At 50.0% G+C, this 115,343-nt stretch carries 95 protein-coding genes and 4 riboswitches (2 of these 99 cut by a window edge); of the genes, 18 read left to right on the forward strand and 77 right to left on the reverse strand.

Going from position 1 to position 115,343, the window contains the following annotated elements; genetic code table 11:
- The 16 genes from AK95_RS03210 to AK95_RS03285 all read right to left on the reverse strand — a co-directional run.
- Positions 1–597, reverse strand: the 5' portion of a protein-coding gene (locus AK95_RS03210) for a GNAT family N-acetyltransferase (protein WP_071218484.1). It extends 228 nt beyond the left edge of the window; 597 of the gene's 825 nt are visible here — the first part of the coding sequence; it begins with the start codon at positions 595–597; the stop codon falls past the left edge of the window.
- A 206-nt stretch (positions 598–803) separates the two neighbouring features.
- On the reverse strand, positions 804–5,243 hold the full coding sequence (locus AK95_RS03215) for an S-layer homology domain-containing protein (protein ID WP_071218485.1): 4,440 nt from the start codon (positions 5,241–5,243) through the stop codon (positions 804–806).
- A gap of 158 nt (positions 5,244–5,401) precedes the next feature.
- The gene (locus tag AK95_RS03220) at positions 5,402–7,996 is read right to left on the reverse strand and encodes a winged helix-turn-helix domain-containing protein (protein ID WP_071218486.1); all 2,595 of its coding nucleotides are present in this window, start codon (positions 7,994–7,996) and stop codon (positions 5,402–5,404) included.
- Between the two features lie 76 nt (positions 7,997–8,072).
- Entirely contained in the window at positions 8,073–8,675 is a 603-nt protein-coding gene (locus AK95_RS03225; protein WP_071218487.1) for a histidine phosphatase family protein, read from the reverse strand.
- Positions 8,676–8,931: 256 nt separating this feature from the next.
- Positions 8,932–9,585, reverse strand: a complete 654-nt coding sequence (locus tag AK95_RS03230; RefSeq protein ID WP_071218488.1) for a M48 family metallopeptidase — start codon at positions 9,583–9,585, stop codon at positions 8,932–8,934.
- A 61-nt stretch (positions 9,586–9,646) separates the two neighbouring features.
- A complete protein-coding gene (locus tag AK95_RS03235) occupies positions 9,647–9,898 on the reverse strand; it encodes a hypothetical protein (protein WP_071218489.1) in 252 nt (83 codons plus the stop codon).
- A 113-nt stretch (positions 9,899–10,011) separates the two neighbouring features.
- The gene (locus tag AK95_RS03240; protein ID WP_201259345.1) at positions 10,012–11,517 is read right to left on the reverse strand and encodes an arylsulfatase; all 1,506 of its coding nucleotides are present in this window, start codon (positions 11,515–11,517) and stop codon (positions 10,012–10,014) included.
- A gap of 422 nt (positions 11,518–11,939) precedes the next feature.
- Positions 11,940–12,734 carry a DUF2935 domain-containing protein gene (locus AK95_RS03245; protein WP_071218490.1) on the reverse strand — a complete coding sequence of 265 codons (795 nt, stop codon included), beginning with the start codon at positions 12,732–12,734 and terminating at the stop codon, positions 11,940–11,942.
- A gap of 167 nt (positions 12,735–12,901) precedes the next feature.
- Entirely contained in the window at positions 12,902–13,819 is a 918-nt protein-coding gene (gene hprK / locus AK95_RS03250; RefSeq protein WP_071218491.1) for an HPr(Ser) kinase/phosphatase, read from the reverse strand.
- A gap of 241 nt (positions 13,820–14,060) precedes the next feature.
- Positions 14,061–14,507: a nitroreductase family protein gene (locus tag AK95_RS34450; RefSeq protein WP_071218492.1), complete on the reverse strand. Its 447-nt coding sequence runs from the start codon at positions 14,505–14,507 to the stop codon at positions 14,061–14,063.
- Positions 14,504–15,088, reverse strand: a complete 585-nt coding sequence (locus tag AK95_RS34455; protein ID WP_071218493.1) for a nitroreductase family protein — start codon at positions 15,086–15,088, stop codon at positions 14,504–14,506. Before AK95_RS34455 ends, AK95_RS34450 begins: the two co-directional genes overlap by 4 nt.
- Before the next feature lie 74 nt (positions 15,089–15,162).
- A complete protein-coding gene (locus AK95_RS03265; RefSeq protein ID WP_071218678.1) occupies positions 15,163–15,639 on the reverse strand; it encodes a MarR family transcriptional regulator in 477 nt (158 codons plus the stop codon).
- 402 nt (positions 15,640–16,041) lie between these two features.
- Positions 16,042–17,205 (reverse strand): MFS transporter, encoded by a 1,164-nt coding sequence (locus AK95_RS03270; protein WP_071218494.1) that lies wholly within the window; start codon positions 17,203–17,205, stop codon positions 16,042–16,044.
- Between the two features lie 67 nt (positions 17,206–17,272).
- Positions 17,273–17,372: riboswitch (purine riboswitch) on the reverse strand.
- Positions 17,373–17,404: 32 nt separating this feature from the next.
- The gene (locus AK95_RS03275; RefSeq protein WP_071218495.1) at positions 17,405–17,830 is read right to left on the reverse strand and encodes a VOC family protein; all 426 of its coding nucleotides are present in this window, start codon (positions 17,828–17,830) and stop codon (positions 17,405–17,407) included.
- 120 nt (positions 17,831–17,950) lie between these two features.
- Complete coding sequence (locus tag AK95_RS03280) at positions 17,951–18,763, reverse strand: helix-turn-helix transcriptional regulator (protein ID WP_235612975.1); 813 nt, start codon at positions 18,761–18,763, stop codon at positions 17,951–17,953.
- 163 nt (positions 18,764–18,926) lie between these two features.
- On the reverse strand, positions 18,927–20,195 hold the full coding sequence (locus AK95_RS03285; protein ID WP_071218496.1) for an aminotransferase class I/II-fold pyridoxal phosphate-dependent enzyme: 1,269 nt from the start codon (positions 20,193–20,195) through the stop codon (positions 18,927–18,929).
- Between the two features lie 132 nt (positions 20,196–20,327).
- On the opposite strand from AK95_RS03285, the gene AK95_RS03290 reads away from it, so the two are divergent.
- Positions 20,328–21,533 (forward strand): MFS transporter, encoded by a 1,206-nt coding sequence (locus tag AK95_RS03290; RefSeq protein ID WP_071218497.1) that lies wholly within the window; start codon positions 20,328–20,330, stop codon positions 21,531–21,533.
- A 1,608-nt stretch (positions 21,534–23,141) separates the two neighbouring features.
- Here the strand turns inward: AK95_RS03290 and AK95_RS03300 are convergent.
- The gene (locus AK95_RS03300) at positions 23,142–23,471 is read right to left on the reverse strand and encodes a four-helix bundle copper-binding protein (protein ID WP_071218499.1); all 330 of its coding nucleotides are present in this window, start codon (positions 23,469–23,471) and stop codon (positions 23,142–23,144) included.
- Between the two features lie 239 nt (positions 23,472–23,710).
- A complete protein-coding gene (catA, locus tag AK95_RS03305; RefSeq protein WP_071218680.1) occupies positions 23,711–24,364 on the reverse strand; it encodes a type A chloramphenicol O-acetyltransferase in 654 nt (217 codons plus the stop codon).
- Positions 24,365–25,024: 660 nt separating this feature from the next.
- On the opposite strand from catA, the gene AK95_RS03310 reads away from it, so the two are divergent.
- Positions 25,025–26,086 (forward strand): beta-propeller fold lactonase family protein, encoded by a 1,062-nt coding sequence (locus AK95_RS03310; protein ID WP_071218500.1) that lies wholly within the window; start codon positions 25,025–25,027, stop codon positions 26,084–26,086.
- Positions 26,087–26,127: 41 nt separating this feature from the next.
- The gene (locus tag AK95_RS34010) at positions 26,128–26,298 is read left to right on the forward strand and encodes a hypothetical protein (RefSeq protein ID WP_162487518.1); all 171 of its coding nucleotides are present in this window, start codon (positions 26,128–26,130) and stop codon (positions 26,296–26,298) included.
- Positions 26,299–26,580: 282 nt separating this feature from the next.
- Here AK95_RS34010 and AK95_RS03315 read toward each other — a convergent pair whose 3' ends face one another.
- The 11 genes from AK95_RS03315 to AK95_RS03360 all read right to left on the reverse strand — a co-directional run bounded on the left by AK95_RS03315 (position 26,581) and on the right by AK95_RS03360 (position 36,569).
- A complete protein-coding gene (locus AK95_RS03315; RefSeq protein ID WP_071218501.1) occupies positions 26,581–28,812 on the reverse strand; it encodes a stalk domain-containing protein in 2,232 nt (743 codons plus the stop codon).
- Between the two features lie 183 nt (positions 28,813–28,995).
- Positions 28,996–29,610 (reverse strand): histidine phosphatase family protein, encoded by a 615-nt coding sequence (locus AK95_RS03320; RefSeq protein ID WP_071218502.1) that lies wholly within the window; start codon positions 29,608–29,610, stop codon positions 28,996–28,998.
- Between the two features lie 28 nt (positions 29,611–29,638).
- Positions 29,639–30,013 (reverse strand): VOC family protein, encoded by a 375-nt coding sequence (locus tag AK95_RS03325; RefSeq protein ID WP_071218503.1) that lies wholly within the window; start codon positions 30,011–30,013, stop codon positions 29,639–29,641.
- Positions 30,010–30,171 carry a hypothetical protein gene (locus AK95_RS34015; protein WP_162487516.1) on the reverse strand — a complete coding sequence of 54 codons (162 nt, stop codon included), beginning with the start codon at positions 30,169–30,171 and terminating at the stop codon, positions 30,010–30,012. Before AK95_RS34015 ends, AK95_RS03325 begins: the two co-directional genes overlap by 4 nt.
- 246 nt (positions 30,172–30,417) lie before the next feature.
- Complete coding sequence (locus AK95_RS03330) at positions 30,418–30,837, reverse strand: hypothetical protein (RefSeq protein ID WP_071218504.1); 420 nt, start codon at positions 30,835–30,837, stop codon at positions 30,418–30,420.
- A gap of 55 nt (positions 30,838–30,892) precedes the next feature.
- A complete protein-coding gene (locus tag AK95_RS03335) occupies positions 30,893–31,402 on the reverse strand; it encodes a GNAT family N-acetyltransferase (RefSeq protein ID WP_071218505.1) in 510 nt (169 codons plus the stop codon).
- 80 nt (positions 31,403–31,482) lie between these two features.
- The gene (locus tag AK95_RS03340; RefSeq protein ID WP_071218506.1) at positions 31,483–32,019 is read right to left on the reverse strand and encodes a GrpB family protein; all 537 of its coding nucleotides are present in this window, start codon (positions 32,017–32,019) and stop codon (positions 31,483–31,485) included.
- A 51-nt stretch (positions 32,020–32,070) separates the two neighbouring features.
- On the reverse strand, positions 32,071–32,949 hold the full coding sequence (locus AK95_RS03345) for a phosphotransferase family protein (RefSeq protein ID WP_071218507.1): 879 nt from the start codon (positions 32,947–32,949) through the stop codon (positions 32,071–32,073).
- 261 nt (positions 32,950–33,210) lie between these two features.
- Positions 33,211–33,486: a CD3324 family protein gene (locus AK95_RS03350; protein ID WP_071218508.1), complete on the reverse strand. Its 276-nt coding sequence runs from the start codon at positions 33,484–33,486 to the stop codon at positions 33,211–33,213.
- 217 nt (positions 33,487–33,703) lie between these two features.
- Positions 33,704–35,164 carry a serine hydrolase gene (locus AK95_RS03355; protein WP_235612976.1) on the reverse strand — a complete coding sequence of 487 codons (1,461 nt, stop codon included), beginning with the start codon at positions 35,162–35,164 and terminating at the stop codon, positions 33,704–33,706.
- A gap of 301 nt (positions 35,165–35,465) precedes the next feature.
- A complete protein-coding gene (locus AK95_RS03360) occupies positions 35,466–36,569 on the reverse strand; it encodes a threonine aldolase family protein (RefSeq protein ID WP_071218510.1) in 1,104 nt (367 codons plus the stop codon).
- 261 nt (positions 36,570–36,830) lie between these two features.
- Here AK95_RS03360 and AK95_RS03365 point away from each other — a divergent pair, with 261 nt between their 5' ends.
- Complete coding sequence (locus tag AK95_RS03365) at positions 36,831–37,754, forward strand: cation diffusion facilitator family transporter (RefSeq protein ID WP_071218511.1); 924 nt, start codon at positions 36,831–36,833, stop codon at positions 37,752–37,754.
- Positions 37,755–38,168: 414 nt separating this feature from the next.
- Here the strand turns inward: AK95_RS03365 and AK95_RS03375 are convergent, their stop codons facing one another.
- The 6 genes from AK95_RS03375 to AK95_RS03400 all read right to left on the reverse strand — a co-directional run bounded on the left by AK95_RS03375 (position 38,169) and on the right by AK95_RS03400 (position 47,726).
- Complete coding sequence (locus AK95_RS03375) at positions 38,169–39,956, reverse strand: SgrR family transcriptional regulator (RefSeq protein WP_071218513.1); 1,788 nt, start codon at positions 39,954–39,956, stop codon at positions 38,169–38,171.
- A 190-nt stretch (positions 39,957–40,146) separates the two neighbouring features.
- The gene (locus tag AK95_RS03380; protein WP_071218514.1) at positions 40,147–41,430 is read right to left on the reverse strand and encodes a histidine--tRNA ligase; all 1,284 of its coding nucleotides are present in this window, start codon (positions 41,428–41,430) and stop codon (positions 40,147–40,149) included.
- A gap of 255 nt (positions 41,431–41,685) precedes the next feature.
- On the reverse strand, positions 41,686–43,755 hold the full coding sequence (locus tag AK95_RS03385) for a catalase (protein WP_071218515.1): 2,070 nt from the start codon (positions 43,753–43,755) through the stop codon (positions 41,686–41,688).
- A 260-nt stretch (positions 43,756–44,015) separates the two neighbouring features.
- Positions 44,016–44,876, reverse strand: coding sequence for an RNA polymerase sigma factor SigJ (sigJ, locus tag AK95_RS03390; RefSeq protein WP_071218516.1), 861 nt, complete (start codon positions 44,874–44,876; stop codon positions 44,016–44,018).
- A gap of 39 nt (positions 44,877–44,915) precedes the next feature.
- On the reverse strand, positions 44,916–46,100 hold the full coding sequence (locus AK95_RS03395; RefSeq protein ID WP_071218517.1) for an NAD(P)/FAD-dependent oxidoreductase: 1,185 nt from the start codon (positions 46,098–46,100) through the stop codon (positions 44,916–44,918).
- Positions 46,101–46,265: 165 nt separating this feature from the next.
- Positions 46,266–47,726 (reverse strand): aminotransferase-like domain-containing protein, encoded by a 1,461-nt coding sequence (locus AK95_RS03400; protein ID WP_071218681.1) that lies wholly within the window; start codon positions 47,724–47,726, stop codon positions 46,266–46,268.
- 99 nt (positions 47,727–47,825) lie between these two features.
- Between AK95_RS03400 and AK95_RS03405 the strand changes: the two genes are divergently transcribed.
- Entirely contained in the window at positions 47,826–48,740 is a 915-nt protein-coding gene (locus tag AK95_RS03405) for a DMT family transporter (protein WP_071218518.1), read from the forward strand.
- Between the two features lie 117 nt (positions 48,741–48,857).
- Here AK95_RS03405 and gcvH read toward each other — a convergent pair whose 3' ends face one another.
- Positions 48,858–49,247, reverse strand: coding sequence for a glycine cleavage system protein GcvH (gene gcvH / locus AK95_RS03410; RefSeq protein WP_071218519.1), 390 nt, complete (start codon positions 49,245–49,247; stop codon positions 48,858–48,860).
- A gap of 175 nt (positions 49,248–49,422) precedes the next feature.
- Positions 49,423–49,544, reverse strand: a riboswitch (glycine riboswitch).
- A 187-nt stretch (positions 49,545–49,731) separates the two neighbouring features.
- A riboswitch (glycine riboswitch) is annotated at positions 49,732–49,833 on the forward strand.
- 3 nt (positions 49,834–49,836) lie between these two features.
- Positions 49,837–49,942: riboswitch (glycine riboswitch) on the forward strand.
- A 110-nt stretch (positions 49,943–50,052) separates the two neighbouring features.
- On the opposite strand from gcvH, the gene gcvT reads away from it, so the two are divergent.
- From gcvT to AK95_RS03430, 4 genes are all read left to right on the forward strand, one after another.
- Positions 50,053–51,165: a glycine cleavage system aminomethyltransferase GcvT gene (gene gcvT, locus AK95_RS03415; RefSeq protein ID WP_071218520.1), complete on the forward strand. Its 1,113-nt coding sequence runs from the start codon at positions 50,053–50,055 to the stop codon at positions 51,163–51,165.
- Positions 51,162–52,511 carry an aminomethyl-transferring glycine dehydrogenase subunit GcvPA gene (gene gcvPA / locus AK95_RS03420; RefSeq protein WP_071218521.1) on the forward strand — a complete coding sequence of 450 codons (1,350 nt, stop codon included), beginning with the start codon at positions 51,162–51,164 and terminating at the stop codon, positions 52,509–52,511. Before gcvT ends, gcvPA begins: the two co-directional genes overlap by 4 nt.
- A complete protein-coding gene (gcvPB, locus tag AK95_RS03425; protein ID WP_071218522.1) occupies positions 52,508–53,965 on the forward strand; it encodes an aminomethyl-transferring glycine dehydrogenase subunit GcvPB in 1,458 nt (485 codons plus the stop codon). Before gcvPA ends, gcvPB begins: the two co-directional genes overlap by 4 nt.
- Before the next feature lie 283 nt (positions 53,966–54,248).
- Entirely contained in the window at positions 54,249–55,031 is a 783-nt protein-coding gene (locus AK95_RS03430; protein WP_071218523.1) for an arylamine N-acetyltransferase family protein, read from the forward strand.
- 42 nt (positions 55,032–55,073) lie between these two features.
- Here the strand turns inward: AK95_RS03430 and AK95_RS03435 are convergent, their stop codons facing one another.
- A complete protein-coding gene (locus AK95_RS03435; protein WP_071218682.1) occupies positions 55,074–55,553 on the reverse strand; it encodes a nucleoside deaminase in 480 nt (159 codons plus the stop codon).
- Between the two features lie 225 nt (positions 55,554–55,778).
- Between AK95_RS03435 and AK95_RS03440 the strand changes: the two genes are divergently transcribed.
- The 3 genes from AK95_RS03440 to AK95_RS03450 all read left to right on the forward strand — a co-directional run bounded on the left by AK95_RS03440 (position 55,779) and on the right by AK95_RS03450 (position 58,488).
- Positions 55,779–56,123 carry a hypothetical protein gene (locus AK95_RS03440; protein WP_071218524.1) on the forward strand — a complete coding sequence of 115 codons (345 nt, stop codon included), beginning with the start codon at positions 55,779–55,781 and terminating at the stop codon, positions 56,121–56,123.
- Between the two features lie 63 nt (positions 56,124–56,186).
- On the forward strand, positions 56,187–57,893 hold the full coding sequence (locus tag AK95_RS03445) for an ABC transporter ATP-binding protein (RefSeq protein WP_071218525.1): 1,707 nt from the start codon (positions 56,187–56,189) through the stop codon (positions 57,891–57,893).
- A gap of 247 nt (positions 57,894–58,140) precedes the next feature.
- Positions 58,141–58,488, forward strand: a complete 348-nt coding sequence (locus tag AK95_RS03450; RefSeq protein WP_071218526.1) for a hypothetical protein — start codon at positions 58,141–58,143, stop codon at positions 58,486–58,488.
- Positions 58,489–58,571: 83 nt separating this feature from the next.
- Here AK95_RS03450 and AK95_RS03455 read toward each other — a convergent pair whose 3' ends face one another.
- Together AK95_RS03455 and AK95_RS03460 are read right to left on the reverse strand one after the other, a co-directional pair.
- Entirely contained in the window at positions 58,572–59,225 is a 654-nt protein-coding gene (locus AK95_RS03455) for a response regulator (protein ID WP_071218527.1), read from the reverse strand.
- A complete protein-coding gene (locus tag AK95_RS03460; RefSeq protein ID WP_071218528.1) occupies positions 59,222–60,049 on the reverse strand; it encodes a sensor histidine kinase in 828 nt (275 codons plus the stop codon). The genes AK95_RS03455 and AK95_RS03460 overlap by 4 nt, the downstream gene beginning before the upstream one ends.
- A 240-nt stretch (positions 60,050–60,289) precedes the next feature.
- Here AK95_RS03460 and AK95_RS03465 point away from each other — a divergent pair, with 240 nt between their 5' ends.
- The gene (locus AK95_RS03465) at positions 60,290–61,135 is read left to right on the forward strand and encodes a chemotaxis protein (protein WP_071218529.1); all 846 of its coding nucleotides are present in this window, start codon (positions 60,290–60,292) and stop codon (positions 61,133–61,135) included.
- A gap of 41 nt (positions 61,136–61,176) precedes the next feature.
- On the opposite strand, the gene AK95_RS03470 is transcribed toward AK95_RS03465, so the two are convergent.
- The 5 genes from AK95_RS03470 to AK95_RS03490 form a co-directional block, all read right to left on the reverse strand.
- Entirely contained in the window at positions 61,177–61,653 is a 477-nt protein-coding gene (locus tag AK95_RS03470) for a GNAT family N-acetyltransferase (protein ID WP_071218530.1), read from the reverse strand.
- A 73-nt stretch (positions 61,654–61,726) separates the two neighbouring features.
- Positions 61,727–63,589, reverse strand: coding sequence for an ABC transporter ATP-binding protein (locus AK95_RS03475; protein WP_071218531.1), 1,863 nt, complete (start codon positions 63,587–63,589; stop codon positions 61,727–61,729).
- Positions 63,586–65,373 carry an ABC transporter ATP-binding protein gene (locus AK95_RS03480; protein WP_071218532.1) on the reverse strand — a complete coding sequence of 596 codons (1,788 nt, stop codon included), beginning with the start codon at positions 65,371–65,373 and terminating at the stop codon, positions 63,586–63,588. The genes AK95_RS03475 and AK95_RS03480 overlap by 4 nt, the downstream gene beginning before the upstream one ends.
- A gap of 239 nt (positions 65,374–65,612) precedes the next feature.
- Complete coding sequence (locus tag AK95_RS03485; protein ID WP_071218533.1) at positions 65,613–65,858, reverse strand: hypothetical protein; 246 nt, start codon at positions 65,856–65,858, stop codon at positions 65,613–65,615.
- A 214-nt stretch (positions 65,859–66,072) separates the two neighbouring features.
- Positions 66,073–66,555, reverse strand: a complete 483-nt coding sequence (locus tag AK95_RS03490; RefSeq protein WP_071218534.1) for a tetratricopeptide repeat protein — start codon at positions 66,553–66,555, stop codon at positions 66,073–66,075.
- A 172-nt stretch (positions 66,556–66,727) separates the two neighbouring features.
- Here AK95_RS03490 and AK95_RS03495 point away from each other — a divergent pair, with 172 nt between their 5' ends.
- Positions 66,728–67,351 (forward strand): TetR/AcrR family transcriptional regulator, encoded by a 624-nt coding sequence (locus AK95_RS03495; protein ID WP_071218535.1) that lies wholly within the window; start codon positions 66,728–66,730, stop codon positions 67,349–67,351.
- Between the two features lie 140 nt (positions 67,352–67,491).
- On the opposite strand, the gene AK95_RS03500 is transcribed toward AK95_RS03495, so the two are convergent.
- The 4 genes from AK95_RS03500 to AK95_RS03515 all read right to left on the reverse strand — a co-directional run bounded on the left by AK95_RS03500 (position 67,492) and on the right by AK95_RS03515 (position 71,786).
- Positions 67,492–68,127, reverse strand: coding sequence for a nitroreductase family protein (locus AK95_RS03500; protein ID WP_071218536.1), 636 nt, complete (start codon positions 68,125–68,127; stop codon positions 67,492–67,494).
- 124 nt (positions 68,128–68,251) lie between these two features.
- On the reverse strand, positions 68,252–68,701 hold the full coding sequence (locus AK95_RS03505) for an RrF2 family transcriptional regulator (RefSeq protein WP_071218537.1): 450 nt from the start codon (positions 68,699–68,701) through the stop codon (positions 68,252–68,254).
- 132 nt (positions 68,702–68,833) lie between these two features.
- On the reverse strand, positions 68,834–70,837 hold the full coding sequence (locus tag AK95_RS03510) for a Na+/H+ antiporter (RefSeq protein WP_071218538.1): 2,004 nt from the start codon (positions 70,835–70,837) through the stop codon (positions 68,834–68,836).
- 190 nt (positions 70,838–71,027) lie between these two features.
- Positions 71,028–71,786, reverse strand: coding sequence for an SDR family oxidoreductase (locus tag AK95_RS03515; RefSeq protein WP_071218539.1), 759 nt, complete (start codon positions 71,784–71,786; stop codon positions 71,028–71,030).
- Positions 71,787–72,009: 223 nt separating this feature from the next.
- Between AK95_RS03515 and AK95_RS03520 the strand changes: the two genes are divergently transcribed.
- Positions 72,010–72,618 carry a TetR/AcrR family transcriptional regulator gene (locus tag AK95_RS03520; protein WP_071218540.1) on the forward strand — a complete coding sequence of 203 codons (609 nt, stop codon included), beginning with the start codon at positions 72,010–72,012 and terminating at the stop codon, positions 72,616–72,618.
- A gap of 170 nt (positions 72,619–72,788) precedes the next feature.
- On the opposite strand, the gene AK95_RS03525 is transcribed toward AK95_RS03520, so the two are convergent.
- Both AK95_RS03525 and AK95_RS03530 read right to left on the reverse strand, forming a co-directional pair.
- Complete coding sequence (locus AK95_RS03525) at positions 72,789–73,388, reverse strand: TetR/AcrR family transcriptional regulator (RefSeq protein ID WP_071218541.1); 600 nt, start codon at positions 73,386–73,388, stop codon at positions 72,789–72,791.
- A 71-nt stretch (positions 73,389–73,459) separates the two neighbouring features.
- The gene (locus AK95_RS03530; RefSeq protein ID WP_071218542.1) at positions 73,460–75,142 is read right to left on the reverse strand and encodes a glycoside hydrolase family 2 protein; all 1,683 of its coding nucleotides are present in this window, start codon (positions 75,140–75,142) and stop codon (positions 73,460–73,462) included.
- Positions 75,143–75,346: 204 nt separating this feature from the next.
- Here AK95_RS03530 and AK95_RS03535 point away from each other — a divergent pair, with 204 nt between their 5' ends.
- Positions 75,347–76,183, forward strand: coding sequence for a helix-turn-helix transcriptional regulator (locus tag AK95_RS03535; protein WP_071218543.1), 837 nt, complete (start codon positions 75,347–75,349; stop codon positions 76,181–76,183).
- 204 nt (positions 76,184–76,387) lie between these two features.
- Here the strand turns inward: AK95_RS03535 and AK95_RS03540 are convergent, their stop codons facing one another.
- The 14 genes from AK95_RS03540 to AK95_RS03605 form a co-directional block, all read right to left on the reverse strand.
- Positions 76,388–77,398, reverse strand: a complete 1,011-nt coding sequence (locus AK95_RS03540) for a LacI family DNA-binding transcriptional regulator (RefSeq protein ID WP_201259346.1) — start codon at positions 77,396–77,398, stop codon at positions 76,388–76,390.
- A gap of 148 nt (positions 77,399–77,546) precedes the next feature.
- The gene (iolB, locus tag AK95_RS03545; RefSeq protein WP_071218544.1) at positions 77,547–78,347 is read right to left on the reverse strand and encodes a 5-deoxy-glucuronate isomerase; all 801 of its coding nucleotides are present in this window, start codon (positions 78,345–78,347) and stop codon (positions 77,547–77,549) included.
- A 225-nt stretch (positions 78,348–78,572) separates the two neighbouring features.
- Entirely contained in the window at positions 78,573–79,607 is a 1,035-nt protein-coding gene (iolG, locus tag AK95_RS03550; RefSeq protein ID WP_071218545.1) for an inositol 2-dehydrogenase, read from the reverse strand.
- A gap of 24 nt (positions 79,608–79,631) precedes the next feature.
- A complete protein-coding gene (locus tag AK95_RS03555) occupies positions 79,632–81,077 on the reverse strand; it encodes a CoA-acylating methylmalonate-semialdehyde dehydrogenase (RefSeq protein WP_071218546.1) in 1,446 nt (481 codons plus the stop codon).
- Between the two features lie 97 nt (positions 81,078–81,174).
- Positions 81,175–82,188, reverse strand: a complete 1,014-nt coding sequence (gene iolC / locus AK95_RS03560; protein ID WP_071218547.1) for a 5-dehydro-2-deoxygluconokinase — start codon at positions 82,186–82,188, stop codon at positions 81,175–81,177.
- A 246-nt stretch (positions 82,189–82,434) separates the two neighbouring features.
- On the reverse strand, positions 82,435–83,343 hold the full coding sequence (gene iolE / locus AK95_RS03565; protein WP_071218548.1) for a myo-inosose-2 dehydratase: 909 nt from the start codon (positions 83,341–83,343) through the stop codon (positions 82,435–82,437).
- Positions 83,344–83,365: 22 nt separating this feature from the next.
- Positions 83,366–85,231: a 3D-(3,5/4)-trihydroxycyclohexane-1,2-dione acylhydrolase (decyclizing) gene (gene iolD, locus AK95_RS03570; protein WP_071218549.1), complete on the reverse strand. Its 1,866-nt coding sequence runs from the start codon at positions 85,229–85,231 to the stop codon at positions 83,366–83,368.
- Between the two features lie 135 nt (positions 85,232–85,366).
- Positions 85,367–87,592: a glycoside hydrolase family 88/105 protein gene (locus AK95_RS03575; protein WP_083397514.1), complete on the reverse strand. Its 2,226-nt coding sequence runs from the start codon at positions 87,590–87,592 to the stop codon at positions 85,367–85,369.
- Complete coding sequence (locus AK95_RS03580; RefSeq protein WP_071218551.1) at positions 87,589–89,358, reverse strand: hypothetical protein; 1,770 nt, start codon at positions 89,356–89,358, stop codon at positions 87,589–87,591. Before AK95_RS03580 ends, AK95_RS03575 begins: the two co-directional genes overlap by 4 nt.
- 27 nt (positions 89,359–89,385) lie before the next feature.
- Entirely contained in the window at positions 89,386–90,261 is an 876-nt protein-coding gene (locus AK95_RS03585; protein WP_071218552.1) for a carbohydrate ABC transporter permease, read from the reverse strand.
- A 26-nt stretch (positions 90,262–90,287) separates the two neighbouring features.
- Positions 90,288–91,190, reverse strand: a complete 903-nt coding sequence (locus tag AK95_RS03590; protein WP_071218553.1) for an ABC transporter permease — start codon at positions 91,188–91,190, stop codon at positions 90,288–90,290.
- A gap of 93 nt (positions 91,191–91,283) precedes the next feature.
- The gene (locus AK95_RS03595; protein ID WP_071218555.1) at positions 91,284–92,912 is read right to left on the reverse strand and encodes an extracellular solute-binding protein; all 1,629 of its coding nucleotides are present in this window, start codon (positions 92,910–92,912) and stop codon (positions 91,284–91,286) included.
- 442 nt (positions 92,913–93,354) lie between these two features.
- Positions 93,355–95,607 (reverse strand): helix-turn-helix domain-containing protein, encoded by a 2,253-nt coding sequence (locus AK95_RS03600; protein ID WP_235612977.1) that lies wholly within the window; start codon positions 95,605–95,607, stop codon positions 93,355–93,357.
- 234 nt (positions 95,608–95,841) lie between these two features.
- On the reverse strand, positions 95,842–96,891 hold the full coding sequence (locus AK95_RS03605; protein ID WP_071218557.1) for a Gfo/Idh/MocA family protein: 1,050 nt from the start codon (positions 96,889–96,891) through the stop codon (positions 95,842–95,844).
- Between the two features lie 191 nt (positions 96,892–97,082).
- Here AK95_RS03605 and AK95_RS03610 point away from each other — a divergent pair, with 191 nt between their 5' ends.
- A complete protein-coding gene (locus AK95_RS03610; protein ID WP_071218559.1) occupies positions 97,083–97,970 on the forward strand; it encodes a helix-turn-helix transcriptional regulator in 888 nt (295 codons plus the stop codon).
- 168 nt (positions 97,971–98,138) lie between these two features.
- On the opposite strand, the gene AK95_RS03615 is transcribed toward AK95_RS03610, so the two are convergent.
- The 9 genes from AK95_RS03615 to AK95_RS03655 form a co-directional block, all read right to left on the reverse strand.
- Positions 98,139–100,508 (reverse strand): DUF4962 domain-containing protein, encoded by a 2,370-nt coding sequence (locus tag AK95_RS03615; protein WP_071218561.1) that lies wholly within the window; start codon positions 100,506–100,508, stop codon positions 98,139–98,141.
- Positions 100,492–102,744 (reverse strand): heparinase II/III domain-containing protein, encoded by a 2,253-nt coding sequence (locus AK95_RS03620; RefSeq protein ID WP_071218563.1) that lies wholly within the window; start codon positions 102,742–102,744, stop codon positions 100,492–100,494. Before AK95_RS03620 ends, AK95_RS03615 begins: the two co-directional genes overlap by 17 nt.
- 8 nt (positions 102,745–102,752) lie before the next feature.
- On the reverse strand, positions 102,753–103,520 hold the full coding sequence (locus tag AK95_RS03625) for an SDR family NAD(P)-dependent oxidoreductase (RefSeq protein ID WP_071218564.1): 768 nt from the start codon (positions 103,518–103,520) through the stop codon (positions 102,753–102,755).
- A 15-nt stretch (positions 103,521–103,535) separates the two neighbouring features.
- On the reverse strand, positions 103,536–105,407 hold the full coding sequence (locus AK95_RS03630; protein ID WP_071218565.1) for a cache domain-containing sensor histidine kinase: 1,872 nt from the start codon (positions 105,405–105,407) through the stop codon (positions 103,536–103,538).
- On the reverse strand, positions 105,404–106,453 hold the full coding sequence (locus AK95_RS03635; protein WP_071218566.1) for a response regulator transcription factor: 1,050 nt from the start codon (positions 106,451–106,453) through the stop codon (positions 105,404–105,406). The genes AK95_RS03630 and AK95_RS03635 overlap by 4 nt, the downstream gene beginning before the upstream one ends.
- A gap of 110 nt (positions 106,454–106,563) precedes the next feature.
- Positions 106,564–108,150 carry an extracellular solute-binding protein gene (locus tag AK95_RS03640; protein WP_071218567.1) on the reverse strand — a complete coding sequence of 529 codons (1,587 nt, stop codon included), beginning with the start codon at positions 108,148–108,150 and terminating at the stop codon, positions 106,564–106,566.
- A 125-nt stretch (positions 108,151–108,275) separates the two neighbouring features.
- Positions 108,276–109,148, reverse strand: a complete 873-nt coding sequence (locus AK95_RS03645; RefSeq protein ID WP_071218569.1) for a carbohydrate ABC transporter permease — start codon at positions 109,146–109,148, stop codon at positions 108,276–108,278.
- An 18-nt stretch (positions 109,149–109,166) separates the two neighbouring features.
- Positions 109,167–110,132 carry an ABC transporter permease gene (locus tag AK95_RS03650; RefSeq protein WP_071218571.1) on the reverse strand — a complete coding sequence of 322 codons (966 nt, stop codon included), beginning with the start codon at positions 110,130–110,132 and terminating at the stop codon, positions 109,167–109,169.
- 6 nt (positions 110,133–110,138) lie between these two features.
- On the reverse strand, positions 110,139–110,321 hold the full coding sequence (locus AK95_RS03655; protein WP_071218573.1) for a tautomerase family protein: 183 nt from the start codon (positions 110,319–110,321) through the stop codon (positions 110,139–110,141).
- Between the two features lie 260 nt (positions 110,322–110,581).
- Between AK95_RS03655 and AK95_RS03660 the strand changes: the two genes are divergently transcribed.
- Positions 110,582–111,775, forward strand: a complete 1,194-nt coding sequence (locus AK95_RS03660; protein ID WP_071218575.1) for a glycoside hydrolase family 88 protein — start codon at positions 110,582–110,584, stop codon at positions 111,773–111,775.
- Between the two features lie 19 nt (positions 111,776–111,794).
- Here the strand turns inward: AK95_RS03660 and AK95_RS03665 are convergent, their stop codons facing one another.
- From AK95_RS03665 to AK95_RS03680, 4 genes are all read right to left on the reverse strand, one after another.
- The gene (locus tag AK95_RS03665; protein WP_071218576.1) at positions 111,795–112,880 is read right to left on the reverse strand and encodes a sensor histidine kinase; all 1,086 of its coding nucleotides are present in this window, start codon (positions 112,878–112,880) and stop codon (positions 111,795–111,797) included.
- Complete coding sequence (locus AK95_RS03670; RefSeq protein ID WP_071218578.1) at positions 112,877–113,569, reverse strand: response regulator transcription factor; 693 nt, start codon at positions 113,567–113,569, stop codon at positions 112,877–112,879. The genes AK95_RS03665 and AK95_RS03670 overlap by 4 nt, the downstream gene beginning before the upstream one ends.
- A 149-nt stretch (positions 113,570–113,718) precedes the next feature.
- Positions 113,719–114,558 (reverse strand): sugar phosphate isomerase/epimerase family protein, encoded by an 840-nt coding sequence (locus AK95_RS03675; RefSeq protein ID WP_071218580.1) that lies wholly within the window; start codon positions 114,556–114,558, stop codon positions 113,719–113,721.
- 3 nt (positions 114,559–114,561) lie between these two features.
- Positions 114,562–115,343, reverse strand: the 3' portion of a protein-coding gene (locus tag AK95_RS03680) for a Gfo/Idh/MocA family protein (protein WP_071218582.1). 289 nt of this gene lie beyond the right edge of the window; 782 of the gene's 1,071 nt are visible here — the last part of the coding sequence; its start codon lies off the right edge, out of view; it ends in the stop codon at positions 114,562–114,564.

A 115,343-nucleotide genomic window follows, 5' to 3' on the forward strand; every position in this document is an offset into this window, starting at 1 on the left:
GCTCACCCGAAGTTTTCCAACCGTTTCTTCGTTCACGTCAATCATGAGCGTATCCGCATGATCCGCAAAACGGTGGTTTTCCATCGCTCTGGCGTCATCTTCGTCCAATCCGAACGCCGTTACGGACAAATGAACGCTCATTTCGAAATCCTCTTCAGTTGCCTGTCTCAGAAGAATATCGTCCGTGTCCTCCAGAGGCGTATGCCGCCATTCCATTTGATGCTCCGAGAATGCATATTCAGCACCTTGTTTATTCAAAAAGAATACTGCCCCATCGGATCCTGCAGGCGCGTTCAGCAATATTTTCTTGTATCCATTTGATTTTACATCTTCCATTGCCAGGTGAAACAACCGCCCGAAATGCCCTTTTCGACGTTCACTTGGCTTTACCATGCCACATACCTCGACAGTAGAACCAAACGCATACAGTCCTAAAAATGCTATAAGTTCGCCATTCTCATCATAATGAAAATAATCGAACGACTCCGTATTGCGTTCTCTAAGCATGTCCCAGTTAAGCTTCAGTTGTACATGATCATGAATTTCACACTCTTTTTGCAATTGTTCAATAGCTTGTAGTTGTCGTGTCGTTAACATGTTTCCTCCTTATTAACTGTCGCATCAATAAACTCAGTTATATATATTCATACCCTAGCCGGGAGACAACATATTTGTCTGCTGAGTTCTACTTTATCATACTTACATGATGAGAGGACGTTGACTTACTGCCCACAGAAAAAAGAACTTGTGGCTAAATGCCAACAAGTCCTTCTCTTATTCAACACTCGTTACTTCATGCCCTTTTATTTTACTTCCATGGCTCGCCAAATCACAGTAATCGCTTCTGCACGGCTAGCATGAGATTGGGGTTTTAACATGTTGTTGGGATAACCCTTCATGATTCCATGATCTACTGCAATCATCATCGCTTTCCGTGCCCAAGCCGCAATCTTATTCTGATCGATAAAGGTTTTGTTAGTAAGGGGATGATCCAATTGATAGGCTTGAACCACCATTTGTGCCATTTCTTCGCGTGTAATGAAATCGTCGGGGCCAAAGGAAACCGAATCGTATCCGTGAATAATTCCGTAAGCATACGCTGTTGAAATGGCTAGCCTCGCCCAATGATCCGTTGTATCAGCGAATTCCTTATTCCCTTTGCTAGTGAGTCCCAATGCTTGAACCAAGATTGCAGCGAATTCTGCTCGACTCATCATACGGTCAGGTCTGAAGCTCCCGTCTGTATAACCGTTCACAATCCCTTTTTCTGCGAGATTCTCAATGTTCTTTTGCGCCCAATGACCTTTTATATCGGTAAACGCAACACCGATTTCAACAGGCACAATCGTTCTCGCAAAAATCGCAAATTGAGTAACGCGGTCGGTTGTACCACTTATTATCCCCGCATCCCAGTCTATGTTGAGGTTATCCAGCGCTAACCATTCCTTCGTTTCTTCATTAAACTGACGAAGTTGGAGCTCATGACTGCCTTGTTGTATGGTGTTGGCGTCAAATTTCAGGCTGATGGTTACGTCTTGATCGAATGTTCCGGTTACATCTTTCTTAAACTCAACGACTTTACTAACTACTCGCTCTCCTTCAGATAGAAGAAATTTATCACCATCTGGAAGTGTTAGATTTATGGATAAACAAAATGGTCGATTCAGTGCTTTAGCAGGGATGAGAATCTGCCCCCCTTCAAAAGCAATGGTTCTCCCTTCCAGGCCTACAAGAAAGGCGTTGTTCGGCAGTGAACATACATCGCTACCGTTAGTGAGATTTGAATCGCTTTCTTCACTCGCCTTCTGCGTTATCAAACGATACCGGCTGGACGACACGTTAGCGGCATTACCTGTTTGGTCTTGTGCTCTTACATGCAAGTACCAATCACCGTCTACGCCGCTTTTCATAAGCGTGGCCTCGCTCGCAAACGGTCTCCAGCCTGTGGCTGGTATGGACGAATCGGTCGTCCACTGAAACTCCAGCGAGGCTTTATCTATACCGCTTCCAGAATCAATGACTGTCACCCTCGGTGTTACCGATGTAACCTGCATTTCGCTGCCATTAGGGTAAATCGTAATCATTGGCGGCGTATGGTCAATCTTCACTGTGATGTCGAGGAATAACGTATTGCCTGCTTGATTGGACGCCTCAAATCGAATGTTCGTCTCGCCTTCGCTCGAAATTTCGATGGGTGCTTTGTTCTCGTAGACTTGTGGAAGCCCCCCGTTCAGCGTATAGGTCAGATTGGAGATCTCGCTGACTGCCGATTCGGCATAGACGCTCAAGGTTACGCTCGAGCTGCTCCATTCCCCGCTCGTATATTCACTTCCGTCCGCCTTCACTAGTGTAGGCGTCAATGTGATTCCGGTTGTGCTGATGCAGACTGTGCGTCGTTCAATCGATTCATTGCCCGCTGTATCAACGGCTTTGAACGAGATGTTATGAACACCTTCATCACGGAGGACGATATCAGATAAATAAGGGCTCCACAACACTCCGTCATTTAGCGAATACGTAAATGAAGTGACGCCAGACTCGTCAGATGCTGCTGCACTTACGTTAACCGTTTGATTGCTCCATGTGCGATCAACGTATTCCATTCCATCCGCCGTTGTCATCGTAATAGCGATGGATGGCGGTGTATGGTCAACGGGACGTGTCAGGTTATCGACCATTCGATCCGTTAAACTGAGCAACGCATTGTTTGCCAGGTCGGAAATGGTTCCAGATGGTTTATCGTAGGACAGGAGAACTTGCTGGTCTTCTTCAATTGCTTTCTCTACGTTAAAAACAAGCGTATCCGTTCCCGATCCGTTCACCCGAGTAATCGTAGAAGGCTTCCCGTCCGTTGTAATTGCAATTCCACCGGCGTTAGTGAGGCTGACTGCTTCATCAAAGGTCACAATGACGCTGTTCGGATGCCCGCTTTCGATCTTCGCACTGGAGATGGTTGGCGGGGCAGCGTCCCATTCGAGGTTAGCTGCAATTCCTTGTAGAACAGGAAACATGACTCCCTCCTGTAACACCCAGATTCCGCTGAAGTCCCACTCGGTGCCGAAGAGTGTGTGCTGTTTCAGTTCTGATGTAAGCAGCGGTTCACCTTTGCCCGTATCGGATTGCCCGGTCGTTTCCTTATTATAGAAGCTCGCCTTAACCGTGCCGAACTCCCGTCCGACCAGGCCGCCGATTTCGCCGCTGCCGGTTACCCTGCCGACGGCATAAGTAGTCTTGATGTCTCCGACATTCCTTCCCACTAGGCCGCCGACGTCGTAACGACCGGAAACGGAACCGATGGCGTACGAATCATGCACCTTGCCGCTCTCATTCCGTCCCACGAGGCCCCCTACAAAATGCATTCCGGCAACGCCTCCGGCGGCGAAGGACAGGTTAACTTGGCTATTCATATCATGGAGTCCGACCAATCCACCGACATTGTATTGACCATTAACTTGACCCGTTGCATATGCATTATTTACCAAACCCGTATTCAAGCCGATCAATCCACCGATGTGACTGTTTCCGCTAACGCTCCCGGCAGCATACACAGCTTCAGTTACACTTCCTATGCTGTTCCTTCCAACCAAACCGCCGACTTCGTCTTTTCCATTGACCGCAACACTTGAACTAGAACTGCCGATCGTTCCGTCGTTATTCCCGACCAGACCACCTGTCTTGTCCGCTCCGGTAACATTTCCCATAACATGGACCTCTATAATCTGACTACCGGGGCCGTTCTGTCCCGACAGCATGCCTGTCTGAGGGCCGCCCGTGACATTCCCGTTCTTCAAATGAACGTCTCGAACCTCACCACCAGCAATAGTACCGAACATTCCGACACTCATTAAACTGCTCCTGTTGATATACAGGCCTTTAATATCATATCCTTGGCCGTCGAGCGTACCTGTGAACGGAGTGCTGTCATTACCGATCGGTTCAAAGCCGAAACCGTTCCCTGTACTCGTAGCCCACATATCGGAGCGACTGTTGTCAGTAAACGTCGTGTCGAAATCAATATCCTGCGTCAATGTGTAATTCGCTGACAGATCCATGGCCATCAGCTGCAGTTGATGCGAGTTCCAAATTGCGGCCGACCATTCGGAGCGAAGGAATGGGCGCGTCGAATCCTCGACCATAAACCAGTCATTGTTAAAATCCCAGCCGGAATAGCTTGATTGGGTTAGTGCCTGTGAAGTCGTGAGGCTGCTCGCGGTACAGGATCCATATGTATCATATCCACAGGCGCTATTCAAGCCGACAGTTTCGGCATCCCAGAAACTGTCGCTCAATATCCCACTATTACTCCCAACCAGACCGCCCACAGATTGATCGCGCCCGCTAACGTAGCCGGTGGCGTATGACTGTACAATCGATCCGTGGCCCGTGCTGCCCACAAGACCGCCGACAGCATTTTCACCATGGACAGCTCCCGTGGCATATGACTGGCTAATGAGAGCAGAAATATTATAACCGACCAGTCCACCGACGTGTCCAGCGCTCCCGCTGACGGCACCCGTGGCGTATGAACGGATGATTTCCCCACCTTCATTGTCCCCTACTAACCCGCCGACTATAGAGGCGCCACTGATCCTGCCGGCAGCATAGGAATCACTCACCGTCCCGTCATTACGCCCTACCAAACCACCGACATAATCGGTGCCGGTGACGGCATTCGTAGTGTAGGAGGAGGTTATTTTACCGTTAATGCCATTGTATCCTGCCAACCCTCCGACGGTGGCCCTATGGCTTCTAACCGTTCCGGTAACGTAGGATCGATGAATGGTTCCATCGCTACGTCCTGCCAGCCCGCCCACATGGCTGTTTCCTATGATTGAACCTCCTTCGAGAGCGATATGTTCGATCACCCCGTTGGAGCCTACCATCCCGAACAGGCCGACAATGTCCATTTTGGGCTGATTAATGGTCAGATTGCGGATGGCATGACCCGCTCCATCGAAGACACCGGTGAACGGGTTATTACCGTTTCCGTCGTAGCCGATAGGTACAAAGCCAGCTCCATTACTCCAATTTGCCGTCTCCGAAGCATCGACATCCGCTCCGAGCTTGTAATGAGCGTTCAAATCATTACGAACGGCGTTTAATTGATTTAATGTTGTAATGACGTAAGGATTGTTCGCCGTCCCATCACCGGACATGGGATCATTCGGAAGGGCGAATGCTTGAAACGGAATGATGCCGATCACGAGCAATAATGCCATCAAAATAGAGAAGATGCGTCTCATCTGGTCTTTTCTTCCTTTCGTTATTCAGTTGCCACGATGAACATTATATTGGATTTTTCGCGAGTTCGAATCTAACCCCGGTTATAGGCCCGGTTATAGATCACACCATAAAAAGAGACCCGCCGTGCGGGCGAGCCTGCTGTTACAACCTATGATGTTTAACCCTGGAACTCTTGACCTCTTGTAATCGCCTCGACTCGGTTTTTCGCCTGCAGCTTGCTGTAAATGCGGTTGATGTGCGCCTTCAAGGTCCCCATTCCGATACCGAGCGATTCAACGATCGCCGGATTGTCCATCCCTTCCTCCATATAACGAAATATCGCATATTCGCGCGGTGTCAGAAGCTTTTCTAATGTTGCTTTGCCTTGTGCCGAAGATTCGGCTGTTCCTCCGAAAGCGGACAATATTCTCCGCACATAGGCCAGTGAAGGCGCGTTTTTATCTCGAATGTTCCCTTTTTGACGATGTTGGACATATTCCCCTAACAGCTGTGCCACCAGATAGCCTTTATCAACAAACACACGGATATAATCATCGGGTTTCGCAAATATTAGTGCCTCTTCCAGCTTGAGCAGCGCTTGTTGCGGTTTATCCAACACCTGCAGCATCATCGCCTGAAGCACTTGGATCTCCAAGGCGTCCATCGGACGATGGCCTTTCACCGCGATTTGCAGCAATCTCTCAGATAACGCCCATGCCTCCTGGCTCTTGCCGGTCTCCATCAACACCCTAACGAGAAAGATATAGACGAATAGCTGATAAACGGATACCGGATCATCCGACGAGACCTTGTAATGATCCCTCCATTCCACAGCTGCGGACAAGTCTCCGGATTCCATTCGCAGACGAGCCATTTCGACATCGAGCAAGATAGGGGCTGCCTTAGCGCCATCCTCAATCGCCCTTCTATAGGCTTCTTCCAGCCATTTTTCGGCCTGACTGATGTCCTGTCTGGATGTGCTGATCCGTGCCAGAAAAAGACTCGCGGGAACGTATACCTTCTCTGGTTGGTAATGGGCCTGACTCGTCCCATGTAATCCCAGCTTCAAGTAATCCTCCGCCTGCTCCAGCTCGTTGCGTTCGTAGAGTAATTCGCCATAACAAACCACGACCGAATCCTGCAGGCCCATTGGTTTCATGAATTCGATCATGCTCAAAAAGAACGTATCCGAAAGGCCCCGAGGCAAATGCTGGCCCCGCTTGCCATTGTATGACCTGTATATAGAAGGAGATAGAGGCATATGAGGAGATGCGAAGATCAGATCCGTTCCTGTAGGACTATGCTGAAGTGACAGACGGATATACTCCAGCCCTTTGATCATGTCCATGTCATATTGGGTCGCTTTAAAGTTCCTGACATAATACAAGTATCCCAAATAGCGATCATTCTCTTCCGGACTCCAGCTTGCAGAGGAAGCAGCATAATGCTTCTCCGCTAGCTGTAAATACCGTTCCGACAGCTCCAGTTCCTGGGACCACAATAACGAAAAAATGTAAGAAAAATAAAGGTAAGGATACTGCATAAGCAGTTCCTCGGGAATTGCCGACAACCAAACCTTCATGGTCGAAAATTCTCTGCGGATCATCAAGCTTCTCATCTGTTCCAGCAGACGTATCGCTTCCGAATAACAAGTTCCGGCCAAGTAGTAATCTATCGCTTCTTCGAGCAGTCCCTGCGTTTCACACCAGGCAGCAGCCGATTGGAAGAGCACATTCGTCTTAGCCGGATCCAGGCGTCGCTGCCGCTTCAGTAAAAATTCGCTGAATGAATGATGAAATCGGTACCATTCCCTATCTTCATCCAGCGGGATGAGGAACATGTTGCGTTTTTCCAGCTCCGCCAGCAGCTGTGCACCTTGTTCGCCAGCTACAACCTTACATAGCTGCCCGCTCATCCGCTGTAAAATAGAGACGTTCAACAGAAATCGCCTCGTTGGCTCGTCCAACGATTCAAATACTTCTTCGAATAAATAAAGCTCGACGCGTTCAGGGTTGGACTGTACGTGCTTGTAAGCTCCCTTCCACTCTTCATCATGGATAGACAACGAGATCAGCCTGAGTCCTGTCACCCATCCCTCGGTCTGGATATGAATTTGTTCAATCTGCTCCCTTTGCAGCCCTCTCTTTTCAACGATTTGGAAGAAATTCACCGTCTCCTGCAAATTAAAACTCAGCTGCTGGGTATGGATTTCATGGATCCAGTCCCGACTAATCCATCTCGACTTCAAAAATCCATGGATGCTTCGACTTGAGAAACATAGATGCACGCGGGAAGGCAAATACTCTATAAAATACGAGACGGACGCCTGGATATCCGTATTATGTATGACATGCCAGTCATCCAATATCAGGATAACCGGCTCTTTCAATCCGTTCAATTCGTTTAACAGAGCAACCATAAATGGCTCGTATTGGCCCGGGCTCAGCATTGCGTTTGAAGTACGGACGGAGTCTGACAAACTACCGATGGCCTGCTCGATCGCTTTCATGAAGTAGTTCCAAAATCTTATAAGGTCATTATCCTTGTCATCCAGCGATAACCACCCGACGGGTCGGTCCAGTTGTCTGGCCCAATCACTGACCAGCGTCGTTTTACCGTATCCGGCGGGAGCCGTAACGAATGTCGCCCTGTGGTTTAGTCCCGCATTCAATCGCGCATGCAGACGGGGACGCGGAACCGTTTGATCATGGGGCTGGGGCAGTTTTAATTTCGTTAGAAGCAAGAAATGCCTTTCATCTCTCTCTTGTATCATGCAACCTCTTTTCGTTAGCCTCTGTGGGCCGTATATTTGGTTTTATTCATGATAAAACCCGAAATTCGGATTATTGTCAACGGGTTAAGTGCGCTGTGTTGGTAAAATCGATTAATGTAAAGCGTCCATTACAACACCTGATATGAGTTATAGAACATTCTGGGACCAGATTACTTTGTGCAATGATAAAGTTCGGGTGTTTATGGTTCAACTCTTCCTCGGTAAATTCGTTTACCATAAAGTCTGTGATCAAACCGCCATGAGTCACAATAACAATGGTTTCGTATGGATGTTGATGAGACAGCTCTAATAAGCAGGAAGTCATCCGCTCACCGGCTCTTCTTGCGGAATCTCCAACAGGAGGCATATAGTCTCGTTCCTTGGTGCAGCGATTCCACATCTCAACAAACTCCTCAAACGTTTGACCAGGAAAGTCTCCCCAATTCGCACGTTCCCGCAACCGACTGTCCTCTGATACGGTTATATGAATTGCTTCAGCCACAATCTGAGCGGTCAGCTTTGCTCTATTCAGCGGGCTGCTAATCATTTTATCAATGGACATTTCACTAAAATGATTTGCTGTTTTACGAGCCTGCTTTATCCCTTCGGGTGTAATGGAAACATCTCCAACACGCTTTTCTTTCTCAGCATGTCTGACAAGATAAAATTCTGTGCTCATATCATCATTCCTTTCATACACCCATCGATTAGATAGTGATCAAATTAAACGAATATCTAATTAGATATTACATCGTTTTGGATTATATGGAAAGACACAACGCCGCGGTTAACGGATAATAAAAAAAACCGCCAAATTGGCGGCTCGACCTTGCATGTATTTTTGTTATTGAACTTGATTCGTTTCGTTTGGCCAGATCTCAGCTGCTTGTTTACGTCCATGCTAACGCATTCTGTACAGCTTGTTCTCCATCCTATTATAAAGTCATGGCGTGTCCATACTTCGCGAGGAACGCTTCCTTCGCTTTGTAATCCTTCATCACGCTGCCAACAAGTCGCCAGAAAGAGCGATCATGATTCATGTGAATGAGATGGCAGAGCTCATGAATGACCACATAGTCAATGACCTCAAGGGGCGCCATCGCAAGACGGTAATTGAAGGTGAGATGTTTGGAAGAGCTGCAGCTGCCCCACTTCGTTCGCGACTCCTCAATGGTGAAGGATTTAGGCGAGACTTTCAGCTGCTTCTGATAGATCTTAATCCTCTCCCCGATCACCTTCTTGCAGCTGGCAAAGTAGAACTTCTTCAGCTCATGTTGGAGCGCATCTTCCGTCAGCCCATGGGTCTCGATTAACTCATCAAGCGAATAATATTGGCCAAGATGCAGAAACTTGCCACTCTCTTCGTATGTTTTCACCTTCGGAGCATTTCGAGCTGACTCAATCGCTTGCAGTTGTTTCAAAATCTTATCCCCATACTGCCTTACGGCGTTTAGCACGGCATCATCACCTGTATGATTCGGCGCCTTCACCGTAACCAGACCTGAAGGATCGATATGGATGGACATCTTTTGGCGCGGACCGTATTCTACATGACATTCTATTTGTTGTTGTCCTAGTTCAATTTTCATATTCAACTTCGTTTCTATAAGGATGTATCTCCATTGTAACAGAATTGAACCGAATCCTCCTCTATTGGGTGGCAGGATTTACGGAAAAATTCCGCTGGAGAAAATCGATCTGATCGGATATGATCCGCTCCCGAATACCGGGCTCATAAAATTCGAAATGCGTAACGGGGTACGATTTCACCTCCGCTTTAGGAAGGCTTTTGATAAGCTCTGCCGTTTGGGGGCCCTGCGTCTCCTTATCGAACTCACCAGAGCAAATCAAAACGGATGCTTCGATTTGATTTGCTGTACTGCTTGGCTTATATTTGATCATTTCCCATATTCCCCGTGGCGCCACTTCGTTTCGCCATGTTTTGGATTGCATGCCGGCAATCGTTTTGGCCGCTTCTTCTCCCTTTTTCTTATTTTATCTTGCTGATTCTGCGTTCAAGAATCCGTTCCATTCAAGATATGGGATAGTGTTGCGGTTGGTTTCCGGCCTATGATCAGCTGCTGCCCATCCGTATAACCCTCCTCACGTCCATCGAGCTCTTGTATGAGCACAGAGCGCCAATATCTGATGCGTTCTTGACGGTCTTCATCCGCAATCGCATTATGCAGTTCTAGCGGATCAAGAACCAGGTCAAAAAATTGCTCCTCACCCGTTTGGGAGAACCAAATGTACTTTTCCTTCCCATCAGTCACCCAGTGATTGGACTGTACCCCTTGTGCATGCTCGCCATGCAGATGATGACGCCATGTCTGAGTGCTTAGCCCTTCTTCCTTTCCTGCTGAGGCAAGTCTCCAGATACTTTCTCCTTCGACCGTATCCGGTATAGGCACGCCAGCCGCCTCCAGCAGCGAAGGCATAATATCCCGCATTTCCACCACTTGATCCGACACCATGCCGCGCTGCAAGCCTAATCGGTTGCCCGGATCGTTGACGATGAACGGCACATGGGTGCTTCCTTCATACGGAAGAGACTTCCGGAATAAATGATGGTCTCCAAGCAGCTCACCATGGTCCGATGTAAACAGAATCACGGTGTTCTGCAGCTCTCCATATTCATTCAATGATTGCAAGAAGCGGCCAATTTGGTGATCAAGATGCGTAATGAGGGCGTAATAGGCAGCCATCGCTTTACGCAAGCGGCGTTTCGGTACCAGTCCCCGCCCTGTGATAGGGGAGTACCCTGCCAGATCGGGGTCCTCCGTCTGCGCCCAATCACCAACCGGCGGCTCCGGAATATCGGCATCCTCATACAGATCCAGATACGCCTGCGGGGGATCGAACGGTGGATGGGGCCTGACGAAAGACATCCACAGGAAGAATGGCTTTCCGGGATCCCGGCGACGCAAAAAATCAATAGACTGCGTTACCACCCAATTCGTCGGATGCTGCATTTCTGCCAAATGCCAAGGACGGGCGACGGTCGATGCGTTGCAATCCAGACCGAGATCAATCATATCCGCGCCGGGTACTCTTTCACGAAGCCATGGCAAGTAATCATCAACTTGATCGTAATGCTCCTGCATCGGAATACTATGGTTATTGCGGTTATGATGCAGATAACCGTCGTGGAGCATGACATTGTGGAATCCCATCAGATTTCGTGCGGGGTAGACGTGCATTTTGCCGATACATTGTGTATGATAACCGGCACCGGCCAGTTCCCCCGGCAGCGTTCTCTTGTAATCCCATGGCACACAGTCCTGGTAGCCTACCCGGCCATGTGCCCGCTGTGATTGCCCGGTGAATATGGCTGCCCTTGCAGGTACACAGGTCGGTGTGGCTGAATATGCACGGCTAAACCGCACACCAGTCCTCGCAAGCTCGTCCAGATTAGGCGTCTCGACGACAGGATGACCCGCTATGCTGAGACAATCAAAGCGCATTTGATCGACTGTAATGAGCAAAACATTCGGCCTTCCCAGATTTTGACTCGAATTCATCACTTTTCCCCCTTCAACTACACCCCGCGCTTTCTTGGTTTTGGTCAACTCCATTTTATCGGGACGGCACCCACTGACTAATAACGCATTGCAGTTTCCCATAAACGAGATGTTCTATTGAAAGTATTCGTCCGAATTCATTCATTTCCTTTTATTGAACTCCTAATGTCCCTGTACAAGGAACAGTTGATGAGTCTCACCTTATAAGTGAAAAAGAGCCGCAATTTTGCGGCTCCTTTCGTTTTGATGCTGGCAAACTGCTCCACGATCCATTGAAGCCATCGCATCTTATTTCGGCGTACTGGGGGCATCCGATTATCTTCATAGTTCACGGGCTACCCTGCTTAGTTCCTGACGAACCTCATTAGCATGGATCGCAAGACAAGCTTTCGATCAGGATGCATGGCTTACGTTACTATTCTTCAACCCGTGACTCTCGGCTTCGTCGGATCGCAGTTCGGATTCTGTATTTCACCCAGTGCAGCCAACTTGGACAAATAGTAGCACTCTTCACGATACATATGATCTGGCATCAGCGGATTAATCCGGTCCAACACCTCCCCGCGCAGTTCAAATTCTTCGAGTTCTGCCAAAAAGTGCATGAACACCCTCATTTCCAGATCTATATCAGCGTGGAATTTACGCATAGCAGGAAAATCCTTTAATTGGGTCCTTAAATAACCCGTCATTTCTACCGCCTTTAGATAAAAGCCTTCAAAATCTTTTTGAAACGCCATGCTTTTTGCAATTAACGGCTTTTCAGCAAAATCAAGATCGGCCGCCAGGCTTGCTGCATGACCAAATGCATCCTGCAGCCAAACCATATCATAGTGCAAGGGATGAAACAGAGGTACGCCCTTACCTTCTTGTAACGCCTGTAATATCCGCAGGTATTCCTCCAATTCATTTACCATATGATTGACAAAGGAAGGTGTCAGAAGGAAATCAATTTTGCCTGTAATCTGTCGTTCCAGCAATTTCAGCTTGAACTCGCGCAGTTCATAAGTGGCTTTATAGGCATCCTTTGTCAGTTTCTCGATGAATGTGGAGGCATCGGGTCGCCGCGACTCCCCAAGCAGCATATCAAATCTAGCCATTAAGGACTCTGCTGTAGCGATATCCCCTTTCTCCTTGGGGGAAAGTGCGGTAAAAATAAAACGACAGTGGTCGCCAAGAATCTGTAGCCAAAACCGGTGCTCATACAAGGGATCACTCATTGATCTTGCCCCTCCCAATAGCGTTATTCTCAGAAAATATATGCTGCTGACAGCGGAGTAGAACGCGGAAGGGATATCAAAACCATATCAAACCATATTTGCGGCTCGAGCATCATTCACGACAAAATACGGGATAGAACGTGTTCCATTGTTTGCCTAGCGCCGCCTTACGACTGCATTTCGTTTTCGATCCGTTTCATAAAGTCTTCAGCCGCGCTGTATCCGAGTTGTTTCAGATACCAATTGTTGGCCGCCGCCTCGATCAGACTGGCGACGTCGCGTCCCGGCTGAAGCTGAACCTCGATATGCGGAATTTGAATGCCTAGATACTCTGTAAACTGAGGCACCGCCTCCAGCTCGTTGTTTAGGGAATTTTCACGCCAAGGCGACAGCTCAATATCGAGCACGATTCGCGTTTCGTCCTGAAATGCCGTGCGCCCGTATTGACGAACCACATTGATCAGACCGATGCTTCGCAGCGCCAGAAACTCGCGGGTTGTCTCATTGTGTGTGCCAAGAAGAGTCGAAGGGCCCAGCTTTTTAAGCACAACAATATCGTCTGCCACAAACCGGTGACCTCGTCTGATCAAGGTGTGAGCTGTCTCGCTTTTGCCAATCCCGGATTTACCCCGAAGCAGGATTCCTATGCCCGATACGTTCACACATACCGCATGGATTGACATCTCCGGTGCCAAGGTCTTTACCAAATAACTGTCCAACTTGGCGATAAATTCCGTAGTCGTCTCTGTTGTCCGCAATAACGGTATGCCCTCTTGGTTACAGAAAAGGGTCAGATAAGGAATCTCCTGCTGTCCTGACGTGACAATAAAGCACGGCGGATGATATTTGACGATATTCCCGATATGTAACTTGCGTTCTTCTATGGTAAGCGTCAGTAAATAGTTGATTTCCTTGCGACCGAGCACCTGCACGCGCTCCATAGGAAAAAAATCGAAATACCCGACAAACTCCAGTCCCGGCCTGTGCGTCTGTGGACGGGTAATCATGCGATCCATGCGATTGGCTCCTGCCAGTACTTCCAAATGAAAAATTTCCGTAATACTTTGAACGGTGATCGACTTCATGTTGTTCTCCTCCTGCGATTGCAGTATGTATTCGGATATATTCAACGAACAACAGGTACTTTCCTGCCTATTTGCTTCCATACTATCAGACAGCGTCAATCTTCCAGATCATCAGCGATCAATGACGGCTACGACTGTCTATATACATGCGCCGTTAGTGATACATCAAAAAAGCCGCCAATTATGGCGACTCTTGTGAGTATATAATGTGATCCTTATCGTAGGCTTGCAGGGCACCCATCTACAACAACTCAAAGGTAAGGTCACGCGCGTCCTCTACCTTCACAGGCTCCATGGATTGTCCATCGTATCCCATTTCCAGCACGGCAACGATCCGTTCACCATCATGAACATCAAATCGACGGGTGCATACTCTATCATAAATCCAGTCATTCATCGTCATTCGTACATGGAGCATGCGATCCTGAGCAAGCAGACGGAAATTTTGCATGAGGCAGCTTGCAGCTGCGTAATCCTCTTCTCTTTTATGCGGATCCTGATCTTCCTTAATGACCAATATCAGATAAGCCGGAGCCTGATCCTGTAAATCAGATAGCACGTCTGTGTTGTCGGAGCCGATAAATATAAACCGCCAAGGTTCCCGCATTCCGTCATTAGGAGCCCATACAGCAACATTCAATAATTCCAAAATATGATTCTCGGAAACGGGTCTAGCGCTATAACTCATCCAATGCCCCCTCCACCGCTCGTTAATATCGTCCATTTCTTTTCTGCTTGTGTTCGTGCTCTGCCTCTTGGAGCCTTATCGAAATAACCCAGATGAAAAATACCAACCAGTCTCTCATTGGACTGCAGTTTCAACAGATCGAATAATTCTTTGCTTTGCATCATCGGTTCGGTGTCCCATAATGTACCGAGCCGACGCTGCCAGGCAAGAAGCTGAAAATTTTGCATGATCCCGCAGACCGCTGCATAATTCATATCACTTTTCCTTCTGTCCGCATCAGTAGAGGCAATAATAATGAGATGGCCAGGTATATCGGTAACCCTCTTCCGAACGAAATCCCGAACCTTCTCCGGCAGCCATTTAACCAGCCTGTTCTTCACCAAGGGTTCCAGCATACTGGAAGCCAAACGTTCCTTCGCATCCGCCGTCCCCGCATAAATGCTTCGGAAGACCACTTCCTCTCTGGAAGGGTAAAGCTGCCGTGCAGCGTAGAGTAAATCTACCACCAGCTCCTGGTCCACGGGAGTGGAGCTAAACTTGCGGATGCTTCTTCGTTCTCTGATCGTCTTCATGTAATTCATGTTTTCAACCCCCAGCCATTGCTCGCTTGAATTCCCCTTCGAACTCTTCAAGGATCGCAACAGCGAACATATTCTTAATGATAAAAGTCAGCCAAATCTCCAAATAACCGCTTAATGAAGTCAAGCTCGGAATCGCTATATCTTTCCAAAAACTCGTTCATCCTCTGCTGCTCCTTGATATGGAACTCATCATGAATGGCAAAAAGCCTTTTTCCGGCCGCTGTTAGCCGAAAGTACACTTCTTTTTTGTTATCATTGAGTTGGGCCTTGCGCACCCACCCCGCCTTCAATAATTTATTGGTTATCTTCGAGGTGTTCCCTTTGCTTAAGTTCATGGACTCGGCAATGGAAGTGACATTAATCGGTTCTTGCTCCCCAATACACGCGATCGTATGCAGTTCCGTTATGTTTAGGGTGGATTCTATCTCTATTAATTTCCGGAGTTCTTCGATAAAAGCGCTGCTTAGCCGGTTCTCATATTGTTCTTTTTGTTGCAGAAATTGAATGAAATTTTCATGGATAGCGTTTTTTATCATTTTGTTCGTACTCATGATTATGCAAGCTCCTCGACTCATTGTTTTTTTCATTATAACCAAAGTTCGTTTCGCAAGAAACAATATGAGTATACAACAGAAGTTACACCCCGGAAAGAAAAGATACTTCCAGTCATCCAGCCATACTAAGCCCCCTTTACTTCGGATTATTGTTTCAACAGAATAAATAAAAAAATAGAAATTACGGATGTATCCCAATTATTCCTCCAAATATTTATTCATATGAAACAATTAAATATTAAGGTTATTTCGATTCGGTGTCAATTCCATCCATTCTCCATAACTGCTTGAAACGCAGCCGTATCTTTGCCTGCAGATCGAGTTTATACCTTATGCTTCCAATGGAGAAAAAAAAGGCAGCTGCGCGGTCGCAGCTGCCTTTTGATTTGCAGAAATGGACTATTTGCTTGTTTTCAACGAGAGCGCAGGTCTCGTTAAGGAATATACGGCGCAAATTAGCGACACCATGACGATTCCTCCGCCTACCCAAGACGTACTGGCTACGGTACCTCCCTGCTCTAACACGAGGCCGCCGATAGCGGATCCCAGTGCAATACCGATTTGCAGCGCGGAATTGTTAAAACTCTGCTGGATATCGGACGAGCCTGGATCCACTTGAATCAAATAATTCTGCAGCGGAGGAGCCAGACTCCAGCTTAATGCACCCCATACCATCATCACGACTAAAAATACGCCGATTGAGAATGTAGAGAACGGGAGTAGAAACAGCACCAGCATGAATGACGTAATGATGATTACAATGCTCTTGTTCGACCCCAGCCGGTCGGCGAGAGCGCCTCCAAACGCCCCACCGCCGACTGCGGATAGTCCGAACAGGAAGTAACAAATGCTGATCCAGTATGGACTCAGCCCAAGCTCCGATTCAAGAAACGGCGTGAAGTAGGCATAAATGGTGTAGTGCCCTGCAAGCATGAACAAGGTGGCGAGATGCGCTCCAGCGATTTTCGATTTGCCGAGCGCCTTGAGCTGAACGGATAACGGTGTGATATTTTCAGGTTTGATCCGATCCAGGAACATATAGATCAAGATCATGGAGCCAATCGACAGAATGCCGATACCGAGGAATAATACCCTCCATCCAAAAGCTTCACTGATCAAAATGCCGAGCGGCACGCCAAGCACCAACGACGAGCTGATCCCCATATAAATCACGCCTAATGCTTTCGCCCGATGTGCAGGCTCAACCACCTTGGCAGTAATGGTCAACGATAACACGATAATCAGCGCTGTACTCATGGCGGTTAATATTCTGGCAGCCATTAACAACGTAAAACTTGGACTTACATAAGCCAGCAAGTTACCAATGAAGAAAACAAATAAGGAAATCATATAGAGCCGTTTCCGCTCCACTCTTGCTGTAAGCGCAAGGAGAACCGGTCCAGCTACCGCATAGACCAGGGCGAACACGGTAATCAGCTGACCAGCCGTACCGAGTGAAATATGCAAGTCGTCCGCAATGAGCGGCAGTATTCCGCCAACAATAAGCTCAACCAGCCCGACGGATATCGTCGAAATCGCTAGAATTAATACTTTCAGATTCATCTGGAATGGAATCCCCTTTCTTCGATGTCATATTTGCTTAAAATCAACAAAAAAATCCTGATTACAAAAAATGAGATACATTTTCTGTAATCAGGATTTTACGGTTCCTGGTAGAGACCCTCAGACCATATTAATGAGGTTATACATTTAAATATTGTATTCAGTTGCGCAACGATCGTTGTTTAATTTATCACATCCGTTACGAAAGATCAAGATCCCAGGCAGGATTCCAGCAGATCTCCCACAAGTGCCCGTCCGGATCGAGAAAGTGGCCGGAGTAGCCCCCCCAGAATGTGTCTTGTGCTGGCACGGTTACCGTTGCCCCCGCCCTTCTGGCTTGCTCCATCACCTCATCCACTTCTTCCTTGCTGCCGACGTTGTGACCGATGGTAAACTCCGAAGAACTCGGAGAAGACAGAGGAACATTCGCCTCAACTGACAGATCTTTGCGATTCCATATCGCCAGTTTCACGCCTGCCTGCAAATCAAAGAATGCTACAGCCCCGTGCTCAAACTCCGTCCCAATGATCCCTTCGGTAGATAGGCCGAGTCCATCACGGTAAAACTTCAATGACCGCTCCAGGTCATCAACGCCGATTGTAAGTACGGATATACGTGCCTTCATAATCGCATTACCTCCTATGCATCATCATCATTACCTCTTACATATTTTCGTCGATGGCTCTATCAAAAGATTGTAAAAAACGGACAACGTGCGCCTACACGTCGAGAGTTCCATCATCGATCACCTCAAAGCCTGTTTCGGTGACATGCCATATAAACGCCTGAAGTTGTTAATAAAATGAGGTTGATCATAGTACCCGTAGCTGGCAGCGATATCAGGAAACCGGGTCGGCTTGGCCTGATGCAATTCCTGCAGCATATTTTGAAAACGAATAATCTCCGTCATGATCTTCGGGCTGACGCCCAATTCCTTCTGGAATGTTCTTCTTATGTTTCTCTCACTATAATTAAGTTTTTCCGCCAAGGCGCGAACCGTTATTCTCCCCTTAGCGGCGTACAGATACTGCATGCTGTGCTCAAGCAGCGGTTCCGAACGGACGTTATTCCGGCCTAAGACGCCTATTAAGAACCTTTCAACCAATTCCATTCGGTGAGCAGAATCCAGAGCCGCGACCATTTCCTCGTTCAGCTGATTCACATCCAGCCCCCATGCTTCCTCCAAGAATACAGGACCCTCACGGAAATCGGAAGCTGGGTAATGTATGAATGGGCGGACGGTTTCCGCAAAAAAACGAATACCGAACAGTGACTGATCCTGCGTGAGTCTCATGGCTTCGTAAGATGACATCAGTCCGGTAATGAAGCCGGAGGTTGAAGCATCCCGTGCCTTCAGATTAAATATAATATCGACGCAACCGTCAGGAGGAATGCGATGAAGCGGCTGCTGAAGTGACGAAGCTTGATAATCCAAGGTCCAATAACAGGCCACAAAAGGAGTTAATGGCGGGCTTGGCAGATATTCTTGATAAGTATAAGAAAAATCCGAAGATGGGTTCTCTATCATTGGTGCTTGTATAGGGACATAGTTCCGCAAGTGTGCTCACCCTTATTTACGTTGGATATACAAATGACTCGAACCAACAATTCAATTATAGCAACTAGATTAATGCTCCCTGCTCGTTCCTGTAGGTTCATAACATGGCCGTCACGTGTCGTAATGTAAACCTTCCAATCCTCCGTTACTCCGCTCCCGTCTTTCATGACAAAGGTTCGGATGTCCTCGCTGCCGGCGAATTACCGCCCTGAATAAACGTTCCTATTCGCAACGCCGCTTCGCGCAGGGCCGCCTCTTCCTGAACTAACGCGATTCGCACGAAGCCTTCTCCTTCGGAGCCGAAAGCATCCCCAGGAATAACCGCAACGCCGGTTTCCAGCAGTAATTCGCGGGCGAAACGGCGCGAACTCCATTGAAGATCACGGAATGCTTCAGGCAGCCTGGCCCATAGGAACATCGTGGCCTGTGGCTTAGGAACAACCCATCCCGCTTCGGCGAGTGATGCCACGAGGACATCACGCCGTTGTTCATATAGTGAAGCGACACCCTGTTCCTCATGAGCAGATGCCATGGCTTGACGCAGTGCATGGACAGCCGCAATCTGTATAGGCTTGAATACGCCGAAATCAATGTTGCTTTTGTACTCCCGGAGCGCGCTCACTGCTTCCTCATGACCAGCAAAAAAGCCGATGCGACACCCTGCCATGTTAAAGCTCTTGGAGAAGGAGTGGAATTCTACCGCGATGTCGATGGCACCCGGGACCTGCAGAATACTCATGGGGCGGTAGCCGTTAAAACCCATTTCAGAATAGGCAAGGTCATGGACGATCAGCACGTCCCATTTTTTCGCCAGTCCAACCAACTTTTCAAAAAATGCAAGATCGGCCCGGACCGCAATCGGATTCCCCGGAAAATTCAGCAGGATGAAGGTCGCTTTCGCCCAAATCTCTTCCGGAATGCTGTCCAGATCCGGCACGAATCCAAACTCCTCCTTCAGTGGAAGATACCAGGGCTTTACGCCTGCAATCGCAAGCGCACCAGCATAAATCGGATATCCCGGATTCGGCACAATGGCTACGTCCCCCGGATTGCATATGGCCTGAGCCAGATGCGACAGTCCATCCTGGGAGCCCATCAAAGCCAGGATTTCGGTATCCGGATTAACTTTTACGCCAAATCGATGCTGCATCCAAGCCGCCGACTGCTCCCGGAACTCCATGGTTCCTCTTGTGCCTGGATATGTATAATTATCTGCTTTCAACGCTTCTTGGCTAAGCACCTCACGGATATCCTCGGAAGGGCCACGGTCAGGGCTGCCGATGCTTAAGTCGATAATATGTCTTCCTGCTTGAAAAGCCTCTTGTTTCCACTCGCTGACCTCGGCAAATATGGAAGAACCGATCTGCGATAGTTTGTCCGCACGCCATGAGCGTTTGGAAGTTTGATTCGGCAAGATATCCACCCACTCCACTTTTTTTCCTATATTATAGCATGAAGGTGGAGGAGCATCTCTGTGAAATCCTCATTTCAGGCTTGACTTGAAAAGCCTTTCATAACGTAAGATCGAAGCATACAAAAAGAGAAATCAGGAGAAGAGACAACCATGACCAGAACACGAGAGACCATCTTTATTATCGCCTTTACGTTTGCCGCCTTTGTACTAGGTACTACCGAATATGTCATTGTTGGATTGTTAAAAGACATTAGCGTAAGTCTCAGCATTTCGCTTGCCGCAGCCGGCGTCCTCGTATCCAGCTTCGCCATTGCATATGCCCTCGGAACGCCGTTTGCCGTAACGCTGCTCGGACGCATACCTCGGCATGTTACCATCCTGACAGCGTATATAGCAGTGTTAGTGTTTAATTATTTGACCATCTTTGCCACTACGTACCCCGTCATGTTATTCATTCGCGTCATGACCGCGATGCTGTGCGGATTAACCTTATCGCTGGCGATTGCCGCGACCAGCGAGCATATGAGTGCTTCGCGCAGAGCCGGTGCGGTTGCCTGGATCATCGGAGGTTTCTCGATTGCCAATGTCATTGGCGTTCCCGTAGGAACGCAGATCGGCCAGATGGCAGGATGGCAAACGGCTTTCATTGTTACATCATTGGTTGGAATCATCCCGCTAGCCCTGATGCTGGCCGTCATGCCCAAGAGCAATACGATTAGCGTAAGCTCCATGAAACAGCAGTTTGCCTTGTTCAAGAACAAGCGAATCCGACTTGCCTTCTTCATTCCAGTCCTTGGCGTAGGCTCCGTTTTTATCGTATACACGTACATAACGCCGCTATTGGAAAATGTGATGGGGATTCCGCAGCAATGGATCAGCACTGTTCTGCTGGCTTACGGCGCTTTCACGATTCTTAGCAATTGGCTCGGGGCCAAGGTAGCACAAGGCAATTCAAGGGTAAAATTGAAAGTGATTTTCACCATCCAAGCGATGATTATGATGGCTCTTGCCCTTACCCTATCACTCCCCTGGATGGCCTTAGTGTCGTTAATGCTGGTCGCCTGCTTTTCCTTTGCGCTCAGTACCGCCGTTCAGCTATACCTGATTGACCTGGCGGATGAATCTTCACCCGGCTCCAAGGACTTCGCTTCCACGCTCATGCCGGTTGCATCCAATTTGGGTATCGCCATTGGTTCCCTACTGGGCAGCCTTGTCGTGGATAACGTCGGTCTTGAATACCTGCCTTGGGCTGCAGTAATGTTCGCTATCGGAGCATTTGCCGTTACTTCCCGCTGCCATCAGCTGGATCAAGAACAACTGGACTTAACGCTGCTGACATCAGCTAAAGCATCATAGACCGCTATTCTTCAATCCTTCTCATTTTCCTTATGAGAGGGATTTTTTGGTACCAGCCGGAAATCGGTCGCTCTCGTAAGAACAGATATTTTATCGGAAGAACGACACAGTAATTAAGATCAGATACCTTTTCGGAAGAATGTCACAGTAATAAGAACAGCAACCTTATCGGAAGAATGTCACAGTAATAAGAACAGATATCTTATCGGAAGAATGTCACAGTAATTAAGAACGGATACCTTTTCGGAAGAATGTCACAGTAATAAGAACAGCAACCTTATCGGAAGAATGTCACAGTAATAAGAACAGCAACCTTATCGGAAGAATGTCACAGCAAAGAACAGATACCTTTTCGGAAGAATGTCACAGTAATAAGAACAGTAACCTTTTCGGAAGAATGTCACAGTAATAGCGTTTTGTTTCAACGGAAAACTAAGGAGAAGAAAGAACATTCAAAAAGCTTACCCATTATGAAACGGCGTAAGCTTTTTGTCTACCTCTTCTGCCTTCTGCCCGCATGTGTCAGAAAATTAGCCGATTTCCATGTACAACATTATTCAGCTCAGCAGCGATTAGCCGCGTACACACCCCTCGTTAGGATACCGCCACCCGGCATTGTTAAAATCCACCGAGTTGCAATCTTTGAGGACACTGGTTCCGCTATTTCCTTGTTTTTACCCATTTCGCAACAATATGCGGACAAGAGATCCGCTATTGTGAGATTTTTGGAGGATTAGTCCGTGAGTATGGTGCAATAGCGGATCCTGTGTCCGCGAAAACTCCATTATCGGCCGATTTACGCGAAATAACGGATCCTCTGTCCTCCCGGACTCCATATCGAACGAATATCAGCACATAGCGGCGCCATTTCTCTCCACATGTGCCCAGAACATGCCGATTTCGGCATAATATCGATCCTCCGGCCTCATGATCCCCATTGGGCGAATCGCAGCATGTGACGGAGTCTCTTCTGCCTTCTGTCCGCATGTGTCACAAAAAGGATCCCCGCGGACAACAGTAATTCAGCTCAGCAGCGATTAGCCGCGTACAGAACCCTGTTTGGATACCGCCACCCGGCATTGGTTAGCATCCACCGAGTTGCCCTCGTTAGGATACCGCCACCCGGCATTGTTAGCATCCCCCGGGTTGCCCTCATTCGGATACCGCCACCCGGCATTTTTAAAATCCACCGAGTTGCGATATTTGAGGACACTGGTTCCGCTATTTCCTTGTTTTTACCCATCTCGCAACAATATGCGGACAAGAGATCCGCTATTGCGAGATTTTTGGCGGATTAGTCCGTGATTATGATGCAATAGCGGATCCTGTGTCCGCGTAAACTCCATAATCGGCCGATTTGCGCGAAATAACGGATCCTCTGTCCTCCCGGACTCGATATTGTGCGAATTTCAGTACATAGCGGGGTCACTTCTGTCCACATGTGCCCAAAAAATAGACAGATTCCTGCAATACGGATCCTCTGGCCTTATAGACGAGCGAATCTCTGCAAATAGCTGAGCCTCTTCTGCCCGCATGTGCCCAAAATAGGCCGATTCCCGCCTATAGCGATTCTTCTCGCATCATCCTACTGTTCAATGGATGCCCTGTTTAAGCAGCCATCTCCCGGCATGCTTTCGCACATCGAAAGCATGCTTCAGCACATTCCTGACAGTGCTTCATATCATGCTTCTTGCACTCGTTACCGCACGCTTCGCAGACATCGGCGCAGATCCTGCATAGTTCTCTGGCATACATACTGTTCGTGGACATCGCTTGAGCCGCAAAGGCGCAAATATCCGCACACTGCCGATCCAAGCGAATGCACTCTTTCATCATCGCCACTTCGTGTTCATCCAAACATGCCGTGTAACAATGGTTACAGGCTACCGTACAGCGCAGGCATTCCTCGATACATTGTTGAAATTGTTCATGTGACATCATACATTCTCCTTTCGGTTTTAGCGATCATAGGGATTACCTTTTTTCAAGGTTGTATGTAATTAACCAAAACTTGTGAAGATGATATGAGGATGTTGTATATTTCGATACAATTGGCAACAGAAAAGACGACTGCATCGCAGTCGTCTTTTCTTGCTCATGTTGATCATAAATCTAGTTCATTTTGATCATGAATCTTGCTCTTGTTGATCATGAATCTTGCTCATTTTGATCATGTATTAAGTTAACCAATCTTCAAAAGAATCCGCCAAGCTCTGCAACTCCTTAAAGAACATGCTGGCATGATAACCATCACACACAGCATGGTGCACCTGCAATGAGACTGGAAGCAGAACACGGCCACCCTGCTCGGTATATTTTCCGCCGGTTATGATGGGAAGAAGATAGTCTGCTTCATTGACAATGTTTAGATTAAATCCGCTAAAGCTTGTCCAGGGTATCATGGATATGGGAAACGTGTTCGGCGGTGGATTCTCTTTAACAAACAGCCCTTTTGTATCCCGATATTGCTCCATGTCCTGCTCGTAATGATCATGAAATCGATAGAAATCATTCGAAAATGCTGTCCATAAACAGGAGAAGGTATGGTCATCGTTATGGAAAAAGGTATAACTCGGCGTCATCCGATCCCAGTAACCCAATTCCCCTTCGGGACTAAAGGAAGTTTTGAATTCAACCCGGTCATTGACAACTCTTGTAACCATATAAATAAAAGCTGGATAAAGCTTGAATCCATTAGCTTTTAACGAATACAACAAGCGAGTAATGTCGATATCCACGGTGATGCTGAAGGTGCATTTATTCGATCGAAGATAATGCTCATAATAAGGCTTTCTCGTCCACTCTTCAACATTAATAATGTGAAACTTCATCATTTTTGCCCTCCTAAAATAATTTCGTTCTATTTCAGGAGGGTACATCCACTGATCTAATCACACGCCATCACTCCAAAGTTTCCGTAGTAGTAGAACTATTACATATTTTAACCTTTACAGCAATTCCTTTAAATTAACAATCTGTTATATCTTCGAATTTATCTGAAATCTGCCCAGCTTCATTATTATAAATGATACAGCCATCAAAAAAAATAGGTGTCTGTTTATGCGCCCACTGGGTACTTGTGCACTCAACACATGCACAGGTTACGTATGATATACCAATTCAAGGGGAGGTGTTCGCAGATGGGGTGTCCATCTAGGAAGGCCAAGCGCTGTCGGAAGAAAAAAATGATTCTCATACGTAAACCGAAGAAGAAAAAACGTCGATGTATTATTATCAGAAGGAAAGTGATCCGGGTAAAATGTCCTCCGCCTACCATCATAAACGGAACCGCAGGCATACAAGGTCCACAGGGTACTACAGGATTACCTGGATCTCAGGGTATTCCAGGTGCGCCTGGACCACCAGGACCGCAAGGAATCCCCGGTCCTCAAGGTGCTCAGGGAGTACCAGGCCCACAAGGTGCCCAGGGCCCTCAAGGTCCAGCGGGTGAAAGCCCCACGGATCCCTGCTTTGAAGAATTGAGAGATACTTTGCTGCAATTAGACAATCAATACATTTCGGTTTCGACTTCGGGCTTCACCGATAGTATCGAGGGTCGGATTTTACGAACCGGAGAAGGAACGGTTATTCTTACCGGTGTATTCGGAACGCGAATCATTCCGGTATGCTCTATCAATTCCGTGGACCACGGTCCCTTCGCTTATGCTTTATTTGCTTTCAACGATGTCATCACCGTCATTAATACGGCTACAAATACCATAATGGGCTTCATACCAGTCGGAGATAGTCCAAACGATATTGTCTTCACCCCTGACGGAACTCGTGCCTATGTAACTAATTTTAACGATGATAATGTCCAAGTGATTGATACCGCCTCCAACACCATCATCGGTCTTCCGATTCCCGTTGGAGATGGTGCCAATCGAAATGCAATCACGCCAGATGGTTCGCGGGTATATGTCACGAATTTTGTTGACAGTACGGTCTCTGTCATCGAAACGACCATAAATACGGTCATCGGATCTCCAATACCCGTAGGGGCCGGTCCTAACGGAATTGCCATTACGCCGAATGGCTTGCGAGCCTATGTCGCCAACTCAACCGATGGAACCGTCTCGGTTATCGACACCGCTTCAAATACGGTGCTCGGGTTGCTTATACCGGTTGGTTTGTCTCCTGGGGAGGTGGCCATTACTCCGGATAGTACGCGAGTGTATGTCACCAATTTCTCAAGCGCCTCCGTCTCCGTCATCGATACCGCCTCCAATCTGGTCATTGCGACCATCCCTGTTGGGATTAACCCTACCGGAATCGCGATTACCCCTGATGGTTCTCGGGCCTATGTCACGAATGCCGGCTCTAATACGGTATCCATCATTCACATTGCCGCCAACACCGTTATTGCTCCAACGATCACCGTTGGTCTAGGTCCGAGCGGCATTGCGATTACTCCGGATGGCACCCGTGCGTATATAACTAATTTTCAGATTCCCGAGATTTCAATCATTAATACATCATCCAACACGGTTACCTCAATACCATTAACCAATACGGGATACACAGGGATTGGCATAACGCCTATAACGATCTAGATGATTCATAGGAATCAATAATCGATGAGGGAAGGTGTAATATGCGGAAAAATGATATCCGTGCTTGGATTCAAAAAGAACTGAATGAGCATCCAGACATCACAAGCATTCAGCTTGCGGAGAAATATCGTATTCCAATCCACATTGTCCAAATGACTAAAGATAAATTACTAAAGGGTGTTGATCGGACACCACTTCAAGAGCGTGAGTAATACCATATTCCGCTTCCTGTACGAAAATTGAGAAATATGTTGTATTTTCTGACATTAGCTGGGCACTAGCGCATGTATTCCTGAATCTCTAAATAAATCGGAGGCTCCGCATGAGGTACACTTAGCCGCCCCACTCAACAAAAGAAGACGGAGTGCCCAGCATGAGGTAACGATTTCGCCTATGCAGCCGCACCACGCTCCTTGTTAATTTCTCCTAACAACAATAAAGGCTTCACTCCTCAAGCAGCTGCTTAAGTCGTGAAGCCTATAGGCAATCCAATCTTAATGATGTGCTTCAGGCATTTGGGTAAACAGCAGGTTTACTGGCAAATTGCTTCCTGGCGCAGCCGTCAGCATGATTTCAACCTTTTGTTCGTAATCGCCTGTACGATAGAGAACCGCTTGCTCGCCAGGAGCTACCTGTCCAAGGGAATAGATCGGTACAATCGTTCCATTCACCATGGCATATCCCGAGTACTTACCGCCCCGCGGGTTAAACGAGATCAGAGTATCCGGCGCTACGCGATCCAATGTTATTTTATACAGGACACCAAAGTTACCCGTGTTGTGCGTAATGTCCCCAACCATAGGGTCCATACCTTCCAGGTTAGGGTCATCCTGATTGTCTCCAAGTACGAGACGCTCGGAATTAGCACCTACCAGTTCGGAATAACGGATGACTCGTGTTGAATCCGGATAGGTTCCGCGGTTATGAACCCCATCGCGATTCAGGATGGGCAGCGTGCTTAAAACCTTCAATGGATCGGATTTCTCATCAATCATCACGACATCGAACTGAATCGGCAGGTCACTGTACATATCCGAGTATAGGGAAATGACATGTCCTTGCTTCATTCTCACATCGCTCAGTTCCGTCATAACCAGTTTCTGTTCGCCTGGTGCAAGCGTCACTGAAGTCCGCTTCGAATCGTCCTGCATGGATTGGAAGTAGTTCAGCACAGACTTCTTGCCTGCCGCCGTAGCGATCGGCGACGGACCTGCAAATCCCAAGTAATCTTGTCTAAGCGTTACCGGGGTGCTGTTCTTGTTCGTTGCAATAACGTACATTTTCACATTTTTATTCAAATTATTCACATGGTGAATCATAAAGCGCATATCGCCAACCGCCGTCTCTTGGTACACAATACCTTCGCTGTTGACGGTTTCCGGACTGTTACTGCGAATCAACGTGCTTGGCTCGTCGTAAAAATCGTAATTAATCTTCGGACGCGAAGTCACATTGCCGAGGAACGTGAATTTTTCCCCTTCCGGGATAAAGAGCATATTGAAATCCTCTTCTTGATATAAGGTCTCGTTCGTCACGTTAATCGTCGTCTCGTAGGTGGAGCTAAGTCCCTTCTTGTCCGTGGCCGTTAACTTGATCGTATAAACGCCCGGTGTGAAGAAAGCATACTGTTTATTCTCCCACTTATACGTCAGATCCTCTGGCTTGTCCTGATCATCTGTGGTTTGATTCGTATAGGTAATCAACTCACCCATTTTATACTCGGACTTATCAGTCTCGAACATGGCAACAGGCGGAAGATTCGGCTGAATGACCGTAATCGTTTGGCTATAAGGCTCGCTCCACGCCCCTGTAGAATCCTGAACCGAGTAAGTGACTATGTATTCGCCTGGTGCATCGAAGATATCCTGTTTGCCTTCCCAGCGTTCATTGATGATTTCACCTTGTACATTCTCCAGCTGCGGTGTATAGGTCACCGTAGTTTGTCCTGCATAAATATCCTTAGGCCCCACCGTAAACTTGGCTACCGGCTTGGTTTCCAGATTCATGATGACACGTTTGCCTACATTATCCACTTTATATTGAATATCAAGCGCTTGGGTTATAGCTGTCAACGGAACCATGAAGGTGCTTTTCGTCTGGTAGGATGTACCTTTCATCTCTTTGGTTACGCCATTCACGGTATACTTGCTGCTGTCTGTTTTGAAGCGAAGCTCATTGGTTCCTTTGGTAATAACGGTTTCTTTGGTCTTCTTATCGTAAGTGACCTTGAAGCCTACACGGTCCACAAGGGCACGAATGGGAACATAGGATACTCCCTTTTTGACTTGCATCGGCTGCGGTGCATTGTAGGTAATGCCGTCTTGTACCATTTTTGTACTATTAAAATATAGAATAAGTTCTTTACCCGTCACGGTTTGCTGGTTATTCTGGTTGCCCTGCTCTCCCGATGTTGTTGCCGGATCTTGCACTTCGCCGGTTTCCTCTACAGGTACTTCGGTTGTTCCTGTTTCATTCGGTTCTTGAGACACTTCTGTCTCTGTCGTAGTAGTTGTTTCCGTTGTTTCTGTTGTCTCTGTTGCTTCTTGAGCAGCGAATGTACCCCCGGATGTTACCGCTTTGGTTGCCGCAGCGTTTTGCTCGTACACTTCTTGGGTGACTGACTGTTGTGGTTTGTCTGCGGTATTTGCATCCGCGCTCGCCGGATAAGCTGCCGCTAATTGGGCAACAGCCAATACGGTTAGCAATGATCGTTTCTTCAGTTTCATTCCATAACTCCTTCTAATCCTTTTTTGATATTTATTTAGGTCATACTATTAGACGCAAATTTTGGTAAAAAAGTTTCTCTGATCTGTTAATAATATTTACGATAAAATAGATTATTGTAAAACCAATGAAAAATCCCGCAACAGCACGATGACTATAGCGGGATTATGATGTTGCATATTATTTCAGGATAGGTGCTCCTGCAAATTCGTAGCCGCGATTATCTTTTTCCCGCTCCGATCATATTTCCATAGATGAACGCCTGTATCGCCTGTCGGGATATGAATATCCGTATGGTAAGGAAGATTCAAGAAACTTCGGAATAACATCGTGATCATCCCGCCGTGGGAGACAATACAAACCCTTTTCAAATCAGGCTCGCTATGAATTGTAGTAAACAGCTTGGATATGAATTGTTCGGCTCTTGCTCTGAACTGCACTTCAGATTCTCCGCCTTCGATCGCATCGTGCCGTTTTCTTCCTCCATCGGGCAGGGGATATTTAAGTAAAGCCTCTTCTCTTAGCATACCGGCGATGACCCCATTATTTTGCTCCATTAAATCATCATCATAGGTAACGGGGACTTTTGTTGTTTCAGCTATGGCTGCCGCGGTCTGCTTGGCCCGGTTTAACGTACTGGAGAAAATGGCATCCAAAGTATATTCACGATGAATCCACTCTGCCAGGAGCCGTGCCTGCTGCTGGCCAAGATCCGTCAGTGCAAAGTCAGCCCGTCCTTCACACCGATTCATAATATCCGCTTCCGATTGTCCATGTCTGACGACCAGAATTTCAACCATGACGCATCCCCCTGTTCTCCTTTAGTCTCTATAACTTATTACCAATCGCGATCCATCGCCCGTCCACATCCTCAAACACGAACTCATGATTGTTATAATCCGTTGTCGATAAAGCCCTGACAATCTTCACGCCCAAATCGATAAGTTCTTGCTGGATTTCCCGTTGTCCGTAAGTAATAAAATAAGCATCGTACCCATATCCGTAACGGATTCGATTCGGAACAACCTCAATCTCCGTCTTCGTTAATACAATCTCAACAGAGTCCTTGTAGAGGCATACATGCGGTTCTGCTGCATCAAAATAGTTCACGGCACGGAACCCGATTCGCTCATAAAACTCGCTGGTTTTCTCGAAGTTAGAGGTCGGGAAAATCTGCAAACAATGCGAAAACCCTTTATTCATCGTTCTTTCTCCTGTACAAGCTTATTTATGATCCTTCTCTTTACCAACAGGATCTTGACTTGTTTCCCCATCCAATAAATGAATACTTTATGATCTTTGGTAACCGAATAAGTAAACACTTCTTCATCCAGTCGATTGCGTTTATCCACATTGCCCATTTTTACTACCTCCTGAGGATAGTAATTCTATTGCTTATTCTTAATTTCCCGTATATCTTTGATCATCATATCGAGTCTCTCAATGATTCTCTCGTCATTGTCCAGTTTCTTTTTGAGTCTAACCTCAATCACAATGAGTTCAATAATAAGCAACACGATAAGAACACCGATCATCATAGCCCGCTCCTTTCTGAACCTGATACCTTCACCATGTTATGCATGAAGCTCAAGTCATCCGATCTTCCTTCATCCTCTCGGTAATCGAGCCGTTCCAAACAGATGAAGGATAGCCAGGTAGAATGGGTACAACGCCAAAACAGCGATGGCCATGAGTCCTGTTACAGGATTCGGTTTGTCTGCCGGATGGGTGATCGGAAACCATGCAGCCACAATATAGGTCAATATCATGAAATAGGGGATCCACAAAATTAGCGAAAAGAAAGACGCTTTACGGCCACCCAACCAATACCTGATCAGCTTCGGAAATCCGAAACCCGATAAAAGCAGGCCAACAAAGAAGAAAACCAAGATCACAAGATTCACGTGATCCAGCCCCCACCCTGTCACTCGACTGAGTCGGTAAACGTTGGCCATGAGCTCAATCCCGACAAAAGGGAACCAGGCATACAAAAAACTCGATATATTTAATCGAATGACGAAGCTCATGTTTCACTCTCCTGAAACTTATATAGCTGAAGCCGATGATTAGCAGAACGATTTATTAAACCAGCTCTTTAATCAGATACAGGTTCAGATCGTCATCCGCACATACCATGTCACCGGGCACCACAGATTCGTTGTTGTACATAATTCCGTTGCCGTCCGGAATATAGCCGCGCCGGACATATATTCTTTGAGCCGCACCGTAGTCCCTGTACAATCCAACCCCGATACCGATGCGTGGCATTTTTTTGCGGACGATGTTCTCGAATTCTTCCATGATGCTGTTAGCTATGCCGTTTCTCCGGTACTCCGGGAACACATTCAGATCATTGATTTCCGGAATGCTCTGCTCTTGAAAATAGGGATAACTCGATTCGTATTTCAAGTGGGAAACACCGGCCAGCTCCTCATGAACAAAAGCCAACAAGGTGACACGCTTGCCGATTTGGTTCTCATATTCGCATAAATCGTAATACTCATCCGGGCGCATTATATTTTGCTGCTGAAACGCTTCCTTCCAGATGCTTTTAAGCTCCGTGTTATCTAACACCTTTAATGTAACGTTCATTGGTTTACCTCGCTGTTATGTATTTTGTTGGTAGGATTCAGCCATGAGACAAGATGTTATGTTGGATTTCTTTCAACATTTTAGCGTGCGACTTGCTTCAATATCCGCTGGACAAAGTCGGATTTGCCTTCCGTATAAACTTTCCGATCATTACGAAAAGTTATGGCTAGTTCTTTCTTTAATGAGGCGTATTCTTTGACAAGCTCCGGGTTATTGATGAGAGCATCCCGAAAAGTAATATGCCTGTATAGTTCTTGGCTGTCCCGATGGCAGACATATAAATGCTGGGTCATTCTCAAACTAATCTCCTCGCTGTAGGGAACATACTCATCTTTCCTATCAAAAGCTTCCCTGCCCTCGACCCCTAAATCCCCCTGATGGCTATAGCCAAGGGTTTCTAATTTCGCAATGACCGCCGGAAGCGATTTCATGGATTCGATCACAACATCGATATCCAATATTGGCTTCGCGGCAAGCTTTGGTACGGAGGTGCTTCCCACATGCTCGATACTCAGCGCATCAGCACCAAGAGTAAGTGCCAATATGGATTGAATCTCCTGAAACATTTTCGGCCATTCGGGATTATATTCCTCGATGATGACGGGTTTAGGTGTCATTTATGCGGCTCCTCCAGCAGATTATATCATGTAAAAATCCATGATTATGTTTCATCTAAAATCTCGTATGCCTGCCTCAAACGCCTCAGCGTCTTGATGAATAACTCCATGCAGCGCCTCTTGCAAGGCAAACGTGCTTCTATAAAAATGAACGCGCTCCGCGATGGGGTCCCCATTCGGATACATGGCGATACACTTTTCGAAAAACTCTTGACCATACCCCGCTAGGATTCCCGCTAAATCATATGCCGGGTCTCCAATCCCTGAACCCCCAAAATCAATGATGCCCGTCATTCGACCTTTCTCCGGACTCCAAAGTATGTTGGACGTGCCAAAATCACCGTGAATGCAGGTTGGACGAATGTCACGATTCGCAGGGTTGTTCAGAAATCTTGTAAAGTTGCTTGAGATATCCTCTTGTGCATCGGGCCTGATGAAACGAAACAACTGGTCTTGAATTTGTGTGTACAATCCGGACATCTCTTCGTGGACATTTGCAACATTTCTATCGTCAGCGATCCATTCATTGATCTCCGCAGTATGAAGCTGAACGAGAAATTCGACCATCTGTTCTGCTACCCTATCCTCGATGTCCGAATTCCTGTGTAAAAGCAGATCTTCTGACCATAACGGCTGACCCTCGATTAACGGATAGCCCATGAACATTTTACCCACCTGCAGATCGTCAAATGAAACATACATCGGATTCGGTATAGGCAGTGTTACCTTGCTCTTGATCCTATTCAGTAATTGAGTCTCTCTGATCATCGCTTGGAGACTTTCTGCGTACTTAGGAAATCTGAAGACCAGCGTCTGATTCACAATCAACACATCGTTGTTCTGACCCATGCTGTTCATTTCAACGTCTTGAATATGTAGGTGCGGATAAACCTCTTGTATGCGCCGGGTATATGAAGATGACGGGTTCATGCATAAACTCCTTCTACTTGCGAATGTCGTTAACCTCTATTTTAATGCTTTTCCTTAACCTGGTAAATCATGACGGAGCAAAATTGGCGATTTCGCTGGAAAATTCCTGCATGACAAGCTACAAAATATCAGAAAGTCGTTGCAAATTTCTGACAGGTAATTCTCATTAATTGAAAGGGCCAGGACATGTGTCCTGGCCGCTCTTTCCTGATGATAACGAATGCTATATAACGGTTTCACGAAAAGGATATCCGATCTCGCCTATTCTTTCATTCGTTCTGCCCGAATAATCCTACGGATCGACTGCTCCGTTAAATAATATCGTTCTGACAATGTACGGATGGAGTCGCCATGCAAATAACTTTTGAGAATGCTCCGATTCCGAATATCCAGATCCTTCTTGACCCCGGTTTGTTCACCCCAGGACTTCCGGTTCTCCGACTTTCTCGGAATATAAATATAACTTCCATCAATATATTGTTGAATGGTTTTGACTACATGTTCAGGTAAAATATCAAGTGCTTTCTCGTATTTCATTTCCCTGCTCCTATCTACATAGAATCGTGTAAATAGCGAGCAAAGCCGGCACATGAAATATTGCAGTTCTAATTCATGTTGAAGAAGGCTCCGAACAAATTATCTGCCCGATATTTCCGTGCGGCTTTGCCCGGAGCCTGATTTAACGACTTGAACGGTTGTGCTTCTAACGTGAGCCATCATGATTTTCACCTCGCCAGATTGGATATTTCAAAGTTTACACGGTTCTACTTGTTATTCTAACAAATTCAATTTCCTTTGCACCAGTTTCGAACAACATAATGACGGATAAACGATCTACACTTCCGTTAGAGTCAGTTAAAAAAGTCGCTTTGGTTTTAATATCAAACACCGTAACATGGAGTTCAAACTGATTCGCATTTTGATGTGTGAGGGGAAACAGCATCGAATTAAATCCTGCACGAAGCCCTCCATCAACAAGTTCCACGACCATTTCTCCATACCCTGCATGAACGTACGTCCCCGCTAAATCCAACAAAGATGCGGATAATGGAACAATGGGTTGTTTCTCGCCTGGAGCTGCCTCATTGTTTGTGGTGGGCTCGCTCGCAACGGTGGCTTCCTTCTTTTGTCCCAACGCTAGCCCACTCCAGTCCTTGACCTCACCGCCTAGCAATGAATCGAAGATATAATTGGATATAAAGACAGGAAGCGGAGTACCGTTGAGATTCGACAAGACCACGACGCCAATCTTCTCCGCAGGAATAAAGGCAACATGTGCGGTGAATCCGTCAATATTGCCTCCGTGACTCACCATCCGTAAGCCACGATAAGGTTCGATCAGCCAACCCAGACCGTAGCTTCCCATATGTGTATTATTTTCATTGACCTCGGTCATCTCACAAACCATATGAGGCGTGTGCAGCGTATCCAGCATTTCGTTAGATACGAGACGCTGACCGTCGTGCATTCCATGATTTATTTGAAACCGCACCCAATTCGCCATATCTTTGATATTGGAATTGATGGACCCAGCCGGGCCAATGGTATCTATATTACGAAACGGAATGACACGAGCCTGATCTTCAATTTGTATATAGGGCATTGCATAATCATGATGGAGCTGTGTCTTATCCACAGAGAATTGACTGGATGTCATGTTCAGTGGCCTGAATATCCGCTTCTGAACAACCTCTTCCCAAGATGAACGACTCACATGCCCGACAACATAACCCGCTACCATATACATGATATTTTGATACTGCCACTTCGTCCTGAAATCTACATTCGGCTCTAAGTATCGCAAGCGTTCAATGATTTCTTCTCTGGTCAGTGAAGCGTTGTACCACATGAGATCATGCCTCGGCAAACCCGAACGATGGCATAACATATCCCTCAGCGTAATCCGCTCCGTTGCAAAAGGATCAAACATTTTGAAATCAGGAAGGTACTCTTTCACAGGTGTATCCAATTTCAAGATCTTTTCATCCGCAAGGATTCCGGCTGCCAGTGCAGTAAAAGCTTTGGTGGAGGAACCGATCGCAAACAGTGTCTCACTCGTCACAGGCAAGCTTTTATCGATATTTCGATACCCGTAACCCTCCATCATGACGATCTCCTGATTTTTGACCACCGCTACGGACAACCCAGGAACCTTCCAAGCCTTCATTTGCTCCTCGATATAGGCATGGATGCCCGTCAACGATTCCATTGTCATTAAAACCTCTCCCATATGATCCCCTTTCCTTCACATCTACAATTTTATGAGGCCAAACATATGAATCGACAACCTATACATTTATACCTCATTCGACACTCTAACGCAGGATTCCTTGCATACACGCACTCACTGTTCTCAAGTGAACAGGTCCTTGTTCCCCTTTTTAACCATCAATCCGGATAAGACACACTCCGCATGGTATACTTTTCCCATAATCCCGTTATGGAGGAGCTAGTTTCCGTGGGACCGATTGATGAATATGAGACAACTGAAAAAGGACCTGATTCAGGTCCTTTTGTCATGTGCTCGTAGCTTCCCTCAATTTCTCATTCAACAATTGAAAAGCTTGCTGAATGCTTTCTCTCGGCGTCTTGCTGTACCGTTCCCCGATGTGGACTTCCGTATAACATTGACTTTCCCCTGCTTCGTTTAGATAACTGATCAATCCGACGCCCGTCGCGCGGTAAACCTCAATAAGAATGGGTTCAAGCTGTTCTTTGCCCCATTCAAAATGCACATGAAACATATTCGATACGGGCACGGCAGGCTTCGTATTCACGCCCTCGCACTGATTAAACAGCGCTGCGAGCTCTTTAGCTTCCTCGTAATACCGGCCCATATTACCTATTCTTTCCTTGTAATAATAACTTGAACTGATGATATACGGGTAAAGACTGACCAGATCCCCGCCATGACGCCGTTTCCATACTTTGGACTTCTCCACAAAGTCGGTGCCGCCAGCCAGAATGGCGCCGGCAATCCCGCCTATACCTTTATAGAAGGACACATATACACTGTCAAATAGAGCACAGATTTCGGCCGCCGTTTTTTGATAATACGGAGTGATCTCGAACAATCTTGCCCCGTCCAGATGCAGCTTTATGCCTTGAGAACGACAATACGCCGATATGGCCTCCAGCTCTTCGTATTCGGGCAGCTGCCCTCCGATTTCACGCTGCGGCAGCTCCAGCAGCAAACATGCAATGTCACGATTCAGACTCTGCACGTCTTCAAGCGTAATCAAACGCTCTTTATCGGCTAGGAGAATCGGTTCGATATGATGCAGCTCCTTAAGCCCGTCCTCTTCGTGAATCTCCAGATGGCAGAGGGGATGATAAGCCACTTGTTTCAGCCCAGCATCATCGCACCAGATCCGCAAAGCAATCTGCTGCGCCATGGTTCCGCTCGGAAAAAAGACAGCCGATTCCTTGCCCAGAACGTCTGCCATGCGTGCCTGAAACTCCTCAATGATGGCGCCTTTGCCGTATGTATCCCCCATTTGCGACCCATCCACATCCCGAAATGCCTCCAGCAGCACCTCGAGATTCCTGCGGCTATGTCCAATCAATGGATAGGCTGTTTCGCTATAAGCTTCGCTAATCGATTTACGTTGTTCTCCCATGTCGCATATCACTCCTTCTCTTCAACCGAAAATAAGAACTAATCATCACACGTAAAATTTAATTTCCTCACTTATCAAGCATACTAGATAAATGAACAAGTGAAAAATCATATTCGCTTTCGCAATACTTTCGGAAAAACTTGACAAAAATAAACCAAAGGATTACATTGTATATGAGCATATGTTCATATTATAAATAACACAAATGGTTCCATGATTATTGATTCATTCCACAGATGGATTCGAAGGGAGTTTTCGATTATGCATCATCATAACCACCATCATGGGCATGACCACAGCCACCATGATCATGCCCGCTCAGGAAACAAAAAAGGACTTGCCATTGCCCTCATCATCACACTTGGCATCATGATTCTAGAGTTTATAGGGGGCTTGCTGACCAACAGTCTGGCTCTGTTATCCGATTCCGGGCATATGTTAAGTGATGCCAGCGCTTTGCTGCTCAGTCTGGTCGCATTATGGTTTGCCACAAAACCCTCATCGCCGAATAAAACCTATGGCTTTTACCGTTTTGAAATATTGGCAGCACTACTAAATGGCGTCGCCTTGTTTGTCATCGCCGGCTTTATCGTATGGGAAGCGATTCAGCGCTTTGACGACCCGCCAACCGTCGCCAGCGGAAGCATGATGCTCATTGCAGCCATCGGCTTGTTGGCTAACCTTCTCAGTGCCTGGTTCTTAATGCGAACGGGAGATGTAAAGAACAATGTGAATCTCCGCAGCGCATACCTCCACGTTATCGGCGATGCGCTCGGCTCGGTAGGAGCCATCATCGCCGGGATCGTGATGATGGCCTTCGGATGGTACATTGCGGATCCTATCATATCCATCCTTGTGTCGATCTTGATCCTGAAGAGCGCCTGGAGAATCATACAGAATACCGTTCATATTCTGATGGAGGGAGCACCGGCAGCGATAAACCCTGATGAGGTAAAGAAATCCCTGCTGTCTATACCTGGGGTCACCGGCATCCACGATCTTCATATTTGGACGATTACGTCCAATTTCGATTCCTTAAGCTGTCATCTCGTCGCCGAGGACGAAGCGAACAGTTATGAGATTCTGCAACAAGCGATCGATCTTCTGGACAGCCGATTCCACATCGAGCATTCAACGATCCAGATTGAGAACTCCACTATCACGCATCGTGATAATAAAGTCTAATCTCTTCTTTGCGGTAGTCCTTTAGTTCATGAAAAGGGGAAAAAAAGCTGCCGAGGTTTACACTTTTTACAAGCTCGGTTGACCTCCATAATGTGAGTATCAAGACATTCTACCGGCGTTACAGAAAACTCCGAATGTCTGATAGGGAGGTTAACATGAGCAACGATTTTTATACACTGGAAAAACTGAACGAATACCAGCAAAGAAAATGGGACGAACTTGATCGTCAAGGAAGATTCATAATTCATGACGAGATCGCATGTGAATCGCAGCATACCTCAAGGAATACTCGAATTCTCGATAAACTTTATGGCTTCTTTCGGAAGCGGAGATCCCGAAGAAGCCGCACAAAATCCTTATAATAAATAAAGAGCAAGCGCGGTTATTCGCGCTTGCTCTTTTTATGAGAAGATATCACACTCGCCAAATCTGCTTGAAATCCAGCCACCCCAGATTATTGATGACAACCCCTTTATAAGAAGAATCCAAGCTTGCGTAAAATCTCGTATGAACCAAGAATGATACATGCGCTTCCTCCCGAAGCCTCTCTTCAATATGGGATAACAAACTCAAACGCTCCTCATACCACTCGCTGGCAAGCGCATCATCCACGCAATCTTTCACCCAATGATGCAGCGATGGATCCATGAACTCTTTAACTACGCTTCCCTTCTGCTCGTAATTCTCGATTAAACATACTTCTTCACCTGGAAGAACAAGGCCGTGCAAGACACAATCCATCGTGTTCATCACATCCGATTGGTGTATGGTATCCATCCTCTCCTCCCGGATAGTCAATGGAATCCCGATGGAAGCGCACTGCTTCTGAACCCATTCCGCGTCTTTGATATGATTGGCGAGCGTAGCCATGGTAATGGGAGAGCCGTCATAACCCGACTGTTTCAGCAATGACTTTGCGAGCACAGGATCATGTCGGTCTTTACGGTAAGGCGCTTGCTCATCCATAATGAATCCTTTGGCCGGGTATAGCCGGTTGCCGCCAAGTTCGCGTATCATCTCGGCACGGTTCAGAATCAGGCTGAATGCCCGGCGAAATTCGATGGACTGATAGGGCCCCGGCTTCTTCATATTCCACGTAATCAAAGTCGTACAGCCTTCGGAAGATTCTATGATATCCACAGCATGCTTCTCACCTTTATGCTCGATACGCTCCGGATCTTGCAGCAGCCGCTCCCAGCTGACCTCGCAATGCTCTGCATCCTCGGGCATCATGATAATGTGGATGTTGTCCAAATGCGGCCGTCCCTGATAATAATGGGGATTCGCACGTATGGTCAGCCGTTCATCGGTCCATTCTTCCACCTGAAAGGGTCCCGTTCCGACAGGAAGCTTCCAGAACTGTTCTTCATCAAGACTCACCAAATGTTTGGGCACGATGGACATGCAGATGGAGCTAACAAACCGGATAAAAATTCGATTCGGCTTGTTAAGAATAAAACGAACCTCCCGAGTCGACACCACCTCTACTCGCTGCAGTTCACGCACGATCCAAGCATTTCGTTTATCCCGTCCCAGGCGTTCCACCGTGAATTTCACGTCCTCCGCGGATAACTCTCTACCGTCATGGAACCGGATTCCTTTACGCAGATGAAAAGTCCAGATCGTTCCATCCTCATTGCTGTTCCAATAATGCGCGATAACGGGAAGATATTGATCGTTGGCATTATCGTATATCACCAGCCGGTCAAATATCTGCTGGATCATATGCGCTTGAAAACTGTAGTAGCATTCGGCGGGATCCAACGTTTCAATCAAGCGGTAAACGGGAAGCCGCAATGAATCCCTTGCTTCTGCTTCCCCTTCTCTCATCTCCTTGCTAAAGCCAAAATGCCCGTTCATCCATTCCACGTAGGAATCGTTAGTGTGAATACCTTGACCATAAGTACGCAGCAGTTCGAAGGCCTGCCGATATTCCCCTTTTAACGCGAGCTGCTGCGCTGCTTCCTGAAGCAGATCAGCTTGATCAGCTAGAAACGTAAGCTTGGAACGGTTTCCTCGCCCGCGTCCTGCCTTCCATATAATCCAACTCTTCTCCTCGAGCTTGCGTATAACGAGCTTGGCATTCCGCGTTGTGCAATATAACGTTTCGGCGATCTGCTCAAGCGTCACTTCCGTAGCCGTGTTGGCTGGAGCGTTAACAGCAAGCTTTTGGTGCAGCATGAAAAATTGTTCGTACAGCATTGCAATCCGCTCCCCCCTGGTAACATCTATACGCTTTATTCTACTTGGAGATCGTTTCGAGCGCGAGTCCCTTTTCGGTAGAAAACCATTATATTCGAAAAAGAACAAAGGCATTCCATATGTCGGCCTATACAAGTTGTTGGTCATGAGTTTACACCCCATGATGCGGAAGCAAGGCTTCCTCATGTCATCATTCACAGGATTGAATGATAACCTCAACCGCCTTCTGCAGAGTCAATGTAAGCTCCTTGCCCTCGGTCATTTTTTTCAGTCGAACCATGCCCGCCGCCGCTTCATCTTCGCCGATTAGGATGGCATATGGAATACTCTCAGCTGAAGCAGAAGCTAATGTTTTTTTCAATTTGCGGCGGTTGTCCGCCAATCGCGTATGAATCCCGCGATTCCGGAGTGCCGCTGCAGCCGTCAATCCTTCGGGTATGGTTTCTCCTATCGGGATAACCACAACGAGCGGCTTGTTTGTTTCAATCGGACGGTTTCGGATCATCTCCATGATGGATTCCATGCCAAACGAAAGACCCACCGTAGGATAAACAATGTCCTCGCGTCCAACGAGCTGCCCGATAATCGCGTCATACCTGCCGCCTCCGCCCAAGCTTGAACGAAAGCCCTGAGATGCGTCAAAGATTTCGTAAACGGCTCCTGTGTAAAAGGACAATCCTCGGGAAAGAAACGGATCGAATACGCAGATGTCTTGCAACCCGACGCGCTGCAGCATATTTTGCAGGATCTGGACTTCTCGTGCTCCACGCTCGTTGTTCAGGTTGTATGTCCTTGTTATTTGCGCTAATGTCGGCTCCTTGAGCTCAACAAAATCAAGAATTTGACGACAAATCTCCGATGCGAGCACCTTACCCGCAAGCTCTTGTCGAACCCCCTCCTGACCAATCTTGTCGAGCTTATCCAGCGTCAGCATGACGGATGGCTTCATCTCTTCCGGTACGCCCATAGCTCCAAGAATTTCACCAAGAAAGCTTCGATTGTTCCACCTGAGCTTGATCGGAATTTCAAGTCTCCGAAACACTTCGGCTGCAAGCTGCATTAGCTCAACCTCCGCTTCCGGTCCCGAGATTCCCACGACATCAACGTCGCACTGCAGAAACTCCCGCAATCTGCCCCGCTTGACGGGACCATCGCGGAATACCTTCCCCATTTCATAACGTTTGAAGGGCTGGCTGAGGGCGGGATTCAGCGCGATTACCTTGGCGAATGGAATCGTCAAGTCGTACCGGAGGCCCAGACGTCGCGTACCCTGATCTGTCAGCTGGTACATTTCCTTCAGAATTTCTTCCCCTCCTGCGTATTTGGAAGACAACAGCTCCGATTCATTCAGAATGGTTGTCTCCATTTCAGCATAGTCATAACATTCAAACACTTCACGCAGCGTCGATTGCACCTTTCTTCGGATCGCCTGTTCTTGGCCAAAATAATCATACGTTCCTTTTACGTTCTGCATCGTTAATCATCCTTTCTTCTAAATGAAAATAAAAAACGCGCCGGACCTCATGGTCCCGCGCGCTGGATATGCGGCAGGGAGGCCAACGCGAACAGCGTTAGCCCACCCTGTAGAATGACAGGCGTGCTAACGCTGCTTGTGATGATGAAGTTGATTGAATTTGATGTTGATCATGGTATAATCCCCTTCATTCTTCGTAAATGATTAAGGGGAATTATAGCGCAATCGTGTTATATATTCAAGGGCAATCCATTCTTAGATCGTACGCGACCAATGGCGATGCGCCGCGATGGCATCAATGAAGGCCTCGCCGAAAGGCTTCAAATTCTCATTCTCTTGCGCAACCACGACCCCTTCACCACTGGATGATGGAAGTAAATTCGCCCCTTCGGCTATGGCTGCGATCGGCTTGAAATGCTGATACGCTTCCTTGACAAAATCCAGCACCTTCGGCTCCACCAGGAGCTCCGATACGCTTAATGCGCCGCCTGCGACAAGCACTGCATCGAACAAGACGGAATCCGCCCCAAGCAGCGAATGGTTCACTTCCAGTTCCGCGCCTGCTTTGCCTTGAATGACGCCGAGCTTCGCGCTAACCACCTCGGTGATGATGCCGGCTTGCTGCAGCTGTGTAAGCACAAAGGGGAGTTCATCTGTAAATCCGTTGCCTGCCAGCACCGCCACTTTACGGGTTAGCGGGAGCTTCACGGTATTCATCATGCTCAGTGCCGGAGAAGACTCACTGGAAGCGGAGCCGCTGGTTTGCGGAGGCATGGTTCCGATGCCCTCCGAAATCCGGGTGGCAAGTTCGCTATCGACGTTCGCGAACAGGTCAACGACTTGCTGGCGAATTTCCTTTCGCTGTACTTTACCAAGCTCGAACTGGAATGCGGATACGATATGCTGCTTCTCGACCTCGGACATGCTGTTCCAGAACAGGGCCGCTTGGCTGAAATGATCCTTAAAGCTGTCACTGCGTGCCTGCACCTTACGTCCTTCCACCTTCTCGGTGTAATGCTCATAACCCCCGCGCTCCACTGGAACCGGCTTCGGCGTGTTACCGGCAATACCGTTCTTATGATAGCTGACAGGGCCCTTATTGATGGTCATACGATGCATCCCGTCACGCTGATTGTTATGAACAGCTGCGATTGGACGGTTGATCGGAATTTCGTGGAAATTGGGTCCGCCGAGCCGTGAAAGCTGGGTGTCGGTATAAGAGAATAAGCGGCCTTGCAGAAGCGGATCATTGGTAAAATCGATGCCCGGTACGACATGTCCCGGATGGAATGCTATCTGCTCCGTCTCCGCAAAGAAATTATCCGTATTGCGATTGAGCGTCATCTTGCCGATAATTTTGACGGGAATGAGCTCTTCGGGCCAAATCTTGGTCGGATCAAGGATGTCAAAACCAAAATTGAATTCCTCATCCTCCCGAATCATCTGAACGCCAAACTCAAATTCCGGATAATTTCCTGATTCGATCGCATCCCACAGATCACGCCGGTTAAAGTCGGGATCCTTGCCTGCCAGCTTCTGCGTTTCATCCCATACGAGGGAATGCGTGCCGAGCACGGGCTTCCAGTGAAACTTCACAAAATGCGCTTGTCCTTCTTCATTCACGAAACGGAAGGTATGGACGCCGAAGCCCTCCATCATTCGAAAGCTTCGCGGAAGCGAGCGGTCGGACATCGCCCACATGATCATGTGCGCGCTTTCTGAATTGTTCGCCACAAAATCCCAGAACGTATCATGGGCGGATTGCGCTTGCGGAATCTCGTTATGCGGCTCAGGCTTGACTGCATGAACGAAATCGGGAAACTTCATCGCATCCTGTATGAAAAAGACCGGCATATTGTTGCCCACAAGATCATAATTCCCTTCTTCCGTATAAAACTTGGTTGCGAAGCCGCGTACGTCCCTGACGGTGTCGGCTGATCCCCTGGAGCCAGCCACCGTGGAGAATCGGACAAACACCGGCGTGACGACGGAAGGGTCCTGCAGGAATTTGGCTTTTGTATAATCTTTCATGGATTCATATAGCTGAAAATAGCCGTGAGCCCCAAAACCGCGGGCATGCACGATCCGTTCCGGAATCCGCTCATGGTCGAAATGCGTCATCTTCTCTCTGAAATGGAAGTCCTCCATTAAGGTTGGACCGCGCTCGCCCGCTTTAAGCGAATGTTCATCCTCTGAGACCTTAAGTCCCTGATTGGTTGTCAAGTTTTTACCGTCATTGTCTACCGTAAATTGTTCCAGCTGTTGGTCCTTGCTTGTCTTGGCCGGGCTGTTGTTAGCATTCGAATGGGTGTTTGATTTGTCCATTTGTCGGAACCTCCTGGTATGTAGGTAGTAGATGCGTGTCTGACGTAAATGCACTTGGTAACAGATCCGCTTGCGAACCCGAAATGTATTTACCCTGCATACTGGAATACGAATCCAGAATCAAACTTCCTTCATGAAAAGCTCATCTAATCGTCCGATTAGGTTTCGCGCCTGCACCTCCGGTTTCCAGCAAAAAAAGCAGCCCCCTCCCTAGAGGCGGACTGCTCTGAATGTACTTCGTCGATGTTCCTAGCCTAAATTTAAATCCTCAAAAGTTTATCCGGATTCCTCACAATATAAATATTTTGCAGCAATCCGTTCCGAATATTTACAAAGATAACGCCGGTTACACATCTTCCCTGGCGGAATATAACAGCGGTTTGATGGTTCAGTTCCTTTACCTCGATCTCCAGCGCTACTCCATCCTCCAGCTGCGCTTGGTGAAGAATGCCGATGAGGAAACGGGCAACCCGCTCCTTGCTCTCAACCGGTCTCGCAGCTGCGATCACTTTACCGCCGCCATCGGACAACAATACAGCATCATCCGCTAGCAGGGATAGGACATGTTCGGCATCTCCTTCGGAGAGGGCCGTGAAGAACCGGCTCACCCATTCCTCTGCCATGGACCCCACGCCAATCAGATCATCCTCCGTGATCCCCATCTTTCCTCTTGCCCTACTCATGAGCTTGCGGCAGTTGGCCTCTGTTTTATAGATCAGACCGGCGATTTCCGGATAATCGAATCCAAGCGCTTCCCGCAGAACAAACACGGCCCGCTCCGAAGGAGACAGCCGCTCCAGCAGAACCAGCATGGCATAGGAAAGCAGTTCATGATTCTCGACGGCTTCATAGGACTCGCTATAAGCTGTCGGGATCGGTTCAGGAAGCCAAGGGCCGTAGTACTGCTCTCTTCGATTTCGAGCTGACTTGATTTCGTCGATGCAGCGATTCGTCACCATTTTGCACAGGTAAGCTTTTGGCTCCTCCAGCTTCTCCGGGGGAAGACTTTGAACTTTCACGAACACATCCTGAACCGCGTCCTCTGCGTCCGACACCGTTCCGGTCATTTGATAAGCAAGATGAAACAGGAGCCCCTTATACTGCTCATACAGCTCTAACATGCCGTTTCTTCATTCCTTTCAAGCAGGATTGCGGCTATTTTAGCGAACCATGCTGGAATAATTCCACATGAACGATTTGACCTTGTAAGCCAGCTTTCCTGTGATCATAATATCCATTCCCCAGGTACGCGACCAGACTAACCCATGTCCCGGCCCCAGCCCGACCGTATATCCCTCCGACACACTCTTATGCTTGGCTGCAGGCGCACCAATTAGATCCGCATGCACAATGCCGCCAAGTCGCGTCGCTTGGGGGATCGCTTCCTTGCATGTCATCCGGTCGGCAGCACCGTTAGCGGGATCAACCACATGCGCGCAATCGCCGATGCCATATACTCCCGGGGCATCTTTGACACGATAGCTTTCATCTACAACGATTTGACCGTCCATCGTAACCGGCAGTCCGAGGCTGAGGAGCGCGGGGTTAGGAGTGAGGCCAAGCGTCCATACCGTTATGCCCACAGGGATCGGAGATCCATCGTTGACATGAACCAGCCCCAGCTCCTCTTTGATCACTCTTCTTCCATGATGAAGGACTACGCCAAGATCGGTTAGATATCGTTCAAGCCGATGAGCCACCTTCGCAGGCCCTTCCAGGAACAATCGTTCCTGAGAATTGAATAGGTGCACACGGATTAACTTCGGATCTAAACCAAGCTTAACCGCCTCTGTCCGCATGGCGTGGACCATCTCGGCTGACGTTTCGATGCCCGTTATGCCGGCACCAGCGACGGCTGTACTCATCAGCCGCTGCTTCTCCTGCGCATTCGTTTCCTTTACTGCCAACTTAAGGTTTGCGTGCCACCGTTCCCGGATCCGCTCCGCCGCTTCCAAGCCTGTCAGCGATATTCCGCCTTGTTCCGGTGCTGCCTGCCGCACGATGCTTCCTATGGCCACCACAAGGACATCATATTCCAGCTTATGTTCCAGACCTGTGCTGTCTTCCAAAGTCAGCTGCTTGCTCTCCTTATCCATGCCGATCACCCTGCCCTGTATGAAACGGGTACCTTCCGGCATGACCTGTTCCCAAGGAACGGTAATCCCCTCTTCACTCACTGCAGGACGGAACAGCAGCACTTTCCGCACATGGGCGGAACCCATATCGATCAGGATCAGGCGCAGCTTCCTTCCGCCTATTCCTTTATGACAAGTTTTATGAATCGCTTTTAGAGCATGTATACCTGCAAAGCCTCCACCAACGACAACACATGTTAGATCCTTCATGAGACAACCCATCTCCTTTTGTTTTATGCGATTTTGCACATAACACGAGAAGAGGGCTGTTTTTGTGACATTCAATCAGACCGTTTTTTTATAATATTCCGTAATTTATCGGCAGACATGATCTCTACATGACTTCGAGAAGAAATTCATTACTCACGTAATTGTTCATGCCAACGAGCCATGCTTCACCTGCTCCGAAATCTCGACGAGACGACGAATTCCCTCTTCCAGCTGAACTTCGCTGATATAGGAGTAGCTGAGTCTGATCCACGAATCCATCTGATCCAGCGGGTCGCATATACGCCCCGGCACAAAAGCTACCGATTCCGCCAGGCATTGCCGCAACAACGCATCCACGTTGATATTTTCCGGCAGCTGTATCCACAGATTCAAGCCGCCACCGGGGCTGTTCCACCGCCATTCTGTAGGCTCAAGCAGCTTTTCCATCTTATCCTTACGAAGCTCCAGGGCAATCCGCAGCTTGGCCACATGCTCCTGAAGCCTGCTCGAGAAGAAATAGTGCTGGAAAATCTTTTGCGTCAGCAGCGGCGTCCCGTTGTCCGACAGCGCCTTGGTCGGCAGGATGACATTCATCAGCTCCGGACGTGCCGCCAGCACCGATATTCGCAAACCAGGGGCCACATATTTGCTAAAGCTTCGAATGTGAATGACATAGCCCTCGGTATCGTAATAAAAAAAGGGCAGCGGCGGCGGATCTCCAAAATAAATGTCGTGATAGACCTCATCCTCCACCAGAACGCATTGATATCGTTCCGCCAGTTCAACCAGCGCCTTGCGCTGTTTAATCGGCACCGTGTACCCTGTCGGATTCTGAAAAGTCGGGTTCATATAGAACAGCTTCGGCTTCTCCGTCCGCATAAGACATTCAATCTGCTCCAGGTCATATCCTTCCGGCGTAATCTCAATGGGAAGCAGCTTGACATTTTGCTGCACAAAAACATCGATCGCCGGACTATACGTCGGCCGCTCAATCAATACTGAATCACCGCTTTTGACAAGCGAACGCGAGATCAAGTCGATCGCTTGCTGGGACCCCGTCGTAATGAGCAGCTCTTCCGGATGGACCGTTATGCCTTGTTTATCCATAAAATACCTGGCCATCTCCTCGCGCAGCTCCAAATCTCCGGACACGGAAGAGTACGTGCTTAATACCTTCGGATGCATGTCAAACACCTGTTTCACGTGATTGGACAGGAACGCGTTCGGCAGCAGCGCAGGATCAATCAGCGCTTCCGACATCTGGTAATCGACCTGATGTCTGTGAATATCGGACAAGCGGCTGCGATTGACATATATCGATTTGGCCTGATATTCCCAAGGCCGGCTGGATATATAGTTTTCCTGCAATGTCGCAGGCGCTTTTGGCGCTACGAAATATCCTGATTTATATTTAACTTCCACGATCCCGTCCTCAAGCAGCTGCTGATAAGCCTTCAGCACCGTTAACCGGTGAACGTTCAAACGCTCGGCCATCGCCCTCACGGACGGGATTCTATCAGTCTCCTTCCACTCTCCTTGAGCAATTCCTTCCAGAATGGTGTCATAGACCGACTGCTGCAAAGTCCGCTTACCTTGATGTTTGTCGTCCAGCGTGGTTAATTCCATCTGTTCTTCCTCCGATCCGATATAGAACATATCTGTTCTACCAACCGGCAATCTGTTCTATTAACTACCTATTATAGTATAGAAAAAGGAGGATGCTACATGATTATTTTTAACTACTTGCTTATGTGCGCCATATTCAGCACGACGTTTCTCGCCATCAAGATTGGCGTTGAAGCAGGACTGCCGCCGTTTCTCTCGGCGGGACTTCGGTTTCTTCTAGCCGGCGCCATCATCTTCCTGTGGATGGTATTTCAGCGGAAGGCAAAACCAAGCCTTCTCCTGCGCAAGGAATTCCTTCTAATCGGGATGACCAGCACATTCTTAACGTTTGCAACGCTATATTGGGCCGAGCAGCACGTGTCCTCAGGGATCGCTGCCATCCTATCGGCAACAGGCCCCATGATGATTCTGATGATCCAATCGGTTGTAATGCGGAAGAATGCCCGGCGCAGTGATTATTGGGGGTGTGCGGTCGGTTTTGCGGGAGTATGTTTGCTCATCATGCCCGAGATAGCGATGGGAAGCGATCTCATCTGGATTCTAAGCTGCATCGCCATTCTTATAGGCGAAATCGGTTATAGCGTTGGCTCCCTCGCTACCCGAAAATTATCCTTTGACATGCCGGATATCTCGCCGATTACGATCAATGCGGTGCAGATGATGTATGGCGGCGCTGCCCTATTGCTGTTATCCCTGTTCAGTGAACAGGTACAATGGAATGGTATTCTAACGCTGCCAGCCCTCGGTTCTGTCTTGTATTTAACGATAGTTGGTTCGATGCTGGGGCATAGTCTGTATGCCTGGCTGCTAAAAGCAACAAATGCCTTTTTTCCGTCCACCTGGCTCTTTGTTTCTCCGATCATCGCGTTGGGATTAGGCGCATTTCTGTACGGCGAAGCCATTTCTCTTTATTCCATCGTTGGCAGCTTGCTCATCATCGGCGGAATACTGATCTTGAATCTGCCTGAGCTTCGAGCACGCCGGACCGCGCGCCGTGTGGCTTCAAGCGCTTGATATCGAACCCTTCAAGGTTCCAAGGATTAGCACCATAATTTAAAACGGCTGCCACTCGTAAACCTCATCACGAGTAGCAGCCGTTATGTTTCATTATTCCATGTTATGATTCAATCCTTAATCCACTTTGGCACGATATGCCTCTGCAGTCAGCAGCTTTCCGAGTGCTTCCTCCAGGTCACCTTCCACCTCAACCTCAATGATCCAACCGCCTTCGTACGGCTCTTCGTTCACAAGCTCCGGCTGGTCTTCCAGAGAAGCATTCACTTTCGTGATAGTACCTGATACAGGGGAATACAGTTCCGATACGGTTTTGACCGACTCAATGGTACCGATGCTGTCACCTGCGGCAACGACAGCGCCGGTCTCGGGGAGTTCAACGAATACGATATCGCCCAGCTGACATTGCGCATGATCGGAAATACCGACGCGCACCACATTTCCATCTACCTTCAATGCCCATTCATGATCGTCGCTGTAAACCAAATTCTCTCTGATTTCGCTCATTTACGGATACTCCTCTTTTCTTAAAGAAATGAAATCAAGGTAAATAAATGAAAAAAAAGGACGCGAAAAAAGGCATTTGCCTTCTCTCTGTCCTCGGTACCTGAGAGTTTATGATCGACCGCTTCTTGTGGGTCCGATCTTTCCCCTTGGGTGGCTTGCGCACTCTCCAGAGCTGCGTCAGATGGCGGTTCGTTTACCTGAGAGATTACTCGTCAGCCTGGCGGGCGTAACGGTTTGCTCCTTCGGTGCCGCCAAGGTTTCAACCTTCGCGAGGCGGTCTCTCCCATCCATCGTCATCCGCATATTCGGTTGGCTTATTCTCCCACAGAATAAAACAGGGACGAAGTGATGTCAAGATATCTGACAAAAATTTTAAGACTGAAAATATTTTAGTGAAATAAAGGTTGACACTTTATGGCGAGAGACGTTTATAATAATCACAAGAACGCAAGGAAGATGATGACAACTCAATAATTTCACGCGGATGATGGTAGCGGGAGAGATTACCGACAGGATTGACAGGTAGCGCCGAAGGAGTAAGCCGTAACACGGTGAATCTCTCAGGCAAAAGGACCTTTACCGGACGCACCTCTGGAGAGAATTCTGAATGTAGAATCACCCACGGGGAAACTCACACACGCTTGACATTATACTTACATGACATGTGGGGTAACTCTCAGGTACAAAGGACAGAGCAGAAGGATTACGTAACGAGCGGGCTTTTTTCTAGCGCGGCTTGTTATCCTTCTGTCTGTCCTTTTTTGGTGTTTCCCCGATTGATCATGCCAATTGAAGAGGTGAAGAGATGAGTTCATTACAACGTACACCGCTTTACCCGCTTTATTCCGATTTTCCTTCTGCCCGCTGCATCGACTTTGGCGGCTGGGAATTGCCCGTGCAATTTTCTGGCATTGTGCAAGAGCATGAAGCTGTACGCAAGCACGCCGGCCTGTTCGACGTCTCCCATATGGGTGAATTTATCGTCACCGGACAAGACGCTGAAGCATTTATCCAGAAGATGACCACGAATGATGTAACCCGCATATCGATGGGTCAGGCCCAATACACGTTGATGTGTTACGACAACGGCAGTACGGTAGATGACCTGCTTGTGTATAAACTGTCGGCTGACCGATTTATGCTGGTTGTGAACGCATCCAACATCGACAAAGACCTCCAGTGGCTCCAAGACCATCTTGCAGGTGATGTCACCATCCGTAATGTGTCCGCTGAGACGGCTCTGATTGCACTTCAGGGACCTGCGGCCATGAACATCATGTCACAGGCCACGAATGAGGTCTTAGACGAACTCCCTTCCTTCCATTTTATCCAGAACGCACAGGTATGCGGCTGCTCCGCCCTACTGTCCCGTACCGGTTATACCGGAGAAGACGGCTTTGAAATTTATTGCTCCGCTGAGGATGCTCCCGCAATTTGGAGAGAGCTCTTAACCGCCGGAGAACCACATGGCCTTGTTCCAACCGGACTGGGCGCACGTGATACACTCCGTTTCGAAGCGAAACTGCCATTGTATGGCCAAGAGCTTTCGAGCACGATCTCTCCGCTTGAAGCCAGTCTCGGGTTCTTTGTGAAGCTGGACAGCGGCGATTTCATCGGTCGGGAAGCGCTTCAACAGCAGAAGCAAGATGGTGTGCCGCGTAAGCTGGTCGGTATTGAACTCATCGATCGCGGTATCCCGCGCTCCCACTATCCCGTATACAACCATGAAGGAGAACCCATCGGTGAAGTGACCAGCGGTACCCAATCCCCTTCACTCAAGCGAAATCTCGGATTGGCCTTGATCGAAACGCCATATACGAGCCTCGATACCGAGGTATGGGTTGAGATCCGCGGTAAGAAGTTAAAAGCCAAAGTGGTAAAGACACCATTCTACAAAAGAGGAGCTGCCTTAACATGAAGCATCGTTACTTGCCTATGACGGATCAGGATCAAGCCGATATGCTTGCTGCGGTCGGCGCGGAAACGATCGATGATCTGTTTGCCGATATCCCCCAAACGGTCCGTTACAACGGCGTCCTCCCCATGTCAAAACGGCTGGGTGAGCCTGAACTTCTGAAGCATATGCGCGACCTATCGGACCGAAATGCCGATTTTGACCGTTATACAAGCTTTCTCGGGGCCGGTTTGTACGACCACCATATTCCGGTTGTGCTCAATCATGTGATTTCCCGATCTGAATTCTACACGGCGTATACGCCTTACCAACCGGAGATCAGCCAAGGCGAGCTGCAAGCGATTTTTGAATTTCAATCCTATATCTGTGAATTGACCGGCATGAAAGTGGCCAATGCCAGCATGTATGACGGTTCCACGGCGCTTGCTGAGGCTGCGGCGCTCGCCAGCGGTGCAACCAAACGGAAGAAAATTGTCATATCGCGTGCCGTCCATCCCGAAGCCCGGGAAATCGTTCTGACTTCGGCTCGCGGCCTCGATCTGGAAGTCGTGGAAGTCGGCATCGCCAATGGTGTTACCGACCAGGATGCGCTCGCCGCTGCCATAACGGAAGATACCGCCGCCGTCCTTCTGCAATCACCGAACTTCTTCGGCTGTATTGAAGACGTGAAATCGATCGAACCGCTGGTTCATGAGAAAAAAGCATTGCTTGTGCTGAGCGTAAACCCGCTGTCCCTCGGTTTACTGGAATCCCCTGGCGTGCTTGGAGCCGACATCGTTGTCGGCGATGCCCAGCCGCTCGGCATTCCAGCTTCTCTTGGCGGACCGACGTGCGGATTCTTCGCGGTATCCGTGCCGCTGATGCGCCGCATTCCCGGACGTATTGTGGGTCAAACCGTCGATCAGGACGGCAAACGGGGTTTTGTACTGACTCTGCAGGCACGTGAACAACATATTCGCCGCGAAAAAGCAACGTCGAACATCTGCTCGAACCAGGCGCTGCTCGCGCTGTGTGCATCTGTTTATATGTCCACCCTGGGTAAAGCAGGCATGCAAGAGGCTGCGCTTCTGAATGTGCGCAAATCCCATTATGCTGCCGACCGTGTCGCCAAAGGCTCCCTCTCCCTCCCATTCAGCTCGCCGTTCTTCAATGAGTTTGCGGTAAAGCTGCCTGAAGGAACGAACGTGAAAGAGATCAACTCGAAGCTTCTAGTTGCAGGTTACATCGGAGGTTATGATCTTGGCGCTGCGTACCCTGAGCTTCAAGGATGTATGCTGATCGCTGTGACCGAACGGCGGACGAAGGAAGAAATCGACCAATTTATTGGTGAATTGGAGGCGATCGTATGAAACCGGAAAAAGCATTGATATTCAAACTCAGCAAGCCCGGCCGTGTCGCCTATTCCCTTCCCGAATGCGACGTACCGGAGATCGACGCCGCATCCTTAATACCAGAGGGCCTGCTGCGCAGCAAACCGGCCGAACTGCCGGAAGTATATGAAGTGGATGTCATTCGTCACTATACGGAGCTGTCGCGGCGTAATTTCGGCATCGATAACGGCTTCTACCCGCTCGGCTCATGCACGATGAAATACAATCCGAAGATCAATGAGGACGTTGCCCGTTTTGCCGGCTTTGCCAAGATCCATCCGTACCAGCCAGAAGAAAGCATTCAAGGCGCTCTGGAGCTGCTCTATACCTTGCAGAATGATCTGGCGGCACTTACCGGGATGGATCAAGTAACGCTGCAGCCCGCTGCAGGTGCGCATGGGGAGTGGACGGGACTCATGCTGATCCGTGCTTACCATGAAAGCCGCGGCGAGAAACGAACCAAGGTCATTGTTCCTGACTCCTCGCACGGCACCAACCCCGCCAGCGCAACGGTTGCCGGTTACGATACCATCACGATTATGTCCAATGAGCGCGGCATGGTTGATCTGGAGGCTCTGCGCGCCGTCGTTGGTGATGATACAGCCGCACTGATGCTGACGAACCCTAGCACGCTCGGTCTATTTGAAGAGCAAATCGTGGAAATCGCCGAAATCGTGCACGAGGCAGGCGGTCTTCTCTACTATGACGGAGCCAATTCCAACGCCATCATGGGCATTACCCGCCCAGGCGACATGGGCTTTGACGTGGTCCATCTCAACCTGCACAAAACGATGAGCACGCCGCATGGCGGCGGTGGCCCCGGTGCAGGCCCTGTTGGCGTAAAGAGTCTGTTGATCCCGTTCCTGCCAAAACCGATCGTCTCCAAACGCGAGGACGGCACCTACTATTGGGATTACGATCGTCCACAATCCATCGGCCGCGTGAAGGCATTCTATGGCAACTTTGGCATCCTGGTCCGGGCCTACACGTATATTCGCACCTATGGACCGGAAGGACTTCGCCGTGTCTCGGAGCTTGCAGTGCTGAATGCCAACTATATGATGCACCGTCTGGCTCCATATTACGAAGTTGCCTACCCGGGCCTGTGCAAGCACGAATTCGTGCTATCCGGCAAAAAACTAAAAGAGTTTGGCGTGCGGACCCTAGATGTTGCCAAGCGGCTGCTTGATTTTGGCTATCATCCGCCAACCATCTACTTCCCGCTCAACGTAGAGGAATGCATTATGATTGAGCCGACCGAGACGGAGAGTAAAGAAACACTGGACGGTTTCATTGACACGATGATCCAGATTGCCAAAGAAGCCGAAACCACGCCGGAGGTTGTCATAGGAGCCCCTTATACCACGGTCGTGAAACGACTTGACGAAACGACGGCGGCACGCAAACCGGTTCTGAACTGCACCTGCGGTTAATATTGAGTTGATCTATATGCCATAAGAAAGGGTGTCCCTCGCCGTGGGATCGGCGGTAAGGGACACCCTCTTTATGCGCTCAAGTACCTGTACGGGGCCGGTAACCTTGCTGTATTCCCTTAAGCCAATAGATGCCCGAAGCGCCGCACTATCCATTAGCATAGTCCCTGTTACTCCTCCTTCTTGTTCTCTATTAGTGCGCCCAAATATATGATATAAAGTATATAATTATATACGGCTTACTTCTACCAAGCTGACAAAAGACGAAAGATGCGGTGATCAAATGAGTAACCCGATACATGGCCTGGATGTAAACCCATATCTTGAGCGTATTGGATACACGGGCCCGATTGTAAACAGCGCTTATATGCTCGCCAGATTGCAGGAACAGCATGTGCATACCGTACCCTATGAAAATCTCGATATCCTTGATCGAATTCCACTGTCCCTGGATATCCCCGATCTTTACGATAAAATCGTAACACGGCATCGCGGCGGCTACTGCTTCGAGCTCAATGCGTTGTTTGGCTGGCTGCTGCAGGAACTGGGATTCAAGGTCACTCATTACTTCGGACGCTTCTGGCGAGATGAAACCGATACGCCTGCTAAACGTCGGCATCATATTCTGCAGGTGGATATTGAAGAACAACGATATATTACCGATGTCGGCGTCGGAGGAGCCGGACCTCGCCATCCTCTGGAATTGGTGGATGGCCTTGTGCAGACCCAGGGGAACGAGACCTATCGGCTCGTCCAAACTGAAGCGTATGGCTGGATGCTCGAAGAGTGGAAAAAAGAAGCCTGGGATCCCGTCTTCTCCTTTACGGAAGAACCTAACCTGCCGAGAGATTTCATCACCACTTCATTCTGGTGCGAGTATGCCCCCGATTCGCCTTTTAACAAAACGGCTCGGGTGTCCATCCGTACGGCAGAAGGCAGAAACACCGTGGATGATGACGAATTCAGAATTTACAAAGCCAGCGGCGTCCACACCTTTAAACCGGGCAATGCACAGGAATATGCCGAAGCACTCTATACCTATTTCGGCATTCCTATCCATAAATAAGAATAAACCGGGCTTTCCCATGCAGGGAGCCCGGTTTTATTGTTAATATTCGATTTTGCGCTCGGCTGCGCTCCACGCTTGAAATGGCAGCAAATAATCCGCTGTTTGAACCTGCTTCATAGGGATGGAGCGCTGGTCCATCGGCATCGCGATTTCATCGTATATGAAATGATCGTCGAATCCGATCTCAGCCGCATCCTTCTTCGTGCTTGCATAATAAACGGCATCAGGTCTGGACCAGTAGATGGCCCCCAGACACATCGGACAAGGCTCGCAGCTGGTATAAATCGTACAGCCTTTTAATTGGAAATCCTCCAGGTGTTGACATGCTTCCCTTATGGCTTGCACCTCGGCATGAGCCGTCGGGTCGTTCAGCGCGGTAACCAAATTACGGCCCCTGCCGATCACTTGACCATCCTTCACCACAATCGCTCCAAAAGGACCACCCTCCACATGTTGAACGTTTCGATGGGCCTCTGCAATCGCTTGACGCATCCAGTACTCATGATTATGTTCGCTCATTGTGTACAGCTCCCTTCCCATGTTCATCCTGATCCCGGTGCTGTTATCCATCCATGCCAATCACCTGGGACAGCTAATTATCATCATAGCATACCTTCCTTTAATCTCCTCCATTTTTCCAGTCGAATGGAGAAAAATGGATTGACGAAGTGTATACAAACGTATACAATCACTTTAATGGTATACAAATGTATACGTGATTATTGATAAGGAGGTTGATGTTATATGCGCCAAGAGGATCAGGATACATCTGGTCAAAAACGGGCGGAGCCTCGCGAGCGTGATAGCAGCCACCGGCACGGCGGGCGGCACGGAAGACGGCGAGAGGAAGGCTACGGCGGCAGGGAAGGCGGGAAGATGGCGCAGACGTTCCGCCGGGGGCGCGCGCTTTCCTTTTTGGACAATTTGATTGTGAAACGGGAGACTTTGAAGAAACAAGTGAATGACCCGGACTTTGAAGCCATCAGAGAAGTGGTCAGCGGAGAGCTGAAAGCGGTAGACCAGATCATTCAGGAGTACATTCAGGCTTTTGAGCTGTATGATACGAAACCATCGCAAGACACCCCATAATGGCTGTCCGCTAATCTTAAACCAATAACCCTAACAGAGGTAGAACTTGGAGTGTGATAATTCTTGATCAGGAAGTTTTTTTCGTACTATCGGCCCTATAAGGGATTGTTTATTTTGGATTTTACGTGCGCCGTTATTGCCGGACTGCTGGAGCTTGTTTTCCCGCTTGCCGTCAGCAAATTCATTGACGATCTGCTGCCCAGCCAGGATTGGCCGCTTATCCTGATTGCCTGCATCGTCCTTCTCTCCATCTATGCGCTGAATACCGCACTGCAATACATCGTGACTTACTGGGGGCATATGCTCGGCATTAATATCGAGACCGATCTGCGGGAGAAGATGTTTTCCCACATTCAGAAGTTATCCTTCCGTTTCTTTGATAACAACAAAACCGGCCATCTCATGGGACGCATCACAAATGATCTTAATGACGTCGGAGAAGTAGCCCACCATGGACCGGAGGACGTGTTCATCGCCGTTATGACACTGCTCGGTTCTTTCTCCTTAATGGCTTACATCAACTTAGAGCTAGCGCTTCTGACTTTTATCATCGTGCCGTTTATGGCATGGCTGATCATTAAGTTCGGCGGCAGAATGACCACGACCTATCGTCAACTGTTCCGTAATGTAGGGAATTTCAACGCCCGCATCGAGGACAATGTCGGGGGTATCCGTGTGGTTCAATCGTTTGCGAATGAGGAGCATGAGAATAAACTGTTTCAGGAAGAGAACAAACAATTCCGGGCGACCAAACTGCTGGCTTATAAAACGATGGCAAAAAGCATGTCCATCAGCTATATGCTGATGCGTCTGATCACGGTATTTGTCATGATCTGCGGTGCCTGGTTCTTCATCCAAGGCAAAATTGAGATGGGTGAATTCATGGCCTTCCTTCTGCTTTCCAACATCTTCTTCCGTCCGATCGAGAAGATCAATGCCGTTATTGAGAGCTATCCCAAAGGGATTGCCGGCTTTAAACGCTACCTGGAAATCATGGATACCGAGCCGGAGATCGCCGATGTGCCTGATGCCGTATCCCTTTCATCTGTACGGGGAGATATCCGCTTTGAAGGCGTAACCTTCGGATACGAACCATCGCGGACGATACTGAATAACATTCATCTGACGATCCGTGCCGGAGAAACGGTTGCGTTTGTAGGACCGTCCGGTGCGGGAAAGACCACCATCTGCAGCCTTCTCCCCCGTTTCTATGACGTGGATCAGGGGACGATTACGGTGGATGGGATCGACATCCGGAATATCAAATTGCAAAATCTACGCAAGCATATCGGCATCGTGCAGCAGGATGTGTTCCTGTTCTCCGGTACGATCCGCGACAATATCGCTTATGGCGACTTACATGCCACGGACCAGCAAATCTGGGAAGCTGCACGTCGTGCTTCGCTCGATGAACTGATCCGTAGCCTGCCGGACGGTATGGAAACGGTGATTGGAGAACGCGGTGTCAAGTTGTCCGGCGGTCAGAAGCAGCGCTTGTCCATTGCGAGAATGTTCCTTAAGAACCCGCCGATTCTTATACTGGACGAAGCCACCTCGGCACTCGACACGGAAACGGAAGCGCAAATCCAGAAGTCCCTGGCTGAGCTGTCCGTCGGCAGAACAACGCTCGTGATCGCTCACAGGCTCACCACCATTCAGAGCGCGGACCGGATTATCGTTGTCAATTCCGAAGGCATTGCCGAACAGGGGACGCATCAGGAATTGATTCATTCCGGCGGCGTGTACAGCAGGCTTCACCAAGTTCATTAATGAACCTATGATCCGTAGTTTTACATGAATACTGAACTGATCGTCTTGAAATCCCTCAAATATATAAAGGATGCCTCCGCTTAGAAGCGAGGCATCCTTTTTTTTCGAGACTATTTATGAATTGAATCATTAGCAAGCTATCAAGATATCACGCAACAGAATTTTCGCCTCATTGTCCTTGGATAAAAAAGTTGCCGCATGGAAACATTAATGGCGTACGACAAAGACATCATTCAGGAGGCCCTTTATGTTTTATATCTACAGTGTCGGTCTACTCTTCGGCGGACTGTCGATTATTAACCTTGTCTTCTCATACCAAACCAAGCATATCCAGCACCTGTTCTGGCCTACGCTGCAGTTTCAGTTATTCATGCTTCCTCTGTTCCTCATCGCCAACATGTGCATCGGATACGGAATCCGATATGGATATAAAGCCACCGATCAGTTAGGCTATACGTTGATCTTCTCCAAATGCCTGGAAATCCTGATCTCGTTAGGGGTGGCTTACTTGTTCCTGAAGGAAGTCCCTACATGGAAAAATTGGGCCGGCATCGGTATCATTGCGCTGGGCATATTCCTTGTTAAACAGAAATGAGCGTATCTAGCGCACGGATGCTTTTTTTGCCTGATCCCTTTTTCTGCCAACATCCTCTCGGACGTCAGATCCCGGTGTTAACGTTATCTCTTCCCCATCCAACCTTGTTCGTAGGCGTAACGAGTCAGCTGGACCCGATTATCCAAATGCAGCTTTTGCAAAATGTTCTTCAGATGGTTCTTGACCGTATTCTCTGATATGCACAAGTCAACCGAAATATCGCGGTTGGACAGCCCCTCAGCTACGAGCCCCAATATTTCTTTTTCCCGTGCCGTTAATGGACTATTGCCTGGATCCGGCTTGTCATGCTGCGAAAATTCCTTCAATATACGGAAAGCAAGCTCCCTGCTCATCGGCGCTTCGTCTACGGCAATGGCCTTGAGGTACTCGTGCCATGATTCGGGATTCAGATTCTTTAGCAGATAGCCTTGCGCTCCACGTTTCAGGGCGTCAAACAAATGAGCAATGTCGTCGGACACCGTGACCATGACAATCTTAACGTAAGGAAATTTGTCCTTCACTCGCTTGGTCGCTTCCAATCCGTCCATCCCAGGCATCTGAATATCCATGAGAATAATATCAGGCATCCATATTTCGGTCAGTTCCAGCGCTTCCTCGCCGCTTTGTCCTTCGGCCACGACTTCAAAGGTCGGGTCACTGCTTAGAATGGTGCGAATTCCTTCTCTGGCAAGATCGCTGTCATCGATGATTAACACGCGAAACGGCTGCTCGTTCATGCGGTATTCTCCTTCCGAATGCTGATGATCGTCTTGTTGTTGCGTCTTTCCACCATGAACTTCCAGCCCATGGCCTCAGCCCGATCCTTCATAATTTTGATTCCATACCGGTTGCTGCCGAGCGGCTTGTCCAACTCAAACCCTTTGCCATCATCGCTGACGGAGCAATGCCAGCTTGAGTCCGCCGCTGTCGCCGTTATTATGACGTGCTTCGCTTCGGCATGCTTATGGATATTCAATAAGGCTTCCCTGATCGAAGCCAGCAGCTCCACCTTTTCTTTGGCAGATAGCATCTCATCCGGAATTTCCCACTGCACGTCGAAATGCAGATTCGTCTCCTCCTTAATTTCCTTAATCAAGCTGTCCATGCTATGCATCCACGGAATAGCTTGCGGATCTGCCGGATATCGGAGATTAGCAATAGCTTCTCGTACATAGGCATTGGTTCGGTGGACACTTTCCTTAATATCCTGATATGGAATTTCTCCGGTTAGCCCCGATTTCTCAATTCGGTCAATCTGTGCGTTCAGCAAGAACAAGGATTGGGCGATTCCGTCATGGAGCTCTCGGCCAATCTTCTCCCTTTCATGCATGGCCGCTTGCAGTGCTCTGGATTGGTTCAGTTCCTCCTGGTTCCGTTCAATCAATGAGAACAACTGGGTAAGAAACAGAATGGAAACCAAGAACACGATTACAGGTGCCAGCAGATTGCCAAGATCCATCGATATATAAGGCAGCAGGAACTCATGCCGGACATACTCCCATATGCCAATCGTCAAAGTGGGAATGATCAGAATCAACCATTTCATTTGTTTATAGGACATACCCTGCCTCCTATTTCATTTCAAAACATAAATGCACCCGTCGCTTTATCTATCATATAGCAACTGGCTATCCCTTCATTGTAATCAAGATTGACCATAAACGGAATGACTCTAAAGAGCTACTGACCTTACCAGTTTCACCCGTACTGAAATAACCTATTTACAATTCGAGTACAAATCGCGTATAAAGAGTAAAAGATATCCATTCATTCCATTTCCGATGAAGGGAGCTGCAGTTAGATGAAGCAAAAAATTGCAGTGATCATTGTACACGGATTGGGAACACAAAAGAAAGACTATGCGGATAAATTTATGAAAAAATTGAGAGAAACCTTCTCTCAAACCTCTGGCATTCCGCATGAGCAACTGGCCATGGAGGCCGTGCATTGGGCCGATGTATTCGCAGGACGCGAGTCCGAATTAATCAGCAGCAGCATTAAACCTTACCGTTTACGTTATCAGCACCTTCGGCAGTACGTGATCCACAATCTGGCGGATGCCGTAGCTTACCAACCCGTGGAAGCCGAGGATCAGAATTATGAGGCCATTCATCGGACCATCAGTGAAGCGCTGCACCGACTTGCCCTCGCAGCGGGCCCCCAGGCTCCATTATGCGTGATTTCTCATAGCCTGGGATCCGTAATCGCCAGCAATTTCTTCTATGATCTGCAATTCTCCTCCCGCGGGCATCGTCTTGCCGTTGATCCGGAAGCTCCGTTGGAGCGGGGAGAGCTCCTGACCTTATTCTATACGCTGGGAACCACCTTGCCGCTGTGGAGCATGCGGTACCGCGATTTTGATAGGCCGATCGAAGTCCCTTCCATAAAGCTGAAGCACTATCATGATCGGCTGCTGGGAGAATGGGTTAATTTCTATGATAAAGATGATATCCTTGCTTACCCTCTCAAAGGCATAAATGAAGAATATGACCGCACGGTGCGTAACGATATATCCGTTAACGTGGGAAACTGGCTAACCAGCTGGAATCCCCTGTCACACAGCGGTTATTTCTACAGCAAACCGATCCTGGAGTATATTGCTTCAAGTTTGGAAGTAACCTGGCGGAGCGTCAACCAGGTTAAATAAAGCAATGCCGCAAAGACCAGGCGTCTTTGCGGCATTGTTACTCATAGGGTTATATTCATCACCCATTGTTCTCCGATCGGCCCCATTCTTCTCCTGCCCGTATCTTGGAAACCAACCCGTTCATAAAGCTGCTGAGCCGGAACATTCTTATGGTTTACGGCCAATACCACCTCACTGCAGGTAGGAAACTGACTCCGGATGAAGGATGACAGCGCAAGCATCCCTCTTCTGGCATATCCCTTACGCTGCTGCCGATGGTCAATGGATAAGGTGGTTAGCAGCATGGCATGAGGATTGCTTGTGTACTCTTTGACGCGTTCCGTCGCGTGCAGGATAAAGAAGCCAACCGGATGACCATCCGCTAAAATAACGATAGGATGCTGACCCTCAACTACGTTAAGTGCTTCTTTTGGATGAGCGGTAAATTGGACTTGATCATCCGGAAGCTCGAATTCTTTCAAGATGGGCAGGTGCTCAGCCGAACGGAAATCCAGCTGAATATGTTCTGCTTTTTGCATGGGTACATCTCCTCTGTATATGGTGAAATGGATTCATAACTTACTCTATCCACTGCAATCCTAAGCTACTTGATCATCCTGTTTCTTCGCCATACCACAGCTGTCGGAAGCTATCGCTTGAAGCCAGCAGCTGTTCCGCCGTGCCTTCGGCTTCAATCTCTCCGCCGTTCAACACGATAATATGGTCAGCATGGTTAAGCGCGGCTTTTCGATGGGATACCACGAGACAAGTCGCTCCTCCGCGCTCGCTGAACAGTCTCTCCCATAACTTGCGCTCCGTTTCAACATCCAATGCGCTGGATAAATCGTCAAACACATACAGCTCCGCGTCCCGTACGAGCATCCGTGCAGCCGCAGTCCGCTGAGCTTGACCACCGGACAGCTTGACTCCGCGTGGTCCTACCATCGTCTCCAGGCCATGCTGCAGATGCTTGATATCTTCTTCCATTACAGCAGCATGAAGTGCGCGTTCCAAGCTCCCCGGCTCTTCGGTTATGCCTAGCAGGATATTGTTTCGCAGTTTATCGCTGTACAGCCTGGGGATCTGTGCCGTATATGCACTTTGAGGCGGAATGAAGAAATCAGCTGGCTCCGTTACCCTTTCACCGTTCCACCGGATATCACCCTTTTCGGCAGGAAGTAAGCCCAGCAATGTGCGAACTAACGTCGTTTTGCCGCTGCCAATCATCCCCGTAACGACAGTAAACGTACCCCGCTTCAGGGTCAGATTAATATTTGAAATGCCGCGTCCGGTTTCGGGATATCGATACGACAGTCCTTGCGCTTCAAGCAACGAGAGGGGCGGTGCCTTGATAATAGCCGTTTCCATGCCGTCTTCGGCAGCGGAAATAGCGGAAGGATTGAATCTTCCTTGGGTCAACGAATTCATCTGTGCCCTGCGATCAGGATGAGCTTCCTTCTCTTGATTCCGTTTGTTCTTAAACTTACCGATACCGATATAATTGGCAGCCGTAAGCAGCGAAGCCGGTGCCCCTTGCAGCATGGATTTGATGCGCTGAAAGCTGACGCCCATCTGCTTGTAGTAAGTCATGAAGTTGCCTACGTTCGATATAAGCTGTGTGACAAAAGTTAAATAATACACAAAGAGCGACAAGTCCCCAACCGTAAAATCGCCACTTCGCATCTTAAGACTCGCAAGCACAAGGATCAATCCTGTGCCGAGATTGACGGAGTTGGTGAACACGGAAGACAAGGTTTCCGTTAACAGCTTATCCTTCACCATGGACTGGCGCCGCTTCTCACTAAGGCTTACAAACCGTTCCACTACGCGTTTCTCAGCCCCTGCGACTTGAATGGCTTGCACATTGGCAAACATTTCGCTAATCGCACCGGTTACCTTTGCCGTCGATTCCCGGCTTGCCGCCCTGTATTTCTGGATGCGTGCGGTTGCAATCTGGGCCGCAGTGACCACCAATATCAAAGGAACGAATACGAGAATCGTCAGCTGCAGATCAATGGATATGAGAATCCAGCTGGCAACGATTACGAATCCGACCAGTCCTAGAGTGTCCACGGACCAGCTTGTCGCTTCTTCGGCCTGATCGACGTCATCCCGGAAATTGCTGATGGCTTCTCCCGGGGAGCAGGGAATTGCCCGTGCTCCTGGCTCTTTCATGACATGGGACAGCATATTTCGGCGAAGCAAGGTGCTGATCCGGAAGCGAAAATGCACGTCTGTCATGAAACCGCCGAAGATCAGCGCAATTCGGGCTAATGCAGCGCCAATGAGCAGCACGGCAATTGCCCAAACGCCGTAGGGAAAAGCATATGTACCTTCCAAATGGTCGAAGAAAGCCTTAGTTAACAGTCCGGGAACCAGCGGTGCCATATGTATAAGGGACCACGCGAACAGGTTGATTAGGTACAACCCCGGGCGGTACATAATCAACCGCCAGAAGAAATCTCTTGTTTTCATGCCAGCACCTCCTCCATTCCAACGGCTAGCATGCGGCTAAACCGTGATTGCGGGTTTGAGGCAAGCTCTTCCCGGCGTCCGCTTTCGAGCATTCTACCATTCTCCAAAATAAGAATCCGGTCGGCGCGCTGAACCGTGGCTAAGCGGTGGGCAATGATAATACATGTCTTCTCCTGAAGCAGACGCGTAATGGCTGCTTCAATCCGGTATTCCGTTAACGGGTCGAGGCGGGACGATGCTTCATCAAGGATGACGAGACCCGGATCCGTCAGAAAGACGCGGGCAAACGCCAGCAGCTGGGCCTCACCGGCCGACAGGCTCCCGCCGCCTGAGGCCAGGCTCGTATCGAGCCCTTCGGGAAGCGAAGCATACCAGTCTCCAAGACCAAGCTCCTCTAGCACGGATATAATTCGGCGATCCTCGATGCCTTCATCAAACAAGGTCAGATTATCACGAACAGTCCCTTCCAAAATCTCAATATTCTGCGTAACCATCGCGACCTTGCGCCTCAGTTCATGAAGCTTGCAGTCCCGGATATCCGTTCCTGCCAGCTCGATGCTTCCCTCCTGCGGATCATAGAAACGCAGCAGCAGGCGGGCGATCGTCGTTTTGCCGCTGCCTGTACGCCCGAGCAGCCCCAGAGTCTGGCCCGGCTCAAGCCGCAGCTGCAGATTTTCGAGCGTAACCTGCCCGCCCTCTTCATAGGAGAAGTTTAGGTTGCGGAATTCCACCGACAACGGGCCTGCCGGAAGCGGAGCTCCGGGCCCGTCTTTAATCTGGGGCTCGGTTGCAAGCAATTCCCGGACTCGCATCAAGCTGGCATCTGCCTTTTGCAGGTCCTCCAATTGGGTGCGGATCTTCTCGATCGGTTTGGCTAGCAGCTCGGTATAATAAAACACTAAATATATGGAGCCGATCGTCAAACCGCCTTGTCCGTTCTTCCACAGTATGGCGCAGACGATAAATGCGGCCGCATTGCCAAGCGCAAACACCAATATCGTTGTGCTCCACATGAGGAAAAATCCGATGAACGCACGAACTCGAACCGGCAGCATGCGTCTGGCCATCTCGTAGAATCGATTCATGACATATCCTGCTGCCCCGTTAGCACGCGTATCTTCAGTGCCTTCGAGGTGTTCGCCAATGAATCCGTAGAAATCCGCATTTAGCTCACGCCAGCGCTTCCATACCGGTATTGCAAATCGACGGATATGTTGAATGACGTAAATGCTGCCGACAACAAACACAGTCATGACAAATCCAATCCAGAAGTTCTCCCGGTACAGAAGAGCCAGTATTCCGATCATAAGGAGCAGATTGCCGAACAGATGGATAATAAAGCTGGAGAAGAAATTGGCAAGCGCATTCACATCGCCATCGACCCGTTCGATTAAAGAGCCCGACGTTTGGGTTTTGTGAAAGCTCATATCCAGCGACAGGCAGTGCTCCGCCAATTCAGCTCGAAGCTTGTTGGTTGTTGTCCAGCCCAGATTCTCACTATAGTAAGCAGCCGCAATGGAAACGCCTTGTTGGAGCAATGAAAATACGATAAAAAAACCTGCCGCATAATAAAGCGATGTCAGACTTCCCTCCCCTTGAGCCGTATCGATAAAATACCGGATGATCTGCGGATTAATCAGTTGCAGTCCGATTGAAAATAACAGCAGCACGCTCAGGGCTGCCAGCAATTTCTTATGCGGGAATACGTATCGGAATAACATCTCCCTGTACATGCCTATCCCCGTGGTCCTTCGCTTGCTGTGTAACATGTGATCGCTTTGCATTCGTCTATAATCCCCCCGCTTCAGGTTAACCCTCTTGATAATAATAAGCTTCCTGGATAGATATGACAAGAACATGAGTTCCTGTTTTCGAAAAAATTTACAGCCGATTGATTTGTGACGATTCTGCCGCAATATCGGTCTGATCAAAGTGACCCTTTTGAGTACCCGCCAAAAAGACCAGCCCCCTCAGCATGGAGACTGGTCTTCAAAACTGCTACGTATAGAGAATCAACCTTATCTTATGTCTCTGCCACTAATTTCAAGAATTGATTGATCATTTCAGGGGTTATTTCCTGGTTCTCTGGCATTTTGACTGCCGGGCTCTTATCAACGGATTGGATGGCCACATTGGATCGAACTGCATTTGAAGCGATACCCGATCGGGCTTGTCCATCATGCACATTGTCATGATTAGCTAGCATCATCATCAGAAAAGCACTCCCAAGTCCTAGCGACCACATACTCATTTTGTTTTTCTTGTTCATTTGCGTTGCTCCTTCCATCACTTGTAGTGACATACCTAGTATAAGGTCCAAACCTTAATGAGAGATGAAGGCAGCCTAAAATCCAGTTAAGCAAAGTGAAGAAATGATTATTTGCATGAATTCCATCACTGCTATAAAACAAGCCATATTTTATGATTATCAGACGCTATTTCTCAGTTTACATAACATTAATTATGTAGTAATCCTTCCTCGATTACTTCCAAATCTGATCGAGCTTATCCGAATAGAAAGCAATCGCTTTTCTGTAACTTTTGATTCCCTCGTCATTACTGGTTTCGCCTATTTCTTTAAGCAGAAGTGCCATCGCCTTATCGTATTGTCCCAAATTGTACAAGGTCATCGCATAAAATACGTTAAACTCCCTCGCCTCGGGATATTCCTGCAAGCCCTGCTCCAAAATCCCCTTGGATTTGTCGTACATTCCCAACGTGCGATAGGTGCTTCCAAGTCCAAGCAATGCACCGCATCGCTCAGGATCCTTCAGGCCAGAAGAGATCGCCTTCTCATAATAAGGAACCGCCTCACCCTCAAGCCCCATAAGATCATGCACCCAGGCGAGCTGATACAGGATTTCGGAATCGTCTGGGGATTGGACTAACAGCCCGAGGAGAATTTCTTTGGCTTCCTCCGGTTGACCTGCAGTGCGGAGTTCAATAGCCTCTTTCATCGTTGCCATAGGTCACATCCCTTTTGATTGATAACGCCGCCCTCACCCTTATCTTACCAGCTCCCCTTCATGCTCGTCAAAATCGTCAACAACCACCTACTGCACCAATACTTGAATCGGAAGCGTATATTTATTTTGAAAAAGCGACCGGCATGTCTTACACTATAGGCAGGAGGTCATCATGACAAAAATACGCACCCCCCGAAATCCCGGGCGTCCCAAAGCAGCTGCCGATCAGGCTCCTATCCAGGAAACCATCCTCTGGACCGCCTCCAAGTTATTCATGGAGAATGGCTACGAGTCCGTATCCTTACAGCAGATCGCGAAGGCTTGCCAAGTGACCAAGGCTTCCATCTACTATCATTTCACAAACAAACCCGAGCTGTTTAAAATAGCGGTAACCACGATTCTCGATAAAGCATATGCTTCCACTCATCGCTTTCTGCAAGAGGCCGATACGCTGGAGTCCGGATTAATCCGGGTGGCTGAAGCGAAGATCGCCCGTCCGCATGCCGAGATGGAGACGATGATGCGGGAAGCCGAGCCTTTTTTATCCCAGGAGCAGATGTCCGCGATCCGTGAGGCGGAACAGCGCATTCACTTAGTCATTGCCGATCGGTTTGATCAAGCGATGCGTTCAGGCGAGCTTCGGGAAGGCAATCCTCTGCTTATGGCGCAGGCTTTCTCGGCGATGCTGATGCTGGGCAATCGTGAAGATACCCGAAGCGGTTATGCCAGCCCTCGTGATATGGCTGTTGAGATTGTAGATCTATTCTTGCACGGAGCAGTGAAACTACCAAAGTGACACGTGACGTGACTCTATAACTGCATCCTTCAAACATGAATCGGCGAGAATCAGCTCTTCAAATCATGGGCATCGATCAGATCAACTCGCAAAAAGAACGGAGATCATCAGACAGGATCCCCGTTCTTTTTGATTATGTTTTAGAATTTATTCCAAAAAGCAACGTCTTCAAGCGGCAATCTTACCGTTGGCCGACCTGGAGCGGCTGCTTTCCCGATAGCAATCAACATCACGCTGCGATAATGGGCAGGGATATTGAACTCCTCCACGAACTGCACTTTGTTATATCCGCCCATCGGTACGGTATCATATCCTCTGGCCCGCGCGCTCAGCATCAGCTGCATGGAGATCAGTCCGGCATCCACGTCCACGATGCTCTCTTTTACGGATTGGTCCATATTCGCATAAAGATTTTCGGCCGTATAGATAAAGCGCTGCTTCACCTCTTCGGTCATATATCCCGCTTCTTCAGACATCGAGTAGATCTTCTCGCCCTTCTCATACCACTTCATATCACCCAGCACAGCAATGACGGCCGAGGCTTGAAGTACATGCTCCTGATTGTTTGCAATCGGATGCAGCTTCTTCAAAAGCTCAGCAGCATCGATCACAAGAAAGCGCCATGGCTGCAGATTGCTTGAGGAAGGTGCCAGTGTAGCATCCTTCAGAATCGCTTCCATCTCTTCTCTTGGAATCTTTACCGACGGGTCGTACTGTCGAACCGAGTGGCGTTCCTGAATCACGGTTTGAAAATCGGGTTTTGTTATGGTAGACATGGTTTTTCCCCTCCAAAATTATATTGTGCATTTTTCTGCACAGTTTAAATCGCGAGTTAACTGTGTTGTTTAATGCACAGTATATAGCAGACTGGATTTCTTTGTCAATCACATTTTGAAAGGTTCACTGAGCGATGTCCGCGATCGTCCGGGATTCCAGTATTTTCAGGGTACTGTCCTCAATCTCGGATAAAATGCCGACAAAGGATTCCTTGATTTCCTCGGCAAAACAATGTCCGGTAGCCGCATCCAGCATGCTGTCGCTGATGGAGCTGTGGACTTGAAGAATCGAGTAAACTTCAGCCAGTGTAATGTCACAGGCATTCTTCTTGAGCCGGTAGCCGCCGTCTCTTCCTTCACGCGACTCAATCATATCGGCTTGCGCAAGTGTTTTCAGCACGCGTCGAATCAAAGTCGATTCCGAGTGCAAATACGAGGCGATATCGCCGCTCGAGCATTTACCGGAGTGACGTTCAAGCGTAACCAGTGCTTGCACGGCTAGGCTGAAGGTTTTATAAGTGGACGGGCAGGCCATTGTCGATTTTTTGGAGGCCGCTTCTTTATGGATGCTCATGTTCCTACCCCCTTTTTCAATAATAGAATTGCCTTAAATAGGCATTCTGCAGCTTTAGCTGTCGTTCCCATCAAGCTTTTCATTATTGTAACGTAAACCTGACACTCCATCAAGAGCAACAAGGACCATCGTCTAATGGCCCTCTTCTTCAACCAGTGCTTGAGACTCATACAAATTCGCCTCTCGGTAATTCACATCCATTCTCAGATGGCTCGCCAATGCCCGGTCAATATCGCCCTGTTCGAACATGCTTTGAATCTCGTTACGCTCGGATTGAATGGCTTTAAGTTCCAGTTCCCGGCGTTCACTGCTATGATTCTGCTTTCTTCGACTCCACACACGATCATTCTGAAGAAAATGCTCCATTGCCCGATAGTCTGCAATAACGGCTTGCAGGACTTCCTGCCTCTGTGCCGGTTTCACTGTCTGGATCTCATGTATTGCTGCACGAATAGCCTCCAGCTTAAGTGCCTTATACATATCCCAATCCGGATGGTCCGGAGACATTGGCGTTTCTTGGGACTCGTTTTTTTTCAACAAGCGCTTCAAGTTCCGCCATAAATTCTTCGTGAGCAGCTTGAACTTATATCGGCTGGTAAGCAGCATCTCGACTTTGTTTAGCGAGGATAGGAACAGCTCCGCGACCCTTGCGGATGCTTTATGTTCCTTAAGCCATGTTTCCGCAACGTTCCGTTCCGCTGTGAGTCCGATTTTTCTTACTGCGATGGTGGCTTTCCAGAACTCCCGCATGTCGCTTTTATCCGTTATTTGAGATTGCTGAAGCCGCTTGGTATACGCATAGATAAGCTGAACTGCCTCTTCCTTATTTTCATCCGTCATTTCTTCCCGCACGGTACGTATACCCGCTTGGAGCATATGAAGCCGTGCCTCTTTCTCGCGATCGATCACCGCGGACGAATCGACATGTTTCTCCCGTGTCAGGAGCGGAAGCAAAACACTCGCGATCACCAGCGTTAATAGGATGACGCCCGCACAGATGAATAACATTAAGCTTCGCTCTGGAAAAGGACGATTGTCCGCAAGGGTGAGCGGGATCGAGAAAGCCGCAGCCAGCGTCAATGCTCCCCGTACGCCCGATAGTGCAGTCAGCATGGAAGATTTGAACTGACGGTTCGTAGATGCCCAGACCCATGCGAAACGCAGCAATATCAGTACAGCCGTTATAAGAAAAATATAGCCGAGAACTTGTCCATTGTTATAGGCAGGGTCACTCCATATTTGATTACCGACTCCCGGGATTTCATGCCCGAGCAGAATGAACACCAGCCCATTTAGCGTGAAGAGAATGACCGACCAGGTGCTGTCCGATACCACTCTGAGCTTTATGGACGCCGAACGCATGCGATCCCTCTCCACCGCATGGGTGACACCCGCCGCTACGACAGCCAGAATCCCGGATAGATGAAATTCCTCGGCGATAAGGTAGATGATGAATGGCGTCAGAATGATGATCAGCATATGGAGCGTGACGTCCTCCATGCCGAGCCGGCGCAGCAGCATTCTGAACCAGATCACTAGAAATCCTAGAAGTGCGCCGATCACGATGCCTCCAACCGCAATGACAAAAAAACTGCCGATGGCATTCGTCAAAGAAAAATAACCCGTTACTGTAGCCGCAATCGCAAAATTAAATGCAACGAGACCGGATGCATCATTCATCAGCGCTTCGCCTTCAAGCAAATGCATGATTTTTCCCGGCAGCTTCACCCTGCCTGACAGGGAGCCCACCGCAACCGCATCGGTAGGCGAGAGTATCGCCGCCAGCGCAAAGGCAGCCGATAACGGTATGGTCGGAATAAGCCAATGAATGAAAGGTCCCGCGATCAGAACCGTTGCAAATACGAGACCTAGCGCCAGCAGCAGGATACTGGACCTGAGCTTCCATAACTCTTCGCGCGGGGTAAGCTTCCCGTCATTGAACAAGAGCGGCGCGATAAACAACACCATGAACAATTCCGGATTCAGCGGAACGTGATGGAACCCGCGAATATAGGCGGCCCCGATCCCAAGCGCAATCTGAATCAACGGGACAGGTATGAACGGCAGAAATCGATTGATAATGTTTGAAATACCGACAAGGACCAGAAACATAAGTACCATAAGAAATATTTCCACAACCCTGCTCCCTCCTCGAAGAATTACCTATGTAACATTGGGATATCCATCAATAGACAGGTATAGGTTGTGTAGAATATTAAAGGTTTATTTATGAATTCGAATAGTTTCAACCTTTATGCCGCCGCAAAAAAACAAGGCTTCCTAAAGGAGGTATCCTTTAGAAAGCCCATGCGCTTGCGCTTGCTTTTTAGTATGCAGTCCAGCCTGCATCGGCTGTAACCACAGTACCGTTGACAAAGCTGGCTTCATCTGAAGCCAGGAACAATACGACTTTCGCGATTTCTTCCGGTTCGCCTGCCCGCGGGTTCAGGTTGATACCAGCCATCGCTCTTTCCATGCCGAACGAATTCGGCGCGTTGAGAGTGGTGCCGATATTCGTGCTGACACCTCCTGGAGCAACCGCATTACAGCGGATTCCCTGCGTTGCATATTGGAAACCGACATTCTTCGTTAATCCGACAACGGCATGCTTAGCGGCCGTATACGCTGCCCCTGCTCTGGACCCCATTAGACCTCCAGCAGATGCAATGTTGACAATGACTCCGCTTTTCTTGTCCAGGAAGATTGGCAATGATTTACGAATGGTTCTCATCGGTCCCGTCGTGTTGATGGCAAATACACGATCCCACAATTCATCCGTTAGATCAGCAGCCGGTACGAAGTTGTCCATAATGCCAGCGTTGTTGATCAAAATATCAAGCGTTCCATATTCATTAACAGTAGCATCTACCAGCTGCTGTACATCCTCTTCCTTGGCCACATTCGCTACCAATGCCAGGGCTGTGCCGCCTTTTGCCGTAATTCCGTCAACAACGGCTTGCGCTGCCTCAAGACGCAGGTCAGACACAACAACCTTTGCGCCTTCGGCGGCAAACAGTTCCGCTGTCGCTTTTCCCATACCGGAAGCAGCACCCGTAACTATCGCAACTTTACCAGCTAATCTCATGTTCCATACCCCCATTATTGGTTTGATATCATTTCAAAATTCAGTGACAACATTCAACAACTGTACAATACATGACATATGTCTATTCTAGTATAATTGTAGTATGATTTAGGTCACAATCATTAAAAAACATGAAAATGTGCGATACCGAACAAAAAACATAAATTTGTTTATATTTTAATAATTAAATTCGTTATATTTGTAACCGAAAGGACTCGACTCTATGCAAACAAGCAATAAAAGGACCGACCGTCGCATCGTCCGCAGCAAAGAAGCTTTAAAACAAGCGCTTCTATCACTCCTCTCGCAGAAGAGTTTCTCCAGCATTTCCATTACGGAAATCGTAGAGTTAGCGAATTACAATCGAGGAACCTTCTATACCCACTACGACAATAAAGAGTCTCTTCTGGATGATATCCTGACCCCTTTAATGGAGGAACTGATTGCTTCCTTCAGGGCTCCCTACGGGGAAGTCGACGTATTTCATATCGATGAGCTGCCTGCTAATGCGGTAAAAATATTTGATCATATTCATCAAAATGCAGACGTATATACGGCCTTATTCAAAAGCGATGTTCTGCCGCTGGTCCGGGATAAAATGTTCTCGGCATTAAAGCAAATCGCCATGGAGGATTTGGACTATCCCGGGGAAGAGCTCAACCATGAACTTCTCATCATCTACAACATGCACGCCTTAATCGGCCTGGTATTCCACTGGATCGAGAACAATTTCCACTATTCCGTCCCTTATATGAGGGATCAGCTGGTTCTCATGATCAACTGGAGGCCGAGAAGCGTTAGAACACAAATCAAGCGCACGGACCCTTCATGAAATCAGAGAGCTGATAACATGGAAAAAAGCACAAAAAACCATCAACCCGATCAAATAGCAAATCGAGCGGGTGATGGTTTTGGACTTTTAGATAAGCCAAAGGCCGCTTCCAAAGATAGTTTTGAACTACACATGGATACGGCCTTTTCTTTAATACCGATCAATTATATCTATACTCTAGAGAAAATAGCATCGAGTGTACTTTCGACGATTCGATCGGCTAACTCCCGATTCATCGTAGCGGAGTTCATCACCCGCAGACCATAGTAGCTGCTTAAGAATAAGCTGGCCAGCTTACTCGCAGAGCGTTCAGCCAGAATCTCTCCCGATTGAATCGCCTCTTCCATCACACTGATCAAGTCTTCCTCGAGATCATAAATATATTGCCCGAATATCCGTTCAACCATCGGGTCCCGCCCAGCTCGTTCCATACTAATATTAACCGCCATGCAGCCGCGATGATTCGGATCCGAAAAATCCATGCCGATCGCCCATTCAAACAAGGCGTGCAGTCTTTCCTTAACAGGGACGGACCGGCCCAGAATCTCTCTGGATATCTCCAGGCCTTCATCATTGTAACGTTGAAGCACCTGCTCGAACAACTCATTCTTGCTGCCAAAGGCATTGTACAGGCTCCCTTTACCAAGCCCTGTCTTCTCGCACAGCTCTTGCGTGGAACTCGCTTCATAACCCTTGGACCAGAATACGTCCATGGCTGCATCAATGACAGCTTCTTTCTTGAACTCACGCGGTCTACCGTTCGTGGTCATTCCCCTCATCCCTTTTGAACATGATCTTTGTTATCTAAAAGTATAGGGTTTATGTACCACTCAGTCAAATATCATGATTCTCCCATAAAAAGTCTTCGAACGGTTTCATACGCCAGTTTCGGACGCCGATATTCATCCACGATGCCTTTGCTGTTCCGCGTGCATGAACGATTCAGCAGCCAGCCAAGCCCTTCCGTCACACGGCAATCGCTAAATTGCCATATGAACATCCCGGAAATGTATTCGCGCTCCATGTATGCCTTCAGATTGCTCGCGATAATATCGGCCTGACGCTCCTCGGAGCCTTTCTCCCGATTCGGACTGCGGAATCCGTAGAACCCGTCCCCTCCGAATTCACTCATAATCATCGGTTTACCTTCTCCGCCGAGCGCATCTGCCCAGCTTCTGGCCAGATCGGCCAGCTCCCCAGGATTCTCATCGGTATACCAGCCTGGATAGAGATTGAATGACACGATCTCCGCCAAGTCAAAACATTTCTCCTGATCTCGATGATGGGAAGCGAAGGACCGGGGCCTGCTTGGGTCAAGCTCCCGAATAATGGTTAGCTGCTTTGCGTAGTGAGCTCTCCCCTCCTCCGTGTTACTGGCGCATTCATTCAGAATGGCCCATATCAGGATGGACGGATGGTTAAAATGCTGCTGCACCATTTCACGAGTCACCTGCTCGCTCTGCCAACCGAAATTCGGATGCAACATCTGCTCCAGACTCAAACCGCGGGCGTGATTTTCTTCCCACACCGCAATCCCTCGTTCATCGCATAGATCGAGAAATCGCTCATCGTTCGGATAATGGCTCGTCCGAACGGAGTTACACCCAAGCTCTGTTATGAGGTCCACATCTTTTACCATGAGGGGCAGCGGAAGTGCGGAACCGGCCATGGGATGGTCCTCATGCCGGTTAACGCCTTTGAGCACGAGATCCTGGCCGTTCAATTGGATTTTTCCGTTATGCGTTGTTATCTCGCGAAAGCCTATGCGGTCCTGCCAATCATCGCAATCCGTACCATCAACGGCAAGGACCGCTCGCAGGGCATACAAATTCGGGTCGTCCAGCGACCATTCCAACACACTTGGATAGGATACGGTGACTATTCGTTCGACCCGCTCCCCTGGCTTCACTTCAAAGCTTCCAAGCGCCCCCTCCACCTCAGCCAGCGAACCGCGGAGTGATCCTTTCTTCACAAGGCTTCCAAGGTTTCGGATCAATACCTTCCAAGAACCTTGCCAAACCCCGCCCTGTTTATATGGAGTGAACATGACGTTTTCAATGTATAAATCGCTTATCTCCTCCAGGGCAACCGGCCGAATAATGCCGCCGTACGTATAGTAATCATTAGGAACATGAAGGGCCGATTCCTCGTTAAAGGAATTATCCACATACACCAGCAGTTCATGTTCACCGGCTTGAACTTCCGGGATGACCATGTCAAAGGCGGTATATGCGTTATAATGACGGACTGCCAATTCCCCGTTGAAATAAACATGTGCCGTGTGGCTGACCCCTTTGAATTCGATTCGCAAATTGGTTTTTCGAGACAGCGAGATGATCTTGCGGTATACGCCAACTCCCCTATAGTTTCCGAAGCGTGGGTGCATCTCCCAGCAACCGGGAACAGGCAGCTTGTCAGTGTAATTGGCTGGTCGCTCCCCTATGCCGGCTACTGGAGCAAACTCCCACATTCCCTCCAGTTCCTTGCACTTTCGAATATGGTGGGTATCAAATAATCGCAGCATCTCTTCTCCTCCAATCCATCATGCGGCTTTGAGGATCCCCTCAAAAATCCGATAAGTAAACACTAGATTATTGATGCAGCGTACTCCATAGAAAAGCCGATACAAAACATGTAAAAATCGCTCCTTGCATCCATCCCTGGCGATTGTTGTGATCCTGAGTTATTCTTTTCTTATATCACCTATCAGGATGGAGGCTGGACTGCCGTGTATGAAGCTCGAGATTTGGTTGTGCGGATCAACTGGACCTTCCGAAAGACCACCTCTTCCGATTGGTCTGATATCCGTAATAATACGTCAGTGCACAGTTTCTACTGGATCCATGAAGGCAGCGGAATCTTCTATGCGGATCAAGCATATCCGGTAAGTCAAGGCATGCTGTTTTATATGGAACCAGGCTTGCAGATGCGTATGAAAAGCGCTCCGGAAGCCCCTCTTACCATAAGCATGGTGCTGTTTGAATGCTGCTGCCTTCAACATTTCCGGTCTGAATGGCAGCTCCCTCAAAGCATTCAGCGGCTTGAAATCCCATTTATGGCCCATTTTCTAGGCGAGCAAGCCATCGGGATGGACCATGGTTTCAGCGAGGTGACAAGGGCTTGGGTTCCCGGGAATACGGAGAGTGAACTGGAAAGCAGCGCCCTGCTTCTAAGGATGATCGCCAAATTACATCAGGAGAACAAGCCGTCTCTAATAGAGCCCGCATATGAGGCATATCACCGGATTAAATCAGACATCGAGAACCATTACGCCGATCCGCTTCATATTGGATCCTTAGCAAAGAAACATGCCATTTCGGAGTCATATTTGCGAAAGCTGTTTATGAAGCATCTGCATGTTTCTCCCAAGGACTACCTGACCGACATCCGTATGCGGCATGCAGAGCGTTACTTGGCATACACGTCGTATACATTGAGGTTTATCGCCAACGCATGCGGATATCATGATGAATTTCACTTCAGTAAAGCATTTCATAAGTACAAAGGGATGGCTCCCGCAGCGTTTCGAAAAACCTCAAAACATGCGAATCATTCAACCCTGTAACGGTTGCTGATTGGTGTATCGGCGTATACTCTCGAATCTAAGAAAAACCCTATGTAAGCGAAATAAAATTGATACCAAAAAACGGACTTGAGAGACGTTATTCAGCGCTAGCAGCAAATCGACTGCCAATGCCATAATAACAACTCTGTCGTCCGTTTTAACTGGAACATGATTCTTGGTGTAACCGATTGTCTCCAGAAGATTTTATCCCGGCGGCGGGGCCGTGGATCGGCGGATGACCAGCTCCGGGGGGAGCACAATCCGCTGTGGAGGTTCTCCCTGGCTGGACAGATTCCTGACTACAAGGTCCACCGCCAGGCGGCCCATCTGTTCCATCGGCTGGGCAATAACGGTGAGCGGCGGATCGGTTACTCGGGCGAGAATCGTATCGTCAAAGCTGACGACCGAACAGTCCTCCGGAACGCGCAGCCCGAGCTCGCGGATCGCTTGAAGGGCGCCGATCGCCAGCAGGTCGTTGCAGCAAAACAGCGCAGTGGGCGGTTCCTCCAGCTCCAGAATAGCTTTGGCTCGGCGGTATCCGTCCTCGATCTTATGGTCACAGGCCGCCATATAGTCGGGAGACGGCCCGAAACCGAGCGAGGCCGCAGCCTCGACAAACCCCCGTACCCGCTCATTGCTGCTCGTCACCCGTTCATGCTCGGCGAGTACAGCCAGCCTGCGGTGACCGAGACGAAGCAGATGCTCAGCAGCCAGACGTCCCCCTTCCAGGTCATGAACCCGAACGCTGCTTGCGCCAAGTGCCGGATTGTCCCGAGCGATAAGCGCTATAGCCAGCGAATGCTCCTGAAGCGGCTTAAGCAGCTCGCCATGGGATACGCCCGTACCGATAATAACGCCGTCCACCTGCTTTTGTCTCAGCAGGCTGACATAGCGCTTTACCTTCTCTTCCTGGTTGTCCGTGCTGCAGATGATCACGCTGTATCCAAGCTGATGCCCGTGATCCTCGACCGATCGTGCAATCTCGGCGAAAAAGGGGTTGGAGATGTCGGGGACGAGCAATCCCAGGGTATAGGTTTTTTTGCCGGCGAGGGCTGAGGCAATCGCATTCGGCCGATAATTCAGGCGCTGCATGATATCTAGAATCTCCTCACGCCGTTCGCGACTGATCTTGCCCTTGCCGTTCATGACATGAGAGACGGTGGCAATGGAGACGCCGGCTTCGCGCGCAACGTCATAAATAGTCGCTCTTATCATCCCTTGAACTCCATTTGTTTAATTTTGGCATTTCAATTTATTATGAGCTTTCATCTCGTTTAGCGCAAGACCATTTAGTCGTTATTACTGCCTGCAGACATGCACACCTAAGGATCCTGGTCCATAACACGTTCCCTGATTTCCAGCTTTATCTCATAAGCCAATCATGATCCGGATCATTGCGGAATTTCCATATTCGCTTCGGCCCCGCCATGACGTTCAGATAGTACACATCATATCCGGGAGGCGCGGATACCGGATGGTAGCCCTCAGGCACCATAACAGCCTCGCCGTCTTTGATCGCCATCGTTTCGTCCAGCGAACGGTCATCGGTGTAGACCCGCTGAACGGCAAAACCGCATTCCGGCTGAACCCGGAAATAGTAGGTTTCCTCCAGCAGCGACTCCTCCGGCAGCTCGTCGCGGTCATGCTTGTGCGGCGGGTAGCTGGACCAGTTGCCCCCGTCCGTAAACACCTCGACCACCAATAGGCTGTCCGCAGGCTTTTGCTCCGGCAAAATATTATGCACCAGACGCGACATGCTCCCGCTCCCGCGGTTCTCCACGCCGACCTCTTCCGGCGCGATGAGACGGGCCTGATGAGAGCCTTTCCCCGGGGCAAGGCACACCGCCAGCTCCATTTCAGTTAGTGCTGTGACCTCGAACTGTTTCTGTGAGGGCACATAAACCGTATAGGGAGGCGTCTTTTCAAACACGCTCATGCGTTTGCCAATGTTATGCCAGCTCTCTCCCCCGGCCCTCACGTCGGCTCGCCCGGTTAACAGAACAAGAGCCGCTTCCTGATCTCCCGTGACTCGTCTCAGCGTCTGTCCTTCCCGTAAACGGAATACTTCAAAGCCCACATATGTCCAGCCTGCGCTTTGCGGCGTTATGGACAGCACGCGCCCGTCCAGGTCCGGCGTCGTTAGGGGTACAATTAAGTTCGGCATGGTATTCCTCCTTTTTGTTTCTGACTCTGCAAATGATGAAGCTTCAACAGATAGCTCTCCCGTTTGAGTAAGATCTTCCAGCGCTTGGGCGACAGCTTCTCATATATCGATTTCAAGCAGATATTGAGGCTAGCGAACACAAACGATGATGTCTTCTTGTTCAGCCAGCTTAGCCATCCCCTCTCAACAGCCCGCTGCCAATTACAGCCTCTTCTGATTTCAGGTTTAGCCTGCGGAGGATATGCCGGTGGTGAGCTCGGCAAGCCTCACCGGGCGGCCCTGCTGGAGCGAACGCTTGGCCGCCAAGGCGATCAGCTCTGCCTGAAGGGCATCATGGCCGCTGACTGGCACCGCGGTACCGTTTTGCAAGCTCTCGATAAATTGCCGCGTCTCGTTCATGTACGCTTCCTTGTACCGCTCCAGGAAGAAGTACAGTGGTTTGTCGCGAATAACGCCATCCGGGCCGCTGACTACGGCTGTGCTGGGATAGTCGTTGTCAGCGGAGACGCAGCCGCCGGAGCCGAACACCTCGATCCGCTGATCATAACCGTAGACGGCCTTGCGGCTGTTGTCGATGACGCCGAGCGCTCCGTTTTCAAACCGCAGCGTAGTGAGGGCGGTGTCGATGTCGCCCAGCTCTCCAATGGCAGGGTCCACGAGTACTGCTCCCTGGGCATACACTTCGACTACCTCGCTCCCCGATAGAAAACGGGCAATGTCGAAATCATGAATGGCCATATCCATAAACAGCCCGCCGGACACTTTAATGTAATCCGGATGCGGCGGGCTCGGATCGCGCGAGGTAATCTTGATCAGATGCGTTTCCCCGATTCTCCCCGCGGACACAATCTCCCGAACCCGGCTGAAGTTATGATCAAACCGGCGGTTGAAGCCGATCTGCAGACTTACGCCTGCCGCTTCCACGGCCGCCAGCGCCTCGCGGGTCTGATCCACGCTCATGCTGACCGGTTTCTCGCAGAAAATATGCTTGCCGTTCGCCGCGGCCTGCTTGATCAGCGGGACATGGGTATCCGTAGAGGAGCAGATCAACACGGCATCGATATCCGGATGTTCCAAGATATCGTTGCTATTAGTCGTAACCACAGGAATGCCGCGCTCCGCGGCCCAGGACCTCAGCTTGTCGTCGGCGAACAAATCGCCGATGGCCGCAATTTTTGCACCAGGCATGCGCAGCAGATGATCCGCATGGATTTTGCCGATACGTCCGGCACCGATAATGCCGATATTAATGGTTTTCATATGAACGTCTCCTCTGCTTAAAGGCTACCAGCGCGCCGTTACCATTTTCTTGCGGGTATAGAACTCCACGCCGTCCGTTCCATTTGCATGCAGATCCCCATAGAAAGAATTTTTCCAGCCGGAGAACGGAAAGAACGCCATCGGTGCTGGAACGCCGAGGTTGACGCCAAGCATGCCGGCATCGATATGCTCACGGAACTGGCGCACGTCGCTGCCATCCTGGGTAAACAGGCAGGCCCCGTTCGCAAAGTCCGAGCGGTTGGAAATCTCAATCGCTTCCTCCAGCGATTCCGCACGCATGACAGACAGCACAGGGGCAAAAATTTCGTCCTTCCAAATCCTCATCTCGCTGGTCACCTCATCAAAAATCGTCGGTCCGACAAAATATCCGTCCCCCCTCACGGCCTCATCGCTCCGTCCATCGCGCACCAGCCTGGCGCCTTCTTGCTCGCCCGCCTCGATATAAGAGATCGTGCGCTCCTTGTGAGCTCGCCTGATAACTGGCCCGAGGAAGACGCCTTCGTCCGCTCCGTTGCCGATGATAATCTCATCGGCCGCCTGCTTCAGCTTCTCCAGCAGCGGCTCCGCCACGTCGCCCACGGCCACGACGACGGAGCAGGCCATGCAGCGCTCGCCGGCAGAACCGAAGGCCGCGCTGACGATCTGGGTCACGGCAGCATTCAAGTCGGCAGTCGGCATCACGATGCTGTGATTCTTCGCTCCGGCCAAGGCCTGCACACGCTTGCCGTGGGAAGAAGCGGTTTTATACACATACTCTGCCACCGGCTGAGAGCCGACGAAGGACACGGCGGCAATGCCGGGATGTTCCAAGATGCCGTTGACTACATCATGAGCGCCGTGAACGATATTCAGAACGCCGTCCGGGAGACCGGCATCGGCGAACAACTCCGCCAGACGCTGAGCCAAGAGCGGCGTGCGCTCCGACGGCTTCAGCACGAACGCATTGCCGCAAGCGATGGCGAGCGGGAACATCCAGCACGGCACCATCATCGGGAAGTTGAACGGCGTGATACCCGCCACAACGCCGATCGGATACCGGTACATGCCGGACTCCAGGTTGGTGGCGATGTCGGGAAGCTGCCTGCCCATCATCAGCGTAGGCGCACCGGCCGCAAACTCCACGCATTCGATGCCGCGCTGCACCTCGCCGTAGGCTTCGGCATAGCTTTTGCCGTTCTCCGCCGTAATCAGGCGTGCCAGATCCTCCCAATGCTCTACCAGCAGCTGTTGATATTTGAACAGAATGCGAGCGCGGCGAGGAACAGCTGTCTTGGCCCAGGCACGTCCCGCTTTGGCGGCTGCCTGCACGGCCTGATCTACCTCCTCTTTGGTGGATAGAGGAACGTAAGCAAGGATTTCTTCCGTCGCCGGATTGTATACGGGATCGGTTGTTTCGGATCGGGATGGAACGAATTGTCCGCCGATATAATTGCTCAGGGTATGCGTCATGGCTGGTTTGCCCCTTTCGATTGGATCAGTAAAATAGAACACAACGAAACATCAGTGATGACAGATCTCCAATATAGCTCCTGACCATGAACTAAACTTAGGAATTGGAGGTAATTTCGCCTCGCTTGCAGCGCTCGATATAATCGTGAACTGCCTCGCTCGTCGGCATCGCATCGGAGCAGCTGTGGCTGGAGATGACAATGCTAGCCGCTGCGCTGCCGAACTCCATGCAGCGCTCGATGGGCCAGCCCTGCATCAGGCCGTACAGAAAACCGGCGGCGTATGAATCTCCCGCTCCGAACGTCTTGATGACCTTCGCCGGAAAGCTTTGTGCCGTATGGCTGGCACCGCCAGGGGTATACGCGATGGAACCTTCCTTGCCGTGCTTGATAATCACGATCTTGGCGTTGTAATCAAACCACTTGGCGGCCGTGATGCGGTCGCTTCGTTCCGAGTTGCCCCCGAACTGCTCCATCATGTCGAACTCCTCGCGCGTGCCGAGGATAATATCGCATGTTTCCGCTGCTAAATTGTAGTAGATCGCCGTCTCCTGCGGAGATTTCCAAGTGTACGGACGGTAATCGAGGTCAAACGCGATCACGGCCCCGTGACGCTTGGCATAGTCCAGAGCCAGAAACACGGCTTCCCGGGAAGGACTGGCCGCGAGCGCGGTTCCGGAGATCAGCACCATTTTGGCGGAGGCGATCAGCTCTTCGTTCACGTCCCCTGTCTCCAGCAGCAAGTCCGCGGCGTTGTCGCGGTACATTAAAATACTGCAGTCGGTCGGACTTTTGATCTCGGTAAAAGCCAGCCCCGTCACGGCTCCCGTGTAGTCGGTGGACACGCCTTTAGTCGCAATTCCGTTATTCTCAAGGTATTTTGTAATAAAACGGCCCATCTGATCGTCCGCGACCTTGCCGATAAAGCCCGTGTTCAACCCCAGACGTGCCATCCCGATACAGATGTTGGCGGGTGATCCGCCCACGTACTTGGTAAACGTGCTCGTTTCCTCCATCGGCCGGTTAATTTCATTGGCGTTCAGGTCGATGCAGAGCCTCCCTACAGCCACGAAGTCCACCGGTTTTTCGTTATTGAACATGATTTCACTCATGGATTAACCTCCTTGATCAGATCGGCCCCCAGGCTGCGAGCGCCAAGAAACGCATGGCTCCACTATCCAATGGCCGTCATTCACCTGCAGTTCTTGATCCTTTGACACCTGATCACCTACAGCTCTTAATCATCGAAACCTGAATGAGAGCTACTGGCTGTCTGCTATGCATGCTGTATCTATGTTCTCGAACTCTGTCGAATCGCATGAGCCTGGTTTCAACTCGCGCGCTGCTTAACTACAGCCCTATAGTTTCAGCTGGCCTTCCAGCCGTTCCAGGTATTCGATTGCCTGCTGAGCGTACTCCTTGGCAGGGTGCAGCGCAGGGTCCTGTTCACCCTCCAGCATCGCCCAGCCGTCATAGCCGCGCTTGACGAGCTCGCCGATAATCGGCGCAAAGTCAATGCAGCCGTCTCCTGGAACCGTGAACACGCCTCTGCGAATACAGCTTACAAAATCGCATCGAGCCTGTCGTGCCTGCTCCAAAATATCAAACCGTACATCCTTCAGATGGATGTACGCAATCCGCTCATAATGCTTGCGGAGCAGTTCAAGCGGATCTGCTCCCCCATAATAGGCATGACCGGTATCGTACAGGAGAAACACCAGCGATGGATCGGTCATAGCCATCAGGCGGTCGATTTCGTCCGGCTGCTCCACGACCGTGCCGCCATGGTGATGGTAAGCCAGCTTCATGCCATAGCTCGCCGCAATCTCGCCAGCCTGGTTCAGTCCTTCCGCCAGGCTTTCCCATCCGGCGTCATCCAGACGGAGAACGATGCTCTCATTCGGCGTCCGCCGGGGATCGAAGTGAAGTGATCCCCCTACCTCCGCCGTGCTGATGACTTTGCTGCCGAATCCGGCCAGAAACTCCGCGTGCCGTCGGTAATCCTCCAGCTCCTGCTTCCGGTAATCGGGATCAGAGAACAGCACCGACTTCCACTGGGAAACCAGCTGAATGCCGCGCGCATCCAGCTCCCGTTTCAGTACTGTCCGATCCTTAGGGAATTTTCTTCCCATCTCTGTACCTGTCAGTCCCAAAGCCGCAATATCATCTACAATCATCTCAAAGGTCGTGTCGTCCCCATGCTCCCTAACGTCCTCGCCGACCCAGTTAATAGGATGGATCCCAAGCTTGAAGTGCCTGTTGCTCATATCCAGCGCTCCTTTGTGTGGTTTAGTAGGGCCTTGCTTCCTTGCTTCGGGCAGCCATCTGGCGCTGCGCTTCGGTCACCTTGCTTGATGCCGACACCTCCGGCACCTCTACGCGCCACCAGGACTCATAACCATCGGTGTTCGTCCCCGGAACAACCGGAATCTCGATCAGCGTCGTGACGGTTTCCTTCTGCGCCAGGAGAAGTGCTTCATGCAGTGCTTCCGGCGAGTTGGCCTTGTAGGCTTTAGCGCCAAGCGCACGAGCGTGTGCCGCGAAATCAATCGGGAGGTATTCACCTGTCAAGCGACCCGTCCCCACTTCGCGGCGTCGGAACTCATTGCCAAACCCATCGCTGCCGTTGCTCCGCTGCAGATTATGAATACATTGGAATCCGTGGTTGTCGAACAGCAAAATCGTAATCTTGCGGCCTTCCTGCAAGCTGGTGATCAGCTCCGAATGCAGCATCAGGTAACTGCCGTCGCCGACCAGCGCATAGACTTCACGGTCCGGCTCCGCGAGGGCTGCACCCAAGGCGCCGCTCACCTCATACCCCATGCAGGAGAAGCCATACTCCATGTGGTACGTCTTCGGTTCGGAAGGTCTCCATAACCGGTGCAAGTCTCCCGGCAGGCTGCCTGCGGCACAGACGATGATGGAAGATGGGGAGATGACCTCATTGATGACGCCAAGAGCTCTCGTCTGAGACAAGCCGTCTGGATGCTCGGCAGCGTACAAGCGGTCCACCTCGCAGTCCCACTCTGCTTTCAAACCGGCAAGCTCTCGATCTTCATAGCCCGCTTGATAGCCATCCCGAGACAGCTCCTGGTGCAGCGCTTTCAACCCTTCCTTCGCATCGGCAATCAGCGCTTCGCCGCCGAGCTTGGTGCCGTCCGCACCGTTGACATTCAGGTTCAGAAACGATACATCCTCCCTTTGAAACGCCCATTTGGAGGACGTTGTAAAGTCCGAATACCGAGTGCCGATACCGATAATCAAATCGGCCTTAGCGGCAGCGCGATTTGCCGCCAACGAGCCCGTTACGCCCATGGCGCCCAGGTTCAGGGGGTGGTTCCAGGGAAGCGCACTTTTGCCGGCCTGCGTTTCTGCGACCGGGATGCCGAAAGCTTCCGCAAATGCAGCCAGGTCGTTGGCTGCATCGCTGTAGTGCACGCCTCCTCCGGCAATGATGAGCGGACGCTTGCTGGCTGCAATCCGTGCCGCCGCACGCTTCAGTCGCTCCGCCGACGGCGGGCGGCGGTCGATGACGTGTACCGTTTTCTCAAACAGCGAATCCGGATAATCGTACGCCTCAGCCTGCACGTCCTGAGGCAGCGCCAGCGTAACCGCTCCCGTCTCCGCCGGATCAGTCAGCACACGGATCGCCTGGCGGGCGGCCGCGATAAGCTGCTCCGGCCGGGATATCCGGTCCCAATACCGGCTCACCGGCTTGAAAGCATCTGCGGCCGATACGGTATAATCCGACGGTGCCTCGATCTGCTGCAGCACCGGATCAGGCTGGCGGCAGGCGAAGTTGTCACCAGGCAGCAGCAGCACCGGGATGCGATTCACCGTTGCCGTAGCTGCCGCGGTGACCATATTGAGCGCACCGGGTCCGATGGACGAGGTGCAGGCCCAGATCTGCCGCCGGTTCTTTTGCTTCGCGTATGCCGCAGCGGTATGCACCATGCCCTGCTCATTTTTGCCTTGAACATAAACCAGGTCACCCGCGCTTCGTTCCAAGGCCTCGCCAAGACCGGTTACATTGCCGTGTCCGAATATTCCCATTACCCCATGCACGAATTTCGTCTCCACTCCATCGACGGAAACGTACTGTGCATCCAAAAACTTCAGCAGCGCCTGTGCCATCGTTAATCGTGTCGTCGTCAACCGGTTCATCTCCTTTTCAACTTTTCATCTTCATTGCATCCTAAGAAAGAAACATTATGTGAATTAAGCGCTTAACCTTTTAGATCTATGCGCCTAACCAACGAAGGGTTAAGCGCTTTAAAGAAAGTGTATGCCTTACTTGCCGCCCAGCATGCCTTTCAATTTTATGATTTCCGCGCCCGCCAGCATCATGATGCCGGTCCCGTGATTGTCATTCACCACGGTGAGCAGGTCATGCTTGTAATAATCCCCGGTAAAGGAATAACGGGACCCGCTGCATACCCCGTGCACGCTGCCGCGGCGATCGATGGCTTTTCCGGTCAGCCCCTGCCATGCCCGAATGGCGGCATCGGCGAACGGTGCGGGATTCTCCAGCCAGCCGAACCGCACGCCTCTGGCAAAGGCATAGGCGAACATGGCTGTACAGGATGCTTCCTCATATGCTTCCGGATCGGTAATGACTTGTCTCCAGAGCCCTGACTCTCCCTGGTAGGAAGCGATCCCGGCACACAGCTCACGGTAGAATTCAAGCAGGGCCGGTCGGTCCTTATGCTCCCCCGGCAGGCGTTCAAGCAGCTCGGACAAGGAGAACAGGCTCCAGCCATTTCCACGCCCCCAAGGAATTCGGGTCGCCTTCCCGTATTTGAAGTCAAACACGTGGCTCATCACGCCTTCCTCCGGCATAAACAGATACTCCCGATACCTCAGAAACTGATGGGCCGCGTCATCCAGATAAGAGGAATCGCCTGTAATCTCGGCATACCGCGACAAGAAAGGCGTGCTCATGTACAGATCATCCGCCCACATCGTATCCGCAGAGTACTCCGAGATGCAGAGACGGTAGAATGCGCCGTCTTCCCGACGTTCCAGGCGGTTCGTCATAAAGTCCGCAATCACTTCCGCCACATTCAAGTAATCCGGATTGCCGCTTTCCGTGTAAGCTTCCAGCATCGCAGAGCCGAAGGAACCGCAGTTGTCCAGCATTTTGATCAGCACCAACTGATGGTTAATCGACGGAAATCCATACGTATCCCGATCCCAAACGGCGTATTCATACCATGAAGTGCAGATGTCGATGTGCGCGCGAGCATATTCCGCAATATCCGGCCGCTTCAGGATTCGCGACGTCTGAAGCAGGCCGTACATCGTCACCCCAAGCGGATAGTCCCAGCGCCCGAAATTGGTGGCAGTTCCGGAAGTCCATTTGTTGCTGAGCATCGCGTTCTCATAGAACGGCCTGACCCGGCGGCCCGGAGCATCCAGGGACCAGCCGGTCAAACCGCGGCTATCCGCCCGCGGGAACAGCCGTCGGACCAAACACACCTCCTCCTGTGTTTCCTCCTTCTCTGCAGCCAGCGGCCCGGCAAATAGCCACGGAGAGGGTGCACCCTGGACCGGAACCGGAAGCACAAAGTCCAGCTCTTTCTCTGAACTATAAGCCTCAAGCTCAAATCCCCATCCGGATGGCCCGCTAGAGCAGCGTACGAGAAGATCCCCTCGGCAGGACGCAGCAGGAATCTCGCAGTCAAAATCGCCGCACTCTTGAGTATCCAACACAGGTTTCCCGCCGATCCATAATTTCGTCCGCCCCAGAGCGCGGCCTCTAAGCACAACATAGTCAACGCCTGCCGGCACATGCAATCGGCTCCAGGCAAAACCCGATACCGGGAGCTCCGGCAAGCCAAACATTCGCTCAAAATTCGGCTTCTCCGCTTCTTCCTCGCTCCAGCCTGTGACCGGGAGCCAGCTAACACCGGTCTCGTCTTCGGTTCCGTGCGCATTTGGGAAGATGCCGCTTTCTCCAAACATGCCGGCGGTCAACGGCCCGGCATACGCCCAACCGGCAGCTTCCTTCCGATCAGCAAACGGGGATAACACCTGCAGAACTCTGACCTTGCCTTCCTGGGAGCCAAATCGGCAGCCGAAGCCAGCTTCGGTCCTGCGCGCCTCAATCAGCAGCGTATTCCAGCCGGGTTTCAGAACAAGCGGAACAACGATTTTTGCGTCCGGCTTCATCTCGTCCTCTGCTCCCGAACGGTACATCAGCTGATCGTTCAGATAGAACCGTACGGGGCTGAACGGCATGATCCCGGCGTCAAGCGAACGCTCATCGTCGCTCCAGACCAAGCCAAGCGCATAGGCGGCGTCCCCCGGCAACGCATCCCGGAACCGGTCGCCGAAGTTGAAATTATAGAACCCTTCCTCGGTCTGAAGAATACCTGTTTCAGCGAACGAGCGCAGCGAGAACGGAATTTCCGGGTTCGCTCCGATGTAGCGGTCGGCAATGGTCTTCAGCACTCCGGCATCATCATCGCGCAACCAATACCGGATGCTCTCGCGAGCTTCGATATAGCTTGTCATAAAGCTCCACTTCCTTCCGTTTGAGCATGCTCTGCCGGAGAAAGCTTGATGTGAATCTCCTTCTCGAACGGAGTTACCACGTTCAGCAGCAGCGTTCGACACCCCAGCGGATAAACCGCTTCCCGGACACCCGCCGCTGTGTGCTGAAATTCGCCGCCGCTAATTTCCATCCACTCGCCGTCCATTTCGTAGCGAATGCTCCCTTCCATCCAGAACTGGGCATCCACGCCGGCGGGAGCAAGCTCTCCACCGCTAAGGGCTCCAGCTGCCGGAAATATGAGCGAGATCTGCGATACGACTTCCTCCGGCTCCGTCGAGGAAATGACCAGCTTCCAGCCATCAACGGTTTCCAGCACGTCTACCCCCACCTTATGCTGCTGCACATGCGTCTGGGGACGGCGGTGATGCGGCAGCAGATACCAAGGGCTGATGTCTGCCTTGGTGCTTGCAGGCAGATCGGCTTCCGGCACCGGCCCGTTGTAGCCCTTCTCCTGTACGCCGGATAGCCGATATCCATCCTCCAGCGTCGCCATCCGGCTCATCTTGACAAAGCCGGGGTCGAAGTAGGAGGCGAACTGCACGCCCAACAAACGAGCCGCTCCATGACGAATAGAAAAGAAGGAGGACATTTCCGTGCTGACGGTCACGCTGGTATGTCCTTCACGGATTCGGGCGACCGGAGCGCCAAAATCCGTATGCATCCGGCTGTAACGGATGACACCGTGATGACCGGCACCGGCAAACCCGGACAGGTAGCGCTCCCTTGGAAATTCTCCGTTCAGCACGACGCGGTAATGCTCCGGCATCTGCGTTGTCTCCGCACCCTGGCGCTTTAGCCCCGGATCCAAGAGCAGCCGAACGGCTGCGTTGGTCGGTGCTCCGCCGGGATGCTTCAGCAGAGACAGCGACTGTTCCGCCATCCCCTGAAAGACCGGATCACGATCCAGTGAGGCCATCATCAGACACGGCAGAAAATATCCCGACATATCGAAGCTTTGACCATAATCCTGCCGCCCGGAATATTCGGTGACAATCTCCCCGTCCGGGTGAACCAGATAGGACATCATCTTCAAATTGGCACGGACCGGGACCAGAAGCTCCGGACGCTTCAGCAACCTGGCCGCATGAATCAGCATGACGTCGCTGACGACGTTGTAGATCCCGTTGCTGCGCTCGGTCCACTCCCCGTCCGCCGTGGCGTCCATGCCTTCGGCGAGCCACTCCTCCGCCCGCTTCAAGGCATCGTGCGAATCAAACAACTCATTCAAGAACCCCAGAGCCGCGCAGATCACCCACCGATGGTTCGGCGTATGGCAGCCTCCGGTGATCAGGGCGGGTAGGGTGCGTTCCAGAAACAGCAGCATATCCGCCGCTGCTCCCTTCAGCTCTTCCCAACCGTCGGCCAGAAGCAGCTGCGCTGCTTGCGCGTAACCAACCACGACGAAGGCTGTATCCGGAGGGGAATGAAAATTCGTCCAGCCCGGCGAGATCGTACCGTCGCTATGCTGACTCTCCAGCATATAACGCGCCGCAAGCGTTAATCTGTTCGCGAGTTCCCTGCTGCGGTAGTATTCGGATGCCGGGTTGCAAAGCGCGGCGGCCCAGATCGCCATGGCGGTCGGTGTCCCGCTGTTATGGTTCGGTGAGGGCAAACCGTTCTCCAAGGTGCGAACCCCGCCATGCCAGCGATGTGCCTGCTCCATAATCTGGCGGTCCATCCCCTCCCGAACCCAGCCGTCATTGACTTCAAAAACTCTGTTATACATATACGAACCTCCTGATATCCGTCGTCCTTAACCCTTCACGGCTCCCAGCATCACGCCGCTGACGAAGTAACGCTGCAGCCATGGGTACACGATGAGAATCGGCACCGTGGCAAATACGACGCTGGCCGCTTTCAAACTTTCCGTGGTTGCTCTGACACCCGCTGCAGGTCCCTCGTTACGGGTCAGATCCGTTATCATATTGTTCTGTACCAATTGATACAGCTTCAGCTGGAGCGGGTACAGTTCTTCGCTTGTAATGTACAGCAGCGTGTCCTGAAATCCGTTCCAGCGCCCGACCGCATAGAACAGGCTTAGCGTTGCTATGACCGGCAACGACAGCGGCAGAATAATCCGAAGCATCGTTCCGATCTGGCTTGTGCCGTCAATCTCGGCCGCTTCCTCAAGACTTTCCGGAATTCCATTAAAGAAGGAGATCAGGATTATCAGATAGAACGGGCTGATCAGTCCCGGAAGAACCAGGGCCCAAATCGTATCCAGCAAATTCAGGTCTTTCACGAGAATGTATTCCGGGATAATGCCCCCGCTGAAGAACATGGTCACAATGATGATAAACATGAAGATTTTGCGGCCTTTCAGCTTCTTTTTCGTCAGCGGATAAGCGGCAATCATCGTCATGATCATGCACAGCACCGTCGTCAGCAATGTGAGCATGACCGTAAAGCCGAGAGACCGGATCATGCTGGAATCCGAGAATACGGATTTATAAGCCTGCAGGCTGAACTCTACCGGAAACAACGTCACGTCACCTGACGTTACCGCACGATTTGAGCTGAAGGAGATGGCGATAATATGGAAAAAGGGTGCCAGGCAAAGAAGAACAAAAAGTGCAAGCAGGATGATGTTTACGGTATCAAAAACGCGGTTCGACACACGCTCGCTCATAAGTGATACTCCTTTCTGCAATAACGTTAAATGATGGACTCGTCCGTCAATTTTTTGGATGCATAGTTAGCTCCAAGGATAAAGATCAAGCCAACGACAGCCTGGAACAGGCCGACCACCGTCGCCAGCGTATACTGCCCGGATTCCAGACCGGTCCGGTACACATAGGTGCTCAGCACGTCGGAGTAATCCATGACCGCTTTATTGCCGATGACAAACGGACGGTCAAAACCGATCGAGATCATATTCCCGAGGTTGATGATAAGGAGCGTTACAATCGTCGTCTTCAGGCCCGGCAGCGTGATATACCAGATTCGCTTGAACCTGCCTGCACCATCCACTTCCGCCGCTTCAAACAGCTCCTTGTTGATGCCGGTTAAGGCAGCCAGATAGAGGATGGTTCCCCAGCCTGCGCTCTGCCATACACCCGTTGCCAGGTAGGTGATGAGCCACGTATTTTTTTCAGTTAGAAAAGGCACCGAATCAAAGCCGAGCGCCATCAGCATATTGTTGATCATGCCCGATTGCGTGCCAAACACCTGGTATACAATGCCGCCTATAATAACCCATGAAATAAAATGGGGAATATACAATATCGTTTGGGATAAACGTTTGAACCATCGGATTCGGAGTTCATGCAGCATAATGGCCAGAATCAATGGCGCAGGAAATGAAACCAAGAGGTCCAGCAGATTGAGCATCAATGTGTTACGCAGTGTTTTATAAAAGTCCTGTGTCTGGAAGACTTCTCGGAAGGCATCCAGTCCAATCCATTCGCTTCCGGTTATACCCTGAAAGAAATTGAAATCCTTAAAAGCAATCTGAACGCCCCACATCGGGCCGTATTTGAAAATGATAAAGTAGACCAAAGGCAAAACAAGCAGTGCATATAGTTGCCAGTACCGGCGCAGGTAAACGGTTCCTCTCATCTGAATCATCCTCTCCTTGCTCATGACGCCGGGAGCGAGGGGACGGCCTCTTGTATATAGCCGTCCGTTCCCTTGTCCCGCTGCGGATTGCCTTTATTCGGATTGCATTTCCTGATAAACCTTGGTCCGCTCATCAAGAATCGCCTGGCCGCCGCTGACCATGTAATCCTTCATGGTAGCTTCGAACACTTTCTCGAAGTCTTCCGGTTTGGCCATAGCCGTCTTTACGATCATCTCTTCATATTTAGCTTGGAGGTTCGTGCCGTATTTCGCCTCAGCTTCGATCGGTCGGTCAAAGTTGACCGGCTTGAACGTATCCGTTGCCGCAATTCCGACGGCCTTGCGGTGCAGATCCTGGAACTTCTCCGGGAAGTTGGTCGTCAGCTTCTCCCGGTTCTGTGCCTCGTCACCTACAAAGTTGCCGTTAGCGATAATGGCAATGTCGCCGGAGTTGTAAAGACGATCAATCACATCTTGAGGAGCGTCGGTCTTCATGACGGGAATGCCGTCCACCATTTCATAGTTTTCGCCTTCCACGCCGTTTTGCAGAGCCAGCAGATTGGCAGGATCCGCCATCCAATTCAGGTATTTAATCGCTTCTACAGCATGGCTGCTTGTTTTCGGAATCATGATATACATGCCGTTTGGCGCATATTCAGGCTTCGCGCGCTTGCCTTCGGAGTTGGTGAATGGATCGATCGGTTCCAGTTTGGCATCCGGCTGGTTTTTCAGCAGCGTATCATAGGTGCCGTCCGCGTAGTACAAATTCGGATAATCCTCTGTCAGGAAGCCAGTGAGGCCATTCGTTACATCCTGGGTCAATTGCTTCTTGTCTTCGTCCAAACTGAAGTCACGGCTGATCAGCCCCTCATTGTACAGCTTGTTGAAGAATTGAAGCGCATCCATGAAGCCGGGAAGCAGGGTCGGATAGTCATTGGCCCCGAGCTTTTGGAGCTGCGTGTACTTCTGTTCTTCCGTGGTCGGCTGGATAAAGGACCAGATTAACGGATCGTATTGAGCCGGTTCGATTGTCATGCCGAAAGGAATGACCTTGCCGCCGGTTTCGCCCGGATCCTTTTCTTTAAAAGCCTTCAAGACCTCGTACAGCTCATCCGTGGTTTGTGGCACGTCCATGCCGAGCTTCTCTAACCAGTCGGTACGAATAAAGGAAGAATACTTACCCAGGAAAGCCCGCTTGCCAGGAACGGCAAACTGTTTGCCCATGTACTGGCCGTAACTCATCGCGTCCTCATCGAGGAATTCCTTCAGGTTCGGACCGTGCTCGTTGATCAGATCGGTTAGTTCCGTCAATCCGCCCTGCTCCGCGTAGCGATTGAAGGTGGGGGTATCGTACGTAAAAACGATATCCGGCACGTTGCCGCCGCTGGCCATCAGAACGTTCAGCTTCTTGATTTCCTCCGAACGGGGTACCGGTACGAATTCCATCTTAATGTTGTTAGGAGTTCCAAAGTTGTCCTGGATGTATCTCGTGAGGTAGCTGTCGGTTATGGTGTATGGCTTCGGTGTATTGCCGCGGTCAAAAATTTCAACCTTCAGCGTGACCTGCTTACCATCATTAGAGCCGGAATCTCCGCTTCCGCTTGAGGTATTGGTGCTGCTGCCCGAGTCTGATGAACAACCGGATAATACGACCGTTCCGGCCAACAGCATGACGAGCGAGAGCTTTGCGAGCTTGCCCCATTTTTTCTTGCTTGCCGCCATAGTTACATCCCCTTTTCTGGTAATTGCCCTGACGTTCGCGCCGTTCTTTTAATTGAATATATCCTGCGGCTGCATCCCTGCGCTGCTTTGGGATCCATTCATGTAAGCGCTTAACCTTTCGGGTGTCCTCAGTATGGCTCAGAGGATCGGGAATGACAATAAACCAAATTCCAAACGCCAGAATCCGCATGGTTACAGGGTTTCTCGGTTTAGCAATGACTATTTTCGCATCATAAACCGTTTTCACACGATCGCCTTAAAGCCTTGCTGCATCCATGGTTTGTTCCTTATATGGAACATCTCGCCAGATGATGTCCTGGTTTGAAACATGCCGTAATTTTGCGGAAAATACGAAACGGGTGCTGCTCCCAGTCGGAAATTTCTGCACCCGCTTCTTGATAAACTATAGTCATAAACTGCTTTCGCAACCCAAGCCGCTGATTTAAGATCCCGGCTCCATACCAGGAGCCGGCTTCATCTTCAGCTTGCGGTAATCTCCCGGCGTCACACCGGCCGTCCTTTTGAACACCCGCCCGAACGTAATGGCGTTTGCATACCCGATTTTCTCCGCAATTTCCTGTATGGAGAACTCGGTCTCCGCCAGCAGCTCCTCCGCCCGCTTCATCCGCAGCTGAACCAGGAAATCAACGAACTTCATATCGTATTCCATCTTAAACAGATAGCTTGCGTATTTGCCAGAAATCTGAAAACGGTCGCTAAGATGCTTCAGGGACAAATCCGGATCTTCAAAATGCTCTTCGATATAATGCTTCATCTCGCTGATCATGGCCCGGTAGCTTTTGGTTTCACTAAGCGCAACGTAAGTACGGTAAGTTTCCGTTAACTGATCGCTGATCCTGCTCTGCAGCTCCTCCAGGGTCGCTGCTCCCGCCAGCATATGGTCTTTGCTCTCCGAAAGCTGATTCCGCAGCTCGCCGGATAACACCCCAACCTCCCGGGATAGCAGCTGAAGCATGCTGTTGACCAGAGAACGGATAATATCATCCTTCAGCCGCTCTTCCTTGAACGAAACGAACATATCCTGCAGACGGGTTCTCCAGCCATCGTTATTTAAACGAAAGTCCTTGACCAGCTCCGAAATTTCCGTCAGATAAGGAAGCAGGTGACTTAAATCCTCCTTGGACAGCTCATCGCCAACCAGGACGCCATGATCCCCCATCACCAGTCTATGGCCGAGCGCCTCCGAGGCGGAGCGGTACGAGGCCCCGATCTCATGAAGCCCGGTGACCGTACTGCCCAGCCCGAAGCTCAAAGGCAGGCGAAGCTTTTCCTCAACCCAGCCGCGGCATTCCTCGGCAGCATGGATCAGGGCCGGACGAGTCTCGTCTGTTACCTCCGGCAGCGCGATCAGAATGCCGACGCGGCTGCCGGAGATCCATTCGAGCCAGCTGTTGAAGCCGGCATTGCGTGAAAGCTCCTGGAACACGTTCATCAAGGCAAACTTCAACACATTCTGGTCCCGAGCGGTATGAATATCCTGAAAGCCGCTGTAATCATTGATTTCACCGAGCATCATCACGTAGCCAACCGATTGTTCCGGCAGGGCCATCGGGGTCAGCTCGCTCATCCGCGATTGCAGCTCCTCCTCGTGCTTTTGCCCGCCGATCAGGTCCATAAACAGCTGACTGCGCTGAAGCTGGAGATTCTCGTCCTGCTTTTTGTCATAATCCATGGACCTGTTGATCAGGCTTTCAAGCGCGCTGTCGATCACGGATAATTCATCCTTGGCCGCCTGCGGCATGTTCAGCTGAATGGATTCTAAGCGGTTCATCATAGCTTTGATCGGCTGATAATTCCGCCTGCTAATATAAACGATGTAAATAACGGCAAGCACCACGGTCACGAACCCGATGACGACCCAGATATAGGATACGACCGACACCCAGGCATAGAGCTGGCCCGCACGGAGACCGCTTTCAAAAGTCCAACCCAGCTGTTCCGATTGCAGCGTTGTCAGCACCTTGCCTTCTTTGGCCCGGTTATCCTCTCCGGTCTGGGATGCTTCGAAGATCAGCTCCCCGCTAGAATCCAGAATGTTCAAAAAGGAAACGCTGTCATTTATCATTGGATTAATCATCTGCTCCAACCGGTACATGCTGACGTTTATCACCAGCAGCCCCTGGCTTCCGAAGGGTAGCGGCAAATTTTTGTACATGGAGATGACCTGCTTCGGTTCATTCTCCCCGAGACCCGTCATGGAGCGTACGGCCGACCAGCCCCGATAATCATGCTCCTTCACGGCGTGCTCGATAAATGAACGGTCCGGAAACGACGAGAGGGAGCTCTGCCCGCTGGTGGTCAGCACGGACTGATCCGAATGACGGTACCAATAGACCGATTCAATCATGTCGTTGTCCGTTTGCAGCACGCGAAGTCGTTTCACCAGCGAGTACATCAGATTTTGGTCGGATGACGGGGTACTGAACAGATAGCTTGAGTATAGGGAACTCGTCTCCACTTCGTTCAGCACGTTCATCTCAATAGCATGGATGGAGCGGTCGAGGTCTTCCATAATAAATCTCGTGGATATCCCGTTCGCCTTGGCCGCTTCTTCGCGTGAAGCCTCATTAAACATAATGAATGAAAGAAATACGATAATGGTAATGGTGATAAGGAAAATGGGAAAATAGGAAAGAAGCAGCTTGCGATACCAGTTTTGCTGCAAAGAGGTCATTCCTTTCTCTTCCAGGTTAAGCGTTTTACTTATGCTTGTCCTTTATTGTAGCACGGCTTTGTCCCCCACTGGAAGAGGGATGTCTTTAAAGGAAGGACTCCTGCAACGCAAAACCAAAAAGCCGCGAATCCCCGCGGCTCCTTGTACCCTATATGTTTTTGTTCCCCAGACTACACATTCCTGTGCAAGCTATCCTCCAGCCAAGGCTAGTGTTGTATGAAAATGCCGCTGAGACTACTCACTCGTTCCCTTCATGAACTCCGATATCATGACTTTCTGTCCCGTCTTGGCACTCTCCAAGGCAGCCAGCACCATCGCCATGCTGTAGACGTTGTCGCTGCAATCCGTCTCCGGCTTGAAGCCGGCTTCGAGGGCATGAAACATATGTTCCAGGCAGCCGTGATGTCCGGTCTTCTCCATGACGGGCAGCGTCCCTTCCGTCCGTTCATACTTCCGAATGAAATTTCCTGATTGATCCCCTTCCGCCACGAACTCCGCATAAATCTCATCTTGACCGTCCCAGATTGCCGTGCCTTTCTCTCCCGTTACGCGCCATGCCGCCTCCCAGGAGGTCTGTGCGCCTTCGGCACACCAGGAACCGCGGTAATTGAACACGGAGCCGTCCGACATTTCGAAGATGCATATCGCCATCGCGTTACCGGCATACCAGGACCCCGGAGGGTTAAACTCCTGACAGTACACGGATACCGGATCGGCTCCGCTGATCATTCGGGCCTGGTCGAAGGTGTGAATGGCCATGTCGAGCAGCAATGGGCTGTCCATCAGGTCCCGAAACCCGCCGAAATGGGCGCCCAGAAAAAAATCCGCCCCTATGAAACCGGGTTTTCCAATCGCGCCGCTATCAATCAAATCCCTGAACGCCCTAATTCGCGGATCAAATCGGCGGTTTTGCATGACAGCATGCGTTCTGCCCACAGACTCGGCCAGCTTCACGATATCCAGGCATTCCGTCATCGATTCCGCTAACGGTTTTTCGCTGAATACATGGCACCCGTGCTTAAGCGCTGCCGTGCTAATCCCATAGTGGCTGGCGGGAATGGTCACATCAAATACGATATTCGCTTCGCTTGAAGTAAGAGCCTCCGTAATATTTGTATAGGTGGGACAAGAAAGCCCATGCCGATCGGCAAATGCCTGTGCAAACTGTTCCTGGATATCCACGAGGCCCACGATTTCAACGTCCTCACGCCCTTTTGCATATTCCGCCCATGTATTCGCCATACTGCCGCATCCTGCTATCACAACTTTAAATGTCGTGGTCATGCTTGCTAACTCCCCCTGAATACGTCATATTGTTGTAAACCGCTTACAAATCTTTTTTCTAACCCGTTGTCATCATTCCGATATTGGCTTATTGTAAGTGAAGCAACTTCATTATAATGGCGGAACTCAACATTTTCTCTATACAACCTTGTGCATTACCACTCTAATCTTGCGGTTCGAGGTGAATTCGCTTGTCCAATCCAAGAGAGCTTCATGAGAATACGAGACTTGACTACAAAGCCTATCCCGTGCAGGTATTTCATAACTTCTGCTCCCATGCCAAAATGAAAGACTGTATCCTGTATCTCCACTGGCATGAGCACTTTGAGATCATTAGCATGCGCCAAGGACACGCGGTATTCCATATTGATACAACTCCGTATGACGTAAAGGCCGGGGAAGTCATTATCATCCCCGGCGGCAGCCTGCACGTGGGATATGCGCTTGAAGATGGCGACGTACGATTTGATTGTGTCGTGGTGAATGCATCCCTCTTCAACGATTTCCTTCATGATCCGATTCATGCGCGTTATGTCGCTCCCTATATGGAAGGCCGGCTCCGTTTCCCCGTCAAGCCTGCCGAGAGCCACCCAGCTGGCGCAGACTGCTATCCGCTGCTGGATGAAGTCATTGAAGAGCTTGTAACGCGTCGTCCAGCCTATGAGCTTGTAACCAAGTCCAAGCTGTACACCCTGTTCGTTCTGCTGGCGCGCACATTCATGCCCGCAACGTTCACGGAGAAGACGGCCGAGCCGTATTTTGCGAATCGGGACCGTTATAAAACACTCATTCAACACATCGAGAGCAACATCGGCGAGAAATTGTCGGTTGAGACCGCCGCAGCGGAGGTCGGTTTGAATCCGTTTCATTTTTGCAAAATGTTCAAGCGTTTAACAGGGCGCACATTCGTGGATTACGTCAATCTGACCCGAATGAATGAAGCGGAGAGGCTGCTTCGTGAACGAACTTTAACCATCACCGAGATTGCCGGCATCGTCGGCTGTAGCAACCCGAATTATTTTACCAAGCTGTACAAACAGTACAAGGGCATGACACCTTCCCAGGCTAGACTGTTATAGACCAGATTTCAGAATCAATCCTTAGCGAACTATATCCCGGCCCATGATCTCTACGAGAACGGTAGCTGTATCCATCAGCATTGTGAATATGCATAAAAAAAGACTCAACATCCAGCTGCTTTCGCTGAAGTTGAGTCTATATTCTTAATCGAATCAGCACCTCTAAGATTAATATGCCTTAGGCACCTCGACCTTTCTTGTGTTCCCATCTTCGTTCGTGAAATAGATATGAACTCCATGGTCCTGATCATCCAGGAAATACGAGACATATTTATTCTCATCCGCCTTCATGGGAACCAGGAGGGTCGCGATGCGATGGCTTGCCGCAGATTTCGTTTCAGCATGCAGATGCCACTGGTTATCCAGCCCATCGATTTCTTCGGGATCGACATCGGTGAACTGATTATGCTGATTCAGCGACAAGTCGCCGGATGAACTGTACACGAATCGCCCTTCCATTTCCGCTTTGCTGCCCAACACCCGAAACGTCTGCCCCGACAGCTTCATCCGGTTCAGGGTATGAAACAGCCACTCGATGCTAGCTGGCTTGGCGAGATCCACCGTATCCACAATGACAAAATATGATTCGTCAAAAAAATAGATCTCGCGCACATACCGCTCAAGATAAGGGACATTCTCCAGGTAGGCCTGCGTAGCGTTCATACGGGTATACCCGTACCCTGGTGACGCGTCAACTTGCTCGACCTTCCCGCTGGCCTCGATGCAGAGCACCTTATCTTTTCCCGCATACTGCCCATGGCCATCGATGAGAATATTGTTCGTGGAACGCGTCTGCCTCCGCCAATTCATATGCATCGTGCTTCCAAAAGCGATGTAATATCCACTCTCGATAGCGAGTGGTTCGCCATACGCGTGCAGCAGGAATCCGTTCTGGTCACCGTGACTGTGGCTCATGGAGCCGTAACGGCTGCTCTTTGCCAGCAGCATGATATGTTCATCCGGATCATCCATCCGGTGATGCATTGCCACCCAGTCAATATCCCGGAACCATTTGACGGATTGGATGGTCCCTTCCTTCGCTTCCGAAGCGTTATTGAAAGAAAACGGAATGGTAACAGAAGGTGAAACAGCCTCCACTTGAGGATAATCATGCCGGTACAGCATGTCGTCAAAGCGGAAATCCCACCAGCCGTAATTGTAAAACTTGGTGTCGGCGTCCGTATCCGTTTTGGCTACTTGTTCATAATACCACTGATATAATCCGTTGCCTGTAATGCCTGCATACTGGCGAATATTGAAAGCCGTCTTCAGACTGACGGGTTCGCCGAGATAGGACTGGTCTCCGAAGCTGGCCCGAATCGTATCCGGGCTGCTGCAGTAGAGCGGAAAATCGCCGGTGCGCCCAAAGAACGGCCGTTTATAGAAATCAATCGATACGTAGCTGCGAATGAGATTAAGCGCATCTATCACAAACGCCATGCCGGTTGTCCAATAGAGCGGCCCCTCGGCCCAGCCTCCATCTTCTCCGCCCCAAGGCGAATAGAGGCAGGCGTAGTATTCCAACGTGTAATCCAGCCATGTCTGTGCCTCGGCCTCTTCATGCAGCATGGCAATGCAGGCTGGGACAAGCACGGAGGACAACGAACGAACAGCATGGCTGTCATAAGGAACATGATGGATTTTCGAGCGCTCCATCACATGGAAGGCCACCTGCTCCGTACGCCGCAGAAGAACACCCCTGACGAGATCAATCTCCTCTGCGGTGAGGTAATCGTGGAGCCAGTCGTATCCCCACGCGAGTGCGCCAACGATCCGGAACGCCGCTTCATCGTTGTAATCCCTGGACGTTGTACCTTCCGTGTCCCACCGGGCCGCGTGAAGCAGCCACGACTTTGCTTTGGCTATCAAAGCATCATCCTGCATAATGACCCCTGCCACGCTTAAGTGCCGGATGGCATACAGCGTTTCTTGGCAATCCATGTACATTTTTCTCCACAGCTTTGCGACACGCTTATTGCCGGGATAACGTTCCGGTTCCGGAATTAACGGCTTATCCAGCCACGGAATGACCGATTTCTCGTAAAAAGCGCGCCAGCCGCAGTAATCATCATCCTGACGTAAATGTTCACGGAACGCCGCCACCCCCTTCTCATCCAGCCATAACCGCGGATGCCCGGTATGCGTCCGTTCATAGCGCTCCCCTCGGTTAGGCAGGGGAGTCTCAGGGAGGCCCTCCGGAACATGAAACATTCGGGATTGGCTCCATGAAGAACGGTTAAGGGCAGCGTCCATCGCATCCTCCCCTTGTTCCCCGGTCAGCAAGGCATAGCGCCAATAATAAGTACCTGCCTCCAGAACGTGATCCGGAGTGTATAAGTTATAGGGAATCGGCGCGATTGTCATTGTCGCTTCCGTTTCATACGAGGGTGAGGTCGAAATCTGCAGCATATAACGGTCGTTCTCCAGCTGTCCCGGCATCCAGGTGAAACGGGGAGGATTCTCAAGCAGCTTACTCTCTGCATCCGGTTGATATGGCACGGACAACAATCCGCTTTTCGGTTCAAACAAGGTTTTCATCGAGTACCCTCTCCTTCAACCCGTTGTTGGTCATCGTGAAGCATCTCGCGGTCCTGCCATCGGACAAGCTGAGCCAGTCCCCATTCTCCGACCGGTTCCATTCCAATGTCAGCGGCTCCGTACCGATACGGTAGACGGCAATGAAGCGGGCTTGCGAATCTGTCCGACGAAGCCGGATTCCCTCCATCCTTCGGCTGGGATCGTCCGCAATTCCAGGTGACTCCACCTGTGTGCATCCCATCCCCTCAAAGGCGATAAATGAAGTTACCGCCAGCGGCCCTGCTGCATTGGCAATGTGGAGATTGAATTGTAATCCATCCTGGGACAAGACGTGCGTGCAGCTTTCTTTTACATATGCGTATCCATCTTCGTTTCCTAGATCCGTTACAACATGGCCCTGATCAGCATTTGGAAGCCCGCTAAGCTCTCCTTGGCCAATATAATGAAACCACCAATCCACAGCTGCCGGCTCTTCCAATTCCACTTCGAACCAATCCAGAAGCCAGTCATCCGTCAATATCAGGTGCCGGTCCAGGACGCCCTGTTCATAAGCCTGATCGGACCGTACCCAGAGATAAGTAAAATCCGAACCGGATTCATACCGAATGCATTTCCCTTCGGTCGGATTCTGGGAGCGTCGTCCAACCGAGACGGTGTTGTGGCAGGCTGTATGGGGATACCATTCCTTCTTCAGGATCGAACCGTACGGTACGGTACCACGGTCTGGCGATAGTGGCTGGTTCCCGACATGAATCATCAGATTCAGTTTATCGAAGTGACCATGTGATCCACCATGAGGGCCAAAATCGACCAATGCCTGAAGCCCATTCGAATGATTCGACTTCAACAGGGCAAATCCGCTGTGAGGAAGAAAGACCGAAGAAGCGGAAAGATCGGGCAAGTCATTCTGGTTTCTGCCTTCATTGTCCCTTGCTTTCCTTGCTTCCTTTCCTTCAGTTTCATTACCTGCTTGGTTCGCATGTTCTGCATCGCCTGCTCCTTGCACTTCTCGTGTCACTCGGACTTCGATGACGTCCCCGACTTCCCATACTCCTTCCGATGTCTTCCGATGAGAATCCTTCACCTCAGAAGCAGCCATTCCGTATCTTCCATCCCAATGGCCCGTACCGTACAACAGAGCTTCCAGCATGCCGATCCGGCCGGCTTCTCCATTCAATTCACGATACACATTGTCTAACAATCGTCGATAGCTCTTATCCCCATAGACGGATAAACCGATTTCCACAATCTCGGCGATTTCTCGCGCATACGGAGCCCTTCGATAAGGACCGTCGTGAAGTGCAGGCAGGGAGCCGTTTTGGTCAGCCAATCGAACCAGTACCGCCAGCATTCCCTGCATGGATTGGCCTTGCTCTCCCCTCAGGGAAAAAAGCTCTTCACCAACCCGGGTTCCCATCTCCGCCGCAATCAGGTAAGCACGGAGTACGAATACGTGGTAATACACGCTGCCTTCAAATTCAAGCTGATCCGGCCTGATGGCAATGCTGAGATGATGCCGCAGGCCGCCTTCCTTCACGACCAGCTGCCGCAGCTTCTCCGCTTCGCCTTGCACCGCATAGATACTAAACAGCGCGGCAATCAGCCAGGCGGTATAGTTGTTCTCGGGATTTCCGCGATCCTGGGTCAACATATGATGATATTCCGTCATGCTGCTCTCAAGCATATGCAGGAAATGATCAATCTTCCGGCGTTCAGCCTCGTGAAACGACACTTGCGCATCCTCCAGAAGCAGATAGCCGCGAAGCAATGTCGTTGCCCAGACGGCTTCGGTCAAAGCCTGATGGAATGCGCGCCCTTTCAGCATCCAGGGCTGGGCATCCGGGTGGACAGGATAAAGAGGAAATTGCTCCGCGTAGCGGACGATCAGCTTTTTTCCAAGATCGGCGTAGACCTGCTCTCCCGTACCGGCATAAACGGCGGCAGATTGCAGAACGTATCTGGCCATAGCCTGATGCTTGAATACCAGCCAAGCCCCCCTGTACGGTTCCCCCTCCACTTCGCAGCCATAGGGACAACGATAGGAGCTGCAATCGGCTTCCAGCGGATCAAACATCAGTTCCGTATGATGTTCGGGACACACGTATTGGTGCCACCAGCCGCCGGGCTCGACAGGAACATCCAGCTTCCGGTCGATGACCTGATCAAGCTCGGCCTTCAGGATATCGACTGTACGTTCGCTCCACGGATAGAATATCAACTTCGATTTGACCTTCATCCAATCCCTCATCGCATGAACATGCCGCCGTTAATTTCGATCGTCTCCCCCGTTAGATACGAGGACAGCTCCGAAACGAGGAACAGAACGGAGCCGGCGACATCGTCCGGGGTGCCCTCCCGCCCCAGCGGAATGCCCTTGATCGTTGCTTTTCGCGCGTCATCCGGGGTAAAGGTGGCGTGAAACGCCGTCTGTCCGATAAAGCCCGGCGATACGGCATTCACGTTAATTCCGCTTGAAGCGAGCTCCTTCGCTAGTCCCTTGGTATAGCTCAGGACGGCCGCTTTGCTGGCAGCATAAATGCTTGCGCCGGGTCCGCCGCCGTTATGTGCCGCAACCGAGGTCATATTGACAATGCGACCTTGACCGGCGGCTTTCATGCCCGGGATGACGGCTTTGCTCATGAATACCGTGCTTTTCATATTCACATCCATGACCTTGTTGTAGAGTTCCTCGGTCATTTCCGCATTCGCCAGACGCTCAACCAAATGCCCCGCATTATTAACCAGAATCGTAACCGGTCCGCCAAATGCCTTCTCCACATCAGCTACAAGTGCCTCTGCCTGCTCCACCTGCGTAACGTCTGCACGAAATGCATACGCCTCGCCGCCAAAACTTCGAATCTCCGCCACGGCTTCTTCGGCGGCTTCCTTGCTGTTCAGGTAGTTCAGCGCGACCTTGGCTCCGCTTCTTGCCAGCCTTAATGCTACCGCACGACCGATCCCTCCACTCGAACCTGTGACTAAAGCGATGTTACCCGATAAGTTAATATGCATATTAATCCCTCCTGATTAGGTTTGCAGCTGTTTCAGTCTGCTCTCTTGGTCACGCACTCTTTCCATTCGCGGCATCGTCATGATGATTTTTGTGCCTTGATCCGGCGAACTATAAACTGTTATTCCGTACTCTTCGCCATAAACCATCTGAATTCGCCGATGGACATTGACGATGCCGATTCCGCCCTTGCGCCGGACATGCATTCCGTCGTCATCGTCGACCAGGCGGTTTTCCTCGAGCCTCTTGCGCAGTTTAAGAAGCTTATGGTCCGCTATGCCTGCGCCGTTGTCCTCTACAATAACCAGCAAATTGTCCTGTTCTATTCTCGTGTCAATCCGAATGTAATGCCAAACTTCGATCCCTTCCGGAAAAGCATGCTGAAAAATATTCTCGACAATCGGCTGCAAGGAGAGCCTGACCATCTTCTCCAACAGGAGCTCGGGCGGCGTCGCCACCTCGATCTCGAAATCGCGCCCGATGCGATGCTTCAAAATCATCATGTAATGCCGTACATGATTGAGCTCGTTGGCAATGGTGATCTCCTCCAGGTTCGTCTGGATGGAGTATCGAAGCATGAAAGCCATCGCCTCCACCATGTCCGAGATCTCGTCGGAATCCTGAACGATCGCATAACAATTGATTGTTTCCAGGGTGTTGTACAGAAAATGCGGATTGATCTGTAATTGGAGCGCCTGGAACTCTGCCCGCTGGCGCTCCAGTTGGATGTCCTGCAGCTCCAGCTGCGTTTTCTGATTGTGGAGCTCCGTGTCATAAACCTGCTCGATCATATCGGACAAACGGCTGACCATGAGATTGTAGCTATGGATCAATCCCCCGATCTCGTCCTCCCGCGGTTTCACGTCGGTGATATGCGTCCAGTTCCCCTTCTCCGTCTGCCTCATCCCGTTCTTCAGATTGCGGATCGGATTGACAATTGATTTCCCGAATCTGTAAGCCAGAATGAGCGCAATGATCAGTGTAACGAAGCCTACGATAATCGTAGTGGACCGAATACCCGAAATCGGTGCCCGGAGTTCATCCAGCGGCATCATAATGACGAGGCTCCAGCCCGAATACTCGGACTGGCGCGAAATGATCATCGTTTTGTCGCCAAGCACCGGTTCTATGAATCGATGATCGCCTTTGGCGATAATCCGATCCGGCAGGTCGGTGGAAGTAATCGCGTCCATATCCACGTGCTCAGGGGCATAGACAACTTCGCCTTCGCGATCCAGGATGAAGAAGAAGCCCTGCTCCCCGAGATCGACGCCGTTCCATAAACTCGACAGCTGGTCTTCATTGAACTCAACCGCCAGCACGCCTTTCACTTCGTACGAATTCATTCCCCGGATTTTGCGCGCTACCGTGATGACGTTGTCCCGATCCTTCTCCAGCAAGCTGGTCTTCAATATGACGATCTCCCCGTTCTCCGGCGTCTTCTCCGTAAGTTCGCGAAGGCGGCCTGACGGATCAATCGACATAGCAGAGAAGCTCTGATTCTGATCAAAAATCGCTCTGCCATGAAACCCGAGTATATACATCATGTGAGTCTGCGTCGGATATTGTATTAAGATCTTCTGAAAGACATCCTTGCGGATAAGATTGGTAAATCGGTAATGTTCATAGCTGTCGCTTGGGTCCATATCCATAAAGCGTTTGACCGAATCCTGCAGCAAAATCGTATTGCTGATCCGCTCGAATATCTGCAGCTGGTTATCCGTTTGCCTTGCCGCGTTTGTGATAACAGTGGTCATATACTTCTCAACCTGTTCATCGATCGCTTCGGATGATTTGATATAGAAGAATACGCCAACCGTAGAAAGCGAGAACAATATAACGATAAAGAAGTACAAGAAGATTTGACGAGACAGGCTCTTGCGCATCATTCGATCCCCAGCAGCTCCCGGTATTCGGAAGGGGTGTAACCGGTGACCTTCTTGAAGGTCTTCGTAAAATGGGGATGATCCGCGTACCCTACTTCAAACGAAATGTCCGTAATTTTATAATGAGGAATGGCGAGGAGCTTCTTCGCTTTCTCCATTCTTTTCTTGATCCGGTAATGGACAAAGGTCTCATCCGTCATCTGTTTAAACAACTGACTGAAATAGGACGGGTTGAGCCCAAGCATATCGGCAACCTCATCGAGTGAGAGATCACGGGACAAGTTGCGCTCGATATATGCCTTCGCTTCTTCTACAGGCTCTTTGGCATTTCCTTTCCGCTTGTCGCGTATGAACTTCACCGTCTGATTCACGGCCATGCGAAATCTCTCGAAATAGTGATGGTTCCCTCCGGGCGCAGACCCCGTGATGCCTGTCATACGTTCAAACGAATACACATCCCGGCCGTTTAACTGCTTGATCAGTTTCGCATACAGTTCATCCAGCAGTTCCTGAAGCTGAATCGATTCAAGCCTGCGTTCGTTGCAGTAATCCTCGATTTCTTGCAGCTTGTGCTGGATATCGTTCATTTGTAAAAGCCATACGGCCTGTTCCAGCTGCTCCAGCCAGTCCTCCAGCTTGGAGAGTGGAAAATAAATCCGCTGCTTCTCTTGCATAGACTTTCGATCCGCCATCAATTTATTCATGGTGTTATGTACCACCGATTTGGTCACAGGCTTGAGCAGATACTCCTTAACTCCATACGACATGCATTTCTGGGCGTATTCGAAATCACCGTAACCGGAGATGACAACAACCGTGATATCGCCGTATGTTTCATAGAGCTGCTTGCTGAGCTCCAGGCCGTCCATCTTGGGCATTTTGATATCCGTAAAAATGAAGTCCGGTCGTGCCGTCTGAATGGCTTCCAATGCTTCCATGCCGTTGCCGGCCGTTGCCGCTTGAATCATGGCTGGGTCCGTCTGCGTGATCAGTTTCGCCAAGCCCATCCTTATCATAGGTTCATCATCAACGACCAGAATGCGGTACATTACCCATTCCCCTTTCAAGACAGCGAGAGTAGTTTAGCTTTAGCAAGATACTCCTCTGCTTAGGCAAGCAGAGGAGTCATTCTTCAACACTATACTAAAACATGCTCCACTTATTCGAAAGCGTTTTCTTTCCCGTTATATCGTTTCGTAGCCTCCTCAATAATCTCGCTGCCCCCTTTGGACAGATACTCCTCGAGCACCTTGCTGTAGTTATCGATAGGCTCTCTGCCGTATACCATGCGGAGCACATGCTCCAGAATCAGCGGCGGCAGCTCATCCGACTTCGGATTCAGCTCCGGATATTTCACCATCGCCTCCAGTCGCGGATCGAATTCAATGCCGCGGCGACCCTCGTTCGAAAGCATGTTATCAAAAGCATCTATCAGCTCTTTGCCGGAATCGGACAACTCGGATACGCGTTTGTTATAGGTTGTATCCTGCACCAGCCACAGCCAGTAGTTCAGATAACGCATCTTATCCGCACCTGCCGCGTCCGTCGGAACCTCGAATACCGGCTTGCCTTCGGTTACCTGGTAATCCTCGCCTTCAATGCCGAAGCTGAAGAACAATTCCGCATCTTCGCTGACCATCCAATTGAAGAACTTCACGATATCCTCGGCTTTATCCTTCGCCTTCGCATTGATGAAGAAGGAGCGCGTGACCGGATTGTAATGAGCATATCCCCCTTTGCCGTCAGGCCCTACCGGCGAAGGAATCAAAGCTACTGTCGCGTCCGGGACATTCTCCTTCAGCTGGGTGCCCCAAATCGGAAGCTCATTCGCGTTCATGGACCACATGCCGGCTTTGCCGCTCGTGACGATGGATTTGAAGTCCGCGCTTTCAATCGTCGCGAATTCCTTGCTGATCAATCCTTCCTCGTGCATCGTCTTATAGATCTGAATAGCTTGCTTCATATTTTCTTCATCGAAGAAGGTTGGCTTTACTTTGCCGTCCGGGAACACCTTGAATTGGTTCAGGTAACCCAGCACGTCATAGGCACCGAAGAAGGTATCCGCGTATTTGAAATTCTGGCGTCCGGCATAAGGCTGCTCCACCCCGGCTTCTTTGAAAGCGCGCAGCACATCCATCGTCTCTTCCACCGTTGTCGGGATCTTCTTGCCTACTTTCTCCAGCAGGTCGGTCCGAATCCATGTGGCGCGTCTGGACGGATTGGACAAGATCTCGGGAATCCCGTAGATATTACCCGTCTTGGAATCCGTCATCCGCTTCCAGGCTTCCTCGGGTATAAACTTGAGCAGGTCCTGCCCATGCTCCTGCAGGAGGTCGTTCAGCGGGAGAAAGACTCCGTTCTCCACGGCACCCGCCAGCTCGGGACCGCTGATTCCGCCAGTGCCCTGCACCACATCCGGAATGTCATTTGTCGCAAACATTTGCACCATTTTATCCTGATATTCGTTATGCGGAATCAGGCGGATATCCAGGTCCGTGTTCGTCATTTTCTCTAGCTCCAGCACGTACTTATCCTTGTTGATATCCGGATTCTTCTCGACGTAGGATACGTTAAGCGTCCGCATCGAAATAGAGAATTTCGTTGGCCCTGCTTCACTTCCGCCTTGCCCGTTGCTGTCACCTCCGCCGGCATTGGCTCCCCCGCCTCCGCCATTATTGCCCGAACAGCCAACGAGCATGGCCAGTACGAGACCTGACGTAAGCATACGTGTCCAACTTTTTCTCATGAATACCCCTCTTTTCAAGCTAATATAGTCGCTCATAATAGCGCTTTCAAACTTAATATCAGTATAGAGAGCCGTCTGGGCGGGAACAAGGAATGTCTTTGGCTCGGTTTGTCGTTTTTTTAGGATTACTCTTTGATCGATCCAATCATCATCCCATGAATGAAGAAGCGCTGCAGAAACGGATACAAGAGAATGATGGGCACTGTGGCTACCAGAATAACCGCCATTTGTATGCCTTGTACGGACTGGGAACTTGCCTCGAATGCAAGGTTCCCCGTATCGGTCAGGCCCTCGTTCACCAGAAGCTCCCTTAATTTTACCTGCAGCGGATACTTGGCGCGATCATTGATATAGTAGAGGGCGTCCATGTATTTGTTCCAATTGGTTACGGAGTAGAATATCCCTACTGTCGCCAGCGCCGGTTTGGATAACGGAAGCACGATGCTCCATAGCGTACGGACCTCGCTGCACCCGTCAATTCGGGACGAATCGATCAATTCGCTCGGAATTTGGGTGAAGAAGGTTCGAAGCACAAACAGATTGAATGCGCTGATCGCCGATGGCAGCATCAAAGACCATAGCGTGTTGACGAGATTCAGCTCGCGCATCAGAATGAATTGCGGGATCAGCGGTGCCGTGAAAATCATGGTCATCAGGATGATAATCATGATCGTTTTTCTGCCCACGTATTCGGGCCTGGAGAGCGGATACGCCAGCGAAGCGGTTGCTGCCAGATTGATGAAGGTTCCGAATAGCGTAATGTAGACGCTGATCCCGAATGCCCTCCAGATGGAGATATCGTTGAACACATGCTGGTAGTAGGCAAAGGTAAACTCCACCGGCCAGAACATCACTTCTCCGCGATCGATAGCGCCCGGGCTGCTGAATGACTGGGCAATGACATTAAGAAAAGGGAGCAGCATGGTGAGTGCAAGAAAGGTAAGGATGATATAGTTCACGACAAGAAACAGTTTTCTGCCTAAACTGTCATATTTCACGTTGGTTGTCACTCCCCTCTAATACAGCGACTCGCCGGTCGCTTTCTTGCTGATGGTGTTTGCAATGGAAATCAGGAACAAGCCGACAACCGATTTGAACACCCCGATGGCGGTTGCATAACTGTACTGAAGCTGCTGCAAGCCGGCTTTGTATATGTACGTGTCCAAGATTTCGCTTGACTGAATGTTGAGCGGATTCTGAAACACGAATACGCGTTCAAACCCATAATCCATGAAGTCCCCGATTTTGAGCAGGAACAGGATCGTTATCACGGGAAGCAGCGCCGGCAGGGTAATGCTGAGCGTCTGGCGCCATCTCCCCGCTCCATCGATTTCGGAGGCTTCGTAGAGGTCCGGATTAATGCCTGCGAGCGCCGCCAGATAAATGATGGTCCCCCATCCGACATCTCTCCATAGTCCTGAGCCCACCAACACCGTTCGAATGTAGGAATCTTCGCCAAGGAAATAAATCGGATCGATACCGAACCAGCCGAGCATTACGTTCACGATCCCAGACGATGGAGACAGGATCCCCACAAAGATACCGCTTACAATGACCCATGACAGAAAATGCGGCGCATAGAATATCGTCTGGACAATTTTCTTGTAAACGACCTGGCGCACCTCATTGAGTAATAAAGCCAAAACGATGGGGGCAGTAAAAGCAAACAGAATGTCATATGTACCCAGCAGAAGTGTATTCCGCAGAATTTTCAAAAAATCATAGTGCTGGAACATTCGCTGAAAGTGCTCAAGCCCCACCCAGGGACTTCCCGTCACGCCTGCAAACAGATTGTAGTTCTGAAATGCGATCACGGAGCCCATTAACGGAACATACTTGAATAATCCGAAGAACAGCAGTCCCGGCAGCGATATGAAATACAGCGCTCTGTATTTCCACATGAAGCCGAGTATTCTTCTGCGATTATCGATCTTTCCCTCCAGCTTTGGGCTAACTGCTGCCGCTTTGCTTGGCTCGGCCATCTGTCTTCACCTCTTGTTTCTCAAATTGGCCGGTGCGTTGTCATCAATCGGAATTTCGTCAAACTGAATGCTGATAAATTCAGGCTCACGATCAATGATCCGTGACAGCTCCTTTGTAAAAACATCAACGATTTCGTTCTTCTGCTCATCCGTGCGTCCTTCATACAATTTAATCGTAATTTGCGGCATCGGCTTTCGCCTCCTTAGGAATGATGATGTGATGAATATCCTTATCCTATAAGTTTTCATGACCGGGCAGCAATGGAAGAAGATCGGTTCCTTTGTGTTTTTTTTAGGTGGATCGGCCGCTTGTGTTTTTTTAAGATCGACTTGTTATTTCAATAGTTCTTAAGCTGTATATGTAGAATTTTCCAGCCTTCTATGGAACAATGGATCAAAGCAGTTGCGACAATGAGCCACACGATGACATCAGTTTTGGGAGGTTAACGATGAACGGACAACAACAGGAAACGATATCGCCCTATTCGCTATTATGGGGGCAATTGGAAAGGAAACTGTCGCGAATGACCGGACAGCTTCAAGGCAAAGTTCCTCATGCAACAAAGAACGGAATCTATGATTCCACCCGGATCGACTGGTGGACCTCCGGTTTTTGGCCGGGAATGCTCTGGATCATGTATGAGATGACCAAGCAGCCGCAGTATAAGGAGTGGGCTTGGGAATGGGATGTTCAGCTTGAACAAGCGCTTATCGGGGACAGTAATTTCCATCACGATGTCGGCTTTCAATTTCTGCCGACTGCCGTCATCAAATATAAGCTGACCGGCGATGCGGATGCCAGGCGGAGAGGATTGTTGGCCGCTACCCTGCTGGCAGGGAGGTATAACCCGGTCGGGAAATTCATACGTGCTTGGAATCAGGTGAAACCCACTTCATGGAACCATGGGAATGAAGGCTGGTCCATTATCGACTCCACCATGAACCTCTCCCTCCTATTCTGGGCTTCCGAGGAGAGTGGTGACCCGAGATTCGCTCATATCGCCAGAGCCCAAGCGAATACGGTTGCCGAGTTTTTCATAAGACCGGACGGCTCCGTTCGGCACATCTGCCGATTTGATCCGTTAACGGGAGAATTTATCGAAGCGCTGGGAGGACAAGGCTATGGTCCGGAATCTGCTTGGAGCCGGGGAGCGGCCTGGGCATTGCATGGCATGGCTAACACCTATCGCTATACCCGCGATATTCAGTACCTTGAAGCCGCCAAGCGGGTGGCCCATTTCTTCATAGCTTCTCTTGAGAAGGATTCCATACCCCGCTGGGATTTCCGTGCGGAGAGCAAGGAGATGGAACCATCCGCTCATGAAGAGACGGAAGCATCCCCGAAGACTACCGAGCCCCGGGATACGTCAGCAGCATCCTGCGCCGCTTCCGGTCTACTTGAACTCGCGGACCTGGTGCCTATAACCGAAAGAACTCTGTATCGTGAAAGTGCCTTGCGTATCATCAACTCCTTAACGGCCCATTACGCCGAATGGGATGACCCCGCTTATGAAGGCATACTGAAGGAAGCCACGGGACATCTGCCTGCCGGACAAAATATAAACGTTTCGCTGATCTATGGAGATTACTATTATGTTGAGACCGCTGCCAAGTTAATGGGATGGAAAAACCGGATCTTCTGATCCGGTTTTTTGGTCGTGTTTATTTATTCTTTTTCGGAATCCGAATATAAAAGCAGCTGCCGCCTGTAAACTCATCTCCGCTTTCGGCCCACACTTGACCGCCATGAGCGGAAACCAGCTGCTTGACGATGGCCAGCCCCATTCCACTTCCGCCGCTTAAACGATTCCTCGACTTATCGCCCCGGTATAGCCTTTCGAATATAAACGGCAGATCGTAGGAAGAGATCCCCTGACCTGAATCCTGTATTCGAATCAGGGCATGTGCCCCTTCGTCCACGAGCTCGGCTTGCACCGTTCCGCCAGCTGGCGTGTAGTGTAAGGCATTACTTAACATATTGATTAGCACCTGAAGCATTCGGTCGGCATCCACCTCGGCTAGGATCGGCGAACCGCTGACATATTGCAGGTCTACCTTTTTTTCATGATACATTGCTGCCGCCAAGGTGATCGCCCTCTCCATGATGTGACCAAGCTCCTGCTTGGATCGGGATAGTTGAAATTCCGGCGATTCCATATCGTGCAAATCCTCGAGCTCCGTGACGAGCTGAATCAATCGATCAATCTCTTCCAAGCACGTTTGAAACCGTTCTGCCGTCGGCTCCCATATGCCATCCTCTAGTGCACGGGTGTGACTCTTTAATGTGGTTAACGGCGTTCGCAGTTCATGTGCGATATCTTGGGTCATATTCCTGCGCAGCAGCTCCTGCTTCTGTAACTGCACAGCCAGCTCGTTCAGCGAAGAACCGAGTCCCGCAATTTCATCGTACCCTTTGGTTGTCACACGGATGTCCCAATTCCCACGCGTCATCATTTCAGCCGCTCGTTTCATCTGGACGAGGGGAGCCGATATTCTCTTTGCAACATATATGCCTATTACGGAAGCAATCGCAATTGATAGAAGACATGTCAATATGATGGATTGCATCTGCGCCTGCTCCAAATGATAATTCAGCTCAGCCATTCCATCATGCACGGATGATTGCTGCTGGAACATGGCGATATGATAATGGTTGGTCACAATATTGATTACGGTAAACATGATCAATATCCCTGCCGTGATACTGATGATGATAGCGGCAAGCCTCAGGTCCAGCCGATGCTTCAAGTCCTATCACCTCCAAAGCGGTATCCGAATCCATAAACGGTGATGATATATTGGGGCTGCCTAGGGTCGGATTCAATCTTTTGCCTCAGATTCTTGATATGCTGATCAATAATTCGGATGTCGCCGATAAAGTCATAACCTAACACGCGATCAACCAGTTCTTCGCGCGAGAAGTTGCGCTGGGGATACTTGGCCAACAGAAGCAGCAATTTGTATTCGCTTGGCGTCAAGTTTACAACCTGTCCATGGCAGGTAACTTCATGTTTCATCGAATGAATGGCCAGCGCGCCTTGGTGATACACAATTACATCCGCCAGGAGCTTGCTGTCATCTCCTCGTCTCAGGACGGCCTTGACTCTTGCTACAACTTCCCGAGGGTCGAACGGCTTCACGATATAATCATCGGCTCCGATGGCAAACCCGCCAATCCGGCTGTTCTGAGCCACCTTAGCCGTTAGCATGATAATGGGTACCGGGCTAAACGTTCGAATCTCCTGGCATATCCGCTCGCCATCCATATCCGGGAGCATGAGGTCCAATATAACAAGATCCACGGATTGCTTTCGCAGGAAATCGAACGCTTCAGCGCCGTTGGCCGCTTCCAGCGTCAGATAATGTTCTTTGTTCAGATAGGATACGAGAACTTCTCGAATATTCGGTTCATCATCCACGATTAATATGGTCTTCATTCCGGTTTCTCCTTATAGTATCCTTCATCCGTACAAGTCAACTTTAACATAAGACCCTATTGTAACTGAAACTTGTGAAGATTCGATGAGGATGAACAAAGAAACCCATAACATTCATAGATGCTGCTGTCATTACGTTGAAATTCGTGTCATAACATGGCCGCTGTGATTTGGGACTTCAGATAAGAGACGCTTTGCGGCACCTGACGTTCATGCAGGCCATGAAGAATCAGCGGACCCTTGAAATGATAAGAGTGCAGCAATTTCATGTAAGCTTTATAATCCAGTTCACCGGTTCCTGCAGCCGTATAATGGAGTCCGTCTACGGTCGAATAATCCTTGGCATGCGCAATAATGACATGTGCGCTGAGCAGTGACAATGCTTGATCGATAACTTCTGCCAGGGGCCTCCTCTCAGTCGGACTGAACAAATTCGCTGCATCCAGAACGATCTTTAACCGGGAAGAATCCATCGTATCGAGCAGCCGTCTGGCTTTGACGGCATCGCTGATTACATTGGCAGGCTCAGGTTCAATAGCCAGTTCCAGCTCGAACTCCTCTGCGATATTCACTAATTCATGCATGGTCGTAAGCAGGTCATCCCACGCTTCCGGTGATTTGTTGTCCGGATGTGCCCTCCACATATTGTCCTTATCCCTTGTGCCGGTACACAGGGTAATGACCGACGTTCCCATCGAATGGCACATAGCTGCCAAGTGGCGAAATCGGCGGATGTCACCCCGCAATCTCTGCCGGTCCGGGTGAATCACATTGAAGGTTCCGGATACGGCGGCTATATGTAGATGCCGTTTCTCGCATTCTTCTCTTATATACACCGCTGTTTCAAGATCGATCTCGTGCGGCAGTGATGGGAGACCCGCGCAGGAAAGATTCAATTGGATCACACTCAGTCCGGTTGCTTTCACTGCGTCCAAATTCCCCTCCAATGTCGGCCTTTCAAACGTCTTGGAGAAAATGCCCAGCCTCATGCGTCATACACCTCCCGTTACGTCAGCCAGCCTCACCGTATCCCCGCTTTCCACCGATCGCGCAACCGCCGCCATGGCACGCATAGCAGCCACTCCATCCTCCAGATTGGCCCCTCGCATGGGTGCCTGCTCCAGAATCGTATCCGCGAAGCCTTCAACCTGCAGCTTGAAGAAATGGGCATCTTCCCCGAGCGGACGATGATAACAACCATCCCGTGCCGAGAATACCTCGACGTCGCTGGACTTAAAAAGCCAAGGATTATAAGTCTTGCCAATCACGCTTCCGTGTTCGCCGTAGATCTGAAAGCCCTCATGCCAGTCCATCCGAACGGCAACCGTAAGATCCAGATGTCCTATAGCGCCCGAGGCATACTGCACCGTGACAAACCAATTGTACGCTCCGAACTTCTGGGTGTTCCACGCCGTAACGCTTTCCATCTCTCCGCCTAAAAAACGAGCCGTATCCACCAGATGACTGCCATGCGTCAGCATGTAATAACGCAGCTTATCCAGCTTCGGATTGCCCTCCGGCCTTAAAGCATTCGGACTAAGCTGCACCATGGGCTGCACGTTCTCGGTGACCGTATACCGGTAGGTTGAGTCGCAGTACCATGCTTTCAGCGCCAGCATCTCACCCATTTCTTGATCAATAAACTGCTTGGCATATGCGATGCCCGGGTCAAAGCGCTTCATATTTCCGATTTGGACAACACTTCCGGTAGCCCCGGCCTTCCGCTGCAATTCCTCACACTCTTCTACGTTGACGCCAAGAGGCTTCTCCACTA

Origin of the sequence: Paenibacillus sp. LC231 (assembly GCF_001860525.1) — a bacterium.
In the GTDB taxonomy this organism is placed as follows: Bacteria; Bacillota; Bacilli; order Paenibacillales; family Paenibacillaceae; genus Paenibacillus_AQ.

Excerpts from the sequence above, each read along its gene's own strand:
- AK95_RS03350 (WP_071218508.1), bottom strand. The coding sequence starts at position 33,486 with ATGAAATACGAGAAAGCACTTGATATTTTACCTGAACATGTAGTCAAA.
- AK95_RS34455 (WP_071218493.1), bottom strand. The coding sequence starts at position 15,088 with ATGAATTACATGAAGACGATCAGAGAACGAAGAAGCATCCGCAAGTTT.
- AK95_RS03500 (WP_071218536.1), bottom strand. The coding sequence starts at position 68,127 with ATGTCTACCATAACAAAACCCGATTTTCAAACCGTGATTCAGGAACGC.
- AK95_RS03395 (WP_071218517.1), bottom strand. The coding sequence starts at position 46,100 with ATGAAGGATCTAACATGTGTTGTCGTTGGTGGAGGCTTTGCAGGTATA.
- catA (WP_071218680.1), bottom strand. The coding sequence starts at position 24,364 with ATGAAGTTTCACATTATTAATGTTGAAGAGTGGACGAGAAAGCCTTAT.
- iolE (WP_071218548.1), bottom strand. The coding sequence starts at position 83,343 with ATGAGCAACAGGCACTTCAAGCTTGGGATCCATCCTATTAACTGGGTC.
- AK95_RS03485 (WP_071218533.1), bottom strand. The coding sequence starts at position 65,858 with ATGAACAAGAAAAACAAAATGAGTATGTGGTCGCTAGGACTTGGGAGT.
- AK95_RS03480 (WP_071218532.1), bottom strand. The coding sequence starts at position 65,373 with ATGCAAAGCGATCACATGTTACACAGCAAGCGAAGGACCACGGGGATA.
- AK95_RS03650 (WP_071218571.1), bottom strand. The coding sequence starts at position 110,132 with ATGGCCGAGCCAAGCAAAGCGGCAGCAGTTAGCCCAAAGCTGGAGGGA.
- AK95_RS03595 (WP_071218555.1), bottom strand. The coding sequence starts at position 92,912 with ATGGCGGCAAGCAAGAAAAAATGGGGCAAGCTCGCAAAGCTCTCGCTC.
- AK95_RS03315 (WP_071218501.1), bottom strand. The coding sequence starts at position 28,812 with ATGAAACTGAAGAAACGATCATTGCTAACCGTATTGGCTGTTGCCCAA.
- AK95_RS03635 (WP_071218566.1), bottom strand. The coding sequence starts at position 106,453 with ATGTACCGCATTCTGGTCGTTGATGATGAACCTATGATAAGGATGGGC.
- iolC (WP_071218547.1), bottom strand. The coding sequence starts at position 82,188 with ATGAGTGAAATCATGTTCAATAACGAAAAACCGGTGGACTTCGTGGCT.
- AK95_RS03270 (WP_071218494.1), bottom strand. The coding sequence starts at position 17,205 with ATGAATCTGAAAGTATTAATTCTAGCGATTTCGACGATATCCGTCGGG.
- AK95_RS03265 (WP_071218678.1), bottom strand. The coding sequence starts at position 15,639 with ATGAGTACGAACAAAATGATAAAAAACGCTATCCATGAAAATTTCATT.
- AK95_RS03605 (WP_071218557.1), bottom strand. The coding sequence starts at position 96,891 with ATGACCACGACATTTAAAGTTGTGATAGCAGGATGCGGCAGTATGGCG.
- AK95_RS03330 (WP_071218504.1), bottom strand. The coding sequence starts at position 30,837 with ATGAGCTTCGTCATTCGATTAAATATATCGAGTTTTTTGTATGCCTGG.
- AK95_RS03300 (WP_071218499.1), bottom strand. The coding sequence starts at position 23,471 with ATGTCACATGAACAATTTCAACAATGTATCGAGGAATGCCTGCGCTGT.
- AK95_RS03630 (WP_071218565.1), bottom strand. The coding sequence starts at position 105,407 with ATGATGCGCAAGAGCCTGTCTCGTCAAATCTTCTTGTACTTCTTTATC.
- AK95_RS03435 (WP_071218682.1), bottom strand. The coding sequence starts at position 55,553 with ATGAGCGAACATAATCATGAGTACTGGATGCGTCAAGCGATTGCAGAG.
- AK95_RS03585 (WP_071218552.1), bottom strand. The coding sequence starts at position 90,261 with ATGAGCGAGCGTGTGTCGAACCGCGTTTTTGATACCGTAAACATCATC.
- AK95_RS03225 (WP_071218487.1), bottom strand. The coding sequence starts at position 8,675 with ATGAGCACAGAATTTTATCTTGTCAGACATGCTGAGAAAGAAAAGCGT.
- AK95_RS03575 (WP_083397514.1), bottom strand. The coding sequence starts at position 87,592 with ATGACAAGCTATATCGAAGCTCGCGAGAGCATCCGGTATTGGTTGCGC.
- AK95_RS03325 (WP_071218503.1), bottom strand. The coding sequence starts at position 30,013 with ATGAATAAAGGGTTTTCGCATTGTTTGCAGATTTTCCCGACCTCTAAC.
- AK95_RS03245 (WP_071218490.1), bottom strand. The coding sequence starts at position 12,734 with ATGAGTGATCCCTTGTATGAGCACCGGTTTTGGCTACAGATTCTTGGC.
- AK95_RS03220 (WP_071218486.1), bottom strand. The coding sequence starts at position 7,996 with ATGATACAAGAGAGAGATGAAAGGCATTTCTTGCTTCTAACGAAATTA.
- AK95_RS03430 (WP_071218523.1), top strand. The coding sequence starts at position 54,249 with ATGAGTAACCCGATACATGGCCTGGATGTAAACCCATATCTTGAGCGT.
- AK95_RS03615 (WP_071218561.1), bottom strand. The coding sequence starts at position 100,508 with ATGAAAACCTTGTTTGAACCGAAAAGCGGATTGTTGTCCGTGCCATAT.
- AK95_RS03345 (WP_071218507.1), bottom strand. The coding sequence starts at position 32,949 with ATGAACCCGTCATCTTCATATACCCGGCGCATACAAGAGGTTTATCCG.
- AK95_RS03640 (WP_071218567.1), bottom strand. The coding sequence starts at position 108,150 with ATGAGAAAAAGTTGGACACGTATGCTTACGTCAGGTCTCGTACTGGCC.
- AK95_RS03625 (WP_071218564.1), bottom strand. The coding sequence starts at position 103,520 with ATGCATATTAACTTATCGGGTAACATCGCTTTAGTCACAGGTTCGAGT.
- gcvPA (WP_071218521.1), top strand. The coding sequence starts at position 51,162 with ATGAAGCATCGTTACTTGCCTATGACGGATCAGGATCAAGCCGATATG.
- AK95_RS03530 (WP_071218542.1), bottom strand. The coding sequence starts at position 75,142 with ATGCTGCGATTATTTGATACCCACCATATTCGAAAGTGCAAGGAACTG.
- AK95_RS34010 (WP_162487518.1), top strand. The coding sequence starts at position 26,128 with ATGCGGAAAAATGATATCCGTGCTTGGATTCAAAAAGAACTGAATGAG.
- AK95_RS03355 (WP_235612976.1), bottom strand. The coding sequence starts at position 35,164 with ATGACAATGGAATCGTTGACGGGCATCCATGCCTATATCGAGGAGCAA.
- AK95_RS03505 (WP_071218537.1), bottom strand. The coding sequence starts at position 68,701 with ATGAGCATCCATAAAGAAGCGGCCTCCAAAAAATCGACAATGGCCTGC.
- AK95_RS03655 (WP_071218573.1), bottom strand. The coding sequence starts at position 110,321 with ATGCCGCAAATTACGATTAAATTGTATGAAGGACGCACGGATGAGCAG.
- AK95_RS03460 (WP_071218528.1), bottom strand. The coding sequence starts at position 60,049 with ATGTCCTATAAACAAATGAAATGGTTGATTCTGATCATTCCCACTTTG.
- AK95_RS03490 (WP_071218534.1), bottom strand. The coding sequence starts at position 66,555 with ATGGCAACGATGAAAGAGGCTATTGAACTCCGCACTGCAGGTCAACCG.
- AK95_RS03555 (WP_071218546.1), bottom strand. The coding sequence starts at position 81,077 with ATGACGCATACCCTGAGCAATTATATCGGCGGACAATTCGTTCCATCC.
- AK95_RS34450 (WP_071218492.1), bottom strand. The coding sequence starts at position 14,507 with ATGAGTTATAGCGCTAGACCCGTTTCCGAGAATCATATTTTGGAATTA.
- AK95_RS03475 (WP_071218531.1), bottom strand. The coding sequence starts at position 63,589 with ATGAAAACAAGAGATTTCTTCTGGCGGTTGATTATGTACCGCCCGGGG.
- AK95_RS03590 (WP_071218553.1), bottom strand. The coding sequence starts at position 91,190 with ATGAGAGGAACCGTTTACCTGCGCCGGTACTGGCAACTATATGCACTG.
- AK95_RS03450 (WP_071218526.1), top strand. The coding sequence starts at position 58,141 with ATGTTTTATATCTACAGTGTCGGTCTACTCTTCGGCGGACTGTCGATT.
- sigJ (WP_071218516.1), bottom strand. The coding sequence starts at position 44,876 with ATGTTAGAGCTGTATGAGCAGTATAAGGGGCTCCTGTTTCATCTTGCT.
- AK95_RS03405 (WP_071218518.1), top strand. The coding sequence starts at position 47,826 with ATGATTATTTTTAACTACTTGCTTATGTGCGCCATATTCAGCACGACG.
- AK95_RS03240 (WP_201259345.1), bottom strand. The coding sequence starts at position 11,517 with ATGAATTCGAGTCAAAATCTGGGAAGGCCGAATGTTTTGCTCATTACA.
- AK95_RS03495 (WP_071218535.1), top strand. The coding sequence starts at position 66,728 with ATGACAAAAATACGCACCCCCCGAAATCCCGGGCGTCCCAAAGCAGCT.
- AK95_RS03320 (WP_071218502.1), bottom strand. The coding sequence starts at position 29,610 with ATGGTTGAAATTCTGGTCGTCAGACATGGACAATCGGAAGCGGATATT.
- AK95_RS03275 (WP_071218495.1), bottom strand. The coding sequence starts at position 17,830 with ATGAAGGCACGTATATCCGTACTTACAATCGGCGTTGATGACCTGGAG.
- gcvT (WP_071218520.1), top strand. The coding sequence starts at position 50,053 with ATGAGTTCATTACAACGTACACCGCTTTACCCGCTTTATTCCGATTTT.
- AK95_RS03385 (WP_071218515.1), bottom strand. The coding sequence starts at position 43,755 with ATGGACAAATCAAACACCCATTCGAATGCTAACAACAGCCCGGCCAAG.
- AK95_RS03335 (WP_071218505.1), bottom strand. The coding sequence starts at position 31,402 with ATGAACGTTACATTAAAGGTGTTAGATAACACGGAGCTTAAAAGCATC.
- AK95_RS03360 (WP_071218510.1), bottom strand. The coding sequence starts at position 36,569 with ATGGGAGAACAACGTAAATCGATTAGCGAAGCTTATAGCGAAACAGCC.
- AK95_RS03380 (WP_071218514.1), bottom strand. The coding sequence starts at position 41,430 with ATGCAGAACGTAAAAGGAACGTATGATTATTTTGGCCAAGAACAGGCG.
- AK95_RS03670 (WP_071218578.1), bottom strand. The coding sequence starts at position 113,569 with ATGAAGACCATATTAATCGTGGATGATGAACCGAATATTCGAGAAGTT.
- AK95_RS34015 (WP_162487516.1), bottom strand. The coding sequence starts at position 30,171 with ATGGGCAATGTGGATAAACGCAATCGACTGGATGAAGAAGTGTTTACT.
- AK95_RS03235 (WP_071218489.1), bottom strand. The coding sequence starts at position 9,898 with ATGATCAAATATAAGCCAAGCAGTACAGCAAATCAAATCGAAGCATCC.
- AK95_RS03675 (WP_071218580.1), bottom strand. The coding sequence starts at position 114,558 with ATGAGGCTGGGCATTTTCTCCAAGACGTTTGAAAGGCCGACATTGGAG.
- AK95_RS03230 (WP_071218488.1), bottom strand. The coding sequence starts at position 9,585 with ATGAAAATTGAACTAGGACAACAACAAATAGAATGTCATGTAGAATAC.
- AK95_RS03660 (WP_071218575.1), top strand. The coding sequence starts at position 110,582 with ATGAACGGACAACAACAGGAAACGATATCGCCCTATTCGCTATTATGG.
- AK95_RS03290 (WP_071218497.1), top strand. The coding sequence starts at position 20,328 with ATGACCAGAACACGAGAGACCATCTTTATTATCGCCTTTACGTTTGCC.
- gcvPB (WP_071218522.1), top strand. The coding sequence starts at position 52,508 with ATGAAACCGGAAAAAGCATTGATATTCAAACTCAGCAAGCCCGGCCGT.
- iolB (WP_071218544.1), bottom strand. The coding sequence starts at position 78,347 with ATGCCGAACTTAATTGTACCCCTAACGACGCCGGACCTGGACGGGCGC.
- AK95_RS03400 (WP_071218681.1), bottom strand. The coding sequence starts at position 47,726 with ATGGAATTAACCACGCTGGACGACAAACATCAAGGTAAGCGGACTTTG.
- AK95_RS03375 (WP_071218513.1), bottom strand. The coding sequence starts at position 39,956 with ATGCTGTACGAACAATTTTTCATGCTGCACCAAAAGCTTGCTGTTAAC.
- AK95_RS03580 (WP_071218551.1), bottom strand. The coding sequence starts at position 89,358 with ATGTATAACAGAGTTTTTGAAGTCAATGACGGCTGGGTTCGGGAGGGG.
- AK95_RS03440 (WP_071218524.1), top strand. The coding sequence starts at position 55,779 with ATGCGCCAAGAGGATCAGGATACATCTGGTCAAAAACGGGCGGAGCCT.
- AK95_RS03620 (WP_071218563.1), bottom strand. The coding sequence starts at position 102,744 with ATGAAGGTCAAATCGAAGTTGATATTCTATCCGTGGAGCGAACGTACA.
- AK95_RS03215 (WP_071218485.1), bottom strand. The coding sequence starts at position 5,243 with ATGAGACGCATCTTCTCTATTTTGATGGCATTATTGCTCGTGATCGGC.
- AK95_RS03600 (WP_235612977.1), bottom strand. The coding sequence starts at position 95,607 with ATGACCTCTTTGCAGCAAAACTGGTATCGCAAGCTGCTTCTTTCCTAT.
- AK95_RS03455 (WP_071218527.1), bottom strand. The coding sequence starts at position 59,225 with ATGAACGAGCAGCCGTTTCGCGTGTTAATCATCGATGACAGCGATCTT.
- AK95_RS03515 (WP_071218539.1), bottom strand. The coding sequence starts at position 71,786 with ATGAGATTAGCTGGTAAAGTTGCGATAGTTACGGGTGCTGCTTCCGGT.
- AK95_RS03470 (WP_071218530.1), bottom strand. The coding sequence starts at position 61,653 with ATGCAAAAAGCAGAACATATTCAGCTGGATTTCCGTTCGGCTGAGCAC.
- AK95_RS03540 (WP_201259346.1), bottom strand. The coding sequence starts at position 77,398 with ATGATAAGAGCGACTATTTATGACGTTGCGCGCGAAGCCGGCGTCTCC.
- gcvH (WP_071218519.1), bottom strand. The coding sequence starts at position 49,247 with ATGAGCGAAATCAGAGAGAATTTGGTTTACAGCGACGATCATGAATGG.
- AK95_RS03465 (WP_071218529.1), top strand. The coding sequence starts at position 60,290 with ATGAAGCAAAAAATTGCAGTGATCATTGTACACGGATTGGGAACACAA.
- AK95_RS03520 (WP_071218540.1), top strand. The coding sequence starts at position 72,010 with ATGCAAACAAGCAATAAAAGGACCGACCGTCGCATCGTCCGCAGCAAA.
- AK95_RS03525 (WP_071218541.1), bottom strand. The coding sequence starts at position 73,388 with ATGACCACGAACGGTAGACCGCGTGAGTTCAAGAAAGAAGCTGTCATT.
- AK95_RS03340 (WP_071218506.1), bottom strand. The coding sequence starts at position 32,019 with ATGACACCTAAACCCGTCATCATCGAGGAATATAATCCCGAATGGCCG.
- AK95_RS03365 (WP_071218511.1), top strand. The coding sequence starts at position 36,831 with ATGCATCATCATAACCACCATCATGGGCATGACCACAGCCACCATGAT.
- iolG (WP_071218545.1), bottom strand. The coding sequence starts at position 79,607 with ATGAAAACCATTAATATCGGCATTATCGGTGCCGGACGTATCGGCAAA.
- hprK (WP_071218491.1), bottom strand. The coding sequence starts at position 13,819 with ATGAAGTCGATCACCGTTCAAAGTATTACGGAAATTTTTCATTTGGAA.